The 113,726-nt window shown below is 65.7% G+C and carries 97 protein-coding genes, 2 tRNA genes and 2 pseudogenes (1 of these 101 running past the window's edge); 46 read left to right on the top strand and 55 right to left on the bottom strand.

The window, feature by feature from the left end; translation table 11 throughout:
• The 11 genes and pseudogenes from ACIP21_RS11105 to ACIP21_RS11055 form a co-directional block, all read left to right on the top strand.
• Positions 1–1,017, top strand: the 3' portion of a protein-coding gene (locus ACIP21_RS11105; RefSeq protein ID WP_400687306.1) for an N-acetylmuramoyl-L-alanine amidase. It extends 414 nt beyond the left edge of the window; 1,017 of the gene's 1,431 nt are visible here — the last part of the coding sequence; its start codon lies off the left edge, out of view; its stop codon occupies positions 1,015–1,017.
• Entirely contained in the window at positions 1,014–2,912 is a 1,899-nt protein-coding gene (gene mutL, locus ACIP21_RS11100; RefSeq protein WP_400687304.1) for a DNA mismatch repair endonuclease MutL, read from the top strand. Before ACIP21_RS11105 ends, mutL begins: the two co-directional genes overlap by 4 nt.
• Before the next feature lies 1 nt (position 2,913).
• A complete protein-coding gene (gene miaA, locus ACIP21_RS11095) occupies positions 2,914–3,885 on the top strand; it encodes a tRNA (adenosine(37)-N6)-dimethylallyltransferase MiaA (RefSeq protein WP_400687302.1) in 972 nt (323 codons plus the stop codon).
• Between the two features lie 94 nt (positions 3,886–3,979).
• Positions 3,980–4,240, top strand: a complete 261-nt coding sequence (gene hfq / locus ACIP21_RS11090; protein WP_012274457.1) for an RNA chaperone Hfq — start codon at positions 3,980–3,982, stop codon at positions 4,238–4,240.
• Between the two features lie 12 nt (positions 4,241–4,252).
• Positions 4,253–5,554 (top strand): ribosome rescue GTPase HflX, encoded by a 1,302-nt coding sequence (hflX, locus tag ACIP21_RS11085; RefSeq protein ID WP_400687301.1) that lies wholly within the window; start codon positions 4,253–4,255, stop codon positions 5,552–5,554.
• Between the two features lie 96 nt (positions 5,555–5,650).
• Positions 5,651–6,829 carry an FtsH protease activity modulator HflK gene (gene hflK / locus ACIP21_RS11080; RefSeq protein ID WP_400687299.1) on the top strand — a complete coding sequence of 393 codons (1,179 nt, stop codon included), beginning with the start codon at positions 5,651–5,653 and terminating at the stop codon, positions 6,827–6,829.
• The gene (gene hflC / locus ACIP21_RS11075; protein ID WP_400687297.1) at positions 6,829–7,698 is read left to right on the top strand and encodes a protease modulator HflC; all 870 of its coding nucleotides are present in this window, start codon (positions 6,829–6,831) and stop codon (positions 7,696–7,698) included. Before hflK ends, hflC begins: the two co-directional genes overlap by 1 nt.
• A gap of 301 nt (positions 7,699–7,999) precedes the next feature.
• Positions 8,000–9,187, top strand: coding sequence for an ATP phosphoribosyltransferase regulatory subunit (locus ACIP21_RS11070; RefSeq protein WP_152958513.1), 1,188 nt, complete (start codon positions 8,000–8,002; stop codon positions 9,185–9,187).
• A gap of 55 nt (positions 9,188–9,242) precedes the next feature.
• Positions 9,243–10,535 carry an adenylosuccinate synthase gene (locus ACIP21_RS11065; protein WP_400656632.1) on the top strand — a complete coding sequence of 431 codons (1,293 nt, stop codon included), beginning with the start codon at positions 9,243–9,245 and terminating at the stop codon, positions 10,533–10,535.
• Between the two features lie 939 nt (positions 10,536–11,474).
• Positions 11,475–11,861: pseudogene (locus ACIP21_RS11060) on the top strand (methyl-accepting chemotaxis protein); the annotation flags it as partial.
• Between the two features lie 21 nt (positions 11,862–11,882).
• The gene (locus ACIP21_RS11055; protein WP_400687968.1) at positions 11,883–12,767 is read left to right on the top strand and encodes a methyl-accepting chemotaxis protein; all 885 of its coding nucleotides are present in this window, start codon (positions 11,883–11,885) and stop codon (positions 12,765–12,767) included.
• A 59-nt stretch (positions 12,768–12,826) separates the two neighbouring features.
• On the opposite strand, the gene ACIP21_RS11050 is transcribed toward ACIP21_RS11055, so the two are convergent.
• The 4 genes from ACIP21_RS11050 to ACIP21_RS11035 all read right to left on the bottom strand — a co-directional run bounded on the left by ACIP21_RS11050 (position 12,827) and on the right by ACIP21_RS11035 (position 15,963).
• Positions 12,827–14,392 carry an ABC transporter permease gene (locus ACIP21_RS11050; protein ID WP_400687296.1) on the bottom strand — a complete coding sequence of 522 codons (1,566 nt, stop codon included), beginning with the start codon at positions 14,390–14,392 and terminating at the stop codon, positions 12,827–12,829.
• A complete protein-coding gene (locus ACIP21_RS11045; RefSeq protein WP_400687295.1) occupies positions 14,392–15,405 on the bottom strand; it encodes an extracellular solute-binding protein in 1,014 nt (337 codons plus the stop codon). The genes ACIP21_RS11050 and ACIP21_RS11045 overlap by 1 nt, the downstream gene beginning before the upstream one ends.
• 297 nt (positions 15,406–15,702) lie before the next feature.
• Positions 15,703–15,789 (bottom strand) — tRNA-Leu (locus ACIP21_RS11040).
• An 87-nt stretch (positions 15,790–15,876) separates the two neighbouring features.
• Positions 15,877–15,963 (bottom strand) — tRNA-Leu (locus ACIP21_RS11035).
• Positions 15,964–16,235: 272 nt separating this feature from the next.
• Here ACIP21_RS11035 and rnr point away from each other — a divergent pair.
• The 8 genes from rnr to ACIP21_RS10995 all read left to right on the top strand — a co-directional run bounded on the left by rnr (position 16,236) and on the right by ACIP21_RS10995 (position 25,973).
• Entirely contained in the window at positions 16,236–18,824 is a 2,589-nt protein-coding gene (gene rnr, locus ACIP21_RS11030; RefSeq protein WP_400687294.1) for a ribonuclease R, read from the top strand.
• Positions 18,821–19,567 (top strand): 23S rRNA (guanosine(2251)-2'-O)-methyltransferase RlmB, encoded by a 747-nt coding sequence (gene rlmB / locus ACIP21_RS11025; RefSeq protein ID WP_400687293.1) that lies wholly within the window; start codon positions 18,821–18,823, stop codon positions 19,565–19,567. The genes rnr and rlmB overlap by 4 nt, the downstream gene beginning before the upstream one ends.
• 310 nt (positions 19,568–19,877) lie before the next feature.
• On the top strand, positions 19,878–20,303 hold the full coding sequence (gene rpsF / locus ACIP21_RS11020; protein ID WP_013974420.1) for a 30S ribosomal protein S6: 426 nt from the start codon (positions 19,878–19,880) through the stop codon (positions 20,301–20,303).
• A gap of 28 nt (positions 20,304–20,331) precedes the next feature.
• Positions 20,332–20,562, top strand: a complete 231-nt coding sequence (rpsR, locus tag ACIP21_RS11015) for a 30S ribosomal protein S18 (RefSeq protein WP_003249563.1) — start codon at positions 20,332–20,334, stop codon at positions 20,560–20,562.
• 33 nt (positions 20,563–20,595) lie between these two features.
• On the top strand, positions 20,596–21,459 hold the full coding sequence (locus tag ACIP21_RS11010) for a hypothetical protein (RefSeq protein ID WP_400687292.1): 864 nt from the start codon (positions 20,596–20,598) through the stop codon (positions 21,457–21,459).
• Positions 21,460–21,479: 20 nt separating this feature from the next.
• Positions 21,480–21,926: a 50S ribosomal protein L9 gene (rplI, locus tag ACIP21_RS11005; protein ID WP_012316464.1), complete on the top strand. Its 447-nt coding sequence runs from the start codon at positions 21,480–21,482 to the stop codon at positions 21,924–21,926.
• A gap of 112 nt (positions 21,927–22,038) precedes the next feature.
• Positions 22,039–23,436 carry a replicative DNA helicase gene (gene dnaB, locus ACIP21_RS11000; RefSeq protein WP_400687291.1) on the top strand — a complete coding sequence of 466 codons (1,398 nt, stop codon included), beginning with the start codon at positions 22,039–22,041 and terminating at the stop codon, positions 23,434–23,436.
• 233 nt (positions 23,437–23,669) lie between these two features.
• Positions 23,670–25,973, top strand: coding sequence for a YgiQ family radical SAM protein (locus tag ACIP21_RS10995; RefSeq protein ID WP_400687290.1), 2,304 nt, complete (start codon positions 23,670–23,672; stop codon positions 25,971–25,973).
• Between the two features lie 128 nt (positions 25,974–26,101).
• Here ACIP21_RS10995 and ACIP21_RS10990 read toward each other — a convergent pair whose 3' ends face one another.
• A complete protein-coding gene (locus tag ACIP21_RS10990; RefSeq protein WP_400687288.1) occupies positions 26,102–26,689 on the bottom strand; it encodes a TIGR00730 family Rossman fold protein in 588 nt (195 codons plus the stop codon).
• A gap of 349 nt (positions 26,690–27,038) precedes the next feature.
• On the opposite strand from ACIP21_RS10990, the gene azu reads away from it, so the two are divergent.
• On the top strand, positions 27,039–27,488 hold the full coding sequence (gene azu, locus ACIP21_RS10985; RefSeq protein WP_400687286.1) for an azurin: 450 nt from the start codon (positions 27,039–27,041) through the stop codon (positions 27,486–27,488).
• A 111-nt stretch (positions 27,489–27,599) separates the two neighbouring features.
• On the opposite strand, the gene nadE is transcribed toward azu, so the two are convergent.
• Positions 27,600–28,427 (bottom strand): ammonia-dependent NAD(+) synthetase, encoded by an 828-nt coding sequence (gene nadE / locus ACIP21_RS10980; protein WP_400687284.1) that lies wholly within the window; start codon positions 28,425–28,427, stop codon positions 27,600–27,602.
• A 3-nt stretch (positions 28,428–28,430) separates the two neighbouring features.
• Entirely contained in the window at positions 28,431–29,636 is a 1,206-nt protein-coding gene (gene pncB, locus ACIP21_RS10975) for a nicotinate phosphoribosyltransferase (protein WP_400687283.1), read from the bottom strand.
• A gap of 468 nt (positions 29,637–30,104) precedes the next feature.
• On the opposite strand from pncB, the gene ACIP21_RS10970 reads away from it, so the two are divergent.
• From ACIP21_RS10970 to ACIP21_RS10950, 5 genes are all read left to right on the top strand, one after another.
• Complete coding sequence (locus tag ACIP21_RS10970; protein ID WP_400687282.1) at positions 30,105–31,241, top strand: branched-chain amino acid ABC transporter substrate-binding protein; 1,137 nt, start codon at positions 30,105–30,107, stop codon at positions 31,239–31,241.
• 157 nt (positions 31,242–31,398) lie between these two features.
• A complete protein-coding gene (locus ACIP21_RS10965; RefSeq protein ID WP_400687280.1) occupies positions 31,399–32,313 on the top strand; it encodes a branched-chain amino acid ABC transporter permease LivH in 915 nt (304 codons plus the stop codon).
• A gap of 2 nt (positions 32,314–32,315) precedes the next feature.
• Complete coding sequence (gene livM / locus ACIP21_RS10960) at positions 32,316–33,617, top strand: high-affinity branched-chain amino acid ABC transporter permease LivM (protein ID WP_400687278.1); 1,302 nt, start codon at positions 32,316–32,318, stop codon at positions 33,615–33,617.
• Complete coding sequence (locus ACIP21_RS10955) at positions 33,614–34,489, top strand: ABC transporter ATP-binding protein (RefSeq protein ID WP_400687277.1); 876 nt, start codon at positions 33,614–33,616, stop codon at positions 34,487–34,489. The genes livM and ACIP21_RS10955 overlap by 4 nt, the downstream gene beginning before the upstream one ends.
• Complete coding sequence (locus tag ACIP21_RS10950; protein WP_400687275.1) at positions 34,486–35,202, top strand: ABC transporter ATP-binding protein; 717 nt, start codon at positions 34,486–34,488, stop codon at positions 35,200–35,202. Before ACIP21_RS10955 ends, ACIP21_RS10950 begins: the two co-directional genes overlap by 4 nt.
• Before the next feature lie 177 nt (positions 35,203–35,379).
• Here the strand turns inward: ACIP21_RS10950 and ACIP21_RS10945 are convergent, their stop codons facing one another.
• A complete protein-coding gene (locus tag ACIP21_RS10945) occupies positions 35,380–35,754 on the bottom strand; it encodes a hypothetical protein (protein WP_400687273.1) in 375 nt (124 codons plus the stop codon).
• Positions 35,755–35,795: 41 nt separating this feature from the next.
• Between ACIP21_RS10945 and ACIP21_RS10940 the strand changes: the two genes are divergently transcribed.
• A complete protein-coding gene (locus tag ACIP21_RS10940) occupies positions 35,796–36,563 on the top strand; it encodes an SDR family oxidoreductase (protein WP_400687271.1) in 768 nt (255 codons plus the stop codon).
• 86 nt (positions 36,564–36,649) lie between these two features.
• Here ACIP21_RS10940 and ACIP21_RS10935 read toward each other — a convergent pair whose 3' ends face one another.
• The 3 genes from ACIP21_RS10935 to ACIP21_RS10925 all read right to left on the bottom strand — a co-directional run bounded on the left by ACIP21_RS10935 (position 36,650) and on the right by ACIP21_RS10925 (position 39,175).
• Complete coding sequence (locus tag ACIP21_RS10935; protein ID WP_400687269.1) at positions 36,650–37,747, bottom strand: AGE family epimerase/isomerase; 1,098 nt, start codon at positions 37,745–37,747, stop codon at positions 36,650–36,652.
• 175 nt (positions 37,748–37,922) lie between these two features.
• Positions 37,923–38,555: a TetR family transcriptional regulator gene (locus ACIP21_RS10930; RefSeq protein WP_400687267.1), complete on the bottom strand. Its 633-nt coding sequence runs from the start codon at positions 38,553–38,555 to the stop codon at positions 37,923–37,925.
• Between the two features lie 122 nt (positions 38,556–38,677).
• A complete protein-coding gene (locus ACIP21_RS10925) occupies positions 38,678–39,175 on the bottom strand; it encodes a phage infection protein (protein ID WP_400687266.1) in 498 nt (165 codons plus the stop codon).
• Positions 39,176–39,516: 341 nt separating this feature from the next.
• Here ACIP21_RS10925 and ACIP21_RS10920 point away from each other — a divergent pair, with 341 nt between their 5' ends.
• Positions 39,517–41,583, top strand: coding sequence for an AsmA family protein (locus ACIP21_RS10920; RefSeq protein ID WP_400687264.1), 2,067 nt, complete (start codon positions 39,517–39,519; stop codon positions 41,581–41,583).
• Between the two features lie 112 nt (positions 41,584–41,695).
• Here the strand turns inward: ACIP21_RS10920 and ACIP21_RS10915 are convergent, their stop codons facing one another.
• Together ACIP21_RS10915 and osmE are read right to left on the bottom strand one after the other, a co-directional pair.
• Positions 41,696–42,226 carry a bacterioferritin gene (locus ACIP21_RS10915; protein ID WP_400687262.1) on the bottom strand — a complete coding sequence of 177 codons (531 nt, stop codon included), beginning with the start codon at positions 42,224–42,226 and terminating at the stop codon, positions 41,696–41,698.
• Between the two features lie 45 nt (positions 42,227–42,271).
• Positions 42,272–42,613: an osmotically-inducible lipoprotein OsmE gene (gene osmE, locus ACIP21_RS10910; protein WP_400687260.1), complete on the bottom strand. Its 342-nt coding sequence runs from the start codon at positions 42,611–42,613 to the stop codon at positions 42,272–42,274.
• Positions 42,614–42,737: 124 nt separating this feature from the next.
• Here osmE and ACIP21_RS10905 point away from each other — a divergent pair, with 124 nt between their 5' ends.
• On the top strand, positions 42,738–43,628 hold the full coding sequence (locus ACIP21_RS10905) for an alpha/beta fold hydrolase (RefSeq protein WP_400687259.1): 891 nt from the start codon (positions 42,738–42,740) through the stop codon (positions 43,626–43,628).
• Here ACIP21_RS10905 and ACIP21_RS10900 read toward each other — a convergent pair.
• The gene (locus ACIP21_RS10900; protein ID WP_400687257.1) at positions 43,625–44,497 is read right to left on the bottom strand and encodes a DMT family transporter; all 873 of its coding nucleotides are present in this window, start codon (positions 44,495–44,497) and stop codon (positions 43,625–43,627) included. The two genes, ACIP21_RS10905 and ACIP21_RS10900, sit on opposite strands and share 4 nt — an antisense overlap.
• Positions 44,498–44,657: 160 nt before the next feature.
• Between ACIP21_RS10900 and ACIP21_RS10895 the strand changes: the two genes are divergently transcribed.
• The 3 genes from ACIP21_RS10895 (at position 44,658) to ACIP21_RS10885 (ending at position 46,870) form a co-directional block, all read left to right on the top strand.
• On the top strand, positions 44,658–45,446 hold the full coding sequence (locus tag ACIP21_RS10895) for an AraC family transcriptional regulator (RefSeq protein ID WP_400687255.1): 789 nt from the start codon (positions 44,658–44,660) through the stop codon (positions 45,444–45,446).
• 62 nt (positions 45,447–45,508) lie between these two features.
• Positions 45,509–45,793 (top strand): PsiF family protein, encoded by a 285-nt coding sequence (locus tag ACIP21_RS10890; protein ID WP_400687253.1) that lies wholly within the window; start codon positions 45,509–45,511, stop codon positions 45,791–45,793.
• A gap of 69 nt (positions 45,794–45,862) precedes the next feature.
• Positions 45,863–46,870 (top strand): AI-2E family transporter, encoded by a 1,008-nt coding sequence (locus ACIP21_RS10885; protein WP_400687251.1) that lies wholly within the window; start codon positions 45,863–45,865, stop codon positions 46,868–46,870.
• A gap of 128 nt (positions 46,871–46,998) precedes the next feature.
• On the opposite strand, the gene ACIP21_RS10880 is transcribed toward ACIP21_RS10885, so the two are convergent.
• Positions 46,999–48,270, bottom strand: coding sequence for an Hsp70 family protein (locus tag ACIP21_RS10880; RefSeq protein ID WP_400687249.1), 1,272 nt, complete (start codon positions 48,268–48,270; stop codon positions 46,999–47,001).
• A gap of 163 nt (positions 48,271–48,433) precedes the next feature.
• On the opposite strand from ACIP21_RS10880, the gene cbpA reads away from it, so the two are divergent.
• Both cbpA and ACIP21_RS10870 read left to right on the top strand, forming a co-directional pair.
• Positions 48,434–49,402, top strand: a complete 969-nt coding sequence (gene cbpA, locus ACIP21_RS10875) for a curved DNA-binding protein (protein ID WP_400687247.1) — start codon at positions 48,434–48,436, stop codon at positions 49,400–49,402.
• A 2-nt stretch (positions 49,403–49,404) separates the two neighbouring features.
• Positions 49,405–49,710 carry a chaperone modulator CbpM gene (locus ACIP21_RS10870; protein ID WP_400687245.1) on the top strand — a complete coding sequence of 102 codons (306 nt, stop codon included), beginning with the start codon at positions 49,405–49,407 and terminating at the stop codon, positions 49,708–49,710.
• Positions 49,711–49,836: 126 nt separating this feature from the next.
• On the opposite strand, the gene ACIP21_RS10865 is transcribed toward ACIP21_RS10870, so the two are convergent.
• From ACIP21_RS10865 to cbiE, 17 genes and pseudogenes are all read right to left on the bottom strand, one after another.
• Complete coding sequence (locus ACIP21_RS10865; RefSeq protein WP_400687243.1) at positions 49,837–50,352, bottom strand: GNAT family N-acetyltransferase; 516 nt, start codon at positions 50,350–50,352, stop codon at positions 49,837–49,839.
• Between the two features lie 31 nt (positions 50,353–50,383).
• On the bottom strand, positions 50,384–51,082 hold the full coding sequence (gene urtE / locus ACIP21_RS10860) for an urea ABC transporter ATP-binding subunit UrtE (RefSeq protein WP_400687241.1): 699 nt from the start codon (positions 51,080–51,082) through the stop codon (positions 50,384–50,386).
• A gap of 86 nt (positions 51,083–51,168) precedes the next feature.
• Entirely contained in the window at positions 51,169–52,026 is an 858-nt protein-coding gene (gene urtD / locus ACIP21_RS10855) for an urea ABC transporter ATP-binding protein UrtD (RefSeq protein ID WP_400687239.1), read from the bottom strand.
• A pseudogene (gene urtC / locus ACIP21_RS10850) lies at positions 52,023–53,102 on the bottom strand (urea ABC transporter permease subunit UrtC). Before urtC ends, urtD begins: the two are co-directional and overlap by 4 nt.
• A complete protein-coding gene (gene urtB, locus ACIP21_RS10845) occupies positions 53,102–54,589 on the bottom strand; it encodes an urea ABC transporter permease subunit UrtB (RefSeq protein WP_400687237.1) in 1,488 nt (495 codons plus the stop codon). Before urtB ends, urtC begins: the two are co-directional and overlap by 1 nt.
• Before the next feature lie 139 nt (positions 54,590–54,728).
• Complete coding sequence (urtA, locus tag ACIP21_RS10840; protein ID WP_400687235.1) at positions 54,729–55,994, bottom strand: urea ABC transporter substrate-binding protein; 1,266 nt, start codon at positions 55,992–55,994, stop codon at positions 54,729–54,731.
• A 272-nt stretch (positions 55,995–56,266) separates the two neighbouring features.
• Positions 56,267–57,673: a D-serine/D-alanine/glycine transporter gene (gene cycA / locus ACIP21_RS10835; RefSeq protein WP_400687233.1), complete on the bottom strand. Its 1,407-nt coding sequence runs from the start codon at positions 57,671–57,673 to the stop codon at positions 56,267–56,269.
• A gap of 234 nt (positions 57,674–57,907) precedes the next feature.
• Positions 57,908–59,275 carry a PepSY-associated TM helix domain-containing protein gene (locus ACIP21_RS10830; RefSeq protein WP_400687232.1) on the bottom strand — a complete coding sequence of 456 codons (1,368 nt, stop codon included), beginning with the start codon at positions 59,273–59,275 and terminating at the stop codon, positions 57,908–57,910.
• Between the two features lie 55 nt (positions 59,276–59,330).
• Positions 59,331–61,388, bottom strand: a complete 2,058-nt coding sequence (locus tag ACIP21_RS10825) for a TonB-dependent copper receptor (RefSeq protein WP_400687230.1) — start codon at positions 61,386–61,388, stop codon at positions 59,331–59,333.
• Between the two features lie 66 nt (positions 61,389–61,454).
• Positions 61,455–61,892, bottom strand: a complete 438-nt coding sequence (locus ACIP21_RS10820; protein ID WP_400687228.1) for a DUF2946 domain-containing protein — start codon at positions 61,890–61,892, stop codon at positions 61,455–61,457.
• Between the two features lie 25 nt (positions 61,893–61,917).
• Positions 61,918–62,397 (bottom strand): copper chaperone PCu(A)C, encoded by a 480-nt coding sequence (locus tag ACIP21_RS10815; protein ID WP_400687226.1) that lies wholly within the window; start codon positions 62,395–62,397, stop codon positions 61,918–61,920.
• Between the two features lie 45 nt (positions 62,398–62,442).
• Positions 62,443–62,832, bottom strand: coding sequence for a DUF2946 domain-containing protein (locus ACIP21_RS10810; protein ID WP_400687224.1), 390 nt, complete (start codon positions 62,830–62,832; stop codon positions 62,443–62,445).
• A 209-nt stretch (positions 62,833–63,041) separates the two neighbouring features.
• On the bottom strand, positions 63,042–63,896 hold the full coding sequence (locus tag ACIP21_RS10805; protein WP_400687222.1) for an SPFH domain-containing protein: 855 nt from the start codon (positions 63,894–63,896) through the stop codon (positions 63,042–63,044).
• A gap of 28 nt (positions 63,897–63,924) precedes the next feature.
• A complete protein-coding gene (locus ACIP21_RS10800; protein ID WP_400687220.1) occupies positions 63,925–64,362 on the bottom strand; it encodes an NfeD family protein in 438 nt (145 codons plus the stop codon).
• Positions 64,363–64,424: 62 nt separating this feature from the next.
• Positions 64,425–65,159 carry a cobalt-precorrin-6A reductase gene (locus ACIP21_RS10795; protein ID WP_400687218.1) on the bottom strand — a complete coding sequence of 245 codons (735 nt, stop codon included), beginning with the start codon at positions 65,157–65,159 and terminating at the stop codon, positions 64,425–64,427.
• A complete protein-coding gene (locus tag ACIP21_RS10790; RefSeq protein ID WP_400687216.1) occupies positions 65,156–66,250 on the bottom strand; it encodes a cobalt-precorrin-5B (C(1))-methyltransferase in 1,095 nt (364 codons plus the stop codon). The genes ACIP21_RS10795 and ACIP21_RS10790 overlap by 4 nt, the downstream gene beginning before the upstream one ends.
• Positions 66,243–67,454 (bottom strand): precorrin-6y C5,15-methyltransferase (decarboxylating) subunit CbiE, encoded by a 1,212-nt coding sequence (cbiE, locus tag ACIP21_RS10785; RefSeq protein WP_400687214.1) that lies wholly within the window; start codon positions 67,452–67,454, stop codon positions 66,243–66,245. The genes ACIP21_RS10790 and cbiE overlap by 8 nt, the downstream gene beginning before the upstream one ends.
• A gap of 242 nt (positions 67,455–67,696) precedes the next feature.
• Between cbiE and cobG the strand changes: the two genes are divergently transcribed.
• The 4 genes from cobG to cobJ are packed head-to-tail and all read left to right on the top strand — an operon-like array spanning position 67,697 to position 72,072.
• Positions 67,697–69,028 carry a precorrin-3B synthase gene (gene cobG / locus ACIP21_RS10780; RefSeq protein WP_400687212.1) on the top strand — a complete coding sequence of 444 codons (1,332 nt, stop codon included), beginning with the start codon at positions 67,697–67,699 and terminating at the stop codon, positions 69,026–69,028.
• Positions 69,021–69,647: a precorrin-8X methylmutase gene (locus ACIP21_RS10775; RefSeq protein ID WP_400687210.1), complete on the top strand. Its 627-nt coding sequence runs from the start codon at positions 69,021–69,023 to the stop codon at positions 69,645–69,647. Before cobG ends, ACIP21_RS10775 begins: the two co-directional genes overlap by 8 nt.
• A complete protein-coding gene (locus ACIP21_RS10770; protein WP_400687208.1) occupies positions 69,644–70,378 on the top strand; it encodes a precorrin-2 C(20)-methyltransferase in 735 nt (244 codons plus the stop codon). The genes ACIP21_RS10775 and ACIP21_RS10770 overlap by 4 nt, the downstream gene beginning before the upstream one ends.
• On the top strand, positions 70,366–72,072 hold the full coding sequence (gene cobJ / locus ACIP21_RS10765) for a precorrin-3B C(17)-methyltransferase (protein ID WP_400687206.1): 1,707 nt from the start codon (positions 70,366–70,368) through the stop codon (positions 72,070–72,072). Before ACIP21_RS10770 ends, cobJ begins: the two co-directional genes overlap by 13 nt.
• 51 nt (positions 72,073–72,123) lie before the next feature.
• On the opposite strand, the gene ACIP21_RS10760 is transcribed toward cobJ, so the two are convergent.
• The 13 genes from ACIP21_RS10760 to ACIP21_RS10700 all read right to left on the bottom strand — a co-directional run bounded on the left by ACIP21_RS10760 (position 72,124) and on the right by ACIP21_RS10700 (position 90,327).
• Positions 72,124–74,898 carry a response regulator gene (locus ACIP21_RS10760; protein WP_400687204.1) on the bottom strand — a complete coding sequence of 925 codons (2,775 nt, stop codon included), beginning with the start codon at positions 74,896–74,898 and terminating at the stop codon, positions 72,124–72,126.
• Positions 74,899–75,033: 135 nt separating this feature from the next.
• The gene (purD, locus tag ACIP21_RS10755) at positions 75,034–76,329 is read right to left on the bottom strand and encodes a phosphoribosylamine--glycine ligase (RefSeq protein WP_400687202.1); all 1,296 of its coding nucleotides are present in this window, start codon (positions 76,327–76,329) and stop codon (positions 75,034–75,036) included.
• Positions 76,330–76,498: 169 nt separating this feature from the next.
• Positions 76,499–78,106, bottom strand: a complete 1,608-nt coding sequence (purH, locus tag ACIP21_RS10750) for a bifunctional phosphoribosylaminoimidazolecarboxamide formyltransferase/IMP cyclohydrolase (RefSeq protein ID WP_400687201.1) — start codon at positions 78,104–78,106, stop codon at positions 76,499–76,501.
• Between the two features lie 80 nt (positions 78,107–78,186).
• Positions 78,187–78,507, bottom strand: a complete 321-nt coding sequence (gene fis / locus ACIP21_RS10745) for a DNA-binding transcriptional regulator Fis (protein WP_008093076.1) — start codon at positions 78,505–78,507, stop codon at positions 78,187–78,189.
• Positions 78,504–79,517 (bottom strand): tRNA dihydrouridine synthase DusB, encoded by a 1,014-nt coding sequence (gene dusB / locus ACIP21_RS10740; protein WP_400687199.1) that lies wholly within the window; start codon positions 79,515–79,517, stop codon positions 78,504–78,506. The genes fis and dusB overlap by 4 nt, the downstream gene beginning before the upstream one ends.
• Before the next feature lie 160 nt (positions 79,518–79,677).
• Positions 79,678–81,012 carry a DUF3426 domain-containing protein gene (locus tag ACIP21_RS10735; RefSeq protein ID WP_400687197.1) on the bottom strand — a complete coding sequence of 445 codons (1,335 nt, stop codon included), beginning with the start codon at positions 81,010–81,012 and terminating at the stop codon, positions 79,678–79,680.
• A gap of 42 nt (positions 81,013–81,054) precedes the next feature.
• Positions 81,055–81,933, bottom strand: coding sequence for a 50S ribosomal protein L11 methyltransferase (gene prmA, locus ACIP21_RS10730; protein ID WP_400687195.1), 879 nt, complete (start codon positions 81,931–81,933; stop codon positions 81,055–81,057).
• Positions 81,934–82,208: 275 nt separating this feature from the next.
• The gene (gene accC / locus ACIP21_RS10725) at positions 82,209–83,564 is read right to left on the bottom strand and encodes an acetyl-CoA carboxylase biotin carboxylase subunit (RefSeq protein WP_400687193.1); all 1,356 of its coding nucleotides are present in this window, start codon (positions 83,562–83,564) and stop codon (positions 82,209–82,211) included.
• A gap of 17 nt (positions 83,565–83,581) precedes the next feature.
• Complete coding sequence (accB, locus tag ACIP21_RS10720; protein WP_400687191.1) at positions 83,582–84,046, bottom strand: acetyl-CoA carboxylase biotin carboxyl carrier protein; 465 nt, start codon at positions 84,044–84,046, stop codon at positions 83,582–83,584.
• Positions 84,047–84,146: 100 nt separating this feature from the next.
• The gene (gene aroQ / locus ACIP21_RS10715) at positions 84,147–84,599 is read right to left on the bottom strand and encodes a type II 3-dehydroquinate dehydratase (RefSeq protein ID WP_176518061.1); all 453 of its coding nucleotides are present in this window, start codon (positions 84,597–84,599) and stop codon (positions 84,147–84,149) included.
• Positions 84,600–84,778: 179 nt separating this feature from the next.
• The gene (locus ACIP21_RS10710) at positions 84,779–86,548 is read right to left on the bottom strand and encodes a protein-disulfide reductase DsbD (protein ID WP_400687189.1); all 1,770 of its coding nucleotides are present in this window, start codon (positions 86,546–86,548) and stop codon (positions 84,779–84,781) included.
• A 218-nt stretch (positions 86,549–86,766) separates the two neighbouring features.
• Positions 86,767–88,614 carry a methyl-accepting chemotaxis protein gene (locus ACIP21_RS10705; RefSeq protein ID WP_400687966.1) on the bottom strand — a complete coding sequence of 616 codons (1,848 nt, stop codon included), beginning with the start codon at positions 88,612–88,614 and terminating at the stop codon, positions 86,767–86,769.
• Positions 88,615–88,950: 336 nt separating this feature from the next.
• Complete coding sequence (locus tag ACIP21_RS10700; RefSeq protein ID WP_400687187.1) at positions 88,951–90,327, bottom strand: diguanylate cyclase; 1,377 nt, start codon at positions 90,325–90,327, stop codon at positions 88,951–88,953.
• A 247-nt stretch (positions 90,328–90,574) separates the two neighbouring features.
• Here ACIP21_RS10700 and ACIP21_RS10695 point away from each other — a divergent pair, with 247 nt between their 5' ends.
• From ACIP21_RS10695 to ACIP21_RS10675, 5 genes are all read left to right on the top strand, one after another.
• Positions 90,575–91,642, top strand: coding sequence for a DUF2333 family protein (locus ACIP21_RS10695; RefSeq protein WP_400687186.1), 1,068 nt, complete (start codon positions 90,575–90,577; stop codon positions 91,640–91,642).
• A gap of 2 nt (positions 91,643–91,644) precedes the next feature.
• Positions 91,645–92,181, top strand: a complete 537-nt coding sequence (locus ACIP21_RS10690; protein WP_400687184.1) for an NUDIX hydrolase — start codon at positions 91,645–91,647, stop codon at positions 92,179–92,181.
• A 303-nt stretch (positions 92,182–92,484) separates the two neighbouring features.
• A complete protein-coding gene (locus ACIP21_RS10685; RefSeq protein ID WP_400687182.1) occupies positions 92,485–92,856 on the top strand; it encodes a translation initiation factor Sui1 in 372 nt (123 codons plus the stop codon).
• 153 nt (positions 92,857–93,009) lie between these two features.
• On the top strand, positions 93,010–94,923 hold the full coding sequence (gene speA / locus ACIP21_RS10680) for an arginine decarboxylase (protein ID WP_400687180.1): 1,914 nt from the start codon (positions 93,010–93,012) through the stop codon (positions 94,921–94,923).
• 160 nt (positions 94,924–95,083) lie between these two features.
• Positions 95,084–95,539 (top strand): REP-associated tyrosine transposase, encoded by a 456-nt coding sequence (locus ACIP21_RS10675; protein WP_400687178.1) that lies wholly within the window; start codon positions 95,084–95,086, stop codon positions 95,537–95,539.
• A gap of 117 nt (positions 95,540–95,656) precedes the next feature.
• Here the strand turns inward: ACIP21_RS10675 and ACIP21_RS10670 are convergent, their stop codons facing one another.
• The gene (locus ACIP21_RS10670; protein WP_400687176.1) at positions 95,657–96,994 is read right to left on the bottom strand and encodes an MATE family efflux transporter; all 1,338 of its coding nucleotides are present in this window, start codon (positions 96,992–96,994) and stop codon (positions 95,657–95,659) included.
• A gap of 138 nt (positions 96,995–97,132) precedes the next feature.
• Between ACIP21_RS10670 and ACIP21_RS10665 the strand changes: the two genes are divergently transcribed.
• Positions 97,133–102,034, top strand: a complete 4,902-nt coding sequence (locus tag ACIP21_RS10665) for an alpha-2-macroglobulin family protein (protein ID WP_400687174.1) — start codon at positions 97,133–97,135, stop codon at positions 102,032–102,034.
• A gap of 150 nt (positions 102,035–102,184) precedes the next feature.
• Here the strand turns inward: ACIP21_RS10665 and ACIP21_RS10660 are convergent, their stop codons facing one another.
• The gene (locus ACIP21_RS10660; RefSeq protein WP_400687172.1) at positions 102,185–102,478 is read right to left on the bottom strand and encodes a hypothetical protein; all 294 of its coding nucleotides are present in this window, start codon (positions 102,476–102,478) and stop codon (positions 102,185–102,187) included.
• 77 nt (positions 102,479–102,555) lie between these two features.
• Here ACIP21_RS10660 and pbpC point away from each other — a divergent pair, with 77 nt between their 5' ends.
• On the top strand, positions 102,556–104,910 hold the full coding sequence (gene pbpC / locus ACIP21_RS10655) for a peptidoglycan glycosyltransferase PbpC (protein WP_400687170.1): 2,355 nt from the start codon (positions 102,556–102,558) through the stop codon (positions 104,908–104,910).
• A gap of 27 nt (positions 104,911–104,937) precedes the next feature.
• Here pbpC and ACIP21_RS10650 read toward each other — a convergent pair whose 3' ends face one another.
• From ACIP21_RS10650 to ACIP21_RS10615, 8 genes are all read right to left on the bottom strand, one after another.
• Complete coding sequence (locus ACIP21_RS10650) at positions 104,938–105,711, bottom strand: response regulator (RefSeq protein ID WP_400687168.1); 774 nt, start codon at positions 105,709–105,711, stop codon at positions 104,938–104,940.
• A 119-nt stretch (positions 105,712–105,830) separates the two neighbouring features.
• The gene (locus ACIP21_RS10645) at positions 105,831–106,301 is read right to left on the bottom strand and encodes an A24 family peptidase (protein WP_400687166.1); all 471 of its coding nucleotides are present in this window, start codon (positions 106,299–106,301) and stop codon (positions 105,831–105,833) included.
• A gap of 230 nt (positions 106,302–106,531) precedes the next feature.
• Positions 106,532–107,101 (bottom strand): DUF4136 domain-containing protein, encoded by a 570-nt coding sequence (locus ACIP21_RS10640; protein ID WP_400687164.1) that lies wholly within the window; start codon positions 107,099–107,101, stop codon positions 106,532–106,534.
• A gap of 19 nt (positions 107,102–107,120) precedes the next feature.
• A complete protein-coding gene (locus ACIP21_RS10635) occupies positions 107,121–107,753 on the bottom strand; it encodes a DUF4136 domain-containing protein (protein ID WP_400687162.1) in 633 nt (210 codons plus the stop codon).
• Positions 107,754–107,774: 21 nt separating this feature from the next.
• Positions 107,775–108,524 carry a methyltransferase domain-containing protein gene (locus ACIP21_RS10630; RefSeq protein ID WP_400687160.1) on the bottom strand — a complete coding sequence of 250 codons (750 nt, stop codon included), beginning with the start codon at positions 108,522–108,524 and terminating at the stop codon, positions 107,775–107,777.
• Positions 108,521–108,826, bottom strand: coding sequence for a MazG-like family protein (locus ACIP21_RS10625; protein ID WP_400687158.1), 306 nt, complete (start codon positions 108,824–108,826; stop codon positions 108,521–108,523). Before ACIP21_RS10625 ends, ACIP21_RS10630 begins: the two co-directional genes overlap by 4 nt.
• 66 nt (positions 108,827–108,892) lie before the next feature.
• Positions 108,893–109,744, bottom strand: coding sequence for a MaoC family dehydratase (locus ACIP21_RS10620; RefSeq protein ID WP_400687156.1), 852 nt, complete (start codon positions 109,742–109,744; stop codon positions 108,893–108,895).
• A 2-nt stretch (positions 109,745–109,746) separates the two neighbouring features.
• Positions 109,747–111,099 carry a 3-oxoacyl-ACP reductase gene (locus tag ACIP21_RS10615; protein WP_400687154.1) on the bottom strand — a complete coding sequence of 451 codons (1,353 nt, stop codon included), beginning with the start codon at positions 111,097–111,099 and terminating at the stop codon, positions 109,747–109,749.
• Between the two features lie 118 nt (positions 111,100–111,217).
• Between ACIP21_RS10615 and ACIP21_RS10610 the strand changes: the two genes are divergently transcribed.
• Together ACIP21_RS10610 and ACIP21_RS10605 are read left to right on the top strand one after the other, a co-directional pair.
• Complete coding sequence (locus ACIP21_RS10610; protein WP_400687152.1) at positions 111,218–112,495, top strand: acetyl-CoA C-acetyltransferase; 1,278 nt, start codon at positions 111,218–111,220, stop codon at positions 112,493–112,495.
• Between the two features lie 183 nt (positions 112,496–112,678).
• Positions 112,679–113,458, top strand: a complete 780-nt coding sequence (locus tag ACIP21_RS10605; protein WP_400687151.1) for an AraC family transcriptional regulator — start codon at positions 112,679–112,681, stop codon at positions 113,456–113,458.
• Positions 113,459–113,726: the final 268 nt, after the last annotated feature.

The raw sequence follows: 113,726 nt of genomic DNA, 5'->3' as shown, positions 1-113,726 counted from the left end.
ACCGCGCCAACGCCGCCACCGACCCCGGTACAGACCCCGGCGACCACCCCGGCGGTGCCGGTGACCCCGGCGCAGCCGGCGATCAAGCTGCCACCCGTGCCGAGCGGCAAGCGTGACATCGTGGTGGCCATCGACGCCGGCCACGGCGGTGAAGACCCGGGTGCTTCCGGCTCGCGCGGCCAGCACGAGAAAGACATCGTGCTGCAGATCGCCAAGGAGCTGCAGCGCCAGATCAACGCCGAGAAGGGCTACCGCGCCGAGCTGACCCGCACCGGCGACTACTTCATCCCGCTGCGCAAACGCACCGAGATCGCCCGCAAGAAGGGCGCCGACCTGTTCATCTCGATCCATGCCGACGCCGCCCCGTCGCGCGCCGCCTTCGGCGCCTCGGTGTTCGCCCTGTCCGACCGCGGTGCCACGTCCGAGACCGCGCGCTGGCTGGCCGACACGGAAAACCGCTCCGACCTGATCGGCGGTGCCGGCAACGTCAGCCTCGACGACAAGGACCGCATGCTGGCCGGCGTGCTGCTCGACCTGTCGATGACCGCCACCCTCAGCTCCAGCCTCAACGTCGGGCAGAAAGTGCTCGGCAACATGGGCCGGGTCACCTCGCTGCACAAGCAGCGGGTCGAGCAGGCGGGCTTCATGGTGCTGAAGTCGCCGGACATTCCTTCGATCCTGGTCGAAACCGGGTTCATCTCGAACAACGACGAAGCCGCCAAGCTGGCCTCCAGCAGCCACCAGCAGGCCCTGGCCCGCTCGATCCATACCGGTGTGCGCCAGTACTTCCAGCAGAACCCGCCGCCCGGCACCTACATCGCCTGGCTGCGCGACAGCGGCAAGATCGCCCAGGGCCCGCGCGAACACACCGTGCGCCCGGGCGAGACCCTGGCCATGCTCGCCGTGCGCTACCAGGTCAGCGTGGCCAGCCTGCGCAGCAGCAACAGCCTGAAGACCGATGAGCTGAAGGTCGGCCAGCACCTCGATATCCCTGCCACCACATTGGCCTCGCAATGAGTGGTGGTTCGCGCATCCAGCTGCTCAGCCCGCGGCTGGCCAACCAGATTGCCGCCGGCGAGGTGGTCGAGCGCCCGGCGTCGGTGGCCAAGGAACTGCTGGAAAACAGCCTGGACTCCGGTGCCCGGCGCATCGACGTGGAGGTCGAGCAGGGCGGGGTGAAGCTGCTGCGGGTGCGGGACGATGGCAGCGGCATTTCCGCCGACGACCTGCCGCTGGCCCTGGCCCGTCACGCCACCAGCAAGATCCGCGAGCTGGAAGACCTCGAAGGCGTGCTGAGCCTGGGCTTTCGCGGCGAGGCACTGGCGTCGATCAGCTCGGTCGCGCGCCTGACCCTGACCTCGCGCACCGCCAACGCCACCGAGGCCTGGCAGGTGGAGACCGAAGGCCGCGACATGCTCCCACGGGTGCAGCCCGCCGCGCACCCGGTCGGCACCTCGGTCGAAGTGCGTGACCTGTTCTTCAATACCCCGGCCCGGCGCAAGTTCCTCAAGGCCGAGAAGACCGAATTCGATCACCTCCAGGAAGTCATCCGGCGCCTGGCCCTGGCCCGCTTCGATGTCGGCTTCCACCTGCGCCACAATGGCAAGAGCGTCCTCAGCCTGCACGAGGCCCACGACGACAGCGCCCGTGCGCGGCGGGTCGGCGCCATCTGCGGCGGCGGCTTCATGGAGCAGGCGCTGCCGATCGACGTCGAGCGCAACGGCCTGCGCCTGTGGGGCTGGGTCGGTTTGCCGACCTTCTCTCGCAGCCAGGCGGACCTGCAGTACTTCTTCGTCAACGGCCGTGCGGTGCGCGACAAGCTGGTCGCCCACGCCGTGCGCCAGGCCTACCGCGACGTGCTGTTCAACGGCAGGCACCCGACCTTCGTGCTGTTCCTGGAACTCGAGCCCAACGGTGTCGACGTCAACGTGCACCCGACCAAGCACGAGGTGCGCTTCCGCGAAGGCCGCTCGGTGCATGACTTCCTGTACGGCACGCTGCACCGTGCCCTGGCCGACGTGCGCCCCGAAGACCAGCTGGCCGCGCCTGCCGCGGTGCCCGAAATCGCCCGCCCCACCGGCCAGCAGGCCGGTGAGTTCGGGCCCCAGGGCGAAATGCGCCTGGCCTCGCCGGTGCTCGAGCAGCCACAGGCACCGCAGCATGGCATTTCCAACGCTGGCAGCGGCGCCGGCTACCAGTACCAGTACACCCCGCGCCCCTCGCAGCCGCTGCCGGCCGCCGAGTCCCAGGCGGTGTACCGCGAGTTCTACAAGCCGCTGGATGACAGTGCCCCGGCGCCTTCGACGCTGCCGGAAAGCCAGGGCGACATTCCGCCGCTGGGCTATGCGCTGGCGCAGCTCAAGGGGATCTATATCCTTGCCGAGAACGCCGTTGGCCTGGTGCTGGTGGACATGCACGCCGCCCACGAGCGGATCATGTACGAGCGCCTCAAGGTGGCCATGGCCAGCGAGGGCCTGAGCGGCCAGCCGTTGCTGGTGCCGGAGACCCTGGCCATGAGCCAGCGCGAGGCCGATTGCGCCGAGGAGCACGGCCAGTGGTTCCAGCGCCTGGGCTTCGAGCTGCAGCGCCTGGGCCCGGAAACCCTGGCGATCCGGCAGATTCCGGCGTTGCTCAAGCAGGCCGAGGCCAACCGCCTGGTCCAGGACGTGCTCGCCGACCTGATGGAGTACGGCACCAGCGACCGCATCCAGGCGCACCTCAACGAACTGCTCGGGACCATGGCCTGCCATGGCGCGGTGCGCGCCAACCGGCGCCTGGCCATCCCCGAGATGAACGCCCTGCTGCGCGACATGGAAAACACCGAGCGCAGCGGCCAGTGCAACCACGGCCGTCCGACCTGGACCCAGATGGGCCTGGACGACCTGGACAAACTTTTCCTGCGCGGTCGATGACATGAGCGGCAAGCCCCCAGCAATATTTCTCATGGGCCCGACAGCGGCCGGCAAGACCGACCTTGCCATCGAGCTGACCAAGGTCCTGCCCTGCGAGCTGATCAGTGTCGACTCGGCGCTGGTCTACCGCGGCATGGACATCGGTTCGGCCAAGCCGTCCAAGGAGATCCTCGCGGCCCATCCGCACCGGCTGATCGACATCCGCGACCCGGCCGAAAGCTATTCCGCCGCGCAGTTTCGTGCCGATGCCCTGGAGGCCATGGCCGAGATCAGCGCGCGTGGCAAGATCCCGCTGCTGGTCGGCGGCACCATGCTCTATTACAAGGCATTGATCGACGGCCTGGCGGACATGCCGGCGGCAGACGCCGCCGTGCGCGCCGAACTGGAAGCCCAGGCCGAGGCCCTGGGCCTGGCCGAGCTGCACCGGCAACTGGCTGAAGTGGACCCGGTATCGGCTGCGCGCATTCACCCCAACGACCCACAGCGGCTGATTCGCGCGCTGGAGGTATACCGGGTGAGCGGCGAGAGCATGACAGCCCATCGCCAGCGTCAATTCGCGGAAAGTAGCGGCGCAGACGCAGGCGGCGCCGGGCATTTGCCCTATACTGTCGCGAGTTTGGCCATAGCACCTGCGGATCGTCACATTTTGCACAAGCGAATTGCGTTACGATTTTCGCAGATGCTGGAACAGGGCTTCGTCGACGAGGTCCGATCGCTGCGAGCCAGAAGTGACTTGCACGCCGGGCTGCCGTCTATACGGGCAGTGGGGTATCGGCAGGTCTGGGACTACCTCGACGGCAAGCTGACTGAGAATGAGATGCGTGAACGCGGTATCATTGCCACTCGGCAGCTGGCCAAGCGGCAGTTCACCTGGTTGCGTGGCTGGCCCGACGTGCACTGGCTCGACAGCCTGGCCTGCGACAATCTGTCCCGCACCTTGAAATACCTGGGAAGCGTCTCCATATTGAGCTGAGTCCCTGCTGATAGCCGTCTATTCTTGCGATGGGACGGCCTAATTTATCGATTTCTTTGATTTTCTATTATTGATCCTTACAGGAGTGCGGCATATGTCAAAAGGGCATTCGCTACAAGACCCTTACTTGAATACCTTGAGAAAAGAAAAGGTCCCGGTTTCCATCTACCTGGTCAACGGCATCAAGCTGCAGGGTTCGATCGAATCGTTCGACCAGTTCGTGGTCCTGCTGAAGAACACCGTCAGCCAGATGGTCTACAAGCACGCCATTTCGACCGTGGTTCCGGCCCGTCCGGTCCGCCTGCCAAGCCCGACCGACGGCGAGCACGGCGACAGCGAGCCAGGCAACGCCTGATAGGAGCCTGCATTGTTCTTTGAGCGCCACGGTGGTGGTGAGCGGGCGTTGCTCGTTCACTTGGAAGGTCAGAACCCTGAGGCGCGCGAAGACCCGCAGGAGTTTCAGGAACTGGCATTGTCGGCCGGTGCCGACATCGTCTCGCTGGTCACGGTGGCCAGGCATCAGCCTACCGCCAAATACCTGATTGGCAGCGGCAAGGTCGAGGAAATCCACGACCTGGTCCATGCCGAACAGGTAGACCTGGTGATTTTCAATCACACCCTCACGCCCAGTCAGGAGCGCAACCTCGAACGTGTGTTCGAGTGCCGTGTGCTCGACCGCACCGGGCTGATCCTCGACATTTTCGCCCAACGGGCGCGTACCCATGAAGGCAAGCTGCAGGTCGAACTGGCCCAGCTCGAACACATGAGCACGCGGCTGGTGCGCGGCTGGACCCACCTTGAGCGTCAGAAAGGTGGTATCGGCATGCGCGGCCCGGGTGAAACCCAGCTGGAAACCGACCGCCGTCTGCTGCGGGTGCGCCTGCGCCAGATCAAGTCACGCCTGGAAAAGGTGCGCAGCCAGCGCGAGCAGGCCCGTCGTGGCCGCAAGCGCGCCGACATCCCTTCGGTGTCGCTGGTGGGCTATACCAACGCCGGCAAATCCACGCTGTTCAACGCCCTGACCGCCTCCGAGGTTTACGCCGCGGACCAGCTGTTCGCCACCCTCGACCCGACCCTGCGCCGGCTCGAACTGGCCGACCTGGGGCCGATCGTGCTGGCCGACACCGTGGGCTTCATTCGCCATCTGCCGCACAAGCTGGTCGAGGCATTTCGGGCTACGCTCGAAGAGTCGAGCAACTCCGACCTGCTGTTGCACGTGATCGATTCCCATGAGCCAGAGCGCATGGAGCAGATCGAGCAGGTGCTGGCGGTATTGGGCGAGATCGGCGCCGAAGGCTTGCCGATCCTCGAGGTGTATAACAAACTCGACCTGCTTGAAGATGTCGAGCCGCAGATCCAGCGCAATGCCGATGGCAAGCCGGAACGGGTCTGGGTGTCGGCACGCGATGGACGTGGCCTGGAGCTGGTTGGCCAGGCGATTGCCGAGTTGCTGGGGGATGATCTGTATGTCGGTACCCTGTGTCTGGAGCAGCGTTTTGCCCGCTTGCGCGCGCAATTCTTTGCCCTGGGTGCCGTGCAGAGTGAGGAGCATGACGAAGAAGGGCGCAGCCTGCTGAGTGTTCGCCTGCCCAGGGTCGAGTTGAATCGCCTGGTCAGCCGTGAAGGCATGGAGCCGCAAGTGTTTGTCGAGCAACACACTTTGCAATAAATGCCCGGCGAGGTCGCCGGGCAGCAGTGGCAGGCATTCTGTAGCATTGGACGGCGCGCCGTGGGCGCGTCTTTGCTTTATCAGATGGAGAGCGCTATGGCTTGGAACGAGCCGGGTGGCAACTCGAACAATCAGGATCCCTGGGGCGGCCGTCGCGGTGGCGGCGGTGGTGGCGACAAGAAGGGTCCGCCAGATCTGGACGAGGCCTTCCGCAAGCTGCAGGACAGCCTCAACGGCATGTTCGGCAGTGGCAAGAAACGTGGCGGCGGTGACCGCAATGTCGGCAAGGGTGGCGGCTACGGCCTGCTGGGCATCGGCCTGGCGGTGCTGGCGGCTATCTGGCTGTACAGCGCCGTGTACGTGGTCGACGAGCAGGAGCAGGCCGTGGTGCTGCGCTTCGGCAAGTACTATGAGACGGTCGGTCCCGGCCTGAACATCTACTTCCCGCCGATCGATCGCAAGTACATGGAAAACGTCACGCGCGAGCGTGCCTACACCAAGCAGGGGCAGATGCTCACCGAAGACGAGAACATCGTCGAGGTGCCGCTGACCGTCCAGTACAAGATCAGCAACCTGCAGGACTTCGTGCTCAACGTCGACCAGCCTGAGGTCAGCCTGCAGCACGCGACCGACAGCGCCCTGCGCCACGTGGTGGGTTCCACCTCGATGGACCAGGTGCTGACCGAAGGCCGCGAGCAGATGGCCGTGGATATCCGCGAACGCCTGCAGCGCTTCCTCGACAACTACCGTACCGGTATCACCGTGACCCAGGTCAACGTACAGAGCGCGGCAGCCCCGCGTGAAGTGCAGGAAGCCTTCGACGACGTGATCCGTGCCCGCGAAGATGAGCAGCGTGCCCGCAACCAGGCCGAGTCCTACGCCAATGGCGTGGTGCCGGAAGCCCGTGGTCAGGCCCAGCGCATCATCGAGGACGCCAACGGCTACCGCGACGAAGTCATCGCCCGCGCCAAGGGTGAGGCCGACCGCTTCACCAAGCTGGTCGCCGAGTACCGCAAGGCCCCTGACGTGACCCGCCAGCGCCTGTACCTGGAGACCATGCAAGAGGTCTACAGCAATACCAGCAAGGTCCTGATCACGGCCAAGGACGGGCAGAACAACCTGCTCTACCTGCCGCTGGACAAGATGGTCGAAGGCAGCCGCAACGCGTCCGCGCCGAGCAGCAGCGTGTCGCCATCGGTCAATGATGCGGCCACGCGCGCATCGCAGGACCTGCAACAGCAACAACAGCCACCGCGCACCAGGGAGAGCCGCTGATGAGCAATAGATCGCTGATCGCCCTGATCGCTGCCGTGGTCCTGGCCATCGTCGCCTGGAACAGCTTCTATATCGTGTCCCAGACCGAGCGTGCAGTGCTGCTGCGCTTCGGCAAGGTGGTCCAGGCGGATGTCCAGCCTGGCCTGCACGTGAAGATTCCGTACGTGAACCAGGTACGCAAGTTCGATGCACGCCTGATGACCCTCGACGCCCCGACCCAGCGGTTCCTGACCCTGGAGAAGAAAGCGGTGATGGTCGACGCCTACGCCAAGTGGCGCGTCAAGGATGCCGAGCGCTTCTACACCGCCACTTCCGGCATGAAGCAGATCGCCGACGAGCGTCTGTCGCGTCGCCTGGAAAGCGGCCTGCGTGACCAGTTCGGTAAACGCACCCTGCACGAGGTGGTCTCTGGTGAACGTGACGCGCTGATGGCTGACATCACCGCCTCGCTGAACCGCATGGCCAACAAGGAGCTGGGTATCGAAGTGGTCGATGTACGCGTCAAGGCCATCGACCTGCCGAAGGAAGTCAACCGCAGCGTGTTCGACCGCATGAGCACCGAGCGTGAGCGCGAAGCTCGCGAGCACCGTGCCAAGGGTAACGAACTGGCTGAGGGTATCCGTGCCGATGCCGACCGTCAGCGCCGTGTGCTGCTGGCCGAAGCCTATCGCGAAGCGGAAGAGACCCGCGGTGATGGCGACGCCCAGTCGGCCGCCATCTACGCCAAGGCCTACACCCAGGACGCTGATTTCTACGCGTTCTACCGTAGCCTGCAGGCGTACCGCGACAGCTTCTCGAGCAAGAGCGACGTGCTGGTCCTGGATCCGAAGAACGAGTTCTTCCGCTTCCTGGACAAGAGCAAGCCGTGATGCTCAGGCCCTGATTTTCATGCGGCGGCACCCCGCCTGGCAGCTAATGCTCCAGGCGGGGTGCATCCTGAATGAAAAGGGGTGTATGATGCGGCAGCCGGGAAATTTCCCGGCTTTTTTGCGTCTGAAAGGTTGATTGGCCAAGCGCCGGTTGACGGCTTGGTCAGGTCGCAAGGCAATTCGAGGGTATCGGGTACGGTGGCTGCGCTGGGATCAGTGCTGCCCGCTGCTGTGCGCGGTACCGGCTTTACTGACGGCTCGCCAGCTGGCGAACCGCCCGGACCAGAGGGGAAATGGCGTAATGGCAACGGTAGACCGCTGGCTGCTGCCAGATGGCATCGAGGAAGTACTGCCACCTGAGGCTGCGCGTATCGAGATCGCGCGTCGCCAGGTGTTGGACCTGTTCCAGAGTTGGGGTTACGAGCTGGTCGTCACCCCGCATATCGAGTACCTGGAGTCGCTGCTGACCGGCGCCGGCCAGGACCTGGATCAGCGCACCTTCAAGGTGGTCGACCCGCAGTCGGGCCGCCTGATGGGCTTCCGTGCCGACTTCACCCCGCAGGTGGCGCGCATCGACGCCCACACCCTGCGCCGTGAGGGCCCGAGCCGCCTGTGCTACGCCGGCAGCGTGCTGCATGCCCAGCCGCGTGCCCTGTCCACCTCGCGCAGCCCGATCCAGCTGGGCGCCGAGCTGTACGGCGATGCCAGCCCGAGCAGCGACGTCGAAGTCATCAGCCTGATGCTCGCCACGCTGCAGCTGACCGATGTGCCGGATGTGCACATGGACCTCGGCCACGTCGGTATCTACCGCGGCCTGGCCCGTGCCGCCGGGCTGTCCGGCGCGGTCGAGCAGCAACTGTTCGACGCCCTGCAGCGCAAGTCGGTCGACGAAGTACAGGCATTGACCGCCGACCTGCCGAAGGACCTGGGCAACATGCTGCGCGCCCTGGTCGAGCTGTGCGGTGGCCGTGAAGTGCTGGCCGAAGCCCGCGTGCGCCTGGGCCGTGCCCCGGCCAGCGTGCTGGCGGCACTGGACGACCTGTTGGCGATCGCCGATCGCCTGGCGTCGCGCTACCCGGACCTGCCGCTGTATTTCGACCTCGGCGAGCTGCGTGGCTACAACTACCACACCGGCGTGGTGTTCGCCGTGTTCGTCCCGGGCGAGGGTCAATCCATCGCCCAGGGCGGCCGTTACGACGACATCGGCGCCGACTTCGGCCGGGCTCGCCCGGCCACCGGATTCTCCACGGATTTGAAGACCCTGGTCACACTGGGGCGAGCGGAGGTCGTATTGCCAACGGGCGGCATCTGGATGCCGGACAGTGGCGACGCGGCCCTCTGGCAGCAGGTCTGCCAGTTGCGCAACGAGGGCCAGCGTGTGGTCCAGGCCCTGCCTGGCCAGCCGTTGAGTGCTGCTCTCGAGGCGGATTGTGATCGGCAATTGATTCAGCAAGACGGGCGCTGGCAGGTTCTGCCGCTGGCCCAGTGAGTTTCTGCGTCGGCAAAGGCCGGCAACCAAGTTTGCGTGAATGAGGACCAATGTAATGGGTAAGAATGTCGTCGTCCTGGGCACCCAGTGGGGTGATGAGGGCAAAGGCAAGATCGTCGATCTGCTGACCGAACATGCTGCCGCCGTCGTGCGCTACCAAGGTGGCCACAACGCGGGCCACACCCTGGTGATCAACGGTGAAAAGACCGTGCTGCACCTGATTCCGTCCGGCATCCTGCGTGAAGGCGTACAGTGCCTGATCGGCAACGGCGTGGTCGTTGCCCCGGACGCCCTGATGCGTGAAATCACCAAGCTGGAAGAGAAGGGCGTACCGGTGCGCGAGCGCCTGCGCATCTCCCCGGCTGCGCCGCTGATCCTGTCGTACCACGTGGCCCTCGACCAGGCCCGTGAGAAAGCCCGTGGCGAAGCCAAGATCGGCACCACCGGCCGCGGCATCGGCCCGGCCTACGAAGACAAGGTCGCGCGCCGCGGCCTGCGCGTCGGCGACCTGTTCCACCGCGAGCGTTTCGCCGCCAAGCTCGGTGAGCTGCTGGATTACCACAACTTCCAGCTGGTGAACTACTACAAAGAGCCGGCCATCGACTTCCAGCAGACCCTGGACGAGTGCATGGCCTACGCCGAGCAGCTCAAGCCGATGATGCTCGACGTCACCGCCGAGCTGCACAACCTGCGTCGCGCCGGCAAGGACATCATGTTCGAAGGCGCCCAGGGCTCGCTGCTGGACATCGACCACGGCACCTACCCGTACGTCACCAGCTCCAACACCACCGCCGGCGGCATCTCCACCGGCTCCGGCGTTGGCCCGATGTACCTGGACTACATCCTGGGTATCACCAAGGCCTACACCACCCGCGTCGGTTCCGGTCCGTTCCCGACCGAACTGTTCGACGAGACTGGCGCCACCCTGGCCAAGCGTGGCCACGAGTTCGGCTCGACCACCGGCCGTGCCCGTCGTTGCGGCTGGTTCGATGCCGTCATCCTGCGTCGCGCCATCGACGTCAACAGCATCTCGGGCATCTGCCTGACCAAGCTGGACGTGCTGGACGGCCTGGAAACCATCAACATCTGCGTTGGCTACAAGAACGAGAACGGTGCCGTCATCGACGCGCCTTCCGATGCCGACAGCTACATCGGCCTGGAGCCGGTGTACGAAGAGATGCCAGGCTGGAGCGAGTCGACCCTGGGCGTGAAAACCCTGGAAGCGCTGCCGCAAGCTGCGCGCAACTACATCAAGCGCATCGAGGAGCTGGTAGGCGCGCCGATCGATATCATCTCGACCGGCCCGGACCGCAACGAGACCATCGTGCTGCGTCATCCGTTCGCCTGATCTGCCCTCCAGGCTGATCTGACGCCGCGGTCCTGAAAGGGATCGCGGCGTTTTCATTTCTGATGTTTGCCTGTGCGATCCCTTTCGCGGGTAAACCCGCTCCCACAGGGACTACACATGCTTTGAAATTTGTGCGGTCCCTGTGGGAGCGGGTTCACCCGCGAAGAGGCCGGCTTGGGTGGCAGCCATTGCTAGACCTTGGCACATTTCCCTGCTGCCCCCGGCACAACCCTTGCTGTAAGAAGTTTCTGTAGTTGCCATCAAAATAGTGGCGCCAGAAAACACGAGGGTTACACCGTGTCTGCCATCCTTTCACTGTTACGAAGCCGCCTGTTGCGGCCTGTGTTTGTTGCCTTGGGTATCGCCCTTTTGGTGCAGGTGCTGGTTGCCGTTGCGCTGACCCGAAGCACCGTGACGGCCCTGGAGGCCGACCTCGGCGAGCGCCTGGGCAACGACAGCCGTCAGCTCGCCGCTGAACTGGAGCAGGCCGGGCAGGACGTGCGTGGGGGCCTGGAAAGCCTTTCCAGCAGCACCCGCCAGCGCCTGAGCGCAGGCCTTTCAACGCGTCTTCAGGATGAGCAGCAACAGCTGCGCAGCACCCTGGAAAAGAACCTCAAGGACTCGGCCAACGACCTCGCCGAGCTGCTCGCCTCGGTCGCCCCGCGGGCGATCTGGGACAACGACGTACCCACGCTCTCCGACTTCGCCCGCCGTGCCCAGCGCAATCCCAACGTGCTGTTCGTGATCTACGACGATGCCCAGGGTCAGCACCTGACCCGCTACCTGAACCGCCAGAACCCGATCAACCAGGCGTTGATCGACAAAGGGCAGGGCGAGCGGGCGCTGGACAAGGTGCTCGAAGCCGCGCGTCGTGATCCGTCGGTGTATTACGTCGAGGCGTCGATCAACCCCAATGGCGCCGAGATTGGCAAGGTGCTGATGGGCGTTTCGACTGCGGGTGTCGAGCAAGAGCTCAAGGCCCTCGACCAGCGCTTCAGCGCATTGATCGCCAGCGGTGAGCAGTTGGTCGGCGACAGCCTGGGCGCGGCGGCTGCCGACAGCGGCAAGGCCCTGCGCGAGCGCCTGGGGGCAGCCCAGGCCAGTGCCAGCGCCATGCAGGCCAACACCGCGCAAACCGTGCGCGATGCCGCTGCCGAGCTGCGCTGGCGCATCGGCCTGGGCCTGGTAGTGGTCGGCCTGGGCGTGTTGCTGGTGGTGGCCGTGGTGCTCGGCCGCCGAGTGCTGAGCAAACTGCGCTTGCTGATTGCCGCGCTCGACGACCTGGCCGCCGGCGAAGGTGACCTGACCAAGCGGGTGAAGCTGGACAGCCGCGACGAGATCGGCGACATGGCATCAGCGGTCAACCGCTTCGTCGACAAGTTGCAGCCCATCGTTCGCGAGGCGGGTGAAGTCGCTCAGCGCACCGGCGTCGAGATCGGTGTCATGGCTCGGCGCAATGCCGGCGCCGACGCTGCCGCGGCCTTGCAGCGCGATGAAGTGGCGGCCAGCCTGCGCGACCTGTCGAGCATGGCTGACGAAGCGCAGGCTGAAAGCCACGCGATGCAGTCTGCCTTGCAGCAGGTGGTGGATATTCGCCAGGCCACCGACGAAAACAGCCGCTCTTCGACGCAACTGGCGAGCCTGATCGAGGGCCTCGCCGGTCAGGTCGAGACCGGCTCCCAGGTCATCGAGCGGCTGGCCAGGCAGAGCGAGCAGATCGAAGTGGTGCTGACGGTCATCCATGGCATCGCCGAACAGACCAACCTGCTGGCCCTCAATGCCGCGATCGAAGCGGCGCGGGCGGGGGAAACCGGGCGGGGCTTCGCCGTGGTGGCCGATGAGGTGCGGGCGCTGGCGAGCAAGACGCAGAGCTCCACCGGTGATATCCAGGCGCATATCGCGGCCTTGCAGAAGGGCGCCAAGGAAGCGGTGGCGACCATCGGCCAGGCGGGGCTCAAGGCCAGTGAAGGCTTGCTGGTGCTGCGTGACAACGAGCGTCGTCAGCAGTCGGTGCAGGCGGCGGTGGAGCAGGTGCATGCGGCCATCGGCCTGGCCACCCGTGCTGCCGAGCAGCAGGCCCATGGCGCCCAGGCGGTGAGGGGGCGGGTGGAGAACATCCATGCCCAGGCCGAGCGTTCGGCCGAGGTGGTGATGCAGACCACGGCCAGCAGCCAGGTGCTGGATGACCTGGCTGCCCAGTTACGGGCCAGCCTGGGCCAGTTCAGGGCCTGACAGGCTGCGCAATCTCTGTGGGGGCGGGTTTGCCCGCGCTCCCACAGATGCGAAGCAACTCAAGCCTTGTTCAGGTACATCCGCGTGGTGAGCAGATAGACCGGCAGCCCTGAAACCACGATCAGCAGTGCCGCATACGGCGCCGCCGCCGCGAACTCGACGTTGGCGGTGTGCGCCCAGACCTCGGTGGCCAGGGTGGTCATGCCGGTCGGGCTGAGCAGCAAGGTGGCGGTGAGCTCCTTCATGGCGTCGAGGAACACTAGGGCGAAGGCCGCCGCCAGGGCGGGGAAGATGATCGGCAGGGTCACCCGGCAGAACGCCGCGAAGCTGCTGGCACCCAAGGTACGGGCCGCTTCCTCGAGGGTTGGCGAGGCCTTGTTCAGTGCAGTGCGTACCGGCGCCTGGGCCAGCGGCAGGAACAGCAGCGCATAGGCCAGCAGCAGCAGCGCGGTGGTCTGGTACAGCGCCGGCACGTAGTGCAGCGAGAACACCACCAGGGTCAGGGCGATCACCAGGCCGGGCAGGGCGTGCAGCAGGTACGGCAGGCGCTCGGCCCAGATCGCCAGGCGGCCTTTGTAGCGCACCACCAGGAAGCTCACCGGCAGGGCGAGCAGCACGCAGAAGCCGGCACCGCCCAGCGACACCGACAGCGAGGTCAGCAGCGCTTTGCCGATCGCCGCCACCGGGAAGGCTGCCGACGACCCTACGCTCAGCCAGTAACCGAGCATGGCCAGCGGAATGCCGCTGCCGAGTATCGCCAGGCCCAGGCAGAACAGCTGCGCCACCGGCATCCAGCCGCGCAGGCGCACCGGCTGGCCGCGGCGTGCCACGCCCTGGCCGATGCGCACATGGCGGGCCTTGCCGCGCACGCGCAGTTCCAGCCACAGCATCACCAGGCACAGCGCCAGCAGCACCGCCGAGAGCATGGCGGCGTTGGCGTTGCTGAATTCCAGCTCGAACTGCTGGTAGATCGCCGTGGTGAACGTCTGCAGGCCGAGGATCGACAGGGCGCCGAACTCGACCAGCATGTGCAGGGCGATCAGCAGCGCGCCGCCGAGCATCGACGGCCACAGCAGCGGCAGGGTGATCTTGCGGAACACCCCCCAGCGGCTCTGGCCCAGGGTGCGCGCCGACTCCTCCAGCGAGGTGTCGAGGTTGCGCAGGGTCGCCGCCACGGGCAGGAACACCAGCGGGTACTTGGACAGCGCCATGACCATGATCGCCCCGCCCAGGCTTTCGAAGTCCGAGCTCAGCGATACCCAGGTGAAGCTGCTGACGAACGATGGCACGGCGAACGGCAGGCACAGCACCACGCCCCATATCCGGCGGCCGGGCAGGTTGCTGCGCTCCAGCAGCCAGGCCAGGGCCAGGCCGGCCACCATGCACGCCAGGGTCACCCCGGCCATCAGCAGCAGGGTGTTGCGCAGCAGTCCCCAGACGAACGGGCGCCAGAGCAGGTGCAGGGCTTCGCGCCAGCCGGCTTCCCAGGCTTTCATGGCGACATACAGCAGCGGCAGCAAGCTCATCGCCACCAAAAACAGCACGGGCAGCAGCACCCAGATCGAGGGGCGCTTGCGGCGCGGCACGAAACGTACCGGCGCAGGCTCGGACAGGGCGGCGGTCATCAGAGCAGGCCGATCTCGCGTTCAAGTTCCAGCGCTTCCTCGGCATTGCCCAGGTCGGCCGGCGAAATTTTCGGCGGGCGCAGGTCTTCGAACGGCTTCAGGCCGCGGTCGGAGACCATGCCTTTGTGCAGTGGGTATTCGGCGGTGGTCTGGGTGATCACGCGCTGGCCTTCTTCGCTGGCCATCCAGTTGAGCAGGGCCTGGGCTTCCTTGGGATGCTTGCTGGCCTTGACCGCGCCGGCACCGGAGATGGTCACCAGGTTGCCGGCGTCGCCGTCGGCCAGGTAGTACAGCTTGGAATCGAGCTTGCCGCGCTCGCGCTCCAGGGCGTACCAGTAGTAGTTGTTGACCAGCACGGCGGCGACTTCGCCTTTTTCCACGGCCTTCAGGGCGACCATGTTGTTGGTGTAGGTCTTGCCGAAGGCTTTCAGGCCGGTCAGCCATTCTTCGGTGGCTTCACGCCCGTGCATCTTGAGGATGGCCACGGCTTGTTCCTGGAAGGCACCGCTGGTCGGCACGTAGCCAACGCGGCCGTCCCACTCGGGGCCGGCGAAGTCCATGACGGTGGTCGGCAGGTCTTTCTCGTCGATCTTCTTCGGGTTGAACACCACCACGCGGGTGCGCGCGGTCACGCCCATCCAGGTGCCGTTGGCGCCCACGTATTCATTGGGCAGCATGTTCAGGGTGGCATCGTCGATCTTCGCCAGCAGGCCCAGTTCGCCCAGGTTGTTCAGCGGCGGGGATTCTTCGGTGTAGATGATGTCGGCCGGCGAGCGGTCGCCTTCCTCGATGATCTGGCTGGCCAGCTGGTTGCTGCTGCCCTTGCGGATATTGATGTGGATACCGGTCTTGGCCTCATAGGCCTTGGCGATGGCTTCGCCGATTTCCTTATGCTGGCCGTTGTACATGGTCAGCGTGACCGGTTCGTCTGCCAGGGCGGCCGGAGCGCCGATCACCAGGCTCAGAACTGCGGCGGCCAGGGTGCGCATCAGCGGTTGCGGGCGGATCGTCATGCGGGTACTTCCTCGCTTACGGCTACATATTCGGAAACAATGGTAAACGAAATCGTTTCTCAAGTGGCTGGGTGGCGAGAAATTCATGGGGCGACGAAGGTGCAACAGGCTGGAAGGTGTGTGGGTCTTGCTGGCCCTTTCGCGGGTAAACCCGCTCCCACAGGATTACCGCAGGCATCGAGGATGCCGGGTTTCCTGTGGGAGCGGGTTTACCCGCGAAAGGGACGGGCCTGCATAATGGGGATACAAAAATCGCAGGCAAGAAAAAACCCACTAGCAAGCTAGTGGGTTTTTGTATGGTGCCCAGGAGAAGACTCGAACTTCCACGACCTTGCGGTCACTGATACCTGAAACCAGCGCGTCTACCAATTCCGCCACCTGGGCAAAGCTTTGCATCATCTGCAGAAGGCGAAAAACGTTCGCTTTCACACAGTAGTAACAGATCCTTGGTCATCTGTTACTTGAAAAATTTGGTGCCCAGGAGAAGACTCGAACTTCCACGACCTTGCGGTCACTGATACCTGAAACCAGCGCGTCTACCAATTCCGCCACCTGGGCACACATTCGAGATTACTAAGTGCTTTACAGCGTCGTTCATCTCTACTACAACTTCGGGGTTGTCCGTCGTTGTGGTGCGCACTATACGGGCGGTCCGGGAGGCTGTAAACCCCCCGAACGAAAAAAATTTCAAAAAATTCAACTTGTTGATTCCGCAGGCCTATTCCCTCTCTCTATACACAGCAGCGGGGGCTGTCCAAGGGCGACATTTCCGGTTTCAATACGCACATGCCAGAATTCCTATCTATATACCCCAAGGTGAACCCCTTCTGATGGCCGATTGGCAATCCCTCGATCCCGAGGCCGCTCGCGAAGCGGAAAAATACGATAACCCTATTCCCAGCCGTGAGCTGATCCTGCAGCGCCTCGCCGACCGTGGCGAACCGGCCGCGCGCGAGGAGCTGGCGGCCGAGTTCGGTCTTCACGAGGAAGACCAGATCGAAGCCCTGCGCCGCCGCCTGCGTGCCATGGAGCGTGACGGCCAGCTCATCTATACCCGGCGCGGCACCTATGCCCCGGTAGACAAGCTGGACCTGATCTGCGGTCGTGTCTCCGGCCACCGCGACGGTTTCGGCTTCCTGATTCCCGATGACGGCAGCGACGACCTGTTCCTCAGCCCGTCGCAGATGCGCCTGGCCTTCGACGGCGACCGCGGCCTGGCCCGCGTGTCCGGTGTCGATCGCCGTGGCCGCCGCGAAGGCGTGCTGGTCGAAATCATCTCCCGCGCCCACGAAAGCGTGGTCGGCCGCTACTTCGAAGAAGGCGGCATCGGCTACGTGACCCCGGACAACCCGAAGATCCAGCAGGAAGTGCTGGTGACCGCCGGGCGTAACGGCGGTGCCAAGATCGGCCAGTTCGTCGAGATCAAGATCACCCACTGGCCGACCCCGCGCTTCCAGCCGCAGGGTGACGTGGTCGAGGTGATCGGCAACTACATGGCCCCGGGCATGGAAATCGACGTTGCCCTGCGCAGCTACGACATCCCCCACGTCTGGCCCCAGGACGTGATCAAGGAAGCGCGCAAGTTCCGCTCCGAAGTCGAGGAGAAGGACAAGGAGAAGCGCGTCGACCTGCGCCACCTGCCGTTCGTCACCATCGACGGCGAGGACGCCCGCGACTTCGACGACGCCGTCTATTGCGAACCACTGGGCAAGCTGCGCCTGTTCTCCGGCGGCTGGCGCCTGTACGTGGCGATCGCCGACGTGTCCAGCTACGTGCGCCTGGGCTCGGCCCTGGACGTCGAGGCCCAGCAGCGCGGCAACTCGGTGTACTTCCCCGAGCGCGTGGTGCCGATGCTTCCCGAGGAGCTGTCCAACGGCCTGTGCTCGCTGAACCCGCACGTCGATCGCCTGGCGATGGTCTGCGAAATGACCATGAACAAGGCCGGCCAGATGGTCGACTACCAGTTCTACGAAGGCGTCATTCACTCCCATGCCCGCCTGACCTACAACAAGGTCAGCAGCATGCTCGAGCATTCGCGCACCCGTGAGGGCAAGGCGCTGCGCGAGGAGTACAAGGAGGTCGTGCCGGACCTGAAGAACCTGTACAACCTGTACAAGGTGCTGATCGAAGCGCGTCACACCCGTGGCGCCATCGACTTCGAGACCCAGGAAACCCGCATCATCTTCGGCGACCAGCGCAAGATCGCGGAAATCCGCCCGACCGTGCGCAATGACGCCCACAAGCTGATCGAGGAGTGCATGCTGGCGGCCAACGTCGCCACCGCTGCGTTCCTGCAGAAGCACGAAGTGCCGGCACTGTACCGTGTGCACGACGGCCCGCCGCCGGAGCGCCTGGAAAAACTGCGCGCCTTCCTCGGCGAGCTGGGCCTGAGCCTGCACAAGGGCAAGGATCCTTCGCCGAAGGACTACCAGGCGCTGCTGGCGAGCATTGCCGGGCGCCCGGACTTCCACCTGATCCAGACCGTGATGCTGCGCTCCCTGAGCCAGGCGGTGTACAGCACCGACAACAACGGCCACTTCGGCCTGAACTACGAGGCGTACACCCACTTCACCTCGCCGATCCGCCGTTACCCGGACCTGCTGGTGCACCGCGCCATCCGCAGCATCATCCGTTCCAAGGTCGATACCCCGCACGTCAAGCGCGCCGGCGCCATGAGCATTCCCAAGGCGCGTATCTACCCCTACGACGTCAATGCCCTCGAGCAGCTTGGCGAGCAGTGCTCGATGACCGAGCGCCGTGCCGACGAGGCCACCCGTGACGTGGTCAACTGGCTCAAGTGCGAGTTCATGAAAGACCGCGTGGGTGAGACCTTCCCGGGCGTGATCACCGCGGTGACCGGTTTTGGCCTGTTCGTCGAGCTGACCGACATCTACGTGGAAGGCCTGGTGCACGTCAGTGCGCTGCCGGGCGACTACTACCACTTCGACCCGGTGCACCACCGCCTGTCCGGCGAGCGCACCGGCCGCAGCTTCCGCCTGGGCGACACCATCGAAGTGAAGGTCATGCGCGTCGATCTCGACGAACGCAAGATCGACTTCGAAGTCTCCGAGCAGCAGCTCAAGGCGCCGATCGGGCGTAAAGGCCAAGGCCGTGGTGCTTCGCAAGCCGTGGAAAAGGCCGAGCAGCCGCCAGCGGTCGAGGCCAAGGCCACGCCGAAGCCGCGCAGCCGCAAGAGCGAGGCCTCCGAGGCGTACTTCCCCAAGGACGCCGTGCAGCGCAACGCCGAAGTGCGTAAAAGCCGCGAGATGAAAAAGGCGCTGATGAGCGAGGCGCGCACCGGCGGCCACGCCAGCAGCAAGTCGGACAAGGGTGGCAAGTCGTCGTCCGGCAAGCCGACCAAGCACCGTAAAGGCCCGCCGAAGTCCGGCGCGCCACGCAAGAGCAAGAGCAAGTCATGAGTCAGCTGGAAAAGATCTACGGCGTGCATGCCGTGCAGGCACTGCTGCAGCACCATCCGAAGCGGGTCAAGCAGATCTGGCTGTCGGAAGGGCGCAGCGAGCCGCGCCTTCAGGCGCTGCTGGCTCTGGCTGCGGAAAACCGTGTCCAGGTCGGCCAGGCCGAGCGTCGTGAGATGGATGCCTGGGTCGAGGGCGTGCACCAGGGCGTGGTTGCCGAGGTGAGCCCGAGCCAGGTGTGGGGCGAACTGATGCTCGAGGAATTGCTCGAGCGCACGGAAACGCCGCCGCTGATCCTGGTCCTCGATGGTGTCACCGATCCGCACAACCTGGGTGCTTGCCTGCGTACCGCCGATGCCGCCGGTGCCACGGCGGTGATCGTGCCCAAGGACAAGTCGGCGACCCTGACGCCGGTGGTGCGCAAGGTGGCCTGCGGTGCGGCGGAGGTGATTCCGCTGGTGGCCGTGACCAACCTGGCGCGCACCCTGGAGAAACTCCAGCAGCGTGGCCTGTGGGTGGTCGGCACCGCAGGCGAGGCGGAGCAGGAGATCTACCAGCAGGACCTGACCGGGCCGCTGGTGATGATCATGGGCGCCGAAGGCAAGGGCATGCGCCGGTTGACCCGCGAGCATTGCGACTTCCTCGTGAAGTTGCCGATGAGCGGTAGTGTGAGCAGCCTGAACGTGTCGGTCGCAACGGGCGTCTGCCTGTTCGAGGCCGTGCGTCAGCGTCAGGCCAAGCGCTGATCGCGTAAGCCTGTTCCGGCCCTTTCGCGGGCAAGCCCGCTCCCACAGGGATCGCACCGGGTTCAGGTCCTGTGCAGTAACTGTGGGAGCGGGTTTACCCGCGAAGAGGCCGGCTCAGGTGGTGAATATGTTTCAGGCTGTTCAAATAATCACCACTCTCCTTGCTTGTGCGCCCCGCCTTCTCTACAATTGCGCCCCTTGCCGAGCTGGCAGGCGCACATGTGCCTCCCCTCCGTGCAAGACATACAGTGTCATTCACTCCTTGTCTGACCAGATTCGCTGGCAGACTACTAACCCGTAAGGAGCATTCATGCGTCATTACGAAATCATCTTCCTGGTTCACCCGGACCAGAGCGAGCAAGTCGGCGGCATGGTTGAGCGTTACACCAAGCTGATCGAAGAAGATGGCGGCAAGATCCACCGCCTGGAAGACTGGGGCCGTCGTCAACTGGCCTACGCAATCAACAATGTTCACAAGGCTCACTACGTGATGCTGAACGTTGAGTGCACCGGCAAGGCCCTGGCCGAGCTGGAAGACAACTTCCGCTACAACGATGCCGTTATCCGTAACCTCGTCATCCGTCGCGACGAAGCCGTAACCGGCCAGTCCGAGATGCTGAAGGCTGAAGAAAACCGCAGCGAGCGCCGTGAGCGTCGTGAGCGTCCTGAGCATGCTGAATCCGCCGATGGCGACGACAGCAATGACAGCGACTCCAGCGATAACGCTGACGAGTAATCCACGGACCTTTAGAGGAGCCTATTAAATGGCACGTTTCTTCCGTCGTCGTAAATTCTGCCGCTTCACTGCTGAAGACGTGAAAGAGATCGACTTCAAAGATCTCAACACCCTGAAAGCTTACGTATCCGAAACCGGCAAGATCGTTCCAAGCCGTATCACCGGTACCAAAGCTCGTTATCAGCGTCAGCTGGCTACCGCTATCAAGCGCGCCCGCTTCCTGGCCCTGCTGCCCTACACCGACAGCCACGGCCGCTGAGACCGGGTCGTCGACAAGCAGTAAGGGATTGGCATGCGAGCGTTAGCAAGTTTCATCATGCGCGGTCGTGTGCAGGCCACCCTGGTGGTGGTCATCAGCGCGGTACTGCCGCTGCTGTTCTGGTTGAGTGCCGCTGCCGGCAGCCTCGTGCTGCTGCGGCGTGGGTTCAAGGATGCTTCAACGGTCATCGCCGGCGGCCTGCTGGCCGGGCTGGCCGTGTGGTTCATGGGCGATCCGATCACCTTCATGGTGATTGCCGGTGCCCTGGGCCTGGCCGCGCTGTTGCGCGCCGAGCATCCCTGGAGCCGTGTGCTGGTCGCCAGTGCCATGTTTGCCGTGGTTTTCAGCCTCGTGCTCGACATGGCCCTGGCGCAGACCTTCGATGTGCTGGCCAAGGCGTTTGCCGAAGCCATGCCGCAAGTCGATGGTCAGCCGGTGCTCTCCGGTGAGCTGATCCGCCCCGTGCTGGTCGCTTCCACAGCAGTGACGGTGCAATTGTTCAGCGTGCTGGCCTTGGTGCTGGCGCGTTATTGGCAGGCAGCGTTGTACAACCCTGGAGGTTTCGGCCGCGAGTTTCGCGCGCTGAAGCTGCCAAAACAGACCACGGCGGTCTTGGTGGCAGTGATGGTGGTGGCCCCGTTCATCGGGTCGCAGTTCATCATCCTGGCATCGGCCTCGAGCCTGGTTCTGGTGCTGGCTGGCATCGCCTTGATGCACGGCCTTGTGGCACAGGGGCGGCTAGCCGGTTTCTGGCTGGTGGGCATGTACGTGACGTTGCCGCTGATCATGCAGCTGATCTACCCGTTGCTGATGGTCCTGGCCATTGTCGACAGCCTGATTGATTTTCGCGGTCGCAAGTCCCCTCCGGGGAATGACTCCGCGAACGGTGAAGGTTAAAAGTTAAGAGGTTTTACCAAATGGAACTGATCCTGCTGGAAAAAGTCGCTAACCTGGGCAACCTGGGCGACAAAGTTAAAGTTAAGGCTGGTTACGGCCGTAACTTCCTGCTGCCATTCGGCAAGGCCACCGTTGCCAACGCCGCCAACCTGGCTGCGTTCGAAGAGCGTCGCGCCGAGCTGGAAAAAGCAGCAGCTGACCGTAAATCGTCGGCTGAAAGCCGCGCTGCCCAACTGGCCGAGCTGGAAGTGACCATCACTGCCACCGCTGGCGACGAAGGCAAGCTGTTCGGTTCGATCGGCACCCACGACATCGCTGACGCCCTGACCGCCTCCGGCGTTGAAGTGGCCAAGGCTGAAGTGCGTCTGCCGAACGGCACCATCCGTCAGGTTGGCGAATACGACGTAGCCGTGCACCTGCACAGCGACGTTGAAGCCACCGTACGTGTGGTCGTCGTAGCTGCCTAAGCTGCGCTGACTGGCTAGCCCCTCGCGGGCCAGCCGGTTAACATCGGGCACGGTCCTGTTCATTCAGGCCGTGCCCTTTGTCTTTTTCATCCTCCAGAATTCTTTCGTGGCCATGAACGAGATCACCAACTCCGAACAGCTCGACCTGCAAACCGCTGCCCTCAAGGTGCCGCCGCATTCCATCGAGGCCGAACAGGCCGTGCTCGGTGGCCTGATGCTGGACAACAACGCCTGGGAGCGGGTGCTGGACCAGGTGTCGGATGGCGACTTCTATCGGCATGACCACCGCCTGATCTTCCGTGCCGTGCACAAGCTGGCCGACGCCAACCAGCCGTTCGACGTCGTCACCCTGCACGAGCAACTGGACAAGGAAGGCGTTTCCTCCCAGGTCGGCGGCCTGGCGTACCTGGCCGAACTGGCCAAGAACACCCCGTCGGTGGCCAACATCAAGGCCTACGCCGCGATCATTCGCGAGCGGGCCACGTTGCGCCAGTTGATCAGCATCAGTACCGACATCGCCGACAACGCGTTCAACCCGCAAGGGCGTGGCGCCGCAGAAATTCTCGACGATGCCGAGCGGCAGATCTTCCAGATCGCCGAGGCGCGGCCCAAGACCGGTGGCCCGGTGGGGGTCAACGAGCTGTTGACCATGGCCATCGACCGCATCGACACGCTGTTCAACTCCGACAGCGACATCACCGGTATCTCGACCGGCTACACCGACCTCGACGAGAAGACCAGCGGCCTGCAGGCCGCCGACCTGATCATCGTTGCTGGCCGTCCGTCGATGGGCAAGACCACCTTCGCCATGAACCTGGTGGAAAACGCCGTGCTGCGCAGCGAAAAGGCCGTGCTGGTGTTCTCCCTCGAGATGCCAGGCGAATCGCTGATCATGCGTATGCTCTCGTCCCTGGGCCGCATCGACCAGACCAAGGTGCGCTCCGGCCAGCTCGACGACGACGACTGGCCGCGCCTGACCTCGGCGGTGAACCTGCTCAACGACCGCAAGCTATTCATCGACGACACCGCCGGCATCAGCCCCTCGGAGATGCGTGCGCGTACCCGCCGCCTGGCGCGCGAGCACGGTGAAATCGGCATGATCATGGTCGACTACCTGCAGCTGATGCAGATCCCAGGTTCGGCCGGTGACAACCGGACCAACGAGATTTCCGAGATCTCCCGTTCCCTCAAGGCCCTGGCCAAGGAATTCAACTGCCCGGTAATTGCCCTGTCGCAGCTGAACCGCTCCCTGGAACAGCGGCCGAACAAGCGCCCGGTGAACTCCGACTTGCGTGAATCCGGTGCAATCGAGCAGGACGCCGACGTCATCATGTTCGTCTACCGCGACGAGGTGTACCACCCCGAGACCGAGCACAAGGGCGTGGCGGAAATCATCATCGGCAAGCAGCGTAACGGCCCCATCGGCTTCGTGCGCCTGGCGTTCATCGGCAAGTACACCCGCTTCGAGAACCTCGCGCCGGGCATGTACAACTTCGACGACGACGAATAAGGCCAGCGCAATCACTGCTGGTGCGGCCCCTGTGGGAGCGGGTTTACCCGCGAAGAAGCCAAGGCGATGGATGGCACGGGCTTCGCCCGTGTTCGCAGGTAAACCCGCTCCCACAGGGGTAGCGTTTTCTTTCGTCGATCATCATGAATCCGACAACCATCGTCGGATTTGGTCAAAATTTGTGCTATATTCCGCGCCCGCGATTTCCCTGCACACCAGAACCGGTCACTGACATGCAAGCAGCCAAACCACTCTACGACTATCCCAAGTACTGGGCCGAATGCTTCGGGCCGGCACCGTTCCTGCCGATGAGCAGGGAGGAGATGGATCAGCTCGGCTGGGATTCCTGCGACATCATCATCGTGACTGGGGATGCCTATGTCGACCACGCGTCGTTCGGCATGGCCATCATCGGCCGCCTGCTGGAAGCCCAGGGCTTCCGCGTCGGCATCATCGCCCAGCCGAACTGGCAGTCCAAGGACGACTTCATGAAGCTCGGCGAGCCGAACCTGTTCTTCGGCGTCGCGGCTGGCAACATGGACTCGATGATCAACCGCTATACCGCGGACAAGAAGATCCGTTCCGACGATGCCTATACCCCGGGTGGCCTGGCGGGCAAGCGCCCGGACCGCGCCAGCCTGGTCTACAGCCAGCGCTGCAAGGAAGCCTACAAGCACGTGCCTATCGTGCTCGGCGGCATCGAGGCTTCGCTGCGCCGTATCGCCCACTACGACTACTGGCAGGACAAGGTCCGCCATTCGATCCTGATCGACGCCAGCGCCGACATCCTGCTGTACGGCAACGCCGAGCGGGCCATTGTCGAAGTGGCCCAGCGCCTGTCCCAGGGCGAAAACATCGAGCAGATCACCGACGTGCGCGGCACCGCATTCGTGCGCCGTGACACCCCGCAAGGCTGGTTCGAGATCGACTCCACCCGCATCGACCGCCCGGGCCGGGTGGACAAGATCATCAACCCCTACGTGAACACCCAGGACACCCAGGCCTGCGCCATCGAGCAGGCCAAGGGCGAGCAGGAAGACCCGAACGAAGCCAAGGTGGTGCAGATCCTCGACAGCCCGAGCGTGACCCGGGAAAAGTCGGTGATCCGCCTGCCATCGTTCGAAAAAGTGCGTAACGACCCGGTGCTCTACGCCCACGCCAACCGCGTGCTGCACCTGGAAACCAACCCGGGCAACGCCCGCGCGCTGGTGCAGAAGCACGGCGAAGTGGATGTGTGGTTCAACCCGCCACCCATTCCCATGACCACCGAGGAAATGGACTATGTGTTCGGCATGCCCTACGCACGTATTCCGCACCCTGCCTACGGCAAGGAGCGCATTCCGGCATACGAGATGATCCGCTTCTCGGTCAACATCATGCGTGGCTGTTTCGGTGGCTGTACCTTCTGCTCGATCACCGAGCACGAAGGCCGCATCATCCAGAACCGCTCCCACGAGTCGATCCTGCACGAAATCGAAGAGATGCGTGACAAGGTACCGGGCTTCACCGGCGTGGTCTCCGACCTCGGCGGCCCGACCGCCAACATGTATCGCATCGCCTGCAAGAGCCACGACATCGAGAAGCACTGCCGCAAGCCGTCGTGCGTGTTCCCGGGGATCTGCGAGAACCTCAACACCGATCACAGCTCGCTCATCGAACTGTACCGCAAGGCCCGTGCCCTGCCGGGTGTGAAGAAGATCCTGATCGCCTCGGGCCTGCGCTACGACCTGGCGGTGGAGTCGCCGGAGTACGTCAAGGAACTGGTGACCCACCATGTCGGCGGCTACCTGAAGATTGCCCCGGAGCACACCGAGCGTGGCCCGCTGGACAAGATGATGAAGCCGGGCATCGGCACCTACGACCGCTTCAAGCGCATGTTCGAGAAGTTCTCGAAGGAGGCGGGCAAGGAGCAGTACCTGATCCCGTACTTCATCGCCGCGCACCCGGGCACCACCGACGAAGACATGATGAACCTGGCCCTGTGGCTCAAGGGCAACGGCTTCCGCGCCGACCAGGTGCAGGCGTTCTACCCCTCGCCGATGGCCTCGGCCACGGCCATGTACCACTCGGGCAAGAACCCGCTGCGCAAGGTCACCTACAAGAGCGAAGGGGTGGAGATCGTCAAGAGCGAGGAGCAGCGCCGCCTGCACAAGGCGTTCCTGCGCTACCACGACCCGAAGGGCTGGCCGATGCTGCGTGAGGCGCTGCAGCGCATGGGCCGTGCCGACCTGATCGGGCCGGGCAAGCACCAGCTGATCCCGCTGCACCAGCCGCAGACCGACAGCTACCAGAGCGCGCGTCGCAAGAACTCGACGCCGGCCGGTAGCCACAAGGTGGCCAAGGAGCAGAAGATCCTCACCCAGCACACCGGCCTGCCGCCGCGCGCCAGCGATGGCAGCAAGCCGTGGGACAAGCGCGAGAAGGCCAAGGCCGATGCGTTCGCCCGCAACCAGCAGGCGGCCAAGGAGCGCAAGGAAGCGGCCAAGGGTGGTGGCGGCAAGGGCAAGAAGCCGCGCCAGCCAGTCATCCCGCGCTGACTGATTGATCTGGGGCTGCTTTGCAGCCCCTTCGCGACACAAGGCCGCTCCTACAGGTGATCGCATTTCCTTGTAGGAGCGGCCTTGTGTCGCGAAAGGACCGCAAAGCGGTCCCTGTATCTCTGCCTTCAATCAGGCTTCTTGTCGACCCACTTGGGCAACACCGGCGACTCGAAGCGCTCCATCCCGTCCAGCAGTTCATCGGCCTGCTGCGCCAGCAGCAACATGGCCCGGTGCTGCGGCCGCACGAAGCCTTCTTCGACGATATGGTCGAGGAACCCGCCCAGCTTCTCGTAGAAGCCATTCACATCGAGCAGCCCCAGCGGCTTGGCGTGATAACCCAGTTGCCCCCAGGTCCACACCTCGAACAATTCCTCCAGCGTGCCCAGGCCACCCGGCAGGGCGATGAAGGCGTCGCTCAGCTCGGCCATGCGCGCCTTGCGTGCGTGCATGCCGTCGACCACTTCCAGGCGGCTCAGGCCCTTGTGGCCGATTTCTGCATTCATCAGGCTTTGCGGGATGATCCCGATCACTTCGCCACCGGCGGCCATGGCCGCGTCGGCGACGGTGCCCATCAGGCCGACCGCGCCACCGCCATAGACCAGCGTCAGGCCGCGGCGGGCAATGGCCTGGCCAAGGGCGACGGCGGCTTCGCGGTAAGCGGGGTTGGCGCCGACGCTGGCGCCACAGAACACACAAACGGAACGTACGGACATCGTGCTTCTCCAGTCATATGGCTGACAGGGTAAAGCGAAGTGTCCGATGGCTCAAAGGCCGGTTTCACTCCGGGCGGGCGAATTCGCAGCTGGCGCCAGTGGCACCGTGGGCGTAGGCGGCGAGCAGGCTGTTCATGAAACTTGAGAGGGACATTTCGGTTGCTCCTGAATGAAGAGGTTGTCCCATCGTCTCTTAAAAGGGCATGATGTGCTCTTAGATTGGTTGTATACAATCCATTGAACAATTCTACTGGCTGGCCACTTGACGCCCCCTTGACCCATATCAGCGGGGGGCCAAGCGGTTTCAGGCAGTCTCGCAATTGATAAAACCCTGCCAAGGAGATTCATGATGTTTGCGAAAGCTGTAGCGGTATCCCTGCTGACCCTCGCCAGTGCCTCTGTCTTTGCAGCCGAATGCTCGGTGACGGTCGACTCGACCGACCAGATGTCCTACACCAGCAAGGAATTCACCGTCGACAAGAGCTGCAAGGAATTCACCGTCAAACTGACCCACTCCGGCAGCCTGCCGAAGAATGTCATGGGCCATAACCTGGTGATCGCCAAGACTGCCGACATGCAGGGCATCGCCACCGAAGGCATGAGCCAGGGCCTGGAGAAGGACTACATCAAGGCCGACAACGCCAACATCATCGCCCACACCAAGATGATCGGCGCGCCGGAGAAGGAAACCGAAGTGAAGTTCGACACTTCCAAGCTGGAAGCCGGTGGTGACTACAGCTTCTTCTGCACCTTCCCGGGCCACATCTCGATGATGAAGGGCAAGGTCGTCGTCAAGTAATCAAAGCCTGACGCCGAACCCTGTGGGAGCGGGTTTACCCGCGAATGCAATAGTGGATTCACCACAGCATTCGCGGGTGAACCCGCTCCCACAGGTCTTTCTACAGCCTGATCAAGGGGCGAACGGCAGTTCGCGCTTGTGCTGGGTCTTGCGGTAGGTGGCGACGATGATGTCGAACGCGGCCTGGTCCACCGGCAGCCCATGCAGGAAGGCATCGATCTGCTGGTAGGTCACGCCGTGGGACGCCTCGTCCGGCTTGCCCGGCTCCAGGTCTTCGAGGTCCGCGGTCGGCACCTTTTCCACCAGCGATTCCGGCGCACCGAAGCTGCGCGCGATCGCCCGCACCTGGTTCTTCACCAGCCCGCTCAGCGGCGCCAGGTCGCAGGCCCCATCACCGAACTTGGTAAAGAAGCCCATCACTGCCTCGGCAGCATGGTCGGTACCGATCACCAGGCCCGCGCGAGCGCCGGCGATGGTGTACTGGGCGACCATGCGCGTGCGCGCCTTGACGTTGCCGACCACGAAGTCCACCAAGGTCGGCGAGCCGTTCTTCAGCTCCACCACTTCAGCCGCCAGTGCGCGCACGGCCGGGGCGATGTCGACGGTGTGCACTTCGTCGGCCTTGATCACCTCCAGGCAGGCCTGGGCATCGTGTTCGTCATGCTGCACCTGGTACGGCAGGCGCACGGCGATGAAGGTGTAGGCGGTGTCCCCGGTTTCGGCGCGCAGTTCTTTGACGGCGCGCTGGGCGAGCAGGGCGGCGGTCAGCGAGTCGACGCCGCCGCTGATGCCCAGCACCAGGGTCTTGAGCCGGGCGTTGGCCAGGCAATCCTTGATGAACGCCACGCGGCGGGCGACTTCGGCCTCGAGCGCAGCGGCGTCGGCGAACGGCGGCTGGACCTTCAGCGCCTGGGCAATCTCTTGCTGAACCGCTTGCATGGGTTACTCCTTGCTGGGGACTTTGAATACGTGACGCATGTAGGCGACGAAGTTCTCGTCGCGGCACTGGGTCTTGGCGGCTTCGTCGGAGATCTTTGCCACTGGCGAGCCGTTGCAGTCGGTCATTTTAAGCACGATGTTCATCGGCGCCACACCGGGGATGTCGCAGGTGAGGTTGGTGCCGATGCCGAAACTGACGTTGATGCGCCCGCGCAGGGCACGGAAGATTTCCAGCGAGCGGGTCAGGTTCAGGCCATCGGAGAACACCAGGGTCTTGGTCATCGGGTCGATGCCCAGCTGCTGGTAATGGGCGATGGCCTTTTCTGCCCAGGCCACCGGCTCGCCCGAGTCATGCCGCAGGCCGTCGAACAGCTTGGCGAAGTACAGGTCGAAATCGCCGAGGAAGGCATCCATGGTGATGCAGTCGGTCAGGGCGATGCCAAGCAGCCCGCGGTACTCGCGGACCCAGCAGTCCAGGGCGGCGATCTGGCTGTCGATCAGCCGCGGGCCGAGTTGCTGGTGAGCCATGATCCACTCGTGGGCCATGGTGCCCAGGGGCTTGATATCCAGTTTCCAGGCCAGGTCGACGTTGCTGGTGCCGACGAACCGGCCCGGGAATTCGTCGCGCAGCACCTGCACCACCTCGGCCTGCACGCGGCTTGAAAAACGCCGGCGGGTACCGAAGTCGGCCACCTGCAGGTCAGCCAGTTCATCGTCGCTGGCGTGGGCGCGCAGCCAGTCGAACTTGCGGCGCAGCTGGTCGGTGGCCTCGGCCAGGCGCATGCGCGGGTGCAGGTGGCGGTTGCGCACTTCGCTGATGATCGCCAGCAACGGCACTTCGAACAGGATCACGTGCAGCCATGGGCCCTTGAGGCGCAGGAACAGCTGGTCGTTGTCGATGCCGATGCGCACGTAGCGCAGGTTGAAGCGGAACAGGCGCAGGAAGCGCAGGAAGTCGGGCTTGAGGAAGCTGATGCGTTCGAGAAAGGCCAGCTGGCCATCATCGAGGGTGAGGTCGCTGAGCAGCTCGAGCTGGTGGCGGATCTCGCCGAGGTAGGGGCGCAGGTCCTCGCCGTTGCGGCAGCGGAATTCCCATTCCACGTCGGCGTCCGGGTAGTTGTGCAGCACCGCCTGCATCATGGTGAGCTTGTAGAAGTCGGTGTCGAGCAGGTTGTGCACGATGCGCTCGGCGAATGCGCTCTCGCTCATCAAAAGGGGCTCCAGAAGCGGCGAATGGCGGACATTGTGCCAGTCTTTTGGGTTTTGTTGTGCCTGGGCCGGCCTCTTCGCGGGCAAGCCCGCTCCCACAGAGGCCGTGCAATAGCCAAATCGGGTGTTTTTTCGTGCAGCGGCTAGCCTTCAAACAGTGCCGCCTGTAGCAGTCGCGCACCAGCGGTGTGCAGTTCGGTGACGTCCACTGTTACAGGGCGGTTGCACGTAAACACTTGCCAGGGTTGCAATGATGGCACTCGATGGTTGCTCCTTGTCTGTACGAGTGGTAGCGCCTGCCGCGTGGCAGACGGTTGCACGCTCAATAAAGAGAAGGCCGTCGGTCGCCCCATGGCCATCGGCACAGTGTGTTTTCCCGGAAGACAAAATCCATGGCACGGCCCTTGCTCTGAGCACAGGGCTGAGAAGTTGTAGTGCCAACCAAAAAAACTCTAGGAGCACCACCTCATGTCGCAGACGTTTTACAAGAAAGGTTTCCTCGCCTTGGCCATCGCCACGGCTCTGGGTGTTTCTTCGTATGTTCAGGCCGACGTCAAGATCGGCGTCGCGGGCCCCATGACCGGGGCCAACGCAGCGTTTGGCGAGCAGTACATGAAAGGTGCGCAGGCAGCGGCCGACAAGATCAACGCCGCCGGCGGCATCAACGGCGAAAAGATCCAGCTGGTGAAAGGCGATGACGCCTGCGAGCCGAAGCAGGCCGTGGCCGTGGCCAACCGCCTGGTCGACCAGGACAAGGTGATCGGCGTGGTCGGCCACTTCTGCTCTTCCAACACCATCCCCGCCTCCGAGGTGTACGACGAAGCCGGCGTGATCGCCATCACCCCCGGCTCCACCAACCCGCAGGTCACCGAGCGTGGCCTGAACGCCATGTTCCGCATGTGCGGCCGGGACGACCAGCAGGGCATCGTCGCCGGCAACTACATCGTCGACGTGCTCAAGGGCAAGAAGGTTGCGGTGATCCACGACAAGGACACCTACGGCCAGGGCCTGGCGGACGCTACCAAGGCGCAGCTGACCAAGCGCGGTGTGACGCCGGTGCTGTACGAAGGCCTGACCCGCGGCGAGAAGGACTTCAGCGCCCTGGTCACCAAGATCCGCGCCGCCGGCGCCGATGTCGTCTACTTCGGCGGCCTGCACCCGGAAGCCGGCCCGCTGGTGCGCCAGCTGCGCGAGCAAGGCCTGAAGGATGTCAAGTTCATGTCCGACGACGGCATCGTCACCGACGAACTGGTCAACACTGCCGGCGGCGCCAAGTTCGTCGATGGCGTGTACATGACCTTTGGCGCCGACCCGCGCCTGCTGCCGGAAAGCAAGGCGGTGGTCGAGGAGTTCCGCAAGGCCGGCACCGAACCGGAAGGCTACACCCTGTATGCCTACGCCTCGATCCAGGCACTGGCGGCCGGCTTCAACGGCGCCAAGTCGAACAAGGGCGAAGACGCCGCCAAGTGGCTCAAGGCCAATCCGGTCGAAACCGTGATGGGCAAGAAGGAGTGGGACGGCAAGGGCGACCTGAAAGTCTCCGACTACGTGGTCTACCAGTGGGATGCCCAAGGCAAGTACCACCAGCTGGAAAAACAACAATAACAATGGCCGCCGGCCCGGGGGCGCATGCGCCCGGGCCCACGCCCCGCGGTACCTGTCTTTATCCGTAGATCTGCACAGTTCTGCGCTGCGAGGGCCGCTTTGTCCGAGGCCCGCCGTGGTCGGCGCTCGTGCAATCTCCATCAGGTGAGATTGCGTTATGGATGGTATTTTCCTGCAGCAACTGGTCAACGGCCTGACCCTCGGGTCGGTCTATGGCCTGATCGCCATCGGCTACACAATGGTCTATGGCATCATCGGCATGATCAACTTCGCGCACGGCGAGGTGTACATGATCTCCGCTTACCTCGCGGCGATCAGCCTGGCATTGCTGGCCTACTTCGGTATCGAATCCTTCCCGCTGCTGATGCTCGGCACGCTGTTGTTCACCGTGGTCGTCACCGGCGTCTATGGCTTCACCATCGAGCGCATCGCCTACAAACCCCTGCGCAACTCCACCCGCCTGGCACCGCTGATCAGCGCCATCGGCATCTCGCTGATCCTGCAGAACTACGCACAGATCAGCCAGGGCGCCCGCCAGCAAGGCGTGCCGACCCTGCTCGAAGGCGTCGTGCGCGTCGAGGTCGGCACCGGCTTCGTGCAGCTGACCTACACTAAGATCTTCATCCTGGTGGCGGCCTTCGTCGGCATGGCCCTGCTCACCTACGTGATCAAGTACACCAAGCTCGGGCGCATGTGCCGCGCCACCCAGCAAGACCGCAAGATGGCCTCGATCCTCGGCATCAACACCGACCGGGTGATTTCCTACGTGTTCGTCATCGGTGCGGTGATGGCCGCGCTGGCCGGCGTGCTGATCACCATGAACTACGGCACCTTCGACTTCTACGCCGGCTTCATCATCGGCATCAAGGCGTTCACCGCCGCCGTGCTCGGCGGCATCGGCTCGCTGCCAGGCGCCATGCTCGGCGGGATCATCCTGGGGATTTCCGAGTCGCTGTTCTCCGGCCTGATCAACTCCGACTACAAGGACGTGTTCAGCTTCTCGCTGCTGGTGCTGATCCTTATCTTCCGCCCACAAGGCCTGCTGGGTCGCCCACTCGTGGCCAAGGTGTGAACATGTCGATTGCCAAGATTGCTTCTGCCTCCGAAACCCAGGGTTTCGATATCAAACGCAGCCTGCTGGAGACCATCGTCGCCGGCCTGCTGGCGCTCATCGTGTTCGGCCCGATCGTCGGCGTGGTGCTCGACGGCTACACCTTCAACGCCGAACCGCGGCGGGTGGCGTGGCTGGTCGGCGCGGTGATGCTCGGGCGCTTCCTGCTCAGCCTGTACGTGCAGACCGCCGCCGGCCGGCGCATGCTCGAAGGCTTCGACAGTGGCGGCTCGGGCGTGCACGTCAACGCGCCGGACTACAAGTCGCGCCTGCGCTACATCATCCCGGCGCTGGTGGTGATTGCCATCGTCTTCCCGATCTTCGCCAACAAGTACCTGCTGACCGTGGTCATCCTCGGGCTGATCTACGTGCTGCTGGGCCTGGGCCTGAACATCGTGGTCGGCCTGGCCGGGTTGCTCGACCTGGGTTACGTGGCGTTCTACGCCATCGGCGCCTATGGCCTGGCGCTGGGCTACCAGTACCTGGGCCTGGGTTTCTGGACCGTGCTGCCACTGGCGGCCATCGCTGCGGCGCTGGCGGGGTGCATCCTCGGCTTCCCGGTGTTGCGCATGCACGGTGACTACCTGGCGATCGTGACCCTGGGCTTCGGCGAGATCATCCGCCTGGTGCTGAACAACTGGCTGTCGTTCACCGGCGGGCCGAATGGCATGCCGGCACCGTCGCCGACCTTCTTCGGCCTGGAGTTCGGCCGCCGGGCCAAGGATGGCGGGGTGCCGATCCACGAGTTCTTCGGCTTCGATTACAACGCCAACCTCAAGTTCGTGTTCATCTACGCCGTGCTGTTCCTGGTGGTGCTGGCGGTGCTGTACATCAAGCACCGGCTCACCCGCATGCCGGTCGGCCGCGCCTGGGAAGCGCTGCGCGAGGACGAGATCGCCTGCCGTTCGATGGGCCTGAACCACGTGCTGGTGAAACTCTCGGCGTTCACCCTGGGCGCCTCCACCGCGGGCCTGGCAGGGGTGTTCTTCGCCACCTACCAGGGCTTCGTCAACCCGTCGTCGTTCACCTTCTTCGAGTCGGCGCTGATCCTCGCCATCGTCGTGCTCGGCGGCATGGGCTCGACGGTCGGCGTGGTGATCGCGGCCTTCGTGCTGACCGTGGCCCCGGAGTTGCTGCGCAGCTTCTCGGAGTACCGCGTGCTGCTGTTCGGCGTGCTGATGGTGCTGATGATGATCTGGCGCCCGCGCGGCCTGATCCGCATCAGCCGTACCGGTGTGACCCCGCGTAAAGGAGTGGCGCCATGAGCGACGAAATCATTCTCTCGGTCGACAACCTGATGATGCAGTTCGGCGGCATCAAGGCGCTCAGCGACGTCAGCCTGAAGGTCAAGCGCAACCAGATCTTCGCCCTGATCGGCCCCAACGGCGCCGGCAAGACCACCGTGTTCAACTGCCTGACCGGTTTCTACAAGGCCAGCGGCGGGCGTATCGAGCTGAACGTGCGCGGCAGCCAGACCAACGTCATCCAGTTGCTCGGCGAGCGTTTCCAGGCGGCGGACTTCGTGTCGCCGGCGCGCTTCGCCAGCCGCCTGTACTACAAGATGTTCGGCGGCACCCACCTGGTCAACCGCGCCGGCCTGGCGCGGACCTTCCAGAACATTCGCCTGTTCAAGGAAATGTCGGTGGTGGAAAACCTGCTGGTGGCCCAGCACATGTGGGTCAACCGCAACCTGCTGGCCGGGGTGCTCAACACCAAGGCTTTCCGCAAGGCCGAGAGCGAAGCCCTGGACCATGCCTTCTACTGGCTGGAGGTGGTCGACCTGGTCGACTGCGCCAACCGCCTGGCGGGTGAGCTTTCATACGGCCAGCAGCGCCGCCTGGAGATCGCCCGGGCCATGTGCACGCGGCCGAAGATCATCTGCCTGGACGAGCCGGCCGCCGGCCTCAACCCGCAGGAGACCGAGGCCCTGAGCCGCATGATCCGCGTGCTGCGCGACGAGCACGACATCACCGTGGTGCTGATCGAGCACGACATGGGCATGGTCATGAGCATTTCCGATCACATCGTCGTGCTCGACCATGGCAACGTGATCGCCGAAGGCGCCCCGCAGGACATCCGCCACAACCCGACGGTGATCGCCGCCTACCTGGGTGCCGACGAAGAGGAACTGGTATGAGTGCACCGATTCTCGAACTGCAGGACCTGGACGTGTTCTACGGGCCGATCCAGGCGCTGAAAAAGGTGTCGATGCACATCGACGAGGGCGAGACGGTGAGCCTGATCGGCGCCAACGGCGCCGGCAAGTCGACCCTGCTGATGTCGATCTTCGGCCAGCCGCGGGCGGCAGCGGGGCATATCGTCTACCGTGGCACCGACATCACCCGCAAGTCGTCCCACTACATCGCCTCCAACGGCATCGCCCAGTCGCCGGAGGGGCGCCGGGTGTTCCCAGACATGACCGTCGAGGAGAACCTGATGATGGGCACCATCCCCATCGGCGACAAGTACGCCGCCGAGGACATGCAGCGCATGTTCGAGCTGTTCCCGCGCCTGCAGGAGCGGCGCAACCAGCGGGCCATGACCATGTCCGGCGGCGAGCAGCAGATGCTGGCCATCGCCCGCGCGCTGATGAGCCGGCCGAAGCTGCTGTTGCTGGACGAGCCGTCGCTGGGGCTGGCGCCGATCGTGGTCAAGCAGATCTTCGCCACCCTGCGCGAGCTGGCCAAAACCGGGATGACCATCTTCCTCGTGGAGCAGAACGCCAACCATGCCTTGAAGCTCTCGGACCGGGCCTACGTGATGGTCAACGGGCAGATCCGCATGAGCGGGACGGGGCAGGAACTGCTGGTCAACGAAGAGGTAAGAAACGCCTACCTGGGCGGGCATTGAGTTGTGCTCCGGGCTGCGCAGCAGCCCCATCCTCGATGTGGACAACTTGTCGCATATCTTTCTAGAGGTTCTCTACGATCCCCACGCAAGCCCTTGTTTCCACAGGCTGAATCTTTTCCACGATTAATGTGGAACCGCCTGTGGAAAACATGGTGGCACCTCGCTCAAACCCTTTATTCATGAGGGCTGCAAGGCGTTGTTCGTTTTTTGACCATATGCGCTTTGTGGATGATTTTCCCAGGTTTTTTTGCCCGATTGCAGCAGCGCATGTGGCGCTTCAATAGCTGTGGATAACTCTGTGGGAAACCCTTGGACAGACCGCTGCAGGCGGCATCCTTGAAAGCCTTGCGCCATCACCGAAAGATATCCACCGACCGCATTGCGCTGAAAGGGTTCCGCGCAGTGGACAAGTTGCCCCCAATCCGTGGGGAAAGCCTTGTGGATAACATGCGCATAGCTGGCGCCGAGCCCTCTGTGGCAAGGGTTTGCGGCATATGAACAAAAAATGAACAGCGGCCCGAATGACTTGCTGCCCGCGCCCGGGGCGGGCATGCTGCGAACCTGCCATGACCACCCACCGTGAGGAACAGAGCATGACGTCCACCGTATTCATCACTGGCGCGACTTCCGGGTTTGGCGAGGCCACTGCCCGTCGCTTCGCCGAGGCCGGCTGGAAGCTGGTGCTCACCGGCCGGCGCAAGGAGCGCCTGGACGCCCTGTGCGCCGAGCTGTCGGCGCAGACCGAGGTGCACGGCCTGGTCGTCGACGTGCGTGACCGCCAGGCCATGGAACAGGCCATCGCCAGCCTGCCGGCCGGTTTCGACAAGTTGCGCGGGCTGGTCAACAACGCAGGCCTGGCGCTGGGCGTGGACGCAGCGCAGAACTGCAGCCTGGACGACTGGGAAACCATGGTCGACACCAACATCAAGGGCCTGATGTACACCACCCGCCTGCTGCTGCCGCGCCTGATCGCCCACGGCCGTGGCGCGTCGATCCTCAACGTGGGTTCGGTGGCGGGCAACTACCCGTATCCGGGCAGCAACGTGTACGGCGGCACCAAGGCCTTCGTCGGCCAGTTCTCGCTGAGCCTGCGCTGCGACCTGCGGGGCACTGGCGTGCGGGTGAGCAACATCGAGCCGGGCCTGTGCGAGAGCGAGTTCTCGCTGGTGCGCCACGGCGGTGACCAGGCCAAGTACGACGCCACCTACGCCGGCGCCGAGCCGATCCAGCCGCAGGACATCGCCGAGACCATCTTCTGGATCCTCAACCAGCCGGCGCACATCAACATCAACAGCCTCGAGCTGATGCCGGTGCGCCAGGACTTCGCGGGGCTGTCGATCGACCGTTCCAGCAAGGGCTGATTCGAGGGCCCTTTCGCGGGTGAACCCGCTCCCACAGGGATTGCGCTGCCTTGGCAGCTGTGGGAGCGGGTTCACCCGCGAATGCGTCAGGCCAGGCGCTGCAGACCTTCCAGGCAAGTCGCCAGGTGATAGGGCGTAGTCGAAGGCATGTCATGCCGGCTCACATTCCCCTGGCCATCCCGGCACTCATACCAGCCGCCTTCATGCAGGAACTGCCGTTCCATCGCCTGCAATTGGGTCAGGAGCTTCTCTTCCGAGCCCGATCGCAACACCAGCGCCCGCAGATACTCCGCCTGCGCCCACACCCGCTGGGTCGCATCGAGCAGCGTGCCGTCCACATCGAGCATCGCCAGCACCGCCCCGGCTTTCACCCCGCACTGCTCGGCATAGCCGAATGCCCGGTCGATGGACGCATGCAGCGGTGTCCCGCGCAGCAACGGCGAGGTTTCAAGCAGGTAGAACCATTCGAACTGATGCCCCGGCTCGAACCAGTTATCCACAGTGCCCCGGGGTTTTTCCAGCATCAGCCCATGCTGCGGTTCGATGAACTGGGCCTGCAACGCCTCGCACAGCTGCAACAGTGACTTCTGAACGTGCTCGTCTTCGCGCACCGCCAGTACTTGCAGGAAGGCTTCCGCCAGGTGCATCTGCGGGTTCTGCAGCGGGCCACTGCCAAGGTCGGCCCAGTCTTCGCCGAGGCTGGCCTCGTACAGGCCGTCATCGCGGGCGAACTGTTCGTCGACCACTTCCAGCGCGGCATTCAGCGTGGCCTCGACCAGCCCCTCGCCGACCTTGCCCCAGTAATGTGCGCAGGCAAAGACGATGAAGGCGTGGGTGTAGAGATCCTTGCGCCGGTCCAGCGGCTTGCCGCTGGCGTCGATGCTGTAGAACCAGCCGCCGTGCTCGGCATCGTGGAAGTGCTTCTGCAGCGAGCGGAACAAAGCCGCGGCCCGCTCGGCCGCACCAGGCTGTTCGATGCGGCTGCTGAACAGGTAGAGCTGGCGGGCGCAGGCCATGGCCCGGTAGCGCTGCACCGGCAGGGGACGGTGCTGTGCGTCCAGGGCCTCGTAGGGCAGGGCGAGTTCGGCGTTCCAGCCCGGGCCTTGCCACAGCGGGACGATACGGTCGGCGAAGTGCTGGTTGAAGCGGACCAGTTCCGGCGGGGTGGGGCGGGGGTTGGGCATGTGGGCGCTCGTCGCTTTCGGGCAGGGCGCCATGGTAGCAGAACTGGGTTTGCGGTTGCCTGTGGTGGCCTCTTCGCGGGTGAACCCGCTCCCACAGTTACTGCAGCGCCCTCAGGTCCGGTGCGGTCCCTGTGGGAGCGGGTTTACCCGCGAAGAGGCCGGTACAGGAGAGTTATCAGCCCGGGTTGCCCAACCCTTGCCAGTGCCGCGCGCCGACGAAGATGAAGCGCAGCTGCTGGGTGATCTTTTCCTGGGCACTCAGTGCCTGTGGATAACCCGGCTCGGGGCTGTCGATCAGCTCGGGCAAGGTGGCGAACACAGTCTTCACCACCAGGTCGGCCATCACCGCCAGCGCCGCACCGTCCAGGTGCTTCCAGCGCTTCATCCGCGCCAGGTCGGTGGCCAGGTCGTCGCTGATGTCCTGGCGCAGGCGGGCGATGGCCTGGCGCACGGGCTGCGAACCGCCGTACTGCTCGCGGGCGAGGAACAGGAACTGGGCACGGTGGGCGGCGACCACGTCGAGAAAGATGCGCACCGAGGCATCGGTGATGCCGCCGAGCTCGAACTCGTTGTGCCGCACCAGGCGGATGGTCTGGCGGAAGGTGGTGTCGATCTCGGCCACCAGGGCCAGGCCGAGGGCATCCATGTCGGTGAAGTGGCGGTAGAAACCGGTGGGCACGATGCCAGCGGCCTTGGCCACTTCGCGCAGGCTGATGCTGCCGAAGCCACGGCCACTCTCCATGAGCAGGCAGGCAGCGTCCAGCAGGGCCTGGCGGGTCTGTAGCTTCTGTTCGGCGCGCGGCAGCATGGGGCGGGATTCTGTGACGTTGAGGCTGGGCACTCTAGATAAAAAAACGAAGCCCGGTCAATGGACCGGGCTTGGAGGGGAGCAGGCGTTGTGCTGTAGGTTGTTCTTTTCGGCCATGGCGATCAGCTCACGCGGCTGATTTCGACCAGGCGATCCGAGCCACCTTCAGCGACGCGGCCAGTACGTTCGATCAGACGGTCCGAGCCACCTTCGGCGACGCGGCCAGTGCGTTCGATCAGACGGTCCGAGCCACCTTCGGCAACGCGGCCAGTACGTTCGATCAGACGATCCGAGCCACCTTCGGCAACGCGGCCAGTGCGTTCGATCAGACGATCCGAGCCACCTTCGGCAACGCGGCCGGTGCGTTCGATCAGACGGTCCGAGCCACCTTCAGCGACGCGGCCAGTACGTTCGATCAGGCGATCCGAGCCACCTTCGGCGACGCGGCCAGTACGTTCGATCAAGCGATCCGAGCCACCTTCGGCAACGGTCTTCAGCGGTTGGGCGACTTCAGCGGCGCTGGAGCGCGATTCGGCAGTCAGGTGCTGTTCGGCTGCCGGCAGGGCGAAGGCATTGGCGGCGACGATGGACAGGGTCAGGGTCAGCAGGGTGCGTTTCATGATTCGGTGCTCCTCTCGGGGGCTGGAAAGTGGGTACGGAGCCAATGCTACGCTCGGCACCGCCAGAGAGAAGTTCATACGGGTAATGGTAACAATCGACCGTATTGATAGCGCTTCGGGATGGCTCTACTGCAGTATTTTCGAAGCGCATGAAGGCTCTTTGCTAGCACCAATTCCGAGTGCCGGGGCGGCCCATGCAAGCCTGGAATTCGAGAAAAGTCGCAAAAAAAACTTCGCTATGATGGGCTTCACCGATAAAACCCCGCAGGTTTTCATCAGTCCCAGATACTAAGTGCCATCGCTATGCCCGCTTCGTGCCATGTCGTCAGGAGAACCACGCAATGACGCGTCCCGCCAGAATCCTCGTCTGGACCCTATCCACCCTGCTGACCGTGCTGGCCATCCTGGTGGTGGTGATCGCCACCTTCGACTGGAACCGCGTCAAGCCGCTGCTCAACGACAAGGTCTCCGAGGCCCTGCACCGCCCGTTCGCAATCAACGGCAACCTTGCCGTGCAGTGGCGCACCGAGCCGGAGGAGGGCGGCTGGCGCGCCTGGGTGCCGTGGCCGCACTTCATCGCCGAAGACCTGACCCTGGGCAACCCCGAGTGGCTGAAGGAGCCGCAGATGGTCGGCCTGGAGCGTGTGGAATTCCGCCTGGCGCCGCTGCCGCTGCTGTTCCAGCAGATCAGCATCCCGCGCATCGACCTGACCAAGCCTAACGCGAGCCTCACCCGGCTTGCCGACGGCCGCGCCAACTGGACGTTCGACTTCGGCCCCAAGGATGAAAACGCCGAGCCCTCCAAGTGGCAGCTGGATATCGGCGCCATCGGTTTCGACCAGGGCAATGTCAGCTTCGACGACCAGACCCTGAAAACCAGCATGAAGGTGCAGGTCGACCCGCTGGGCAAGCCGATCCCGTTCAGCGACATCGTCGGCAAGGCCAGCGCGGAAAAGGCCGGCGGGGCCCAGGACTATGCCTTCGGCTTCAAGGCCCAGGGCCGCTACAAGGGCCAGCCGGTGTCCGGCACCGGCAAGATTGGCGGCCTGCTGGCGCTGCAGGACGCCAAGCAGCCGTTCCCGTTGCAGGCCGACGTGCGGATTGCCGACACCCACGTGGTGCTCGCCGGGACCCTCACCGACCCACGCAATCTCGGCGCCCTCGACCTGCGCCTGCGCTTGTCGGGTGCCAGCCTGGGCAACCTCTATCCGCTGACGGGCGTGACCCTGCCCGACACCCCGGCCTATTCCACCGACGGCCGTCTGCGCGCCAACCTGCATGCGCCTGAAGGCGCGACCTTCCGCTATGAGGGCTTCAACGGCAAGATCGGCAACAGCGACATCCACGGCGACCTGGCCTTCGTCGCCAGCCAGCCGCGGCCCAGACTCAGTGGCAACCTGGTGTCCAACCAGTTGCTGTTCAAGGACCTTGCGCCGTTGATCGGTGCCGACTCCAACGCCGAGCAGAAGGCCCGCGGCGGCGCCAGCAAGCAGCCGGCGAACAAGGTGCTGCCGGTGGAGGAATTCCGCACCGAACGCTGGCGTGCCATGGATGCCGACGTCACCTTTGCCGGCAAGCGCATCGTCCACAGCGAGAAGCTGCCGTTCAACGACCTCTCGGCCCACGTGATCCTCGACGACGGCCTGCTGCGCCTGGAGCCGCTGCGTTTCGGCGTGGCCGGCGGCAGCCTGGCCAGCAACATCCGCCTGGACGGGCGCAACGTGCCGCTGCAAGGCCGTGCCCAGTTGACCGCGCGCGGCTTCAAGCTCAAGCAGCTGTTCCCCGGCTTCGCACCGATGCAGACCAGCTTTGGCGAGCTCAACGGCGACGCCGACATCAGTGGTCGCGGCAACTCGGTGGCAGCGTTGCTGGGCACCGCCAACGGCAACCTGCGCATGCTGATCAACGATGGCGCCATCAGCCGCAGCCTGATGGAGATCGCCGGGCTCAACGTGGGCAACTACGTGGTCGGCAAGCTGTTTGGCGACGAGGACGTGAAGATCAATTGCGCGGCGGCGGACGTGGGGATCAAGGATGGGCTGGCGAGCACGCGCTTGTTCATCTTCGATACCGAGAACGCGATCATCTACATCGACGGCACGGCCAACTTTGCCAGTGAGCAGCTGGATTTGAAGATCACCCCGGAGTCGAAAGGGCTGCGGCTGTTCTCGCTGCGTTCGCCGCTGTACGTGCGCGGGCCGTTCGCCGAGCCGAGCGCGGGCGTACAGGCGGTGCCTCTGGCGTTGCGGGGGGCGGGGATGGTGGCGTTGGGGGTGGTCGTGGGGCCGGCGGCGGGGTTGCTGGCGCTGGTGGCACCGAGCAGTGGCGATCAGCCTAACCAGTGCACGCCGTTGCTGGAGCAGATGAAAGCCGGCAAGGCGCCGGCTGCGGTTAAAAGTCGGAAATAGTATTGGGGCCGCTTTGCGGCCCTTTCGCGAGCAAGGCTCGCTCCTACGGGCAATGCGATCCCCCGTAGGAGCGAGCCTTGCTCGCGAAAGGGCCGCAAAGCGCCCCCACCAATCACAACCCCTGAAGCAAATCGGACATATCGTCCGCGTGCTCTTCTTCCTGCGCCAGAATCTCCTCGAACATGCGCCGCGTAGTCGGATCTTTATCGCCAATGTACTGAATGATCTCGCGATAGCTGTCGATGGCGATCCGCTCCGCCACCAAATCCTCCAGCACCATCTCCTTCAGCGAACTCCCCGCCACATACTGGGCATGGGAATTCTTGCTCAGGTTGTCAGGGTTGAAATCCGGCTCGCCCCCCAGCTGCACGATCCGCTCGGCCAGCTTGTCGGCATGTTCGGCTTCCTGGTTGGCATGCTCCAGGAACTCGCTGGCCGCCACGCTGGCCTTGATCCCGCTGGCCATGAAGTAGTGGCGCTTGTAGCGCAGCACGCAGACCAGCTCGGTGGCCAGGGATTCGTTCAGCAGGCGCAGGATCTCCTGGCGGTCGGCGTGGTAACCCTCGGTCACCGCGCCTTGCTCGACGTGCTGGCGGGCACGTTTGCGCAGGGTTTGCACATCGGTCAGTTCAACGTTGCTCATGATGCTCTCCAAACAGGGGTCAGGACGCAGGTGTGACTTGCAGGTTCAGGCGCCGTGGGCGGCTTGGCTGTCCTCTTCGCGTTGCTTGCAGGTCTTGAAGCCTTTGGCATCGACATGCCCGGTGGCGTCGAAGCGCACGTAGTAGGGCTGCTGGTGGCCGTCGCGGTTGAGGATGTAGTCGTTGCAGGTGCCCCCGTGCGGCAGGTCGATGGCGTTGGACGGGCTACCACCGATGGCGATCACCTTCTGCATGGTCATGCCGTTCTGCACCTCCCTGACCAGCGGCTCGTTGCGGTAGGTGACATGGTCCACCGGGTTTTCCGGGTGGCTGCTGCAGGCCGCCAGGGTGGCGCCGGCCAGAAGGACTGCCAGGGTCTGCTTGAACATGGTTCCGCTCCTTGCACAGGGTCTGTTCTGGGTTGGAACAACGCAGCGCGTCGGGAGTTCGATTGCGATGGTCATCGAAGCGGCGCTAGTGTTGGCCGATCGTCCACGGAAGAGGGCTCACGCCATGCAGCAGGATCTGGCCACGCGATACCCGTTGGTGCTGGTGCCGGGCATGCTCGGTTTTGTTCGAGTGCTGTTCTATCCGTACTGGTTCGGCATTGTCCGGGCCTTGCGCAAGGGCGGCGTGCAGGTGTTTCCGGTGCAGGTTTCGCCACTGCATGGCAGCGAAGTGCGCGGCGAGCAGTTGCTGCTGATCATCGAGGACATCTGCCGGCGCACCGGTGCCGAGAAGGTCAACCTGATCGGCCATAGCCAGGGCGCCTTGAGCGCACGTTACGCGGCGGCCAGACGGCCGGAGCGGGTGGCCTCGGTGACCTCGGTGGCGGGCCCCAACCACGGTTCGGAGCTGGCCGATCACCTGGAACGCACCGCGCCCGGCGACTCACCCCAGGGGCGGATCCTCAAGGCCATCCTGCATGGCCTGGCGCTGTTGCTGGTGTGGCTGGAAACCGGCTGGCGCCGCGAGCCGCTGCCGGTCGACGTGCACGCCTCGCACCAGTCCCTGACCAGCGCCGGGGTGGCGCTGTTCAACCAGGCTTATCCACAGGGGCTGCCCGACACCTGGGGCGGGGAAGGGGCGTATGAGGTCAACGGCGTGCGCTACTACTCCTGGTCAGGCACCTTGCAGCCGGGCCTGACCGACCAGGGGCGCAACCGCTTCGACGGCAGCAACCGCTTCTGCCGCCTGTTCGCGCGCAGCTTCGTCAAGGAGAAGGGCCAGTGCGACGGCATGGTCGGGCGCTTCAGCTCGCACCTGGGCCAGGTGATCGGCGACGACTATCCGCTGGATCACCTGGACATCGTCAACCAGTCCCTTGGCGCTGTGGGCAAGGGCGCCGAGCCTGTGCGGTTGTTCACCGAGCATGCCGCGCGGCTGCGGACGGCCGGGCTCTAGCGGCGTACCGGGGTGGTCCAGCGCTCGGCCAGGATGACCCCGGCCAGGGTCAGCAGACCGCCGACCAGGTGGTAGCTGGCCAGTTGCTCGTCCAGCACCCCGGCGGCAATCAGCGCAGTGACCAGCGGCAGCAGGTTGAAGAACAGCGTCGTGCGGCTTGGCCCCAGGCGGTGCACGGCCTGCATCCACAGCAGCGGGGCGATCATCGAGGCCAGCACGCAGGCGTACAGCACCAGGCCGATATTGTGGCCGTTCAGGCCGGTCTTGTCCGAGAGCAGGAACAACGGCAGCAGCACCAGGATGGCCATCAGCACTTGCAGGTACAGCAACTGCAGCGGCGGCAGGCGCAGCTGCCATTTCTTCAGCAGGAAGCTGTACAGCGCGTAGGCCAGGGTGGCCACCAGCATCAGCAGGTCGCCGCTGTTCAGGCCCTGTTCCAGGAGGATGCCCGGCTGGCCGGCACTGACCACCTCCAGCACGCCGAAGAACGACACCAGCGCCCCCGCCAGCGCCCCGTAGCTCAGGCGCTGGCCAAGCCAGGCGATCGACAGGGCCAGCGACATCAGTGGCATGAGCGAGAGGATGATGCCCATGTTGGTGGCGCTGGTGATGCTGGCGGCGAAGTAGGCCAGGCTCTGGTACACGGCCATGCCGAGGATGCCGAGCACGGCCACCTTGCCCAGTTGCGGGCGGATCGCCGCCCGGTTGCGCCACACGGCCGGCAGCAGGAACGGGGTGAACAGCAGGCCGGCCAGCAGCCAGCGGTAGAAGCCGATCTCGGCAGGGTGGATGGCACCGGCGGAAAGCTTGGTGACCACGGTATTGCCGGCCCAGATGAGGATGGCGGTGAGGGGGAACAGGTAGTTCATGGAGCGGCTACTCGGGTTGCTGGAAGAGGGCCGCTTCGCGGCCTTCGCGGGTGAACCCGCGATGGGCTGCAAAGCAGCCCCTGGATAGGCGGCCATTATCGGTTGTCTGTCCACAAGCCTATACTTGCATCCAGACAACCTGCCCCACAAAGCAGACAGCATGCCGCGCAAATACCTCGACATCCCCCAGTTCACCCAGCTCCCGGCCCCGGTGTACTTCCGCCACGACGAGTTCGGCGCCGACACCCACAGCGCCCTGCACCGCCACGCCTGGGGCCAGCTCAACTACGCCGCCAACGGCGTGATGCAGCTGGACGTCGCCGGCCAGCGCTTCCTCTCGCCGCCGCACTACGCCGTGTGGATCCCCCCAGGCACCGAGCACAGCTGCTACAACCCCCAGGCCATCGTCTACCGCTCGATCTACCTCGACCGCAGCCTCTGCGCGGCGCTGCCGGCCGAACCCTGCAGCCTGGTGATCAGCGACATCCTCAAGGCCATCCTCGGCGACTTCGCCCGCCGCGACCTGCGGGTAGCCCAGGACGAACGCGACCTGCGCCTGGTGCAGGTACTGCTCGACCAGCTGCTGCTGGCGCCGACCCAGACCTGCTACCTGCCCTTCGCCCACAGCGACGGTTTGCGCCAGGTGCTCGACGCCCTGGCCGCCGAACCCGGCGACAACCGCCCGCTGGCCGACTGGGCGGCGCGGGTGCATGTCAGTGAGCGCACCCTGGCCCGGCAGTTCCTGCGCGAACTGGGCATCAGCTTCGGCGAGTGGCGCCTGCGCCTGCGTTTTCTACGCGCCATCGAGGCGCTGGAAGCCGGCCTGCCGATCCAGTCGATCGCCTTCGACCTCGGCTACAGCAGCGCCTCGGCGTTCATCGCCATGTTTCAGCGCCAGGCCCGCTGCACCCCGGAGCAGTACCGGCGGCAGGCCCGGCATGGGCGCTAGGAATTGTTGTCTACACTTGGCCTGACCCCGTGCATCGGGCGCCCAAACCAGGAGACCACTCCATGAAGATGCTGCACGTGCCACTGCTGGCGCTGGCTGTGCTGTTCAGCGCGCAAGGATTCGCCGCGACTCCCCAACAGGAAAAGATGAAGACCTGCAACGCCGACGCCACCGCCAAGGCCCTCAAGGGCGATGAGCGCAAGGCGTTCATGAGCACCTGCCTGAAAAAGGACGCGCCCAGGACCCAACAGGACAAGATGAAGACCTGCAACGCCGACGCCACCAGCAAGGCGCTCAAGGGCGACGAGCGCAAGGCGTACATGAGCGACTGCCTGAAGAACAAGTGAACCGCCCTATGCCTGTGTCCTGAAGGCTGGCAGACTGCGGGTCTTCCCGCTGTCTGCCGTCGAGGCTGTATGACTTTCACCCCCCGTCAGATCACCCTGGCCAGCCTGATCATCGTCATGGCCGGCCTGCTCCTGGCCCTCCCGCTGAAACTGCTGCCCAGCCTGCTGGCCGGCCTGCTGGTGTTCGAGCTGGTGAACATGCTCACCCCGCGCCTGCAGCCGCTGATCGCCGGGCAGCGTGCGCGCTGGCTGGCGGTGGCGTTGCTGGGGGTGCTGGTGGTCAGCGTGCTGACCCTGCTGATTGCCGGTGCGTTCAGCTTCCTGCTGCACGAGGCCGAGAACCCCGGGGCCTCGCTGGACAAGTTCATGGTCCTGGTCGAACGCGCCCGCAGCCAGCTGCCGCCGTTCATCGAAGCCTACCTGCCGGCCAGCGCGGCGGAGTTCAAGGTGGCCATCGGCGACTGGATCAAGAGCCACCTCAGCGACCTGCAACTGGTGGGCAAGGGCATGGCGCACATGTTCGTGACGCTGCTGATCGGCATGATCCTCGGCGCCATCATCGCCTTGCAGCGCATCCCCGACATTTCCCGGCGCAAGCCCCTGGCAGCGGCGTTGTTCGAGCGCCTGAACCTGCTGGTGCAGGCGTTTCGCAACATCGTCTTCGCGCAGATCAAGATCTCGCTGCTCAACACCCTGTTCACCGGCATCTTCCTGGCCGTGGTGATGCCGCTGTTCGGCGTGCACCTGCCGCTGACCAAGACCCTGATCGTGCTGACCTTCCTGCTCGGGCTGCTGCCGGTGATCGGCAACCTGATGTCCAACACCCTGATCACCATCGTCGGCATGTCTTTGTCGATCTGGGTGGCGGCGGCGGCGCTGGGTTATCTGATCGTGATCCACAAGGTCGAGTACTTCCTCAACGCCAAGATCGTCGGTGGGCAGATCAGCGCCAAGGCCTGGGAGCTGTTGCTGGCAATGCTGGTGTTCGAGGCGGCCTTCGGGTTGCCGGGGGTGGTGGCGGGGCCGGTGTATTACGCCTATCTGAAGAGTGAGCTGCGGCGGGCCGAGCTGGTGTGATTAACCTGTACCGGCCTCTTCGCGGGTAAACCCGCTCCCACAGGGACCTCACAATTTTCGAGATATGTGAGATCCCTGTGGGAGCGGGTTTACCCGCGAAGAGGCCGGTTCAGGTTATCAGAAAGTGATCAGGCCGCGCCGTAGCGCTTGCGCGCTTCGATGGCCAGCCCGCTGCCGATGCTGCCGAAGATGTTGCCTTCCACATGCCGCGCATTGGGCAGCATCGCCGCCACGCTGTTGCGCAGCGCCGGGATCCCGCTGGAACCACCGGTGAAGAACACCGTATCGACCTGGTCCGCGCCCACCCCGGCCTTGACCAGCAACTCGCTCACGCTGCCCCGCACCCGCTCCAGCAGGCCCTCGATGGCCTCCTCGAACAGCACACGGGTCAGGTCCACGCCCAGGTCGCGCTCCACGCGGCCGAGGTCGACACGGCGGCTGACCTGCTCGGTCAGCTCGATCTTGCTGGCTTCCACTTCCATCGCCAGCCAATGCCCGGCACGCTCTTCGATCAGCTTGAACAGCCGATCGATGCCGAGGGTGTCCTCGATGTCATAGCGCATGCTGCCCAGGGCCAACTGCGACTTCTGCGAGTACAGGGCATTGATGGTGTGCCAGGTGGCCAGGTTCAGGTGGTAGCTGGTGGGCATCAGCGCGCCGCTCTTCATCCGGCTGCCGTAGCCGAACAGCGGCATCACGCCCTGCAGGCTCAGCTGCTTGTCGAAGTCGGTACCGCCGATGTGCACGCCGCCGGTGGCGAGAATGTCGCTCTGGCGCTCGGCCACCTGGTGGCGCTCGGGCGACAGGCGGATCAGGGTAAAGTCCGAGGTACCACCGCCGATATCGACGATGAGCACCAGCTCTTCACGGCTGATGCCCGACTCGTAGTCGAACGCTGCGGCAATCGGCTCGTACTGGAACGACACGTCCTTGAAACCGATCTTGCGCGCCACTTCGGCCAGGGTGTCCTCGGCCTCCTGGTCGGCGGCCGGGTCTTCGTCGACGAAGAACACCGGGCGGCCCAGCACCACCTGGTCGAACTCGCGACCGGCGGCCGCTTCACCGCGCTTTTTCAGCTCGCCGATGAACATGCCCAGCAGGTCCTTGAACGGCAGGGCACTGCCCAGCACGCTGGTGTCGTGCTTGATCAGCTTGGAGCCCAGCAGGCTCTTGAGCGAGCGCATCAGGCGGCCTTCGTAGCCTTCCAGGTATTCGTGCAGCGCCAGGCGGCCGTACACCGGGCGACGCTCCTCGATGTTGAAGAACACCACCGACGGCAGGGTGATCTTGCCGTCTTCCAGGGCAATCAGCGATTCCACGCCAGGGCGGTGCCAGCCGACCGTGGAGTTGGAGGTGCCGAAGTCGATGCCCAGGGCGCGGGCCGGGGATACGTCAGACATGGGAAAGGGCTTCCGGAGGCAAAACGGCCGCGCAGTTTATGCCAGTTGGCTACAGAATCAAGACCGATCGTCTGCCTCGAGGCAACCCCAAGCCAACCTTGAAAGGCTATGCTTGACCCTTATCTTCAGTTGCAACACGCACATTCACACTGGTGATCCATAGATGGACTTCAAAGACTACTACAAGATACTCGGCGTGGAGCCCACGGCGGACGACAAGGCGATCAAGGCCGCGTACCGCAAGCTGGCGCGCAAGTATCACCCTGACGTCAGCAAGGAGCGGGACGCCGAGGACAAGTTCAAGGAGGCCAACGAGGCCTACGAAGTGCTGGGCGATGCGCAGAAGCGCGCCGAGTTCGACGAAATCCGCAAGTACGGCGGCCAGCATGGCAGGCCGTTCCAGGCGCCACCGGGCTGGCAGAGCCGCGGCGGCGCGGGCGGCGCCGGCGGTGGTTTCGAAGGCGGCGACTTCTCCGACTTCTTCAGCTCGATCTTCGGCGCCCGTGGCGGCAACCCGTTCGGTGGTGGCGGCCGGCAACAACAACGCAGCGCCGGCAGGCGAGGGCAGGACGTGGAACTGGAACTGGCGATCTTCCTGGAAGAAACCCTGAGCAAGGAATCCAAGCAGATCAGCTTCCAGGTGCCGCAGACCAACGCGGCCGGCCAGCGCACCGGGTTCACCACCAAGACCCTGAACGTGAAGATCCCCGCCGGGGTCACCGACGGCGAACGCATCCGCCTCAAGGGCCAGGGCGCACCGGGTGTTGGCGGTGGCGCCAACGGCGACCTGTTCCTGACCGTGCGCATGGCACCTCACCCGCTGTTCGATGTCGAAGGCCATGACCTGATCATCACCGTGCCGCTGGCGCCGTGGGAAGCGGCCCTGGGCACCAAGGTGGCGGTGCCGACCCTGGACGGCAAGATCAACCTGACCATCCGTCCCGACAGCCAGAGCGGCCAGCGCCTGCGCGTGCCGGGCAAGGGTCTGGCGAACAAGCAAGGCGAGCGCGGCAACCTCTACGCGCAGCTGAAGGTGGTAATGCCGACAGCGTCCGACGCTGCTACCCGTGAACTGTGGACCAAGCTTTCCGAGAAGGCTGCGTTCGACCCGAGGACACACTGGAGTAAGTGATCATGAGCAGCACCCTGATCGTTCAACTGGACATGCGTACCCTGTGTCAGGAGGCCGATGTCACGGCCGACTGCGTGATCGAAATCGTCGAGCACGGCATCGTCGAACCTTCGGGGCGAACGCCGGAGGACTGGCTGTTCGACGATCAGGCGCCGTTCGTGACCAAGCGCGCGGCGAAGCTGCACCATGAGCTGGAACTGGAGTGGGAAGGGGTGGCGCTGGCGCTGGAGCTGTTGCAGGAAGTGCAGCAGCTGCGCAGTGAGAACAGCATGCTCAGGCAGCGGTTGGGGCGGTTTACCCAGATGTGAGGCTGCCTGTGCCGGCCTCTTCGCGGGTAAACCCGCTCCCACAGGTACTGCACAGGTCTCAAATCTTGTGCGATCCCTGTGGGAGCGGGTTTACCCGCGAAGAGGCCAGAACAGGCACCATGAATTTCAGCTTGGTGCTGCCCCCGGGTTCAAAACCAACTGCATGAAGGTCAAATCCAGCCAGCGCCCGAACTTCACCCCCACCTGCGGCATCTGCCCGGTGATCACGAAACCCAACCGTTCATGCAGGCGCACCGAGGCGGCATTGCCGCTCTCGATGGCCGCGACCATCACATGCTTGCCACAACTGCGCGCACGCTCGATCAGCGCCGCCATCAGCAGCGGCCCCAGGCCCTTGCCGCGCTGGTCACCGCGGACATACACCGAGTGCTCCACGGTCAGCCGGAAGCCTTCGAATGGCCGCCAGTCGCCAAACGAGGCATACCCCAGCACACCGGTTTCATCCACCGCCACCAGGATCGGATACCCCTGCTGCGCCCGGGCTTCGAACCAGGCCTGGCGGTTGCCCAGGTCCACCGGGGTTTCGTTCCAGATTGCCGTGGTGTTGCGCACGGCGTCGTTGTAGATGTCGAGGATGCCCGGCACGTCGGTGGGCAGGGCGTCGCGGATTTCATGACTCATGACAGCGTCTCGCAGGATCGTTGCTCGCAGATTAAATGGTTACCAGGCCGCGCACACCTTCGGCCTGCATGTTTTCACCACGGCCGCGCTGGATGATCTCGCCGCGGGCCATCACCAGGTACTGGTCGGCCAGCGCTTCGGCGAAGTCGTAGAACTGCTCGACCAGCAGGATCGCCATGTCGCCGCGTTCGGCCAGACGGCGGATCACCGCGCCGATTTCCTTGATCACCGAGGGCTGGATGCCTTCGGTCGGCTCGTCGAGGATCAGCAGGCGCGGGCGGCTGGCCAGGGCGCGGCCGATGGCCAGCTGTTGCTGCTGGCCGCCGGACAGGTCGCCGCCGCGGCGCTGTTTCATCTGCTCCAGCACCGGGAACAGTTCGTAGATGAATGCAGGCACTTCTCGCGCTTCGCGGGCGGGGAAGCGCGACAGGCCCATCAGCAGGTTTTCCTCGACGCTCAGGCGCGGGAAGATCTCCCGGCCCTGGGGCACGAAGGCGATGCCGGCGTGGACCCGCTGCTGGGGCTTGAGCGTGGTGATCGGCTTGCCTTCCCATTCGATATGGCCTTCGCGGGCCGGCACCAGGCCCATCAGGCAGCGCAGCAGGGTGGTCTTGCCCACGCCGTTGCGGCCCAGCAGGCAGGTGACTTCGCCGACCTTGGCTTCGAAGGACAGGCCGCGCAGGATGTGGCTGCCGCCGTAGTACTGGTGCAGGGTGTCGATTTTCAGCATGTTTGGTTCCTGACAGTTCTGCTTTGCCTGTACCGGCCCTTTCGCGGGTGAACCCGCTCCCACAGGGCCGGTGCAGGTTTCCTGGTCTAGCGGCCCAGATACACCTCGACCACCCGCTCATCCGCCTGTACCTGCTCAAGCGAACCCTCCGCCAGCACACTGCCCTGGTGCAGCACGGTGACATGGTCGGCAATGCTGCCGACAAAGCCCATGTCATGCTCCACCACCATCAGCGAGTGCTTGCCGGCCAGGCCCTTGAACAGCTCGGCGGTGAACGCGGTCTCGGCATCGGTCATGCCCGCCACCGGCTCGTCCAGCAACAGCAGCTGCGGCTCCTGCACCAGCAGCATGCCGATCTCCAGGAACTGCTTCTGCCCGTGGGACAACAGCCCCGCCTGGCGCTGGGCCAGGGGCAGCAGGCGCAGGGTGGTCAGCACTTCCTCGATGCGCTGGCGCTGTTCGCCACCCAGGCGCGCGGCCAGGCTGGCCCACACCGACTTGTCGGTCTTCAGCGCCAGCTCCAGGTTCTCGAACACCGTCAGGGCCTCGAATACCGTGGGCTTCTGGAACTTGCGGCCGATGCCGGCCTGGGCGATCTGGTATTCGCTCATGCGGGTCAGGTCGAGGGTGTCGCCGAAGAAGGCGCTGCCGGTGTCGGGGCGGGTCTTGCCGGTGATCACGTCCATCAGGGTGGTCTTGCCGGCGCCGTTGGGGCCGATGATGCAGCGCAGTTCGCCAACGCCGATGTACAGGTTCAGCGCGTTGAGCGCCTTGAAGCCGTCGAAGCTGACGCTGATGTCTTCCAGGCTCAGCACCGTGCCGTGGCGGGTGTCGAGCCCGGCCTTGCGGCGCTGGCCGAGGCCGATGGCCTCACGGCCGCTGCCGAGCGAGTCGAACACAGGTTCGAGCATGAATTCCGGGTGGACCGGGGGCACGCCTCTCATGGCTGGCTCCTTTTCTTCAACAGGCCGACCACGCCCTTGGGCAGGTACAGGGTGACGAGGATGAACAGCGCGCCGAGGAAGAACAGTCAGAACTCCGGGAAGGCCACGGTGAACCAGCTCTTCATGCCATTGACCAGGCCTGCGCCGAGCAGCGGGCCGATCAGCGTGCCGCGCCCGCCCAGGGCCACCCACACGGCGGCTTCGATGGAGTTGGTCGGCGACATCTCGCTGGGGTTGATGATGCCCACCTGGGGCACGTACAGCGCCCCGGCCAGGCCGCACAGCACGGCGCTGAGCACCCACACCAGCAGCTTGAAGCCGCGCGGGTCGTAGCCGCAGAACATCAGCCGGTTCTCGGCGTCGCGCACGGCGGTGAGCAGGCGGCCGAACTTGCTCTGGGTCAGGCGCCAGCACAGGTACAGGCTGGCCAGCAGCAGGCCGACGGTGAGCAGGAACAGCACCGCGCGAGTGCCCTGGGCGGCGATGTCGAAGCCGAGAATGGTGCGGAAGCTGGTGAAGCCGTTGTTGCCGCCAAAACCGGTTTCGTTGCGGAAGAACAGCAGCATGCCGGCGAAGGTCAGGGCCTGGGTCATGATCGAGAAGTACACGCCCTTGATCCGCGAACGAAAGGCGAACCAGCCGAACACCAGCGCCAGCAACCCCGGCGCCAGCACCACCAGGCACAGGGCCCAGGCGAAGTGCTGGGTGCCGGCCCAGTACCAGGGCAGCTCGCTCCACGAAAGGAAGGCCATGAACCCCGGCAGGCCGTCGCCGGCTGCCTGGCGCATCAGGTACATGCCCATGGCGTAGCCACCCAGGGCGAAGAACAGGCCGTGGCCCAGCGACAGCAACCCGGCGTACCCCCAGACCAGGTCCAGGGCCAGGGCGACGATGGCGTAGCAGAGGATCTTGCCGACCAGGGTCAGGGTGTAGGCCGACACGTGCAGCCAGTGGTCGACCGGCAGCAGCGACAACAGTGGCAGGGCCACCAGCAGCAGGACGGCGACGGCGCCGATGGCCAGCGACAGGCGCGGCCCGGCCTTTTGCGCGGCGGTGACAAGCAGTGGCTGGTTCATCAGTCGATTACCCGTCCCTTGAGGGCGAACAGGCCTTGCGGGCGCTTCTGGATGAACAGAATGATCAACGCAAGGATGAGGATCTTGCCGAGCACCGCGCCGATCTGCGGCTCCAGCAGCTTGTTGGCGATGCCAAGGCCGAAGGCTGCCCAGAGGCTGCCGGCCAGTTGCCCGACACCGCCGAGCACCACCACCAGGAACGAGTCGATGATGTAGCTCTGGCCCAGGTCAGGGCCGACGTTGCCGACCTGGCTCAGGGCCACGCCACCGAGCCCGGCGATGCCCGAGCCGAGGCCGAAGGCGAGCATGTCGACGCGCCCGGTGGCGACGCCGCAGCAGGCGGCCATGTTGCGGTTCTGGGTCACCGCGCGCACGTTCAGGCCCAGCCGCGTGCGGTTGAGCAGCAGCCAGGTGAGCAGCACCACGGCCAGGGCGAAGCCGATGATCACCAGGCGGTTGTACGGCAGCACCAGGTTGGGCAGCAGCTGGATGCCGCCGGACAACCACGCCGGATTGCTGACCTCGACGTTCTGCGCGCCGAACAGCAGGCGGATGGCCTGGATCAGCATCAGGCTGATGCCCCAGGTCGCCAGCAGGGTTTCCAGCGGGCGGCCATAGAGGTGGCGGATCACGGTGCGCTCCAGGGCCATGCCGACCCCGGCGCTGACGGCGAAGGCCACCGGCAGGGCGAGCAGCGGGTAGAACTCGATGGCGCCGGGGGCGTAGCGCTGCAGCAGCACCTGGACCATGTAGGTGCTGTAGGCGCCGAGCATCAGCATCTCGCCGTGGGCCATGTTGATCACCCCGAGCAGGCCGAAGGTGATCGCCAGGCCCAGCGCGGCCAGCAGCAGCACCGAGCCCAGCGACAGGCCGCTGAAGGCCTGGCCGAGCAGTTCGCCGACCAGCAGCTTGCGCTTGACCTGGGCCAGGCTGGTTTCGGCGGCGGTGCGCACGGCCGGGTCATTTTCGGCGTCGGGTTGCAGCAGCGCTTCGAGGCGGGTGCGGGCCAGCGGGTCGCCAGTCTCGCCGAGCAGACGAACCGCTGCCAGGCGCACGGCTGGCTCGCTGGCGCCCAGTTGCAGGTTGGCCAGGGCGAGGCCGAGGGCGGCGTGCACGGCGGGGTCCACTTCGAGGGCGAAGCGCCGGTCGAGGAAGGCCATCTGCGCCGGTTGTGCGCTCTTTTGCAGCTGTTGGGCGGCGGCCAGGCGGGTGGCGCTGTCGTCGCTGAGCAACTGGTGGCTGGCCAGGGCGTTGTCGATCAGGCCGCGCAGGCGGTTGTTCAGGCGCACTTTGCGCGTGTCATCGGCGGCGATGCGGCCTTGGCGCAGGTTGTCCAGCAGCGGCAGCCGCGCGGCATCGGGTTGCGCGGCCCAGCCTTCAAGCAGGCGCGCCTGTTCGGTGGGCTTGGCAGTCAGGAAGAATTCGCCCTCGCTGGCTTGAGTTGCCAAAGGCAAGAGCAGCAGCAGGGTGAGCAGGAGTCTGAGCATGCGGGTAATCCTGTAAATCGGCGGTGGATTCTTCGCGGGTAAACCCGCTCCCACAGGTTTGGTGCAAGGTCCGAAACCTGTGCGGTCCCTGTGGGAGCGGGTTTACCCGCGAATGGGCCGCACAGCGGCCCCAGTGCACTCAGTTACCTTTCACTGCATAGTCCGGCCGCTTGTCGTTCCCCGGAATGAACGGGCTCCAGGGCTGCGCGCGCAATGGCTGCTCGGTTTCCCATACCACGCTGAACTGCCCGTCATCCTGGATCTCGCCGATCATCACCGGCTTGTGCAGGTGGTGGTTGCTCTTGTCCATGGTCAGGGTGAAGCCCGACGGCGCCTTGAAGCTCTGCCCGGCCAGCGCCTCGCGGACCTTGTCGACGTCGGTGGACTTGGCTTTCTCGGCCGCCTGGGCCCACATGTGGATGCCCACGTAGGTGGCTTCCATCGGGTCGTTGGTCACCGCCTTGTCGGCCCCCGGCAGGCCCTTGGCCTTGGCGTAGGCCTTCCAGTCGGCGACGAACTTCTGGTTGACCGGGTTATCCACCGACTCGAAGTAGTTCCAGGCCGCCAGGTGGCCCACCAGCGGCTTGGTGTCGATGCCGCGCAGCTCTTCTTCGCCCACCGAGAACGCCACCACCGGCACGTCGGTGGCCTTCAGGCCCTGGTTGGCCAGTTCCTTGTAGAACGGCACGTTGGAGTCGCCGTTGACGGTGGAGATGACGGCGGTCTTGGCGCCGGCGGAGAACTTCTTGATGCTGGCGACGATGGTTTGATAGTCGGCGTGGCCGAACGGCGTGTAGACCTCTTCGATGTCCTTGTCGGCCACGCCCTTGCTGTGCAGGAAGGCGCGCAGGATCTTGTTGGTGGTGCGCGGGTAGACGTAGTCGGTGCCCAGCAGGAAGAAGCGCTTGGCGCTGCCGCCGTCTTCGCTCATCAGATATTCCACGGCCGGGATGGCTTGCTGGTTGGGCGCGGCGCCGGTGTAGAACACGTTCGGCGACATCTCTTCACCCTCGTACTGCACCGGGTAGAACAGCAGGCCGTTGAGCTCCTCGAACACTGGCAGCACCGACTTGCGCGACACCGAGGTCCAGCAGCCGAACACCACCGCGACCTTGTCCTGGGTCAGCAGCTGGCGGCTCTTTTCAGCGAACAGCGGCCAGTTCGAGGCCGGGTCGACGACCACAGGCTCGAGCATCTTGCCGTTGACCCCGCCCTTGGCGTTGATCTCGTCGATCGTCATCAAGGCCATGTCCTTGAGCGATGTTTCGGAAATCGCCATGGTCCCCGACAGCGAATGCAGGATGCCGACCTTGATGGTTTCGGCGGCCTGGATGCTCCAGCTCAGGCCCATTGCGGCAAGGGATGCGCTGAGGGTAAAGGCCTTGATCAGACTGCGACGCTTCATGTGCTCTCTCCGCTGAGTTCTTTATGGTGTTGGCCAAGCGGGGAGGGGCGTTGCAAGGGGTGTGCCTAGTGGCGCAATGGGCGTCGTAGAGGGGTTGTGCGAGGTGTTGGGGCGTTTTCTCGGTCCAGGTTGGTGCCTGGTGGATTTGTGTGCACAGCATTGGGGCCGCCCTGCGGCCCTTTCGCGACACAAGGCCGCTCCTACAGGAATGCGCGTACTTCTGTAGGAGCGGCCTTGTGTCGCGAAAGGGCTGCGAAGCAGCCCCAGCAGATTCACCCGTTACGCACAGCCGTGCGCGGATGGCGCCTGCTGCGCACGAACTGATAGGTCACCGCCAGCAGCAGGAACCAGATCGGCGTCACCACCAGCGCCGAGCGGGTGTCCGCTTCCAGGCTCAGCAGCACCAGGATGAAGGCGAAGAACGCCAGGCACACGTAGCACATGAAGCGCCCGCCCGGCATCTTGTAGGTCGACGCCTGGTGCAGCGCCGCACGGTGCGTGCGGTACTTCAGGTACGACAGCAGGATCAGCGTCCAGACGAACATGAACAGCACCGCCGACACCGTGGTCACCAGGGTGAACGCCTCGACCACGTTCGGCACCAGGTAGATCAGCACCGCGCCCAGCAGCAGGCAGGCGCAGGAGAAGAACAGGCCGTTGGCCGGTACCGAGCGGCTCGACAGTTTCTCGAACGCCCGTGGCGCGTCACCTTCCTGGGACAGGCCGTAGAGCATGCGGCTGGTGGAGAACACGCCGCTGTTGGCCGACGAGGCCGCCGAGGTCAGCACCACGAAGTTGATGATGCTGGCCGCCGCCGGCAGGCCGGCCAGCACGAACAGTTCCACGAACGGGCTCTTGCCCGGCACCACGTCACGCCATGGGGTCACGGCCATGATCGCGATCAGCGCCAGCACGTAGAACACGATGATGCGGATCGGAATCGAGTTGATCGCCCGCGGCAGGGTGCGCTCGGGGTTCTTCGCCTCAGCCGCGGTGGTGCCCACCAGCTCGATGCCGACGAAGGCGAACACGGCGATCTGGAAGCCGGCGAAGAAGCCCATCAGGCCATTGGGGAACATGCCGCCGTCGTTCCACAGGTTGGCCAGCTGCGCGGTGCGCCCGCTCGGCGAGGTGAAGCCGGTGACGACCATGTACAGGCCGGTGGCGACCAGGCCGAGGATGGCGACGATCTTGATCAGGGCGAACCAGAACTCCATTTCACCGAACATCTTCACGGTGACCAGGTTCAGCGACAGCAGCACGCCAACGCAGGTCAGCGCCGGTATCCACTGGGGCAGGTCGGGGAACCAGAACTGCGTATAGGCGGCGATCGCCACCACGTCGGCGATGCCGGTGACCACCCAGCAGAACCAGTAGGTCCAGCCGGTGAAGTAGCCGGCCCAGGGGCCGAGCAGGTCGGCGGAGAAGTCGATGAACGACTTGTAGTTGAGGTTCGACAGCAGCAGCTCGCCCATGGCGCGCATGACGAAGAACAGCATGAAGCCGATGATCATGTAAACGAAGATGATCGACGGCCCGGCCAGGCTGATGGTCTTGCCCGAGCCCATGAACAGGCCGGTGCCGATGGCACCGCCGATGGCGATCAGCTGGATGTGACGGTTGGTCAGGTTGCGCTGCAGATGCTGGTCATCTGGCGTTGTGGGTGAAGGTTGCGTCATCAGGCTGCATTCCCTTGAGAGGTCAGTCTTCTTGTCGGAGGTAGCCGGGTAGGCTAACACGCTCGTGCCAGATAGGGGCGTGACAGATCGACTCGACTTTCGCGGAGCAGTGTTTTGCCTGTGACGGCCCTTTCGCGGGTAAACCCGCTCCCACAGGTCCAACACAGGCCTTGGATCCTGTGCTGTACCTGTGGGAGCGGGTTTACCCGCGAAGAGGCCCTTGCAGGTCAAGACTCAGGCACTGGCCAGCACCCGCCGGCGCCTCACCACCAGGCTGTCGACCACCCACATCACCACCATCGACACCCCCACCAGCGGGAACATCACCCCGAGCACCAGCATCACCGCCACCGCCGCCTTCCAGCGCGGCAGGTCATGGCGCAGCGGCGGCACCCCGAGCCCCCCCTCGGGCCGGCGCTTCCACCACATCACCAGCCCGCTCACCGCACCGAGCAGGATCATCAGGCACACCAGCAGGATGATGATCTGGTTCAGCGGCCCGAACATCTTGCCTTCATGCAGCATCACGCCCACTTCGGTGGCACGCGCCACCGGGCTGTAGTCCTGCCAGCGCACATCGGCCAGCACCTTGCCGGTGTACTGGTCGACATGCAGGGTGGCGTCGTTGCGCGGGTCGTCGGCGAACACGGCGATGGTGTACACGCCGTCGGCGGTGGTCGGCGCGGTGATGCTGTAGCCCGCTGCAACGCCACGCGAGGTGGCGATGTCCTGCACCTGTTGCAGGCTCACCTGGGGGGCGGCCGGCGCACTGTGCATCTGATGATGCCCGGCATGCTCGGCATGGGCGCCGGACTGCGGCATCGGCGTGTTTTCCATGGCCCACGGCACGGTCTGGCGGTGCGCGCTGTTCAGCTCGCGAGCCTGCTGGTCGGACTTGGGCACGTCATTCCACATCGCGGCCGGAAAGCGGTTCCACAGGTCGGCGTACTGCTTGCCCCACATACCGGTCCAGGTCATGCCGCTGACCAGCATCAGCAACAGCAGCGCCGAACCCCAGAAGCCGGTCACCGCGTGCAGGTCGCGCCAGAGCAGCCGACCGCGTGCCGATAGCCGCGGCCACAGCACGCCGGCGCCATTGCGCCCGCGTGGCCACCACAGGTACAGGCCCGAGACCACCAGGACGATGCCCCAGCCGGCGGCCAGCTCCACCAGGCGATCGCCGACCGTGCCGACCATCAGCTCGCCGTGCAGGGCCCGGGCGATGGCCTGCAGGTTCTGCTTGCCGTCCTGCTCGCCGAGGATCTTGCCGCTGTAGGGGTCGACGAACACGTTCAGTTCGCGGCCAGCGTCATGCACCACGAACTGTGCGCTGCGGTCGACGTCGACCGGTGGCAGGTACTGGCCGACGTGGCCCTTGGGGTAAGCCTGGCGGACGTCGGCCAGCAAGCTGTCCGCCCCCTGTCGGTGGTGGCCGGCCTCGACCACCATCAGGTCGCGGTACAGCAGCGGGTCGAGCTGCGGCTTGAACAGGTAGATGATCCCGGTGATCGCCAGCAGGATCATGAACGGGGCGACGAACAGCCCCGCATAGAAGTGCCAACGCCAGGCCAGGTTGTAGAAGTTGCTGCGTGTTCCTCTCATGGGAACCTCCTGTGTGACCAGCAGTTGGGCGCGACGCAAGCCGCGCCCGTTGTTGTCAGAAGCTGAAGTCGACCTTGGTCCAGACGGTCCGGCCGGGCTCGTTGACCGGCTGTGGATCCGTGGCCGGGTAGCCGAAACCGGCATTTCCGGCCAGGTTCAGGTGCTCGGCGTAGGCCTTGTCGAACAGGTTGTCGACACCCGCGCTGAGCTTGAGGTTGTGGCTGACCTTGTAGGCACCGTTGAGCGAGAACACGCCGAAGCCGCCGCTCTTGTCGTAGTCCTTGCCGACCACGTTGCCCTGGTTCTCGGCGATGCGGTTCTGCGCCGCGACCAGCCGCCAGAGCGCCCCGGCGCTCCAGCTGTCACGGCTGTAGGTCAGGCCCAGGCGGCTTTCCAGCGGCGGCATCTGCGGCAGCGCCTTGCCGTCGCTGCTGTTCTTGCCCCAGGCGTAGGCCAGGGTGGCATCGGCCTTCCAGCGCTCGCTGAGCTTGTAGGCCGCGCCCAGTTCGCCACCCATGATGCGCGCATCGATGTTCTGCGCCCGGGACGTGCTCATGCCCATCATCGCGTTGCGGTAGTCGAACAGGATGTAGTCGCGGATCTGCCCGACGTAGCCCGAGGCCCAGGCCTCCAGGCGCTCGTCGCGGTACTGGATGCCGAAGTCGAGCTGGGTGGTCTTTTCCGGCTTGATGCTGTCGAAGGCGTTGACCGAGCCGGCCGGGCCCTGGTCTGGCGAGAACAGCTCCCAGTAGTCGGGGAAGCGCTGGGCATGGCCGAGGCCAATGTAGGTGGTTGCCGGCACGGCCGCCAGGTCGTGTTCGTAGCGCACGAAGCCGCTGGGCAGGGTGTCGGCGCGGGTGTTGCCGTTGGTGGCGCTGTCGTCGCGAAAATCCCGGGCCGAGGCGCGGTCCAGGCGCGCCCCGGTGATCAGCCGGTCGGCACCGCTGGCGTACCAGGTGAGTTCGCCGAAGACACCGTAGTTGTGGAAGTCGGCGTCCTTGTTCCAGGGCTCGTTCTTGTAGGCGTCGACGCCCATGGCGCTGCGTGCGCGGTGCTGGTTGGTCTGCGCGTCGATGCCGCTGATCAGCTGCACGTCGGCCCAGCGCCAGGTGGCCTTGATGCGGGCTCCCAGGGTGCGGCGCTCGACGGCAGCGGCCATGGGGCCGGCCATCATGCCGGTGCCCGACGGCGTGCGCAGGCTGTAGTTGTCCATCACGTGGTCGGCGTAGTTGTAGTAGACCTGCGCCTCGAGCTTGTCGAGCACTTCGCCGAGGCCGGACTTCTCGAAGCGCAGGCCCAGGCTCTCGCGCTTGAACTGCGCGCCGTCCATGCCACGCCCGGCGTAGCGGGCCTCGCCGTCGCCCTTGCCGGCGGTGAGTTCGAGCAAGGTGTCCGGGTCGGGTGTCCAGCCCAGGGTCACATCGCCGTTCCACTTCTCCCAGCGTGACGGCACGCTGTCGCCGTTGCCGTCCTTGTAGTCGTCCGAGCGCGACTGGTTGCCGATGAAACGCGCATAGCCCTGGCTGTTGCCGGCGGCGGCGTCGAGCACCTTGTCGAAGCGGCCGTTGGAGCCGGCCAGCAGGCTGGCGTTGACCCGGCTGCCGAGGCTGCCGAACTTTTCCGGTTCACGTTCGAAGAGGATGGTCCCGGCCGAGCCGCCCGGGCCCCAGATCACGCTTTGCGGGCCTTTGATCACGGTCAGGCGGTCGTAGGTTTCCGGGGCGATGTAGGAGGTTGGGGCGTCCATGCGGTTGGGGCAGGCGCCGAGCATGACGCCGCCGTTGGTGAGGATGTTCAGGCGCGAGCCGAACATGCCGCGCAGCACCGGGTCGCCATTGGTGCCACCGGCGCGGATCGCCGAGAAACCGGGGATGGTCTTGAGGTAGTCGGCGCCATCGCTGGCCGGCACTGGCTGGCGCGGGTCCTTTGGGTTGGTGACCACGGTCAGCGGCGAGCTTGGCGCGATGGCGGTAATCACCGTCGGGCTCAGCTCGGCCTCATGGCCTTCATGGCCAGCGTCGGCGGCCAGGGCCACGGGGGCGAGCAGTGAGCCGCACAGGGCGGCGAATGTCCCGTACAAGGCGGGAGGAAAAACAGACGTGCAGCCGGACATAATGATTCCAGTCGATCAGTCATGGGACAGTGCGAAGCCTTCAGGCTCCGGGTAGCAGCAGGGGTGTCAGACGCTGATCGAAAGGGGCGGCGCGCGGCTGCGCGCACCGGGGAACACGGCCTGCCGGGCATGGCCCTGGCGCGTGGAGGCGGGGATGAGGGTGGGAGGAACGGCGCTGGCGACGCTGAGCGGGCTGAGGGTCTGTGGCAGGGCGGGGCAGTTGAACAGCAGGCTGCAGTAGCCGCACTTCTCCCACATCGCATGCAGCTGGCCATCGTTGCCGTGGCCGTGATGGCTGTCGCCGCCGTGCGCATGCTCGGCCGGCATGGACATCGACATGTCCATCGGCATGTTCATGCTGGCGTGGTGGTCCATCGGCATCGATTGGGAAATCAATGGGCCGATGAAGATCATCCACATGGCGAACAGGCTCAGCCAGCCGCCACCGACGCGCCTGCGGTCAGGGCGGGTGGTACGGCCGGGGCTGTTGCGCGGCAGGCTCATGCTGGCGAGTGCCTGTCAGCGGGCGTCAGTGCGCGTGTTCGTGAGCCTGGTCCGCCGGGGCCTGCTTCTGCACGGCGACGTCGACGGTGACGTCGCCGGCTTTCTCGAAGTGCAGGGTCAGCGGGAAGCGCTTGCCATCGCTGAGCAAGCTGCGGTCCTTGGGCTGCATCAGCATCACGTGGTAGGCGCTGGGGGCGAAGGTCAGGTCCTTGCCGGCGGGCACCACCACGCTCTGCACCTGCTGCATCTTCATGGCACCGTTGCTGCCCATGGCGTGCTCGTGCAACTGCGCGTCATCGCTGATCGGGCTGTCGACACTCAGCAGGCGGTCATCGGCCTTGCCGTTGTTGTGCACGACGAAATAGGCGGCGACGTTGGGGGCGTTGGGCGGCAGTTGCAGCGACCAGGGGTGGGCGATGTGCAGGTCGCCGACGGTGTATTCGTGGGCATTGGCATAGGCGCCGGGCAACAGCAGGGCGGCCAGTACAAGGGCTTGCTTGAGCATGGTGTGTCTCCGATCGGTGAGGTTCAGGCTGACAGCTTGAAGGACTCAGACCAGTGGAGAGGCACGGGGATTGAGCGCCGGCCAGAGCTGGCGCGGCGTCGGCTGGTAACGGGCGGGTGGCGGCTCGCGACCTGCCAGCAGCGTCGGCGGGTTGTGCAGTTGCGGCGGGTAGCCCGGCAGGGCCAGCAGCGGCGCGGCGCCCGAGCAGCACCAGCAGTGCTGCATGTTGGAGTGCTGGTCGCTTTGGCTGCCGAGGTCGATCTTGGCCAGGGCCTGGACATCGACCTTGGCCTTGCCGGCCAGGCTGGAACAGAAAGCCCCCCACAGCAGCTGCTCGGCCGGGCCCTTGGGCGCGGCAGAAGACAGCGGCATGGCCAGCAGGTTGAACAGCACTGCAAGGCAGGCTATCCAGGCAATGTGCCGACGTGGGGGCATGGAGAGATCCGGTCAGGAATCGTGGCGGTATTGTAAGGCGGAGTATAGGTAAAAATGGCGGGGTGCGGTGAAGTGACGCAGGCGGGGTGTTTGGACCGGGGGCTGCGTTGCAGCCCTTTCGCGACACAAGGCCGCTCCTACAGGGGAACGCGACCTCTTGTAGGAGCGGCCTTGTGTCGCGAAAGGGGCGCAAAGCGCCCCCGTCATTCTCAGGCCTTGTTACGCCCCATCAGCCCCCGCACGGTCTCCTGCAGGTCCGCAGGCAACACCACGACTTTCGAGTTGTTGCTGCTGGCCAGGTTCTCCATGGCCCCCACATAGCGCTCACCCAGCAGGTACATGGCCGGCACGGTCTCGTTGCCTACCGCTTCCTTGACCAGCGAGATCGCCCGCGCCGAAGCCTCGGCCAGGTTGACCTGCGCCTCGGCGTCCAGCTTGGCCGACTGCAGGCGCGCCTCGGCTTCGAGGATCGCTGCCTGCTTGGCGCCTTCGGCGCGGGTCACGTCGGCTTTACGTTCACGCTCGGCGGCCGCCTGGCGTTCCATGGCCAACTGCATGTTCTCCGACGGCTTGATGTCCTGGATCTCCACCGAGCGCACGGTTACGCCCCAGTCCTCGGTCTGCTCGGACATCGCTTCACGTAGACGCGCCTTGATCTGTTCGCGGCTGGACAGCGCTTCGTCCAGGTCCATGGCGCCGACGATGGCGCGCAGCGAGGTCATGGTCAGGCTGGTGACGGCAAACGAAAAGTTCTGCACGCCGTAGGAGGCTTTCTGCGGGTCGACCACCTTGGCGAAGCACAGGGCGTTGGCGACGATCACCGCGTTGTCCTTGGTGATGATTTCCTGTTGCTGCACGTCGAGGATGATGTCCTTGGTCGGCAGGCGGTAGGCGACCACGTCCATGTACGGGATGACGATGTTCAGGCCCGGCTTGAGGGTGTTGTGGTAGCGGCCCAGGCGCTCGACGATCCATTCCTCGCCCTGGGGCACGATGCGCACCCCCTTGAACACGGTGATCAGGACGAACACGGCGATGGCGCCGACGACGATGAGACTGGTCATGATGCTGACTTCCTTTTTAGGTGCCGAATCAGGCCCGGACGACCCGGGCGGTATTGCCTTCGATGGCGACGAGCCGTACACGCTCGCCGGCGGGGATGTCGCCGTCGGCGACGCAGGTCCATTCCTCGTTGCCCAGCAGCGGCTTCTGGAAGCGCACGCGGCCTTTCTGGAATTGCGAAACGCTGGCGGTCAACAGCCCGACCTCACCGATCACGCTGTCGGCGGTCCAGCGCACATCCGGCCGCTTGCGCTTGAACAGCTTGAACCAGAGGAACGTGGTGACCGAGGAGAACAGCACCCACAGCAGTACCTGCTTGTCGAGCTGCAGGGCGGGGGCGGCAAGGGCGATCAGCGAAACCAGCACGGCACCGATGCCGAACCAGATGATGAAGAACGTGGGCAGGACCAGTTCGAGCAGGATCAGGGCGATACCGAAGACCAGCCAGATCCACCATTGCATTTCCATATGAGTGACGCCTTCCGGAGGGGAAGGCTGAGTTTAAGGCAGCCAGGAGGCACAGGGCCACTTCAAGTGGTGAGAGAAAAGTCTGAAATAGCCGTCAGTAATTGTGCGGAAGCTGTGAATTCCCAATCTACCGCAGGCAATACCGGGCGCTTCAGGACCAGTACCGGCACCCCGCGCTCCCGCGCCACATCGAGTTTCGCTTCGGTCGCCACGCTGCCGCTGTTCTTGCTCACCAGCACATCGATGCTGCGTCGCTCGAACAATACGCGCTCGTCCTCGAGGTGGAATGGCCCTCGGGCGCCGATCACTTCGCAGCGGTCGTTGCCGGGGCAGGCCTCCAGCGCGCGCAAGGTCCAGAACTGCTCCGGCGGAATCTCTGCAAGATGTTGCAGCGGCTCTCGGCCAAGGGTGAAGAGGGGGCGCCGGAAGGGCTTGAGTGCTTCGATAAGGCCTGCCCAGTCTTCCACTTCGCGCCAGTCGTCCCCTGGCTGCGCCTGCCAGGCCGGGCGGCGCAAGGCCCAGCAGGGGATGCCGACGGCCTGCGCGGCGCTGGCGGCATTGCGGCTGATCTGCGCCGCATAGGGGTGGGTGGCATCGATCAGCAGGCTGATGCCGGCCTCACGCAGATAGGCTGCCAGGCCCTCGGCACCGCCGTAGCCGCCGACCCGCACCTGGCATGCCAGGTCCTGGGGCACGCGGCCGATGCCGGCCAGGCTGTAGACGTGCTGCGGACCGAGCTGGCGGGCGATGGCCAGGGCCTCGGTGACGCCGCCGAGCAGCAGGATGCGGCCGCTCATTGCACGCCTGCCTTGCCGACGATGCCGCCCTGGCGGTCGATGGCGAACACTTCCACCTGCACTTCGGCCGGCACCACGCTGCGGGCGAAGGCCAGGGCATGGGCGCAGACCGCATCGCCCAGGGCGACGCCGGCGGCATGGGCCAGGGCCAGGGCCTGCTGGCTGGTGTTGGCGGCGATGATGGCGGCTTGCAGCTCGGCATCGGCGCCGATGTCCGCCGCCCAGCCGGCCAGTTGCGGCAGGTCGATGCTCGAATGGCGGCTGTGCAGGTCCATGTGCCCGGCGGCCAGCTTGCTGATCTTGCCGAAGCCCCCGCACAGGCTCAGGCGCGGCACCGGCACCTTGCGCAGGTGCTTGAGCACCGCGCCGACGAAGTCGCCCATTTCGATCAGGGCGATTTCCGGCAGGCCATAGACCCGGCGCATGGTGTCTTCGCTGGCGTTGCCGGTGCAGGCGGCGACATGGGTGTAGCCGTTGGTGTGGGCGACGTCGATGCCCTGGTGGATCGAGGCGATGTAGGCCGCGCAGGAGAACGGCCGGACGATACCGCTGGTGCCGAGGATCGACAGCCCGCCAAGAATCCCCAGGCGCGGGTTCATGGTCTTCAGCGCCAGTGCCTCGCCGCCCTGTACATTGACGGTGACCTCGAAACCGCCCGCATAGCCACAGTCCGCAGCGAGCTGGCTCAGGTGTTCGGTCATCATGCGCCGCGGCACCGGGTTGATCGCCGGCTCGCCCACCGCCAGCACCAGCCCCGGGCGGGTGACGGTGCCGACACCCTGGCCCGCGACGAAACGGATGCCCGGCTCGGCGAGCAGGCGCACCTGGCTGTAGAGCAGGGCGCCGTGGGTGACGTCCGGGTCGTCGCCGGCATCCTTGAGCGTGCCGGCTTCGGCGCGCTCGCCGAGCAGACGGCAGAATTCCAGGCGCATCTGCACCACCTTGCCCTTGGGCAGGGTGATGTCCACCGCGTCGTCGCGCTGGCCGGTGAGCAGCAGCTTGGCCGCCGCCAGGCTGGTGGCGGTGGCGCAGCTGCCGGTGGTCAGGCCGCTGCGCAGGGGCGCGGGCTGCTCGCGGGTTTCTTCACGCATCGAGGGGTTTCACCACGTCGAGCAAGGTGATCGGCAGCGCCTGGCGCCAGGTGTCGAAGGCGCCCAGGGGTTGCGCCTGGGCGACGTGCAGGCGGGTCAGCTCGCCGCCATGCTGCTCGCGAAAGTGCGCCAGGACCAGTTCGCTCTGCAGGGTCACGGCATTGGCCACCAGCCGCCCGCCGGGGCGCAGGCGCTCCCAGCACAGCGCCAGCACGCCTGCGCGAGTGACGCCGCCGCCGATGAAGATCGCGTCCGGGCGCTCCAGCCCGGCCAGCGCCTCGGGCGCCTTGCCGCAGACCAGCTGCAGGCCGGGTACGCCGAGGGCGTCGCGGTTGTGTGCGATGAACGCCTGGCGACCCTCGTCAGCCTCGATGGCCAGGGTGCGGCACGCAGGGTGGGCGCGCATCCATTCGATGCCGATCGAGCCGCAGCCGGCGCCGACGTCCCACAGCAGTTCGCCAGGTTGCGGCGCCAGGCGCGCCAGGGTGATGGCGCGCACGTCACGCTTGGTCAACTGGCCGTCATGGCGGAAGGCGCTGTCCGGCAGGCCGGGCACCCGCGACAGGCGCGGCGCGTCCGGGCTGGCCAGGCATTCGATGGCGACCAGGTTCAGTGCGGCGATTTCCGTGTGCGGCCAATCATCGGCGGTACCGTTCAGTTGCCGTTCTGCCGCGCCACCGAGGTGCTCCAGCACGTGCAGCCGACTAGGCCCGAAACCGCGTTCGCGCAGCAGGGCGGCGATGGCGGCGGGGCTGTCGCCGTCGTTGCTCAGCACCAGCAGGCGCTGGCCGCTGTACAGGTGGGCATTGAGCGCCGCCAGGGGGCGGGCCACCAGCGACAGCACCTGCAGCTCCTGCAATGGCCAGCCCAGGCGGGCGGCGGCCAGGGCGCAGGAGGAGGGCATCGACAGCACCTGCATTTCCGCGGCCGGCACCTGGCGTGCCAGGCTGGCGCCGACGCCGTAGAACATCGGGTCGCCGCTGGCCAGCACGCACACCGCCTGGCCACGCATGGCCAGCACCGGTTCGAGCGAGAACGGGGTGGGCCAGTCCTGCCGTTCGGCGCCGATGCAGCGTGGCAGCAAGGCCAGCTGGCGCCGGCTGCCGATGATCCGCGCGGCGCCCAGCAGGGCGCGCCGGGCCTGCTTGCCCAGGCCGCTGAAGCCGTCTTCGCCGATGCCTACTACTGTCAGCCAGGGGGTCATGTGTTTCGTTCCGCCATTTTTGGGGCCGCTGCGCGCCGCTTCGCGGGTAAACCCGCTCCCACAGGATCGCCACAGTGCCGAAGCCTGTGCAGTGCCTGTGGGAGCGGGTTTACCCGCGAAGCGGGCGACACGGTCCTGAATTTCTACTCAATCGCTGAGGATGCTCGACCACCGGCTTTTCATGCCGCCGGACAAAGCAGGCATAATACCGCGCCTTCTACACTCAAGCGCAGTTTCAGCGATTGCCGGACGCCCCTTTGACGCCATCCCACAGCCCTGCCGCATCACTCCGCCCCTCGGCCTGCCCGGGGTTGTGGCGCATCGTCGGTGCCCGTGATGGCGGCATCTGCCGTATCAAGCTGCCCGGCGGCCTGCTGCTGGCCGACCAGGCCGATGCGCTGGCGACGGCGGCCGAGCGCTTTGCCGGCGGGGTGATCGAGGCCACCAACCGTGGCAACCTGCAGATTCGCGGCATTGGCGACGACCACGCCGGCCTGGTCGACAGCCTGCTGGCCGCCGGCCTCGGCCCGCGCGATGCCGCCAGCGACGATGTGCGCAACCTGATGCTCAGCCCGCTGGCCGGGCACGATCCGCGGATGCTGCTGGATGTACGCCCGTTGGCCGCGCAGATCCTCGAACTGCTGCAAGCCACGCCGCGCTTCCACGAGCTGTCGGCCAAGTTCGCCGTGCAACTCGATGGCGGCGAAGGCCTGGCGATGCTCGAACACCCCCACGACCTGTGGCTTTCGCCCCTGCGCCTGGAGCAGCGTGACTGGCTGGCCTTCGGCCTGGCCGGGTGCCCCGCCGATGGCCAGGTGCTGGGCGCCGTACCGGTGGAGCAGGGCCTGGCGCTGGTGCGGGCAGTGCTCGAGCGGTTCCTCGACCTGGCCAGCCCCGAGCAGTCGCGCATGCGCCAGTTGCTGCAAGGCTGCTCGCCGGACACGTTCATCGACGGCCTTGGCCTGGAGCTGCGGCGCGATGCGCAGGTGCTCGCCTGGCGACGAGAAGTCGCCGACAGCCCATGGCTCGGGGCGCTGGCGCAACGGCAGGGCACGGCCCTGGGCGTGGCCCCGCCGCTGGGGCGGCTGACACCTGCCATGCTCCGTGGCGCTGCCCGTATCGCCCGGCAACAGGGCGACGGCAGCCTGCGTCTGAGCCCTTGGCAAAGCCTGGTGCTCACCAACATCGCGCAGGCGTCGGTCGCGGCGGCGCAAGCCGAGCTGTCGGCCCTCGGCTTGCTCTGCCAGCCTGATGAACCGCTGGCGCGGCTGGTTGCCTGCACCGGCAGCAGTGGCTGCGCCAAGGCCCTGGCCGCGACCAAGGCCGATGCCGTCACCCTGGCCGCCCAGCTGCCGCCTGGCGCCCCCGCCAGCGTGCACTTGTCCGGCTGCCCCCGTTCCTGCGCCGTGGCCCATGTCGCCACGGCCACCCTGCTGGCCCGCTCGCCGGGCCGCTATGACCTGTATTTGCGCGACGCGCGCCTGCCGGGCCTGGGTGCCCTGCGCGCCGCCGACCTCACCTTGAATGAAGCAGGCGCCATGCTCGCCCTGCCGACGGAGCACCTTGATGATTGATTACATCCGCGATGGTCAGGAGATCTATCGCAATTCCTTCCGGATCATCCGTGAGGAAGCCCGGCTCGAGCGGATCCCCGCCGACCTGGAAAAACTCGCCGTGCGCGTGATCCATGCCTGCGGCATGGTCGAGGCGATCGACGGCCTGCAGTTCTCCGAAGGCGCTGGCCGTGCCGGCCGCGAGGCCCTGGCCAAGGGCGCGCCGATCCTCTGCGACGCGCACATGGTCGCCGAAGGCATCACCCGCGCGCGCCTGCCAGCTGACAACAAAGTCATCTGCACCCTGCGCGACCCGAGCGTGCCGGGCCTGGCCAAGGACGCCGGCAATACTCGCTCGGCGGTGGCCCTGGAGCTGTGGCGTCCGCACCTGGAAGGCAGCGTGGTGGTGATCGGCAACGCGCCGACGGCGCTGTTCTACCTGCTGGAGATGATCGACGCGGGCGCCCCCAAGCCTGCGCTGATCCTCGGCTTCCCGGTCGGTTTCGTCGGCGCTGCCGAGTCCAAGGCGATGCTCGCGGCCGACAGCCGTGGCGTGCCGTTCGTGATCATGCAAGGCCGCCTGGGCGGCAGCGCGATGGCCGCCGCCGCGGTCAACGCCCTGGCCACGGAGGTCGAATGATGGCGCCGCGCGGACGCTTGCTGGGCCTGGGCGTAGGCCCTGGCGACCCCGAACTGATCACCGTCAAGGCCCTGCGCCTGCTGCGCGAGGCGCCCGTGGTGGCGTACTTCGTCGCCAAGGGCAAGCGTGGCAACGCCTTCGGCATCATCGAGGCGCACCTGCAGGCCGAGCAGACCCTGCTGCCGCTGGTGTACCCGGTGACCACCGAGGTACTGCCGGCGCCGCTGTCCTACGAGCAGGTGATCAGCGACTTCTATGACGAAGCCGCCGTGCAGGTCGCCGAGCACCTGGACGCTGGCCGCGATGTGGCGGTGATCTGCGAGGGTGACCCGTTCTTCTACGGCTCGTACATGTACCTGCACGACCGCCTGGCCGGGCAGCATGAGGCCGAAGTGGTCCCGGGCGTCTGCTCGATGCTGGGCGGCGCCTCGGTGCTGGGCGCGCCGCTGGTCTATCGCAACCAGAGCCTGTCGGTGCTCTCGGGCGTGTTGCCGGCCGAGGAGCTCAAGCGCCGCCTGGCCGATGCCGACGCGGCGGTGGTCATGAAGCTGGGCCGCAACTTCCCCAAGGTGCGCCAGGTGCTGGGCGAACTGGGCCTGGACCGGCGCGCGCTGTACGTCGAACGGGCGACCATGGGCAACCAGAAGATCGTGCCGCTGGATGAGGTCGACCCACAGTCCTCGCCGTACTTCTCGCTGATCATCGTGCCGGGGGAAAAATGGCAGGGCTGAACCTGAACACCGCGCCGGCCATCGTCATTCTCGGCAGCGGCAGCCTGGCCACCGCGCAGCGGATCCAGCAGCGTTATCCACAGGCGACGATCCACGGCCTGCGCGGCCGGGTCGAGGGCGCCGACCAGTACTACGACGCGTTCGGCGATACCTTGCGCGCGCTGTACCAGCAGAACACGCCGATCATCGCCCTGTGCGCGGCCGGCATCGTCATCCGCAGCCTGGCCAGCCTGCTCGACGAAAAAGGCGCGGAGCCTGCGGTGCTGGCCGTGGCCGAGGATGGCAGCGCGGTGGTGCCGCTGCTGGGCGGCCTGAGCGGGGTCAACGTCATGGCCCGCGAGCTCGGCGAGGCGCTGGGCGTGGCAGCGGCCATCACCACCAGTGGCGAGCTGCGCTTCGGCACCTGCCTGCTCAACCCGCCCGAGGGCTATGCCCTGGCGGACCTGGAGCAGGGCAAGCGCTTCGTCTCCGACCTGCTGGCGGGCGAGACGGTGCGCATCGAAGGTGATGCGCCTTGGCTGGCCCAGGCGCAACTGCACGCCAGCGACGCCGCGCAGCGCACCATCCATGTAGGTTGCGATGCGCGCGTGGCGAGCCGGGACGAACTGCTGATCCACCCGCGTTCGGTGGTGGTGGCCTTGGCCGCTGGCGGTCCTGGTGTGGCCCAGCAGGTGCGCGGCGCCTTGCACGATGCCGGTATCGCCGAGGCGTCGCTGGCTTGCCTGCTGGTCGCCGAAGAGGCGATGGCTGAACCTTCGCTGAGAGAGGCGGCCGAGGCGCTGGGCGTCGTGCTGCGCTTCGCGTTAATGGATGACACGCTGGCCAGCATGGCTGGCGCCGCACTGCCGGGCGCGCGGCTGATCGAACGGCCGGGCGTGGTCATCGCCATAGCCCCGACGCCGGTCGAGGTTGCCCGGGTGGGCCGCAAGCGCGGTCGCCTGGCGGTGATCGGCCTGGGCCCCGGCGCCGCCGAGCTGATGGTGCCTGCCGTGAAGGCCGAGCTGGCGCGTGCCGAGGACATCCTCGGCTACGAAACCTACGTGCGCATGGCCGGGCCGTTCCGTGACGACCAGGTGCAGCACTGCACCGACAACCGAGAAGAAATGCAGCGCGCCCGCCATGCCTTCGAGCTGGCGGCCCAGGGGCGTTCGGTGGTGGTGGTGTCGTCCGGTGACCCTGGCGTGTTTGCCATGGCTGCGGCCGTGCTCGAAGCCCTGCATGGGTCCAGCGACCCGGCCTGGCAGCGGGTCGAGCTGGAAATCCTGCCGGGCGTGTCGGCCTCGCTGGCCACCGCCGCGCAAGCCGGCGCGCCACTGGGGCACGACTTCTGCGTGATGTCGCTTTCGGACAACCTCAAGCCCTGGTCGATCATCGAGAAACGCCTGGACCTGGCCTGCCAGGCCGATCTGGTGCTGGCGTTCTACAACCCGATCTCCAGGTCCAGGCCGCACCAGCTCGGCGTGGCCCTGGAGGTCGTGCGTCGCCATCGTGACGGACAGACGCCGGTGGTACTGGGCCGCGATATCGGCCGGCCGGGGCAGAGTCTCAAGGTCGTGAGCCTGGCCGAACTGACGCCGGAAATGGTCGACATGCGCACCATGGTCCTGGTCGGCTCGTCCACCACCTGCACCTTCGACCGCGCCGATGGCGGGCAATGGGTCTACACCCCGCGCTGGTACCCGGTCGCCCCCTGAAGCGCAGGGCTGGCCGGGGCGGGTTTCCGCTAGGAGCGAGAGGGGGGCAGGTCAGGAGGTGTGCGCAGGGTCGGCCTGGGCTTCTCGCTTGTTGGCCCAGTACTGCACCAGTTCGCGCAATTGCGACAGCTCCACCGGCTTGGCCATGTGCCCGTCCATGCCGGCCAGGCGTGCGCGGTCCTTGTGTTCGGCGAGGATGTGCGCGGTCAGCGCCACCACCGGGGTGCGCTGGCGCTGGTTCTCGCTTTCCCAGGCGCGCAGCTGCTGGGTGGCCGAGAAACCATCGAGGATCGGCATCTCGCAGTCCATCAGCACCAGGTCGTAGCGCTGGTTCTTCATCGCCTGCAGGGCTTCCTCGCCGTTGCTGGCGGTGTCCGGTTCGAGGTTGAGCTTGCCGAGCATGCCGCGGATGACCTTGGTCGAGATGCTGTTGTCCTCGGCCACCAGCACGCGGAAGTCGCCGGGCAGTTCGAGGCTGCTCTGCGGCCCGGGCAATGGCGCCGGCACGGCCTGTTCACGGCCGCGCTGGGCCAGCTCTTCGGCCAGGGTGGTCTTGAGCGTGTAGCCGGCCACCGGCTTGGCGAGGATGCGCTTGACCCCGGCATTGCGCGCAATGACCTTGCTCGGCGCGTTGCTGATGCCGGTGAGCATCACCACCAGGATGTCGTGGTTGAGGCTCGGGTCTTCCTTGATCTTGGCCGCCAGCTGCATGCCGGTCATGCCGGGCATGTTCTGGTCGAGCAGCACGGCGTCGAAATAGTCGCGCAGGTGCGCCTTGGTCCGCAGCAGGGCCAGTGCTTCCTTGCCCGACGGCACCGCGCTGACGTTCATGCCCCAGGCGCTGCACTGCTGCACCAGCACCTTGCGGCAGGTGTCGTTGTCGTCCACCACCAGCACCCGGGCGTCGCGCAGCGGGCCGTCGAGGTCGGCCGGCGGCTGTTCCAGGCGTGACGGGTCCAGCGGCAGGGTCAGCCACAGGGTGTTGCCCATGCTGGTGCTGCTCTTGATGCCGAACTCGCCCTGCATCAGGCCGATCAACTGCTTGGCGATGACCAGCCCGAGGTGGCCGCCGAGCTTGTTGCTGGAGAGGAAGTGGTGGCTGTGCAGCTCGGCCTGCAGCAGGGCCTCGCGCTCGGCCGCCGGCAGCGGCTCGCCGCTGTCCTGCACGGCGATGCGCAGGCGCGGTACCTCGCCGCGCTGGTCCAGCGCCACCACCAGCAGGATTTCGCCCTGGTCGGTATTCTTCAGGGCGTTTTCCAGCAGGCTCGACAGGGCCTGGCGCAGGCGCGTCGGGTCGCCGCTGATGACCCGCGGCACTTGCGGCTGGGTGAAGCTGATCAGCTCGATGTTCTGCTGCTCGGCCTTGGCCCGGAAGATGTTCAGGCAATCCTCGATCAGCGCGTTGAGGTCGAACTGCACGTCGTCCAGCTCGATCTGCCGCGATTCCAGCTTGGAGATGTCGAGGATCTCGTTGATCAGTGTCAGCAGCTCGTTGCCGGCACTGTGGATGGTCTGCACGTAGTCGCGTTGCTTGACCGACAGCGGGGTGCCCAGCAGCAGCTCGGTCATGCCCAGCACGCCGTTCATCGGGGTGCGGATTTCGTGGCTGATCTTGGCCAGGAACTCGGCCTTGGCGTTGATTTCGGCGTCGCTGGCGGCCAGGGCGCGGCTGGCGCTGAAACGCTCCTCGCTCATGCGCCGCAGGCGCTCGCTCACTGCGAGGTTGAGCAGCAGGCCACTGGACACCGCCATGCCCAGCAGGATGCACAGCAGCCACGGCGTGGCGGTGCGGGTCAGGCCGAGCAGGGCCGGCAACAGCACCAGGCCGCCCAGGTTGAACACCAGCATGGCGACGCTGAACAGCCGTGCTGGCGCATACCCCTTGTACCAGTGGTAGCTGCTGACCAGCAGCATGGTCACGCTGCCCAGGGCCAGCAGGGCATAGGTCATCAGGTTCAGCGGCAGGGTGTCGACGAACAGCAGGATCAGCCCGCTGACCGCGGCCACCAGCATTTCGCCCTGCAACAGGCGGTTGAGCCGCGGCGAGTTGCAGGCCGAGAAGAAGTGTTGGGTGAAATACAGCCCCGCCAGCCCCGCCAGGACCATGGTCAGGTAGGCGGCCGGGGTTTGCGCGCTGTGCCACAGGTGCCACCAGGGGCCGCTGAGGTTGAGCAGGATCAGGCCACTGAGCAGCATCAGGGCGTGGTACAGGGCAAGGAACAGGGTGGTGCTGGAGCGGGTGTACACGAAGCGGATCAGGTTGTGCAGGATCAGCATCAGCAAACCGCCGAACAGCATGCCGAACAGCAGCGGCTGGGCATGGTCGGAGGCGGCCAGCGCCGCCGGTTCCAGGCTGATGGCCGGGCGCAGCTGGTGCTCCGAGACCAGGCGCAGGTAGACATCCAGCGGTTGCTGGCTGTTGGGCAAGGGCAGGATGTGGTCGCTGCCGCGCAGGGTCGGGCTGCTGCCGTTGCCGGCCTGGCGCCCATGGTGCAGCTGGCGCAGCAGGTGCTCGCCGTCGAGGGCGTAGAGGTCCAGGCGGGACAGGTCGGGGGCGAAGATGCGCAGCAGTTGTTCCTGCTCGCCGGGCTCCAGGCGGTAATGCAGCCACAGGGCCTGGTCGGCCGGGGCGGCATCGAGTTCGCCAAGGGTGGTGGGGCTGAACTGGCTGCGATAGCGGTCCGAGCGGACGTCGCTCAACTGCAGGCTGGCCTGTTCGTCGAGCAGGACGGACCAGCCTGCGCCTTGATCGGCCGCGGCCGGTAACAGGCAGAGCAAGGTCAGCAAGCTGACGATCAGAGCTGTGGCAATCCGAAGCCGACGCACTACGAGATCCCTTCCTAGCCGATGTGTCGGGTACTAACTATGCGCGGCGCGCCGAGTCGAAGGCAAGGCCCCATTGGGGCCCTGGCGACGAGCCGAAGGCCGCAGGCGCAAGGCACTGCGGCGATTCGGCACGGTTTACTGCTGGTGTTCACCGCGCTCGCGGGCGATGGCCCGGTAGCCGATGTCGGTACGGTGGAAGCTGCCGTTCCAGCTGACTTCCTTGGCCAGGCGGTAGGCCTGCTGCTGGGCGTCGGCGACGTTGGCACCCATGGCCGTGGCGCAGAGCACGCGGCCGCCGTTGGTGACGACGTTACCGTCCTTCAGCGATGTGCCGGCGTGGAACACCTTGCCTTCGATCTGCGCGGCGGCGTCCAGGCCGTTGATCACGTCGCCCTTGGCGTAGTCGCCCGGGTAGCCACCGGCAGCCAGCACCACGCCCAGGCTCGGGCGCGGGTCCCACTGGGCCTCGACCTTGTCCAGGGCCTTGGCGAAGGCGGCTTCGATCAGCAGCACCAGGCTCGACTCCAGGCGCAGCATGACCGGCTGGGTCTCCGGGTCGCCGAAGCGGCAGTTGAACTCGATGACCTTGGGGTTGCCCGCCTTGTCGATCATCAGGCCGGCGTACAGGAAGCCGGTGTAGACGTTGCCTTCCTCGGCCATGCCGCGCACGGTCGGCCAGATCACCTGGTCCATCACGCGCTGGTGCACGTCCGGAGTCACCACCGGGGCAGGGGAGTAGGCACCCATGCCGCCGGTGTTCGGGCCAGTGTCCTGGTCGCCGACGCGCTTGTGGTCCTGGCTGGTGGCCATTGGCAGCACGTTGTGGCCGTCGACCATGACGATGAAGCTGGCTTCCTCGCCGTCGAGGAACTCCTCGATGACCACCCGCGAACCCGCTTCGCCGAAGGCGTTGCCGGCGAGCATGTCACGCACGGCGGCTTCGGCTTCTTCGAGGGTCATGGCGACGATCACGCCCTTGCCCGCGGCCAGGCCGTCGGCCTTGATCACGATCGGTGCGCCTTTTTCGCGCAGGTAGGCCAGGGCCGGCTCGATCTCGGTGAAGTTCTGGTAGTCGGCGGTCGGGATCTTGTGGCGCGCCAGGAAGTCCTTGGTGAAGGCCTTGGAACCTTCCAGCTGGGCCGCGCCCTTGGTCGGGCCGAAGCAGTCCAGGCCGCGGCTGCGGAACAGGTCGACCACGCCGATCACCAGCGGGGCTTCAGGGCCGACGATGGTCAGGTCGACGTTGCTCTCGGCGAAGTCGGCCAGTTGCTCCAGGGCGCAGACGTCGATGGCGACGTTCTCGCACTTGGGCTCGATGGCGGTACCGGCGTTGCCCGGGGCAACGAAGACTTTCTCGACGCGTGGGTCCTGGGCGACTTTCCAGGCCAGGGCGTGCTCACGGCCGCCGCTGCCGATGATCAAAACTTTCATGTCAAAACCTCTGTTTGGTGGCGAACCTCGTCCCCGTGTAGGAGCGGCCTTGTGTCGCGAAAGGGCCGCAGGGTTTCTGCTTTGTTGCAAAGGCCCGGGGGCTGCTGCGCAGCCCTTTCGCGACACGAGGCCGCTCCTACAGGAGCCGAGGTTCGGCTGACCAGCTGAATTAGTGGCGGAAGTGGCGCATGCCGGTGAAGACCATGGCGATGCCGGCTTCATCAGCGGCAGCGATCACCTCGGCATCACGCATCGAACCACCTGGCTGGATCACGGCGCTGATACCCACTTTAGCCGCATTGTCGATGCCATCACGGAACGGGAAGAACGCGTCCGAGGCCATCACCGCACCCTGCACCTGCAGCCCGGCATGCTCGGCCTTGATGGCGGCGATGCGGGCGGAGTTGACGCGGCTCATCTGGCCGGCGCCGACACCGATGGTCTGGCGCTGCTTGGCGTAGACGATGGCGTTGGACTTGACGAACTTGGCCACTTTCCAGGCGAACACCAGGTCGTGGATCTCTTGCTCGGTCGGTGCGCGCTTGGTGACGATCTTCAGGTCATCGGCGCTGATCATGCCGATATCGCGGCTCTGCACCAGCAGGCCACCGTTGACGCGCTTGAAGTCCCAGCCGGCGGCGCGCTCGGCTGGCCACTCGCCGCACTCCAGCAGGCGCACGTTCTGTTTGGCGGCGACCACTTCGCGGGCGGCCTGGGAGATTTTCGGGGCGATGATCACTTCGACGAACTGGCGCTCGACGATGGCCTTGGCGGTTTCGCCGTCCAGCTCGCGGTTGAAGGCGATGATGCCGCCGAAGGCCGACTCGGTGTCGGTGGCGTAGGCCAGGTCGTAGGCCTTGCGGATGCCGCCTTCGTCTTCAGGCACAACGGCCACGCCGCACGGGTTGGCGTGCTTGACGATGACACAGGCCGGCTTGACGAAGCTCTTCACGCACTCCAGCGCGGCGTCGGTGTCGGCCACGTTGTTGAACGACAGTTCCTTGCCCTGCAGCTGCACGGCGGTGGAAATGCTGGCCTCGCCTTTCTTCGCTTCGACGTAGAACGCGGCGCTCTGGTGCGGGTTCTCGCCGTAGCGCATTTCCTGGGCCTTGACGAACTGGCTGTTGAAGGTGCGCGGGAATTCGCTGCGCGCTTCTGTGCTCAGGGTCTCCTTGGCCTGGTCGATGGTGCCCATGTAGTTGGCGATCATGCCGTCGTAGGCGGCGGTGTGCTCGAACGCCTTGAGCATCAGGTCGAAACGCTGGGCGTAGGTCAGGCCGCCGGCCTTCAGGCCTTCGAGCACGCCAGCGTAGTCGCTGGCGTTGACCACGATGGCGACGTCCTTGTGGTTCTTGGCGGCGGAACGGACCATGGTCGGGCCGCCGATGTCGATGTTCTCGATGGCGGTCGGCAGGTCACAGCCCGGCTTGGAAATGGTCGCTTCGAACGGGTACAGGTTGACCGCCACCAGGTCGATCGGCTTGATGCCGTGCTCGTTCATGATGGCGTCGTCGGTGCCGCGACGGCCGAGGATGCCACCGTGGATTTTCGGGTGCAGGGTCTTGACCCGGCCATCCATCATTTCGGCGAAGCCAGTGTAGTCGGCCACTTCCACCGCGTTGACACCGTTGTCCTTGAGCAGCTTGTAGGTGCCGCCGGTGGACAGGATCTCGACACCGAGCTGTTGCAGCTCACGGGCGAATTCGAGGATACCGGTCTTGTCGGAGACGCTGATCAGGGCGCGGCGGACTGGCAGGCGGGTAGTCTGGTCGGTCATTTCGGGTTCCAATAACGCGGTGGAGTCAGCAAAAAAGGCGTCTCTTCGCAGAGGCCGCCTTTTCTGATTGGGATTCTGGCTTACAACAAGTCGTACTGCTTGAGCTTCTTGCGCAGGGTGCCACGGTTGAGCCCGAGCATCTCGCTGGCCTTGGTCTGGTTGCCCTTCACGTAGTTCATCACGCTTTCGAGCAGGGGCGCCTCGACTTCGGAGAGCACCAGGTTGTACACGTCGGTGACGGTCGCGCCTTCCAGGTGTGCGAAGTAGTTGTGCAGCGCCTTCTCGACGCTGTCGCGAAGGGTCTGGCCCTCTTCGCTCGGCGTGTTGAGGTGCTGTTTGAGGTTGGCGTTGTCGCTCACGGGCGTTGTTCCACTCACTAATGTCTCGGTCATCATCGTCATGCGGCCACCCCTTGTCCGTCCTCTGTCTCAAGGCTCTGTCGACGTTCGCTGAAATACTCGCGAACGTTGGCGCACTGCGCTTGTGTGTCTTCCAAAGCGTTGAACCGGGAGCGAAACTCCTTGCCGCCGGGTCGTGTTGCCAGGTACCAGCCCACGTGCTTGCGGGCGATGCGCACGCCCATCACATCGCCATAGAAGGCGTGCAGGGCGGCCAGGTGCTCCAGCAGGATGCGTTCCACTTCGTCCAACTGCGGGGCCGGCAAATGCTGGCCAGTCCCCAGAAAATGTTCGATCTCGCGAAAGATCCACGGCCGCCCCTGGGCAGCCCGGCCGATCAGCAGGCCGTCGACCCCGGTGGCGTCCAGTACCGCCCGGGCCTTTTCTGGCGAGGTGATATCGCCATTGGCGAAAACCGGGATCGACACCGCCTGCTTGATCGCAGCGATGGTGTCGTATTCGGCTTCGCCGGTGTACAGGTCGGCGCGTGTGCGGCCATGCACCGCAAGCGCCTGGATGCCGGCCTGTTCGGCGATCTTCGCCACGTTCAGGCCGTTCTTGTTCGCCCGGTCCCAGCCGGTGCGGATTTTCAGGGTCACCGGTACGTCCACCGCGCCGACCACGGCGTGGAGGATCTCGGTGACCAGTGCTTCATCTCTCAATAAAGCAGAGCCTGCGGCTTTGTTGCAGACTTTTTTTGCCGGGCAACCCATGTTGATATCGATGATCTGGGCTCCCGCCGCGACGTTGGCCCGGGCCGCCGCCGCCATCATCTGCGCATCACCCCCGGCGATCTGCACCGAGCGCGGCTCGGGATCACCTTCATGGATGCGGCGCAGGCTGGACTTGCGGCTGTTCCACAGGCTCATGTCGCTGCTGACCATCTCCGACACCACCATGCCCGCGCCCAGGCGCTTGCAGAGTGTACGGAAAGGCTGGTCCGTGACCCCGGCCATCGGGGCGAGGATCAGGTTGTTGCGTAGTGTGTATGGGCCGATGCGTACCGCCGACATAGGTGTTCCCTGTTGTGGGGCCGAATCATTGGAGTCGAAAAAGGGTTGGCATGATACCCGCTCTCGGTGACCGGATAAAGAAGGATTTGGATAAAATCTGTACAGCTGTCGGCTTATGACTTTTGCTTTGGTCGGCGCGCCCCCTGGGGGGCGCCGGTGCCTATTCCGGGGAGCGGAAGCTGAGGCTGTAGTTCACGGCCTTGGGGCCCGGGTCGAGGATGTCCAGGGCGATGTGGATCGGCGTCTGGCTGGGCATCTCGCCGCGCCCGGCCAGTTCGCCGGACAGGTATTCGCTGGGCTTGAAGCGACGACTGGCGATCAGTTGGCCGTTGAGGTCGGCGAAACGCAGCTCCAGCAGCGGGAACGGCTGGGCGAACGGCGCGCGGTTGTAGATGATCGCGTCGACGATCAGCGCGCCTTTGAAGTCCGGGTGGCTGCGCACCACCAGGTTGCTGCTCTTGATCCGACCGATGTCGACGCGGGTCGGCACTTCGCAGCCGAGCATCGGGCAGAGCTGCTGGAAGATTGGCCGGTACTGGTCCTGGCGGGCCATTTCGTCGAAATGGAACCACACGTACTGGAACGCCAGCAGGCCAGCGGCGAGCAGCGACAGGCCCCCCCACAGCAGGCGCTTGCCCCAGTTCGGCCGGGGTTTTTCCCAGCCCAGTTGCAGCGGGTCGTCGACCACGTCGACCAGTGGCTCCTTGCGCGTGGGGCGCTCGGGCCGGGCGCTGAAGCCAGGTTCCAGGCGTTCGCCAGGAAGGGGCTCGTGCACTTCGTCGTCATGGGCCGACAGGTGCAGGTCGGTTTCGTCGTCATCACGGGCACTGAGGCCTTTTTCGTGAACGATGTCATCGTGTTCGTCGAACCGCTCCATCGGCTCGGGCTCGGCGGCACGCTGCGCGGCTGGCGTGTCGTCGAGGTCCAGGTCGAGGTCGCCACCCAGCGTCGGTTCGTGACGATCGCCGGGCTCCGGCTCCAGTGGCTGTTCATCCAGCAACACCGGGGCCGGCTCGTGGGTTTCGTAGGGCTCGTGGGGCTCGTCGGTCGCCGTGCCGAACAGTTCGTCGCCATGCCCGTCGGCCGCCGGTTCGTCGCGGCGGGCCTGCAGGGCATCGGCCTGCGCGGACGGGCGCGCTTCGGCAGGTTTGTCCCGGCGCTCCAGGCGAGCCAGCGCCTGGTCCAGGTCGAGTTCATCGAGGGCCTGGGCAGTGACCGCCCAATCCCCTTTCTCGACAGCCGGCGGCTCGCTCGGCTCTGGCTCTGGCAGCGGCTCTGGCTCTGGCGCCACGACCGGTTCGGCCGGCGCTGCCGGCGGCGCGACAGGCGCAGTGCCGGCGGCGGCGCGGTTCTGCTCCAGCAACTGCTTGGCCGCATTGAACACCTGCAGGCAGTGGCCGCAGCGCACGACACCGCGTGCCACGCTCAGCTGGTGATGGGTGACGCGAAAGCTGGTCTGGCAATGCGGGCACTGGGTGACGAAACTGTCGGTCATGCGGCGATCCGGGAGCTGTGCAGAGAAGTATTCTAGGCCCGCTTAGCGGCGCCGACCACTGATGCGCACCCAGCCGTCGCGCACGACGATCGGGTCCAGCTCGAAGTCGGCAGCGTAGGCAGCGGCCACTTCCTCGCCCTGTTCGGCGAGGATACCCGACAGTGCCAGCAGGCCACCTGGGCGGACCAGGCCGGACAGCTGCGGTGCCAGGGCAACCAAAGGGCCGGCGAGGATGTTGGCGACCAGCACGTCGGCCTGCATCGCCGGCATGTGCTCGGGCAGGTACAGCGCCAGCTTCTCGTCGGCGATGCCGTTGCGCTGGGCGTTGTCGCGGGAGGCTTCGATGGCCTGCACGTCGATGTCGGTACCGACCGCTTCGCGGGCGCCCAGCAGCAGCGCGGCGATGGCCAGGATGCCCGAGCCGCAGCCGAAGTCCAGCACCTGGGTGCCTTGCAGCGCCTGGCCGTCGAGCCATTCCAGGCACAGCGCGGTGGTCGGGTGGGTGCCGGTGCCAAAGGCCAGGCCCGGGTCGAGCAGCAGGTTGACCGCGTCCTTCTCCGGGGCGTCGTGCCAGCTCGGCACGATCCACAGGCGCTGGCCGAAGCGCATGGGCTGGAAACCGTCCATCCAGCTGCGTTCCCAGTCCTGGTCCTCGATCACCTCGGCCTGGTGCTCGGGCAGTTCGGCGCCGGTCAGCAGTTGCAGGTGGGCGAACACCGACGCGGGCTCGGCATCGGCCTCGAACAGGGCCAGCAGGTGGGTGTGCGACCACAGCGGGGTGGTGTTGAGGTCGGGTTCGAAGATCGGCTGGTCTTCAGCGTCCATGAACGTGACCGATACGGCGCCGACTTCGAGCAGGGCGTCTTCGTAGGTTTCGGCTTGTTCCGGGCTGATGGCCAGGCGTACTTGCAGCCAAGGCATGGCGGGCACCTTTGGTAAATCTGACAGGGGCAGCCCGAGGCTGCGCGAAGGCAGGCAGTTTACGCGAGTGCGGGGGGTTTGTAGAGCAGGGGCTCAGACCGCGTCGCCTTCTTCGCGGGTAATCCCGCTCCCACAGGGACGGCGCCGCATTCGAAGGCAGCGCCATACCTGTGGGAGCGGGATTGCCCGCGAAGAAGCCAGCGCGGTCCCAGGTCCTGGCAGGCAAAAAAAACCCCGGCGCTGGGCCGGGGTTTCGCTGCATCACGCTAACGCGATCACTCCTGGTTGGCCAGTTTGTGCTCGAGGTAGTGGATGTTGACGCCGCCTTTGCAGAAACCTTCATCACGCACCAGGTCGCGGTGCAGCGGGATGTTGGTCTTGATGCCGTCGACGACGATCTCGTCCAGGGCATTGCGCATGCGCGCCATGGCTTCGTCGCGGTCCTTGCCGTAGGTGATCAGCTTGCCGATCAGCGAGTCGTAGTTCGGCGGAACCGAATAGCCGCTGTACAGGTGCGAATCGACACGCACGCCGTTGCCGCCCGGGGCGTGGAAGTGCTTGACCTTGCCTGGGCTCGGAATGAACTTCTTCGGGTCTTCGGCGTTGATCCGGCACTCCAGCGAGTGGCCACGGATGACCACGTCTTCCTGGCGGAACGACAGCTTGTTGCCAGCGGCGATGCTGAGCATCTCCTTGACGATGTCGATACCGGTGACCATTTCCGACACCGGGTGCTCAACCTGCACGCGGGTGTTCATCTCGATGAAGTAGAAACGGCCGTTCTCGTACAGGAACTCGAAGGTACCGGCACCGCGGTAGCCGATTTCGATGCACGCATCGACGCAACGCTTGAAGACTTCCTGGCGGGCCTTCTCGTCGATGCCCGGGGCCGGGGCTTCTTCCAGGACCTTCTGGTGACGGCGCTGCAGCGAGCAGTCACGGTCGCCCAGGTGGATGGCGTTGCCCTGGCCGTCGGACAGTACCTGGACTTCCACGTGACGTGGGTTGGTCAGGAACTTCTCCAGGTAGACCATCGGGTTGCCGAAGGCGGCACCGGCTTCGGTACGGGTGAGCTTGGCCGAGGCGATCAGGTCCTCTTCCTTGTGCACCACGCGCATGCCGCGACCACCACCGCCACCGGCGGCCTTGATGATCACCGGGTAGCCGACGTCACGGGCGATCGCCAGGGCGACCTCTTCGTCTTCCGGCAGTGGGCCATCGGAGCCCGGTACGGTCGGTACGCCCGTCTTGATCATGGCGTCCTTGGCCGACACCTTGTCGCCCATCAGGCGAATGGTGTCGGCTTTCGGGCCGATGAAGGCGAAACCGGAGTTTTCGACCTGCTCGGCGAAATCGGCGTTTTCCGCGAGGAAGCCGTAGCCCGGGTGGATCGCGGTGGCGCCGGTGACTTCGGCGGCAGCGATGATCGCCGGGATATGCAGGTAGGAATCCTTGGACGATGCCGGGCCGATGCAGACCGACTCGTCTGCCAGGCCCAGGTGCATCAGTTCACGGTCGGCAGTGGAGTGCACGGCGACGGTCTTGATACCCAGCTCTTTGCAGGCACGCAGGATCCGCAGGGCAATTTCCCCGCGGTTGGCGATCAGGACTTTTTCGAGCTTCCCAGACATCGTTGGCTCTCCGCGATTCAAACGATGGTGAACAGCGGCTGGTCGAACTCAACCGGCTGGCCGTCTTCCACCAGGATGGCGTCGATGACACCGCCGACATCGGCTTCGATGTGGTTCATCATCTTCATGGCTTCGACGATGCACAGGGTGTCGCCTTTTTTCACCGACTGCCCGACTTCAGCGAAGTTCGGCGAGGTTGGCGAAGGCTTGCGGTAGAAGGTACCGACCATCGGCGAGCGGATCACGGTGCCTTTCAGGGCAGGGGCGGCAGCAGCGGCTTCGGCGGCCGGAGCTGCGGCGGCAGCGGCCGGGGCCGCTACAGGCGCGGCAGCCATCGGGGCCGGTGCGTAGAACTGCTGGGCAGCCGGGGTCTTGCTGTGGCGGCTGATACGGACCGACTCTTCGCCTTCCTTGATCTCCAGCTCGTCGATGCCAGATTCTTCCAGCAGCTCGATCAGTTTCTTGACTTTACGGATATCCATTAATCATCAACTCCCAAAGGTTCGGTCAGGGGGCGAAATATAAAAACGTATCTGAACGTTTCTCTGTAACCCCGGCCCACTGAGGCCAGGGTTTTCGTTATCAGGGCTGTGCGTTGGCAGCCAGTTGTTCCAGTGCGGACTCCAGGGCCAGGCGATAACCGCTGGCGCCCAGACCGCAGATCACCCCTACGGCAACATCGGAGAAGTACGAGTGGTGACGGAACGGTTCGCGTTTGTGCACGTTGGACAGGTGCACTTCGATGAATGGGATGCTCACCGCAAGCAACGCGTCACGTAATGCGACACTGGTGTGGGTAAAAGCCGCCGGATTGATCAGGATAAAGTCGACGCCTTCGTTGCGTGCGGCGTGAATACGGTCGATCAGCTCGTACTCGGCATTGCTCTGCAGGTACTGCAGATGGTGGCCAGCGGCGCGGGCACGCTGCTCCAGGTCCTGGTTGATCTGGGCCAGGGTCATGGCGCCATAGTGGCCGGGCTCCCGGGTACCGAGCAGGTTCAGGTTGGGGCCGTGGAGCACCAGTAGGGTTGCCATCTGCGGATTCCTTGGATTTGTAGGGCAATTCGACACAGCGCGGCGAGTGTGCCGCAAAGCGACGGCTAGTGTCCAGTTCCCGGCAATAGCCAGCACGATGTCCGAGGTTCGCGCGAAGTATGTGACCGAATAATTAAATCCGGTCACTCATTTGAAGAAAATTCCCGGCACGCGGGAAGTTATAGACCGAGTTTGGCGCGCACGCGCGTCAGAATCTGCGCAAATTCCCCGGCGTTTATCTCGCCAATGACCCGATCGGTGGTCATTTCGCTGCCGTTCGCGGCAAAAAACAGCAGTGCCGGCGGGCCGAACAGCCGATAGCGGTCGAGCAGGGTGCGTTGTTCGGCGCTGCTTTCGGTGATGTCGAAGCGCAGCAGCTTGAACGCGGCCAGTTGTGGCTGGACCTGCGCGGCGTTGAGCACTTCGTGCTCGATCACCTTGCAGCTGATGCACCAGTCGGCATACCAGTCCAGCAGCACCGGCTGGCCGGCGCGCTTGGCCGCGGCCAGGGCGGCGTCCAGCTCGGCGGGAGTGGTCACGGTCTGCCAGGCATCGGCCTTGGCCGCCGCGCCGGCAGGGGTTGCAACGGCCGCTGGCGGCAGCGGCCGCAGCGGATCGCCCTGGCCGCCGAGGGCGCCGTACCAGCAGGCCAGGGCGTACACCAGCAGCGCCAGGCCGAGCAGTTGCGCCAGGCGCTGGCGCGGGGTCTTGACCACGAACTCCAGGGTGCCGAGGAACAGCGCCACGCCAGCCGCCAGGAAGCCGACCAGCAGCAAGGTCGCCGGCCCCGGCAGCACGCGGCTGAGCAGGCCGATGGCCAGGCCCAGCAGCAACACGCCAATGGCGTTCTTCACCGTGTTCAGCCACGGCCCGCTCTTCGGCAGCCAGGCCGCGCCACCGGTGGCGATCAGCAGCAGCGGGGCGCCCATGCCCAGGCCCAGGGCGAACAGCTTGAGCGCCCCGCCCAAGGCATCACCGCTGGCGCTGATGTACAGCAGCGCGCCGGCCAGTGGCGCCGAAACGCAAGGCGACACCAGCAGGCTGGACAATACCCCAAGAATCGCCGCGCCCAGCAGCGAGCCACCGCGGGTGTGGTTGGCGACGTTGTTCAGGCGATTGCTCAGGGCCTGCGGCAGCTTGAGTTCGAACAGGCCGAACATGGCCAGGGCGAACACCACGAAGAACAGCGCGAACGGCACCAGCACCCAGGCCGATTGCAGGCGCGCCTGCAGGTTCAGGCCGGCGCCGAACAGCCCCATGAGCGCGCCGAGCACGGCGAAGCTGGCCGCCATCGGCAGCACGTATGCCAGCGACAGGGCCAGGCCGCGAAGGCCCCCGGCCTGGCCGCGCAGGACCACCCCGGAAAGGATCGGCAGCATCGGCAGCACGCAGGGAGTGAAGGTCAGGCCGACCCCGGCGAGGAAGAACAGCAGCAGGGATTTCCAGTTCCAGCCCGGTTCGCCGCTGGCGGCGGATACTGCGCCGCCTTCGCCCTCGATGCTCAGGCGTGCGGTTTCCGGTGGGTAGCACAGGCCTTTGTCGGCGCAGCCCTGGTAGCCCACCAGCAAGGTGAAGGCGCGGGCATCGGTGCGCGGGATCTCGATGTCGACCACGCCGTGGTAGACCTCGACGTCACCGAAGAACTCGTCGTGCTTGGCTTCGCCCTTGGGGATGTTCGGCGCACCCAGGGTGATGTCCGCAGGTTCACTGCGGAACTGGAAGCGGTGGCGGTACAGGTAGTAGCCGTCGGTGGCGATGAAGCGCAGCGTGATGGTCTGGGCGTCGGCTTGCACCAGGTCGAGCTTGAAGGCTTGGTGTACCGGCAGGAAGTCGGCGTTGTTGGCCAGTGAGGCGGCGCCGAGGGTGGCGCTGGGGCGGTTGTCGAGCAGGCCCGAGGCGAAGGCAGGACTGGCCAGCAGCAGGAACAGCAGGAAAAACAGGCGGCGCATGGCGGACTCGCGAGGTGGAACGTGCCGGGCATGATAACGGAGTTGGCGGTGGTTGAAAGAGTGGGGGCTGAAGGGTGACACATGGCCGCTGGTTCATGCATTGCCTGTTCTGGCCCTTTCGCGGCTAAAGCCGCTCCCACAGGGGTATCACAGGACTTGAAGACTGTGCGGTACCTGTGGGAGCGGCTTTAGCCGCGAAAGGGCCAGCACAGGAGAACTCAGACCCTGAAGGCCAGCACCGCCTTGTTCAGCTCTCCCCCCAGGCTCAGCAACTGCTCACCCTGCTCGCGCCCTTCGCCAATGCGCTGCAAGTTGTCCTCACCCAGCAAATGGATCCGCTCGCTGTGATCGCGAATCTCGCTCACCGCCCCGGTCTGTTGCGCCGTGACATCGGCAATGCGCACGGCGGTGTCGGCAATCGTGCGGATCGCACTGACGATCTCGTCCAGCGCGCCATCGGCCGCCTGCGCCTGGTTGGCCGTGGCCTCGGCATGTTCGAGTTGCACCCGCATGCCGCTCACCGATTCACGCGCAGCCTGCTGCAGCCGGTCGATCAACGCCTGGATCTCCCCGGTAGCGCCGGTGGTGCGTTGCGCCAGTGAACGCACTTCATCGGCCACCACCGCAAACCCTCGGCCCATCTCCCCGGCACGGGCCGCCTCGATGGCCGCATTGAGCGCCAGCAGGTTGGTCTGCTCGGCAATCGAGCGGATGACGGTCAGCACCCCGCCGATGGTGGCCGATTCCTCGGCCAACTGCTCGATCATGCGTGCGTTGCCCTGCACCTCGTCGACCAGCGCCCTGAGCCCCGAGAGACTCTGGCCGATCACCGCCTGCCCCTGTTCCACGGCGAGGCCCGCGGCGCGGCTGGCATCGGCGGCGGAGCTGGCGTCACCGGCCACCTGCTGGATGGTCCCCTCCAGCTCGCCGAGGGCATCGCGGATCTGCCGTGTGTCGCCGGCCTGGCGCTCGGCGCCGTGGTGCAGGGCGGCGCTCATGCCGGCCAGGGCGTGGCTGCTGCCGGCGACCTGTTCGGCGTTGTGGCGCAGGGTGCCGACCAACTCCACCAGGTAGCGGCGCAGGCGGTTGAGCGATTCCTGGATGTCGCGCAGTTCACGGTTGCTCTTGCCCAGGGCGATCGGCGCGGCGAAGTCGCCTTCGGCCCAACGCGACAGGGCCGGGGCCAGGTGGGTGAGGGTGCGCGCCAGGCGCCTTTGCAAGGTGTCGATGAGCAGGGCGATCAGCAGGATCAGGGCAATCATCAGGCCTTGCATGATGCGCACCTCGCTGGCGATTTTCGCGTGCTGGCCGCGTACCTCGGGCTCCAGGCCGGCAATGGCCTGCTGCACCGCTGCCAGGCGGTCGTTGGTGCTGGCGGCCAGGGCGCTGCGCCGTTCGATCTGCTCGCGGGTACGCTGCAGTTCGGCGGGGTAGCGGTTGAGCAGGCTGTGCAACTCGCGCTTGAGGCCGATGGCGACGTCTTCCTGCTGTTCGCTGGCCTGGCTCTGCAGGCCCATCATGGCGGCGAAGTCATCGGCGCCGGATTCGGCGGTGCGGGTTACGCCGAGCAGCGGCAGGCCGTCGATGGCCTGGGCCTGGGCGCGGATCAGTTGCAGCTCGCGCTCCACTTCGTCGGCCAGCTCGGCGCGGCCGCTGCTGACCAGCTTGTCGCGGGCCAGGGACAGGCGGCCCAGGTGCAAAGTCGCGTCGAACAGTGGCAGCAAGTAGCGGTTGGCCTCGCTGTTGCCACTGTCGCGGGCGTAGGCGGTCAGCTGTTCGAAGTTGGCCCCGAGTTCACGTTCGGCCTGCAGCAACAGCGCCTGGGGGTCGCCCGCCAGCTTGCCGGCGGCGAGCAGTTCGTTGGCGGTGAAGGCTTGCAGGGTGCCCAGGCTCGGACGCAACTGGCCGGCGAGGTCCGCCGGCCAGTCGGCCAGGGAAGCTTCGAGCTGCTTGCTGGCTTCGAGGGCCGCGGCGTGGCGCAAGGCGTCGCCGCTGCCAAGGTAGGCGCGGACGTTGCGCACGGTCTGGTTCTGAAACTGCTGCGACAGGCCCAGGTAGCGTTCCATCAGTTGATACGGACGCTCCAGGGCACGTTGCGACCACCACAGGGTCGCGCCCAGGGCGATACACACGGTCACCAGCAACAGGGTGTTGAAATTGGTCAGCCACTTCAGGCGCATAGCCGCGAACTTCCTGCGGGAATGGAGAGGTAGGCGGCTGAAGTTATTGCGGTTTCATGACCGGGTGATGACGAGGTCGGAAAAAGTGGCACTGTGCCGCTATCTCGTTTTCCTGTGCCGGCCCTTTCGCGGGTAAACCCGCTCCCACAGGGACATCACTGCCTTCAGGCCATTGAGATACCTGTGGGAGCGGGCTTGCCCGCGAAGCGGCAGATGCGGGGCTCAGGGTTCGACGCGGACCACGCAATTACGCCCGGCATGCTTGGCCCGGTACAGCGCTTCATCGGCCGTGCTGGCCATGCTCAATGCATCCAGCCCTTCCTCCAACTCCACCACGCCGGCACTGAAGGTGCACTGCAACTCGCCTTCCTGCGCGGGATAGAGGATCTCGGCAAAGCGCCGGCGAATCTCGTCCAGCACCTTGTGCGCGGCGTCCAGCGCGGTGTTGGGCATGACGATGGCGAATTCCTCGCCACCGTAGCGGCCGATGAAGTCGGTCTTGCGCAACCGCTGCTTGAGGAACAGCGCCAGGCTCTTGATCACCCGGTCGCCCATGGGGTGGCCGTGGCGGTCGTTGATCTTCTTGAAGTGGTCGATGTCGAGCATGGCGAAGCTCAGCGGCTGGCCTTCGCGGCGGGCGCGGAAGCTGCAGTCTTCGAGCAGTTGCAGGATATGGGTGTGGTTGTACAGCCCGGTGAGGCTGTCGCGCACCATGCGCGCCTTGAGGTGGCGGGCGCGGGCGGCGCGGTTGCGCACGGTGGTGATCAGGTGGCGTGAGCGGATCGGCTTGGTCAGGAAGTCGTCGCCACCCTCGCTCATGGCATCGAGCTGCTTGTCCAGGTCGTCCTCGGCGGACAGGTAGATGATCGGCACGCTGACGTAACGGTCATTGTGGCGGATCACCTTGGCCAGTTCGGGGCCGGAGCAGGCCGGCATGTACAGGTCGAGGATGATCAGGTCGGGCTGGAAGTCGGCCAGTTCGGCCATGGCGCGGATCGGGTCGGTGAGGCTGCGGGTAAGCATGCCGGCGCCTGTGAGCACGCGTTCGGTGTGCAGGGCCTGGGTGCGCGAGTCGTCGATGATCAGCACGCGCAACGGCTCCTGTTGTGCGGTGCTGCTGATGCTTTCGAGCTTTTCCAGCAGGCTGGAGGCTTCCAGGGTACCGGTGAGAAATGCCTGGCCACCCGCGCGCACGGCGGCCAGGCGGGTCGGGGTGTCGGCGTCGTGCAGGCTGAAGAACAGCAGCGGGATGGGCTGTTCGCGGCTTTGCTGGGCCTGCGCGGCCAGGCGCAGCCCGCCACCGGGGCCGTCGAAGTCGACATCCATGATGATGGCTGCGGGCAACTGCTCGGCCAGCGCCGCCAGCAGCGCGCCAGCCATGGGCAGCGGCTGCGCGTTCAGGCCGAAGAACGCCAACTGCTGGGCCAGGCGCCCGGCGCGCTCATGATCGCGCAGCAGCAGGTACACCGGTTTGCGCGCAGGCGGTGCCTGGGCGTCCAGCGGGTCGTCCTTGCGCCGGCGCGTGCGCGACAGGCGTTGCAACAGCTGGTCGAACTCCTGCTTGAGGCGCTCGTGGCTCGGCTCCGCGGCTCGGGTCATGTCCTGGCTACTTGTTGGAGGGCTATGCCGGTTCAATGATGGCTGTATGCTAGCACTGCTTTTCCAGCGCGTAAGTGCCCCGCATCAACAAAGTCTTGTGAACGATAATCCCGTTACCGACTCATTGGTCGCTTATGCGCAAGGCGGTGTCTGCTTTATAGTGCAGCGACGCGGGCTTGCCGTGGCACCCTGGCGCAGGCCTGTGGTCCAAGCCCCTGAACCGTCGTGACTGATTAAGGACAATGCCATGCTGGACTGGAAAAACCGCGAGGCCAAAGCCGAGCCGCGCGAACGTGCCGATAGCCGCCGCGCCGCTGCCCGTAGTTATCTTGGCGGGCTCTGGAGCCGTGCCCTGGGGACCCTGATCGGGTTGTACCTGCTGGTGTGCCTGGGCCTTGGCTGGTACTGGAGCGAGGAGCCTGCGCTGTTCCCGGTGCAGCAGAATGCCCAGGCTGCCGCCGAGCGCAACGGCCAGCAGATGGTGGTGGGCTATACCACCCTCGAAACTCTCAAGACCGTGGCCGGTACCCTGCTGAGCAAGCCGGGTGGCTACATCTCCAACGACCGCTTCCCGCCGGGCCTGTGGCTGGACAACATGCCGAGCTGGGAATACGGCGTGCTGGTGCAGGTGCGCGACCTGTCCCGTGCCCTGCGCAAGGACTTCGCCCGCTCGCAGTCGCAGTCCACCGAGGACGCCGACCTGGCCAAGGCCGAGCCGCGCTTCAACTTCGACAACAAGAGCTGGATCCTGCCGTCCAGCGAGTCGGAGTTCGAGGAGGGCATCAAGTCGCTCGGCCGCTACCAGACCCGTCTGGCCGCTGGCGACAAAGGCGCGATCTTCTACACCCGGGCCGACAACCTGAACAACTGGCTGGGTGACGTGGCCACTCGCCTGGGCTCGCTGTCCCAACGCCTGTCGGCCAGTGTTGGCCGGGTCAAGCTCAACACCAACCTGAAGACCGAGTCGGTGGTTGCCGGCCAGGCGCCGCAGGTGGATGAGGAAGTGGTCGAAACCCCATGGCTGCAGATCGACAACGTGTTCTACGAAGCCCGTGGCCAGGCCTGGGCGCTGTCGCACCTGCTGCGTGCCATCGAGGTCGACTTCGCCGACGTGCTGGCGAAGAAGAACGCGACCGTCAGCGTGCGCCAGATCATCCGTGAGCTGGAGGCTTCCCAGGAACCGCTGTGGAGCCCGATGGTGCTGAACGGCAGTGGCTTCGGCATGTGGGCCAACCACTCGCTGGTCATGGCCAACTACATCTCGCGTGCCAACGCCGCAGTGATCGACCTGCGCCAGCTGCTGTCCCAGGGTTGAGCATGGCCATCAGCGCCGATGAGGCCGCCCACCGGGCGGCTTCCGACCGTGAACTGGTCGCCTGGGTGGACGCGAACGACCAGCTGCTGGGCGCGCTGCCCAGGGCCGAGCTGCGTGCGCGTGGGCTGATCGGGCGCTGCACGTTCATCCTGCTGTTCAACAGCGCCGGTGAGTTGTGCGTGCACCGGCGGACCCTGAGCAAGGCGCTTTACCCGGGATACTGGGATGTCGCCGCGGGTGGCATGGTGACGGCCGGTGAGACGTATGACGAGTCGGCAGCCCGGGAATTGGCCGAGGAATTGGGCATCGATGGGGTCGAGCTGCGCTTTCATGAGCGGTTCTACTTCGACCAGCCGGACAGCCACCTGTGGTGCGCGGTGTATTCGGCGGTGTCGGATGCGCCGTTGCGGTTGCAGCCCCAGGAGGTGATGGAGGCCAAGTTCGTCGGCCTGGAAGTGGCAGAGCGGGAAAGCCTGGGCAAGCCTTATTGCCCGGATTCGCTGGCGGCGTTGCAGCGTTATAAAGCCAGCCTTGGATGACGACGGGGACCGCTTTGCGGTCCTTTCGCGACGCAAGGCCGCTCCTACAAGGGCGCGCGTTACCCTGTAGGAGCGGCCTTGCGTCGCGAAAGGGCTGCAAAGCAGCCCCCAAAGTCGCAAATCATTCGCAAAATGGCGCATTCCAGTACTTAGCAACCGCCTGATTTATCGTTACACTGCGCGCCCTTTTCGGGCTGCCGCAGATCTTGCAGCAGTAGCGCCGCCCCTGCCAGAGTGGGGCCTCGCGGTCGGCCTCAACCCCAAGGCACGACCAGTTTTTGTCCTCAGCACAGAGGATCAAAAGTGGCCAAGAAAGCTTCTTCCTTTTCCGCCCTTGGCGGTCTCGTTTACTCCACCGATGCCGGTCGGCACTGCCCCGACTGCGGCCAGCCGGTGGATGCCTGCACCTGCAAGCAGCAAGTCATCCCCGAGGGCGACGGCATTGCCCGTGTGCGCCGTGAAAGCAAGGGCCGTGGCGGCAAGACCGTGACCACCGTCACCGGCGTGCCGTTGCCCCTCGACCAGCTCAAGGAGCTGGCCACCACCCTCAAGCGCCGCTGCGGTACCGGCGGCGCGCTGAAGGATGGGGTCATCGAGATCCAGGGCGACCATGTCGAGCTGCTGCTCGGCGAGCTGACCAAACAGGGCTTCAAGGCGAAAAAGTCCGGCGGCTGATCCGCCTGCGCGCTTTTTTGCCCAACGCTTTCTAAACTCGTTGCCGTGGCCAGGGTCTACCCCAGGGCACGGACGAATCGTCATTTTCGACTTTTACACTGCGCCCGCCTCCTTGCGGGGGCAGTGTCTTGGACTTACCTATAGGGGACTTGAATGTCCGTACGACGCACACGCAAAGACGATGGTAGCCAATGGACCGTGGCCGACAGCCGCAGTGTTTATGGCATCCGCCATTGGGGCGCTGGTTATTTCGCCATCAATGAAGCCGGGCGCGTCGAAGTGCGCCCCAACGGGCCGGACAGCGCGCCGATCGACCTGTACGAGCAGGTCGACGAGCTGCGCCAGAGCGGCCTGTCACTGCCGCTGCTGGTGCGTTTCCCCGACATCCTGCAGGACCGCGTGCGCCAGCTGACCGGCGCCTTCGATGCCAACATCGCGCGCCTTGACTACCAGAGCCAGTACACCGCGCTGTACCCGATCAAGGTCAACCAGCAGGAAGCGGTGGTGGAAAACATCATCGCCACGCAGAACGTCTCGATCGGCCTGGAAGCCGGCTCCAAGCCCGAGCTGCTGGCGGTGCTGGCGCTGGCGCCGAAGGGCGGCACCATCGTCTGCAACGGCTACAAGGACCGCGAGTTCATCCGCCTGGCGCTGATGGGCCAGAAGCTTGGCCACAACGTGTTCATCGTCATCGAGAAAGAGTCGGAAGTGGCCCTGGTGATCGAAGAGGCCGCCGAGCTCAAGGTCAAGCCGCAGGTCGGCCTGCGCGTGCGCCTGTCGTCGCTGGCGTCGAGCAAGTGGGCCGACACCGGGGGCGAGAAGTCCAAGTTCGGCCTGTCGGCGGCCCAGCTGATCTCGGTGGTGCAACGCTTCCGCGATGCCGGCCTGGACCAGGGCATCCGTCTACTGCACTTCCACATGGGTTCGCAGATCGCCAACCTGGCCGACTACCAGCACGGCTTCAAAGAGGCCATCCGCTACTACGGTGAGCTGCGTGCACTGGGCCTGCCGGTCGACCATATCGACGTCGGCGGTGGCCTGGGCGTGGACTACGACGGCACCCACTCGCGCAACGCCAGCTCGATCAACTACGACATGGACGACTATGCCGGCGTGGTGGTGGGCATGCTCAAGGAGTTCTGCGACGCCCAGGGCCTGCCGCACCCGCACATCTTCTCCGAGAGCGGCCGCTCGCTGACCGCGCACCACGCCATGCTGGTGATCCAGGTAACCGATGTCGAGAAGCACAACGACGACGTGCCGACCATCGAGAACAAGGAAGCCCTGCCGGAAACCGTGCAGTGGCTGGTCGATCTGCTCGGCCCGACCGATATCGAGATGGTCACCGAGACCTACTGGCGCGCCACTCACTACCTGGGCGACGTGGCGGCGCAGTATGCCGATGGCAAGATCAGCCTGTCCGAAAAAGCCCTGGCCGAGCAGTGCTACTTCGCCGTGTGCCGCCGCCTGCACAACTCGCTGAAGGCGCGCCAGCGCTCGCACCGCCAGGTGCTGGACGAGCTCAACGACAAGCTGGCCGACAAGTACATCTGCAACTTCTCGGTGTTCCAGAGCCTGCCCGACACCTGGGCCATCGGCCAGGTGCTGCCGATCATCCCGCTGCACCGCCTGGACGAAGAGCCGATGCGCCGTGCGGTGCTGCAGGACCTGACCTGCGATTCCGACGGCAAGATCAACCAGTACGTCGACGAGCAGAGCATCGAGACCAGCATGCCGGTGCATGCGGTGAACGAGGGCGAGGACTACCTGCTGGGCGTGTTCCTGGTCGGCGCCTACCAGGAAATCCTTGGCGACATGCACAACCTGTTCGGTGACACCGACTCGGTGAACATCTACCAGAACGCCGACGGCAGCGTGTACCACGCCGGTATCGAGACCCACGACACCATCGAGGACATGTTGCGCTATGTGCACCTGTCGCCGGAGGAGTTGATGACCCACTACCGTGACAAGGTCGCCAGCGCCAAGATCACTGCGCGTGAACGCACCCAGTTCCTCGATGCGCTGCGCCTTGGCCTGACGCGTTCGTCGTACCTCTCGTCCTGATCGCCGAGGCCGCTCCTGCACGATTCTTCTTTGTAGGAGCGGCCTTGTGTCGCGAAATGAGGGCGGAGCCCTCACCGAATTCACACCCGGTAAAAATCCCGTTCACCGGCTTCGATAATTCTGGGCCAACCTTTGGACGCAACGTTCAAGGGAGAACGACATGGACGGTCAGGGCAATCATCGCCTGCGCCAAGGGCGCTATTCGGAGCCAGGACGGCTCTATCTTCTCACCACCGTAACGCGCGGTCGCATTGCGCTGTTCACAAGCCTGCCCTTTGCCAGAGCAGCTATCCGGCAGTTGCGGCTCAGCGATCAGGAGGGTAGTTGTCGATCACTCGCCTGGGTCTTGATGCCAGATCACCTGCACTGGTTGATCGAGCTCGGTTCGTCGAACCTGGGAAACCTGATGTGTGCATTCAAGTCGCGAAGTAGTTGCGCTCTGTATCGGGCTGGTGCTGAGCGAACACACATTTGGCAGCCTGGATTCTACGATCGAGCTTTGCGACGGGATGAGGATGTGAAGGCCGCAGCGCGTTATGTCATTGCCAATCCTGTTCGGGCCGGGCTGGTTGAACGTGCGGGTGAGTACCCACATTGGGATTGTGTTTGGCTGTGAGTCGGCAGGTGAGGGCTGCGCCCTCATTTCGCGACACAAGGCCGCTCCTACAAGCCGCCGCGTTGCCCCTGTAGGAGCGGCCTTGTGTCGCGAAAGGGCCGCAAAGCGGCCCCGGCGTCACTGAATCCAGCGCCCTTTTTCCTGCAACCGCCACCCAACCCACCCCAACGTCACCGCCCGCAACGCCATGAACCCGAGAAACGCCAACCACAACCCATGGTTGCCCAATCCGCTCATGAGCACCCCCACCGGCAGCGCGATCACCACCGACAGCAACATCGCATTGCGCATCTCCCGCGCCCGGGTCGCGCCGATGAACAGCCCGTCGAGCAGGTAGCTCCACACCGCAATCAACGGCAGCAGCGCCAGGTATGGCAGGTACGGATACGCCGCCGTGCGTACGCTGCCGATGTCGGTCTGCAAGTCGATGAACAGGTGCCCGCCCAACAGGAACAGCCCGGCAAACCCCAGGCTGGTGAGCAGCGACCAGCCGCAGGCGACCACCAGCGAACGGCGCAGGGTGTCGCGTTCGCGTGCGCCGATGGCGTGCCCGCACAGCGCTTCCACGGCATGCGCCAGGCCGTCGAGGGCGTAGGCGGTGAGCAGCAGGCCGTTGAGCAGCAAGGCATTGGCCGCCACCGTGGCTTCGCCCAGGCGCGCGCCCTGCACGGTGATCAGCAGGAACACCAGCTGCAAGGCCAGGCTGCGCAGGAAGATGTCACGGTTCACCGCCAGCAATGGCCGCCAGGCCTGCCAGCGCTTCAGCGCGGCCCAGGCGATCTGCCCCGGGTAGGCGCGCAGGGCAGGGCGGGTCAGGGCCAGGCCGAGCAGGGCGGCGCTCCATTCGGCGATCACCGAGGCCCGGGCCGAACCGAGCACACCCCAGTTCAGCCCGAGCACGAACCACAGGTTGAGGGCGATGTTCAGCAGATTTGTGGTCAGCAGGATCGCCAGTGGCGCGCGGGCGTTCTGGGTGCCGAGGAACCAGCCGACCAGTGCGTAGCTGGCCAGCGCCGCCGGCAGGCCGAGCAAGCGGGTGTGGAAGAAGTCCTCGGTCGACTGCTGCAGCGCCTCGCTCGGCTGCATGGCGTGCAGCGCCAGCTGGCTGAAGGGCAGGGCGAGCAGGCCGATCACCAGGGCGAAGGCGGCGGCCAGCAGCAAGCCCTGCACCAGCACCTGGCGCAGCGCGGCGCCGTCGGCGCGGCCGGCGGCCTGGGCGGCGAAGCCGGTGGAACCCATGCGCAGGAAGCCCATCAGGCCGACCATGAAGGTGAACAGCGTGGCGCCCACGGCCACCGCGCCGAGCTGGTGGGCGTGGGGCAGGTGGCCGATGACCGTGCTGTCGACCAGGGCCACCAGCGGCACCGAGATGTTGGAGAGGATCATCGGCGCGGCCAGGGCCCAGACCTTGCGGTGGGTGGGGTGGTGCTGCCAGTCGGTGGACAGTTGTGACATTGGGATTCCTGAGGCAGTGGGGCCGCTGCGCGCCCCCCAGTGTTTGGCTGGCCACATTGTAACGGCCAGGCAACCAATGCGCGTCGTTGCGCTATAGTTGCTGCCCTCACGTTCACGCTGCCGAAGAGTTCCCACTCCATGTTCAACAAAGGATTGTTGCTGGCCTGCGCGCTGGCCTTGCTCAGTGCCTGTGATTCCTCGACCCCGGACAAGCCCGTGCCCGCCGAAAAGCCGGCGGCGAGTGCCCCGGCCGTGGCGCCGGCGCCCAAGCGTGAGGACCCTGCCGTCCTCGCCAAGCGCTACGAGGGCCGTGAACTGAGCGTCCTGGATGTCTCGGAAGTGCAGCTCGACGGTGCCAGCACCTTGTCGATCAGCTTCTCCGCACCGCTGGATGCCAAGCAGGACCTGGCCGCCAAGGTGCACCTGGTCGACACCGTGAAGGGCAAGGTCGATGGCGCCTGGGAGCTCTCCGACAACCAGATGGAACTGCGCCTGCGCCACCTGGAGCCGCAGCGCAAGCTGGTGCTGACCGTCGACAAGGGCCTGCTGGCGGTCAACGGCAAGCAGCTCGACAGCGAATCGGTTACCCGCCTGGAAACCCGTGACATGCAGCCCACCGTCGGCTTCGCCAGCCGCGGCTCGCTGCTGCCCACGCGCCTGGCCGAAGGCCTGCCGGTGATCGCGCTGAACGTGCCGAAGGTGGATGTCGAGTTCTTCCGGGTCAAGCCCGAAATGCTTTCGGCCTTCCTCGCCAGCTGGGGCCGCAACAGCAGCCTGTACTACTACCAGTCCAAGGAAACCCTGGACATGGCCGAGCTGGTCTACAGCGGCCGCTTCGACCTCAACCCGGCGCGCAACACCCGTGAGACCGTGCTGCTGCCGATCGCCGGGATCAAGCCGCTGCAGGAGCCCGGCGTGTACCTGGCGGTGATGCGTGCGTCCGGCACCTATGATTATTCGCAGCCGGCGACGCTGTTCACCCTCAGCGACATCGGCGTGTCGGCCCACCGCTACCGCGACCGCCTGGACGTGTTCGCCCAGGCACTGGAAGGCGGCAAGGCGCTCAAGGACGTCAACCTCGAACTGCATGACGACAAGGGCAAGCTGCTGGCCCAGGCCAAGACCGACGGTGCCGGCCACGCCCAGCTGCCGATCACGGCCAAGGCCGATACCCTGATCGCCACCCAGGGCGTGCACACCACCCTGCTGCGCCTGAACACCGCCGCCCTGGACCTGGCCGAATTCGACATCACCGGGCCCCAGGCCAACCCGCTGCAGTTCTTCATCTTCGGCCCGCGCGACCTGTATCGCCCAGGTGAAACGGTGCTGCTCAACGGCCTGCTGCGCGACCAGGACGGCAAGCCGGTGAAGGCCCAGCCGGTCAGCGTGGAAGTGCGCCGCCCGGATGAGCAGGTCAGCCGCAAGTTCGTCTGGGAGGCCGATGCCAACGGCCTCTACCAATACCAGCTGCAACTGGCCACTGAAGCGCCTACCGGTCGCTGGCAGTTGCTGCTCGACCTCGGTGGCGAGCGCAAGCAGGTCTACGAATTCCTCGTCGAGGACTTCCTCCCCGAGCGCCTGGCGCTGGAGCTCAAGGGCAGCGACACGCCGTTGTCGCCCGACGAGAATGCGCAGATCCAGGTCAATGGCCGCTATCTGTACGGCGCGCCAGCCGCGGGCAATCGCCTGAGCGGCCAGGCCTATGTGCGCCCGCTGCGTGAAGCGGTGCCGGCATTGCCGGGCTACCAGTTCGGCTCGGTCAGCGAAACCGAGCTGAACCAGGACCTGGAGCTGGACGAAGTCACCCTCGACCAGGCCGGCAAGGCCGTGATCGACATCGAAAGCCGCTGGGCCGAAGCCCGTTCACCGTTGCAACTGACCGTGCAGGCCAGCCTGCAGGAGTCCGGTGGCCGGCCGATCACCCGGCGCCTGGAACAGCCCATCTGGCCGGCCGAGCGCCTGCCGGGCCTGCGTGGCCTGTTCGAGGGCGAGGAAACCGACAGCGACGGCCCGGTGGAATTCGAGTTCCTGGTGGCCGACCGCGAGGGTAACAAGCTGGCCGCCAACGACCTCAAGGTGCGGCTGATCCGCGAACGCCGTGACTATTACTGGAACTACTCCCAGAGCGACGGCTGGAGCTACAACTACAACGAGAAATTCCTCACCCAGAGCGAGCAGACCGTCAACGTCAAGGCCGGCTCCACCGCCAGGCTGAACTTCCAGGTGGAGTGGGGCCCGTATCGGGTCGAGGTGGAAGACCCCGAAACCGGCCTGGTGTCCAGCGAGCGCTTCTGGGCCGGCTACCGCGCCCAGGACAACGCCGAAGGCGGCGCGGTGCGCCCGGACCAGGTCAAGCTGGCGCTGGACAAGCCGGCCTACGCCGACGGCGCCACCGCCAAGGTCACCGTGACGCCACCGGCGGCTGGCAGCGGCTACCTGATGATCGAGTCCAGCGAAGGCCCGCTGTGGTGGCAGGAAATCGAGGTGCCGGCCGAGGGCAAGACCTTCGACGTGCAGTTGGACAAGCAGTGGGCGCGCCATGACCTGTACATCAGTGCCCTGGTGATCCGCCCTGGCGAGCGCAAGGCCAACGCCACGCCCAAGCGCGCCGTCGGCGTGCTGCACCTGCCGCTGGCGCGTGCCGAGCGCAAGCTCGCGGTCAGCCTGCAGGCACCGGAGAAGATGCGGCCCAAGCAAGCGCTGACGGTGAAGATCAAGGCCGCCAATGCCGACGGCAGCGTGCCGAAACAGGTGCATGTGCTGCTGTCTGCGGTTGACGTGGGTATCCTCAACATCACCGACTTCAAGACCCCCGACCCGTTCGCCAGCCTGTTCGGCCGCAAGGCCTATGGTGCCGATCAACTGGATATCTACGGCCAGCTGATCGAAGCCGGCCAGGGGCGCCTGGCCAGCCTGGCGTTCGGTGGTGACGCGGCGATGGCCAAGGGCGGCAAGCGCCCCAACACCACGGTGACCATCGTCGCCCAGCAAAGCTTGCCGGTGACCTTGAACGAGCAGGGCGAAGGCGAGGCGACGGTCGATATCCCGGACTTCAACGGTGAACTGCGCTTGATGGCCCAGGCCTGGACCGACGAGCACTTCGGCATGGCCGAGGGCAAGACCGTGGTGGCTGCGCCGCTGATTGCCGAGCTGTCGGCGCCGCGCTTCCTCGCGGGCGGCGACCGCACCAGCCTGGCGCTGGACCTGGCCAACCTGTCGGGCAGCGCCCAACAGTTGAACGTCGAGATCGTCACCGAGGGCCAGCTGAGCCTGACCGCCAGCACGCAGCAGAGCGTCGCCCTGACCGAGGGCCAGCGCCGCACCCTGCTGATCCCGGTGCAGGCCCAGGGCGGCCTGGGCCAGGGCAAGGTGCAGGTGCGGGTCACTGGCCTGCAATTGCCGGGGGAACCGGCGAATACCTTCGAGCGCGAGTGGACCCTGGGCGTGCGCCCGGCCTACCCGGCCATGCTCAAGCACTTCCGCGTGGCCCTCAAGGACCAGCCGTGGACCCTGCCGGAAAGCGACCTGGCAGCCTTCGAACCGGCAGGCCTGGAGGCCAGCCTGGTGTTGTCGAGCCGCCCGCCGCTGAACCTGGCCGAGCAGATCCGCGCCCTCGAAGCCTACCCCTATGGCTGCCTGGAACAGACCACCAGCGGCCTCTACCCGTCGTTGTACGCCGATGCCGATAGCCTCAAGCGCCTGGGCATCAAGGGCGAGCCGGGCGAGGTGCGCAAGCGCAAGATCGAGATGGGCATCGAGCACCTGCTGGGCATGCAGCGCTACAACGGTAGCTTCGGCCTGTGGAGTTCGGACAGCGAAGAGGAATACTGGCTGACCGCCTATGTCACCGACTTCCTGCTGCGTGCCCGCGACCAGGGCTACGGCGTGCCGGCCGAGGCCCTGAAGAAGGCCAACGAACGCCTGCTGCGCTACCTGCAGGAACGCAACCTGATCGAGGTCGACTACAGCGAGAACGCCGAGCACACCCGCTTTGCCGTGCAGGCCTATGCCGCGCTGGTGCTGTCTCGCAGCCAGCAGGCGCCGCTGGGCGCGCTGCGCAGCCTGTTCGAGCGCCGTGCCGATGCCCGTTCCGGGCTGCCGCTGGTGCAACTGGCGGTGGCACTGGACGCCATGGGTGACAAGCCGCGCGCCGAGCAGGCGTTGCAGGCGGGCCTGGGCATCGGCCGCAGCAAGGGCTGGATGGCCGACTACGGCAGCAGCCTGCGTGACCAGGCGCTCATCCTGGCGCTGTTGCAGGAGAGCAAGCTGGCCAGCAACCAGGTCGACCAGCGTCTGTTCGCCCTGTCGGACGAGCTGGCGGCCAATCGCTGGTTGTCGACCCAGGAGCGCAACGCCCTGTTCCTGGCTGGCCGCGGCCTGCTGGGCAAGCCGGAGGCGCCCTGGAAGGCGCGTCTGGACAGTGCCGGGGAGGTGCGTGAGTTCAACAATGCCGAGGCCGGCATGAAGCTCGAAGGCCCGTTGCTGGCCTCGCCGCTGAGCGTGCACAACGAAGGCGGCGAAACCCTCTACCAGCAACTGACCTTGTCGGGCTACCCGCGCCAGGCGCCTGCCGCCGCTGGCAACGGCATGGAGATCCGCCGGGACTACCTGGGCATGAACGGCCAGCCGCTGGACCTGCACAACCTGCGCAGCGGCGACCTGGTACTGGTGCACCTGGCGCTCAAGGCCAGCGACCGGGTACCGGATGCCCTGGTGGTCGACCTGCTGCCGGCGGGCCTGGAGCTGGAGAACCAGAACCTGGCGCAGAGCGCCGCCAGCCTGGACAACGCCAGCAGTGCGGTGAAGCAGTGGCGCGAGTCGATGCAGAACGCCAGCGTGGTGCACCAGGAGTACCGTGACGACCGCTACGTGGCGGCGCTCAAGCTCGACGGCTATGGCACCACGCACCTGCTGTACCTGGCGCGGGCGGTGACCCCGGGCACCTACCGGGTGCCGCCGCCGCAGGTGGAGTCGATGTACCGGCCGAACCTGCAGGCGGTGGGGGATGGGCAGGGGGAGATGACGGTGAAGGCCAGATAAATAGCGCGCTCTCTGTAGGAGCGGCCTTGTGTCGCGAAAGGGCTGCATAGCAGCCCCGGTTATTAGCTTCGCAGCAGAAATTGCCGGGGCCGCTTTGCGGCCCTTTCGCGACACAAGGCCGCTCCTACAAAACAGCGACCCAGGGCAGCTTCAGTGAATGACCCAGCTCATCACCCACAACCCCAGCACCAGCCAGATGATCCCGGCGATGATCGAGGCGCGCATGAAGGCGCGGATGGCCGAGTACAGCAGCACCAGGCCGATGATCAGGGCCAGGATGCTGATCAGCGAGGTGTCCATGCCCAGCGTGCGCGCCAGGCCATCGATGAAATTGCCACCGGCGTTGGCCAGCAGGTTGAACAGGCCGCTCAAGGCGTCGACGATGAAGCGGATCAATGAACCCAGTGCCTGGCCAAGCCACTCGAAAAAACCTTCTACATGCATAGCTGCTTCCTGATGAACGAATCGGCGAATCTGCCGTTCCCAAGCCTTTGGCCATCACCTGGCCAGGTCGGTTCCCGATGCCTAGCTTAGCGCGGCCACGTACCCGCGCGGGAAGGCTCGTGCGCAGGTTGCTGATCGGCGCCGTAATGACGCTCGGCCTGCTGTGGCTGGCCGATCGTTTGTGGCCGTTGCCGATGCCGGCCGACGACCTGGCGCGGGTGGTGCTGGCCGAGGACGGCACGCCGTTGTGGCGCTTTGCCGATGCCGATGGCGTATGGCGCTACCCGGTCAGCGCCGACCAGGTCTCGCCGTTATACCTGCAGGCCCTGCTGACCTACGAGGACCGCTGGTTCTATCATCATCTCGGGGTCAACCCGCTGGCGCTGGCACGCGCCGCCTGGCTCAACCTGCGCGGCGGCCGCGTGGTGTCCGGGGGCAGCACGCTGTCGATGCAGGTGGCGCGCCTGCTCGACCCGCACCAGCGGACCCTGGCCGGCAAGCTGCGCCAGCTGTGGCGCACGGCGCAGCTGGAGTGGCACCTGTCCAAGGGCGAGATCCTGCAGATCTACCTCGACCGCGCGCCCTTCGGCGGCACCTTGCAGGGCGTGGCGGCGGCCAGCTGGGCCTACCTGGGCAAGTCGCCGCAGCAGCTCACCCCCGCCGAGGCGGCGCTGCTGGCGGTGCTGCCCCAGGCCCCCAGCCGGCTGCGCCCGGACCGTCATCCCGAGCGCGCCCAGCGGGCCCGCGACAAGGTGCTGCAGCGCCTGGGTGAGTACCAGGTGTGGCCAGCCGCGCAGATCAAGGAAGCCGCCGAAGAGCCCCTGGTCCTGGCGCCCCGCCAGGAACCGGCACTGGCGCCGCTGCTGGCACGGCGGCTGAATACCCCGGACAGCCCGCCGTTGATCCGCACCACCCTCGATGCGGCGTTGCAGCGGCGCCTGGAGGACTTGCTGCTGGGCTGGCGCGCGCGCCTGCCGGAGCGCACCTCGGCGGCAATCCTGGTGGTCGACGCGCAGACCATGGCGACCCGCGCCTACCTGGGCTCGATCGACCTGGCCGACGAGCGCCGCTTCGGTCATGTCGACATGGTCCGTTCGCTGCGCTCGCCCGGTTCGACGCTCAAGCCCTTTCTCTACGGCCTGGCCATGGACGATGGCCTGATCCATTCCGAATCGCTGCTGCAGGATGTGCCGCGGCGTTACGGCGACTACCGTCCCGGCAACTTCTCCATGGGCTTCAGCGGCCCGGTGTCGGCCAGCTCGGCCCTGGCGTTGTCGCTCAACCTGCCGGCGGTACAGTTGCTCGAAGCCTATGGCCCCAAGCGCTTCGCCGCCCAGTTGCGCATGGCCGGCGTGCCGCTGGCGCTGCCGCCGCTGGCCGAGCCCAACCTGGCGTTGATCCTCGGCGGCGCCGGCAGCCGCCTGGAAGACCTGGTCGGCGGCTATGCGGCCCTGGCGCGGGCCGGCAACAGTGCGCAGGTGCGCCTGCAACCCCAGGACCCGCTGCTGGAGCGGCGGCTGATGTCGCCTGGCGCGGCCTGGATCATCCGCCGCATCCTCAGCGGCCAGGCTCGACCCGACCGCGACCCCCATGCCGAACTGGTGCAACGCCCGCAACTGGCCTGGAAGACCGGCACCAGCTACGGCTTTCGCGATGCCTGGTCGATCGGCGTGGGGCCGCGCTACCTGATCGGCGTATGGATCGGCCGCCCCGACGGCACCCCGGTGCCCGGCCAGTTCGGCCTGGCCTCGGCGGCGCCACTGATGCTGCAGGTGCACGACCTGCTGAGCAACCGCGACAGCCAGCGCGGCCTTCGCCCGCCGGTCGAGCAGGTGCCGGGCAGTGTCGGCGTGGCCGCGATCTGCTGGCCACTGGGCCAGCCGCTGAGCAAGCAGGACCCGAACTGCCGTCGCCTGCGCTTCGCCTGGACCCTCGAGCGCACCACGCCGCCGACGCTGATGGCGGCCGACCAACCGCTGGGGCTCGGCCTGCGTGACAGTATCTGGGTCAATGCCCAGGGGCTGCGGGTCGACGGCAGCTGCCCCGGGGCCACGCCACGTGTGGTCGCCCTCTGGCCGGCGCCGCTGGAGCCTTGGTTGCCCCGCGTCGAGCGGCGTGCGGCGCGGCTGCCGGCGGTGGACCCGAGCTGCCCCCCGCAGGTGCCGGCCAGCGCACCACCGCTGTCGATCGTCGGCGTGCGCCCCGGCGACAACCTGCGCCGCCCGGCCACCAGCCGGGAGCCGCTGCAACTGCACGTTTCGGCGCTGGGTGGGGGCGGGCGGCGCTGGTGGTTCCTCAACGGTCAGCCGGTGGGCGAAACCGAAGGCCAGGACAGCTTGCAGGTGCGTTTCGAGCAGGCTGGGCAGGTCGAGCTGAGCGCGCTCGACGAGAGCGGCGAGACCGCACGGGTGGCGTTCCAGGTCAGCGACTGAGAACCCCTCCCGCTCGCTCCTGCGGGGTCAGTGGGTGGTGAAGCGCTGATGCACCGGCGAGGAACTGGGTGTCAAAGCCAGGGCCAGCTGTGTGCGGTTGTGCATGTGGGTCAGGCGCAGCACCTGGGACACATACAGTTTTACGGTGTTCTCGGTGATCCCCAGTTCGCAGGCGATCTGGTAGTTGGTCTTGCCCTTGCTCACCAGGCGGGCGACTTCCAGCTGGCGGGGCGAGAGCTTCTCGAAGGCGGCGGGCAGGTCGCCTTCGGCTTCCTCGACATCGGTGGCGCGGCGGTGAACGCCCTGGCCGCGGGCTTTTTCCAGGTCCTGGTAGAGTTGGTCGATGGAGCCGGCCAGGTCCTGCAGGCGCTGGTTGAGGGTGCCAAGGTCCTGCAGGTTGGCCTTGCGCTCGCGCAGGATCTGCTCCTGGCGGCGCACGCCCTCGAGCAGTTCCTCGAAGTCCATGGGTTTCTGGTAGTAATCGGAGAAGCCGGCGCGCAAGGCGCGGATCACGTCCTGCTTTTCGGCGCGGCCGGTGAGCATGATCGCTTCGAACATCCGTTGACCGGTCATCGCTTTCAGCGCGCGCATCAGTTCGATGCCATCACGCCCCGGCATGTGCAGGTCGCAAAGGATCAAGCCAATGGCATGGTCCTGCTCGTAGCACTGGATGGCTTCTTCGGTGGAATGGGCCGCGACGCAGGGATGACCCTGGCTTTGCAGAAACTCGCACAGCTGTTCGACGATCAGTGGCTGGTCGTCAACCACCAGCACTTTCACCTCACTCAAAGACTTGTTCACGATCCACTCCCTGTTCGTAAGTAGCCCTGCTCCCGGGCCAGACGCTCTGGCAGCTTAAAAGTAGACGCTGCTAGTGATTCTGTACAAGGGATGTACAAGGTTTCGGACCACAGGGTCGATTATTGGATCCATACGGCGGTCAATAAAAAGCCCGCCAGCACGTAGGGCACGAAGGCCTGTTTGTCGCCCATTTCCTCGGTAAGGGCCTGCAGGCGCTTCTTGACCTTGGGGTTGAGCAGGGTCCACAGGCGCCGACGCGTCATCATCCACAGCACCACGCTGACCCCGGCGCCAATGAAGGTGCCGAGCACGTATTGCGGGCTGGTGGCCAGGGCCAGGGCACCCATCAGCTTGACGTCGTCGGCGCCGAAGCGGCCGAGCATGTAGCCTGGCAGGGTCAGCAGCATGACGATCGCCAGGGCCCAGCCGGCGTCGTTGGCGTCAGCGCCGATCCAGCTGTGGCCGGTGGCGAACAGCCAGACCAGGGCGCCTGCGGCAAAGCCCAGGGTCAGGAAGTTGGCGATCTGGCGTTCGCGAATATCTTGTTCGGTGCACAAGGCAAGCCACAGCAGGAGAACAATGCTTTGCATTGGCAGGTCGCCTTCCCTAATCGTTGAACACTTACCCGCTTAGTCAGGTTTCCTAATCAGGGTAGACGCGATCTGACGAACGGGCAGGGAAGACGAAGGTAAAAAGATTGTGTAGGAGCGGCCTTGTGTCGCGAAAGGGCCGCAAAGCGGCCCCGGTTTTTAGCTTCGCAGCAGAAATTGCCGGGGCCGCTCTGCGGCCCTTTCGCGACACGAGGCCGCTCCTACGACGGTTACCTGGTGCGACCTGGCGGGTAGTTGGCCATGACCTGGGCAACGGTCTTCTGGATCGCGCTGTTGCGTTCTTGTGGGCCTGGCGGGTAGTTGTTCATGATCTGCTCGGCGCTGCCGCGCCAGACCAGCTTGCCGTCACGGCCGTCGAACAGGTCCACCTGGATGGTCGCGACCTTGTAGTCGACGCTGCGGGTCTCGTTGTACATCGGGCCGCCCCAGTAACCGTTCCAGTAGCCACCCCAGCCGCCACCGTAGTTGGTGGTGATCTGTTGCTGGCGCTGTTCGACGATCAGGTAGGCCCGTACCCTGACATCAGGCCGCGCATTGCCCTGGGCCGGGCGCAGGCCGCGCTGGTCGAGGTTGTCGGCCACCGCCTGGCGGATGCGCTGTTCGGTGAGGTCGCTCTTGATGCGTGGGTCGTCCGGGCGGTATTGCAGGCCCGGCTCCTGCCACGCCCAGCTGCGGTAGGCGGCGAAATCGCGGCTGGCGTCGAAATCCTGCTGCACGTTGTTGCTCGAGCAGGCGGTGAGCAACAGCGCCAAGGACAGTAGAACGAGGCGGCGCAACATGATGGTTCTCCGTTAGAGGTCAACTGGGAGGATAGCCGTTGAGTGCCTTGTGCACCGATTCGCGCAGGGCGGCCTCGCGCTCGCGTGGCGAGCTCTTGTCGCTGCCGCTCTCCGCGCTGGCGCTCCACACCGGCTGGCCGTTGCGGGCATCGAACAGGTCGATGCGCACCACCATCACCTCCACTTCGTAGGTGCGCACGACCGGCACGCTGCCATAGGCGCCGTAACCGTTGCGGTAGCCGCCGAAACCGACGCCGCCGTAGGGGTACGGGCCGTAATAGGGGTCGTAGTCGTAGTCCCGCACCTGGCGCAGGCGCCGCTCCAGGCGCAGGTCGGCGCTGACCAGCAGATCACCGCTGGTGCCGCGGGCCGGGCGCAGGCCGTGCTGGTCGAGGGCGCCGCTGACGGCGTCGGCCAATTGCCCGGGGGCGGCGTCGGCAGTGCCGCTTGGCAACTGGCCGTTGCGCCAGCTCCAGCTGCGGTAGCGCCCGTAGTCACGCGGTGCCGAGGGGTAGGCGCTGGCGTCGAAGGTACTGGCGGCCTGCGGCGGCGCCGGTGGCAGCGGGCGGCTGCTGGCCACATAGGGGTTGCTGCCCTGGCAGGCGGCCAGGGCGAAGGGCAGCAGGGCCAGGCAGATCAGGCGATACGGCATGTAGTCCTCCCGGCGGGCGGGTCAGCGGGGGCGGCACATCCAGTGCAGGTAGCGGCCGAGCCCGGCGAAGCTTGGGTGGCGGCGGTGGGCCAGTTCCATTTCCAGCAGGTCGAGCAGCTCGGCCTTGGCCTGGAACTCCTTGGGCATGAAGTCGTGGAACACCCGTACGCCACTCTCGCTTTCGACTTGCCACATGCCTTCAAGTTGCGCCTTGAGTTCACGCGGATCAAGTGGTTTCTGCGGGGTCAGGCTCTGCTTTTCGCCTTCCAGCCGGTTGCTGCGCAACTTGCGGAAATGGCCCTTGAGCAGGTTGCGATAGACCAGCGCGTCGCGGTTGTAGAAGGCCAGCGACAGCCAGCCACCGGGGGCGGTCAGCTGGTGCAGCACCGGCAGGATGCTCTCGGGTTCGGCCAGCCATTCGAGCACGGCGTGGCACAGCACCAGGTCGTAGGGCTGGGTGAGCTGGCCAAGCAGTTCCTGCCACGGGGCCTGGATGAACGTGGCCGGCTGGCCGGCCTCCTCGAAGCGCGCGCGGGCACCTTCGAGCATCGGCGCGGCCGGTTCGGCCAAGGTGACCTGGTGGCCGCGCTGGGCCAGCCACAGGGCCATGTGGCCGAGCCCGGCACCGATGTCGAGCACCCGCAGCGGGCGGTCGGGGATGGCTTCGGCCAGGTCGGCCTGGAGCACGGCCAGGCGGATCGCACCCTTGGCGCCGCCGTAGATCTTTTCGGCGAAACGCGTGGCCAGTTCATCGAAGTGACGGTCGTTCATCGGGCGAACCGCCTTTCGCTGTCGGCCAGCTTGGCCCGCACCACCTGTTCCAGGTCCAGGCCCAGCTCGCTGCACAGCAGCAACAGGTAGAGGACCACGTCGCCGACTTCCTGGCCGGCGTGGGCCAGTTGCTCGGGCGGCAGCTGGCGCGATTGGTCCTCGCTCAGCCACTGGAAGATTTCCACCAGCTCGGCCATTTCCACGCTGGCGGCCATGGCCAGGTTCTTCGGGCTGTGGAAGCCGCGCCAGTCGTTGCTGTCGCGGATCCGGTGCAGGCGTTCGGTGAGTTCTTGCAGGTTCATCGGGGGTCTCCTAAGACTGCATAGCTTCCGCGCAGGCCCGATGCAAAGCAAGTGGCTTGCAGGGCGCTAGCGCACTGCCCAGCGCCCGGCCATGTGCAGCAGCTCGCCGTGCCCGTCCAGGCGCAGTTCACCGGCCGGGCCGGCTTCGCTGGCGCTCAGGACCACCTCCGAGGGCAGGCGCACGGGTTTGCGAAAGTCCACTTCGAACAGGTACTTGCTGGCCGGCAGGTGGGTGTGCAGCGCCGCCAGAGCCATCGCCTGGCTCCACATGCCATGGGCGATCGCCGTGGGGAAGCCGAACAGCCGCGCGCTGGCGGCGCTGAGGTGGATCGGGTTGTAGTCGCCGCACACCCTGGCATAGCGCCGGCCGATATCACTGTCGGCGTACCAGCGCGTCGCCTCCGGCAGCGGCATGGGGTCGCGCTCCGGGCCGTCAGCGGGCTGGCCATCGAGTTTCAGGCCACGCACCAGCATGCGGCTGGTTTCGCGCCAGAGCAGGCCGAGGCCATCCTCGGCTTCGGTGACCAGGTCGAAGGTGCCGCCCTTGGCGTGCGCTTGCAGGTTGTCGGCATGCACGGCGAAGTGCAGCCCGTCGATGCCACCCAGGGGGCGCAGCACTTCGATGCGATTGTGCAGGTGCACCAGCCCCAGCAGCGGGAAGGGGAATTCGCGGGCGGTCAGCAGTTGCAGTTGCAGGCTGAAGGCCATCACGTGCGGGTAGGTGCCCGGCAGGCGGCGGTCATCGGTGAAGTGGCAGAGCTTGCGGTAGGCCGCCAGGTTGCCGGGTTGCACACGGATGAAACTGCGCAGGCCTGCTGCGGGCAGGGTGTCGCCGCTGATCTTGCGTTTGCTGGCGGCGCGCAGGTAGAGGCTGGCGCGTGAGTCGGGGCTGGGCAGGTCGATCCAGGGGCGGTTCATGGTCAGGCTCCCATCAAGGCCTGGCCGCAGACCCGCAGCACCTGGCCATTGACCGCACCGGAACCCGGCTGGCTGAGCCAGGCGATGGCCTCGGCAACATCCTGCGGGCGCCCGCCCTGGCCCAGCGAGCTCAGGCGCCGGCCGGCCTCGCGCAGCCCCACGGGCATGGCGGCGGTCATGTGGGTCTCGATGAAACCGGGCGCCACGGCATTGATGCTGGCGCCGCGTTCGGCCAGCGTCGGAGCCCAGGCCTCGGCCAGGCCGATCAGCCCGGCCTTGCTCGCCGCGTAGTTGGCCTGGCCGCGGTTGCCGGCGATGCCGCTGACCGACGCCAGCAGGGTGATGCGCGCATCCGCGCCGAGGGCGCCGGCGTCGAACAGGGCCTGGGTCAGTACCTGGGGCGCCTTGAGGTTGACCGCCAGCACCGCGTCCCAGTAATCCGGGGTCATGTTGGCCAGGGTCTTGTCGCGGGTGATGCCGGCGTTGTGCACGACGATGTCGATGCCGTCGGGCAGTGCTTCGAGCAACCGGGCCGCGGCATCGCTGGCGCAGATGTCCAGGCCCAGCGCCTTGCCGCCCAGGCGTGCGGCGAGGGCGTCGAGGTCCTGCTGGGCCTGCGGCACGTCGAGCAGCATCACCTCGGCACCGTCACGGGCCAGGGTTTCGGCGATGGCCGCGCCGATGCCTCGCGCCGCGCCAGTGACCAGAGCGCGGCGGCCGGCGAGCGGGCGGGTCCAGTCCGCGACCTGGGCGCTGCACGCCTGCAAGCGCACAACCTGGCCGGAAACGAACGCGCTTTTGGGCGACAGGAAGAAGCGCAAGGCGCCTTCGAGCTGGCCATCCGCGCCGTCACCCACGTACAGCAGCTGAGCGGTGGCGCCATTGCGCAGTTCCTTGGCCAGCGAACGGCTGAAGCCTTCCAGGGCGCGTTGGGCGACCCTGGCCAGCGGGTCGTCGAGCGCCTCCGGGGGCCGGCCAAGGATCACCACGTGGGCGCAGGGCGCCAGGCTGCGCAGCAGCGGCTGGAAGAATTCGCGCAACTGGCTGAGCTGGTCGCTGTCGGACAGTTCACTGGCATCGAACACCAGGGCCTTGATCTTCGCCCCCAGGCCGGCGACCCAGGCCGGGGCCTGCAAGCCTTCGGCGTTGAAGCGGTAGACCTGGTCGGTGAGGCGCGCGGCGATCGCCTCGACCTGCTGCGCCAACGGCCCGCCGCCCAGCACCAGGGCGCCTTCCAGCGGCCGCAGGCGGCCCGCCTGCCAACGCTCCAGCGGCGCCGGGCGCGGCAGACCGAGGGCATCGACGAGGCGGCGGCCGAGGTTGGAGTTGGCGAAGTCGAGATAGCGGTCGCTCATGTGCGGGTCTCCCTGAAGGCAAGCATGCAAGTGTGGACCAACTTCATGGCCAGGTCGTTCGCCTGGGGCAAAAACACCTAGGCTGTACGGTTCAAGATATTTCTGGAGGAACGCGCGCATGCAGTCACCACGCCGGGTCGCAATCCTGGGCGGCAACCGAATCCCCTTCGCCCGCTCCAACGGCGCCTACGCCACCGCCAGCAACCAGGCGATGCTCACCGCCGCCCTCGAAGGCCTGGTCGAGCGCTACCGCCTGCATGGCCTGCGCCTGGGCGAGGTGGCGGCGGGGGCGGTGCTCAAGCATGCGCGTGACCTGAACCTGACCCGCGAATGCGTGTTGGGCTCGCGGCTGTCGGCGCAGACCCCGGCCTATGACATCCAGCAAGCCTGCGGCACGGGCCTGGAGGCGGCGCTGCTGGTGGCCAACAAGATTGCCCTGGGGCAGATCGACAGCGGCATCGCCGGGGGCGTGGACACCACGTCCGATGCACCGATCGCGGTCAACGAAGGGCTGCGGCGCATCCTGCTCCAGGCCAACCGTGGCAAGACCCTGGCCGAGCGCCTCAAGCCGTTCCTGCAGTTGCGCCCGCACCACCTCAAGCCTGAGCTGCCACGTAATGGCGAACCGCGCACCGGGTTGTCGATGGGCGAGCATTGCGAACGCATGGCGCAGGCCTGGCAGATCGGTCGCGCCGAGCAGGATGAACTGGCGCTGCTCAGTCATCGGCATCTGGCGGAAGCCTACGCCGAGGGCTGGCAGGATGACCTGCTGACGCCGTTTCTGGGCCTGACCCGTGACAACAACCTGCGCCCTGACCTGACCGCGGCGCAACTGGCCGGGCTCAAGCCGGCCTTTGATCGCAGCGGCCTGGGCACGCTGACGGCGGGCAACTCGACGCCATTGACCGATGGCGCCTCGCTGGTGCTGCTGGGGACCGAACAGTGGGCGCAAGAGCAGGGGTTGCCGGTGCTGGCGTACCTGGTCGACGGCGAGACGGCCGCGGTGGATTTCGTCACTGGCCGCGAAGGGTTGCTGATGGCGCCGGTGTATGCGGTACCGCGCTTGCTGGCGCGCAACGGCCTGAGCCTGCAGGACTTCGATTACTACGAGATCCACGAGGCCTTTGCCGCGCAGGTGCTGTGCACGCTCAAGGCCTGGGAGGATGCCGAGTACTGCCGTGAGCGGTTGGGGCTGGACGCGCCGCTTGGGGCGATCGATCGCAGCAAGCTGAATGTGAAGGGCAGTTCGCTGGCGGCGGGGCATCCATTTGCGGCGACCGGGGGGCGGATTCTGGCCAACCTGGCCAAGTTGCTGAGCAAGGCCGGGAAGGGGCGTGGGTTGATTTCGATCTGTGCGGCGGGAGGGCAGGGGGTGACGGTGATCGTGGAGCGCTGACACATGCGCTTTTTGTAGGAGCGGCCTTGCGTCGCGAAAGGGCTGCGAAGCGGCCCCGTCAATCGGTGATTTAGCTGATGTCCTGGGGCCGCTGCGCGCCCCTTTCGCGACACAAGGCCGCTCCTACAGGGGGCGGCGCTGATCTCTGGTAGGCTTGTCTGCTCAGAAGGATAAGAAGCCGCCATGCAGACAACCGGACATCCCCGCGCCATTCCTGCCCTCGAATACCTGCCAAGGCCACTCTATGCCCGCGCCGAAAGCCTCGGTGCGGGCTCCTGGACCACCCGCCACAGCCATGACTGGGTGCAGTTTTCCTACGCCATCAGCGGTGTGCTGGGGGTGTACACCGGCGATGGCAGCTACTTCGCCCCGCCCCAGTGGGGGGTGTGGATCCCGGCCGATGCCGAGCATGAGGTGGTGACTTCCGGCCAGGCGGAGATGCGCAGCCTGTACATTCGCCGGGATGCCTGTCCGTGGGCAGCGGCGCAGTGTCGGGTGCTGGAGGTGACGCCGCTGGCGCGCGAGCTGATCAAGCAGTTCTGCCTGTATCCGGCCGAGTATGACGAGGGTGACAGTGCCGAAGGGCGGCTGGTGGCGGTGCTGCTCGACCAGCTGCGAACGTTGCCGGAAGTCGGTTTTTCCCTGCCCTTGCCGCGCCATTCGGGCTTGCTGGCGTTGTGCAACGGGCTGATCGCCGAGCCGGACCAGGCGCAGACCTTGCAGCAGTGGGCGGTGCGGCTGGGGTGTTCGGAGAAGACCTTGATGCGCTTGTTCCAGCGCGAGACGGGGCTGAGTTTTCGCAACTGGCGGCAGCGCATGCGCTTGCTGTCTTCGCTGGCGTTGCTGGAGGCGGGGGAGAGTGTGACGGGGGCGGCGCTGGGGTGTGGGTATGACTCGACTTCGGCCTACATTGCGGCCTTCAAGCAGTTGTTCGGGGCGACGCCTGGGGAATTGAAGCTGTAGGGTTGCCTGCGCGGGCCTCTTCGCGGGTAAACCCGCTCCTACAGGTCATGCACAGTCAGTGAAATCTGTGCAGATCCAGTGGGAGCCACAGGTCGTGCACAGTCAGTGAAATCTGTGCAGATCCAGTGGGAGCCACAGGTCATGCACAGTCAGTGAAATCTGTGCAGATCCAGTGGGAGCCACAGGTCATGCACAGTCAGTGAAATCTGTGCAGATCCAGTGGGAGCCACAGGTCGTGCACAGTCAGTGAAATCTGTGCAGATCCAGT

Origin of the sequence: Pseudomonas sp. NPDC089401 (assembly GCF_044749485.1) — a bacterium.
Lineage (GTDB): Bacteria > Pseudomonadota > Gammaproteobacteria > Pseudomonadales > Pseudomonadaceae > Aquipseudomonas.
The sequence above is the reverse complement of the archived record's forward strand: the minus strand, read 5'-3'. Positions and strand labels throughout refer to the sequence as shown.

Bases quoted from the DNA above. Each gene is read 5' to 3' on its own strand.
- mutL (WP_400687304.1), top strand. From the start codon at position 1,014: ATGAGTGGTGGTTCGCGCATCCAGCTGCTCAGCCCGCGGCTGGCCAAC.
- cbiE (WP_400687214.1), bottom strand. From the start codon at position 67,454: ATGACCCCCTGGCTGACAGTAGTAGGCATCGGCGAAGACGGCTTCAGC.
- hfq (WP_012274457.1), top strand. From the start codon at position 3,980: ATGTCAAAAGGGCATTCGCTACAAGACCCTTACTTGAATACCTTGAGA.
- ACIP21_RS10830 (WP_400687232.1), bottom strand. From the start codon at position 59,275: ATGAGAGGAACACGCAGCAACTTCTACAACCTGGCCTGGCGTTGGCAC.
- ACIP21_RS10670 (WP_400687176.1), bottom strand. From the start codon at position 96,994: ATGTCACAACTGTCCACCGACTGGCAGCACCACCCCACCCACCGCAAG.
- ACIP21_RS10770 (WP_400687208.1), top strand. From the start codon at position 69,644: ATGATGGCGCCGCGCGGACGCTTGCTGGGCCTGGGCGTAGGCCCTGGC.
- speA (WP_400687180.1), top strand. From the start codon at position 93,010: ATGTCCGTACGACGCACACGCAAAGACGATGGTAGCCAATGGACCGTG.
- ACIP21_RS11010 (WP_400687292.1), top strand. From the start codon at position 20,596: ATGCGAGCGTTAGCAAGTTTCATCATGCGCGGTCGTGTGCAGGCCACC.
- ACIP21_RS10800 (WP_400687220.1), bottom strand. From the start codon at position 64,362: ATGGAAATGCAATGGTGGATCTGGCTGGTCTTCGGTATCGCCCTGATC.
- ACIP21_RS10805 (WP_400687222.1), bottom strand. From the start codon at position 63,896: ATGACCAGTCTCATCGTCGTCGGCGCCATCGCCGTGTTCGTCCTGATC.
- fis (WP_008093076.1), bottom strand. From the start codon at position 78,507: ATGACGATGATGACCGAGACATTAGTGAGTGGAACAACGCCCGTGAGC.
- ACIP21_RS10790 (WP_400687216.1), bottom strand. From the start codon at position 66,250: ATGCGTGAAGAAACCCGCGAGCAGCCCGCGCCCCTGCGCAGCGGCCTG.
- ACIP21_RS10645 (WP_400687166.1), bottom strand. From the start codon at position 106,301: ATGCAAAGCATTGTTCTCCTGCTGTGGCTTGCCTTGTGCACCGAACAA.
- cycA (WP_400687233.1), bottom strand. From the start codon at position 57,673: ATGACGCAACCTTCACCCACAACGCCAGATGACCAGCATCTGCAGCGC.
- nadE (WP_400687284.1), bottom strand. From the start codon at position 28,427: ATGCAAGCGGTTCAGCAAGAGATTGCCCAGGCGCTGAAGGTCCAGCCG.
- dusB (WP_400687199.1), bottom strand. From the start codon at position 79,517: ATGTCGGCGGTACGCATCGGCCCATACACACTACGCAACAACCTGATC.
- ACIP21_RS10955 (WP_400687277.1), top strand. From the start codon at position 33,614: ATGAGCGACGAAATCATTCTCTCGGTCGACAACCTGATGATGCAGTTC.
- ACIP21_RS11070 (WP_152958513.1), top strand. From the start codon at position 8,000: ATGGCAACGGTAGACCGCTGGCTGCTGCCAGATGGCATCGAGGAAGTA.
- hflC (WP_400687297.1), top strand. From the start codon at position 6,829: ATGAGCAATAGATCGCTGATCGCCCTGATCGCTGCCGTGGTCCTGGCC.
- pncB (WP_400687283.1), bottom strand. From the start codon at position 29,636: ATGAGCGAGAGCGCATTCGCCGAGCGCATCGTGCACAACCTGCTCGAC.
- ACIP21_RS11065 (WP_400656632.1), top strand. From the start codon at position 9,243: ATGGGTAAGAATGTCGTCGTCCTGGGCACCCAGTGGGGTGATGAGGGC.
- miaA (WP_400687302.1), top strand. From the start codon at position 2,914: ATGAGCGGCAAGCCCCCAGCAATATTTCTCATGGGCCCGACAGCGGCC.
- rnr (WP_400687294.1), top strand. From the start codon at position 16,236: ATGGCCGATTGGCAATCCCTCGATCCCGAGGCCGCTCGCGAAGCGGAA.
- ACIP21_RS10885 (WP_400687251.1), top strand. From the start codon at position 45,863: ATGACTTTCACCCCCCGTCAGATCACCCTGGCCAGCCTGATCATCGTC.
- ACIP21_RS10665 (WP_400687174.1), top strand. From the start codon at position 97,133: ATGTTCAACAAAGGATTGTTGCTGGCCTGCGCGCTGGCCTTGCTCAGT.
- ACIP21_RS10915 (WP_400687262.1), bottom strand. From the start codon at position 42,226: ATGAGCAACGTTGAACTGACCGATGTGCAAACCCTGCGCAAACGTGCC.
- azu (WP_400687286.1), top strand. From the start codon at position 27,039: ATGTTTGCGAAAGCTGTAGCGGTATCCCTGCTGACCCTCGCCAGTGCC.
- ACIP21_RS10825 (WP_400687230.1), bottom strand. From the start codon at position 61,388: ATGTCCGGCTGCACGTCTGTTTTTCCTCCCGCCTTGTACGGGACATTC.
- cobJ (WP_400687206.1), top strand. From the start codon at position 70,366: ATGGCAGGGCTGAACCTGAACACCGCGCCGGCCATCGTCATTCTCGGC.
- ACIP21_RS10820 (WP_400687228.1), bottom strand. From the start codon at position 61,892: ATGAGCCTGCCGCGCAACAGCCCCGGCCGTACCACCCGCCCTGACCGC.
- ACIP21_RS10705 (WP_400687966.1), bottom strand. From the start codon at position 88,614: ATGGAACGCTACCTGGGCCTGTCGCAGCAGTTTCAGAACCAGACCGTG.
- livM (WP_400687278.1), top strand. From the start codon at position 32,316: ATGTCGATTGCCAAGATTGCTTCTGCCTCCGAAACCCAGGGTTTCGAT.
- ACIP21_RS10890 (WP_400687253.1), top strand. From the start codon at position 45,509: ATGAAGATGCTGCACGTGCCACTGCTGGCGCTGGCTGTGCTGTTCAGC.
- rplI (WP_012316464.1), top strand. From the start codon at position 21,480: ATGGAACTGATCCTGCTGGAAAAAGTCGCTAACCTGGGCAACCTGGGC.
- ACIP21_RS10940 (WP_400687271.1), top strand. From the start codon at position 35,796: ATGACGTCCACCGTATTCATCACTGGCGCGACTTCCGGGTTTGGCGAG.
- osmE (WP_400687260.1), bottom strand. From the start codon at position 42,613: ATGTTCAAGCAGACCCTGGCAGTCCTTCTGGCCGGCGCCACCCTGGCG.
- ACIP21_RS11045 (WP_400687295.1), bottom strand. From the start codon at position 15,405: ATGACGATCCGCCCGCAACCGCTGATGCGCACCCTGGCCGCCGCAGTT.
- ACIP21_RS10810 (WP_400687224.1), bottom strand. From the start codon at position 62,832: ATGCCCCCACGTCGGCACATTGCCTGGATAGCCTGCCTTGCAGTGCTG.
- ACIP21_RS10675 (WP_400687178.1), top strand. From the start codon at position 95,084: ATGGACGGTCAGGGCAATCATCGCCTGCGCCAAGGGCGCTATTCGGAG.
- ACIP21_RS10630 (WP_400687160.1), bottom strand. From the start codon at position 108,524: ATGAACGACCGTCACTTCGATGAACTGGCCACGCGTTTCGCCGAAAAG.
- ACIP21_RS10920 (WP_400687264.1), top strand. From the start codon at position 39,517: ATGACGCGTCCCGCCAGAATCCTCGTCTGGACCCTATCCACCCTGCTG.
- purD (WP_400687202.1), bottom strand. From the start codon at position 76,329: ATGAAAGTTTTGATCATCGGCAGCGGCGGCCGTGAGCACGCCCTGGCC.
- ACIP21_RS10795 (WP_400687218.1), bottom strand. From the start codon at position 65,159: ATGAGCGGCCGCATCCTGCTGCTCGGCGGCGTCACCGAGGCCCTGGCC.
- ACIP21_RS10635 (WP_400687162.1), bottom strand. From the start codon at position 107,753: ATGCCGTATCGCCTGATCTGCCTGGCCCTGCTGCCCTTCGCCCTGGCC.
- urtA (WP_400687235.1), bottom strand. From the start codon at position 55,994: ATGAAGCGTCGCAGTCTGATCAAGGCCTTTACCCTCAGCGCATCCCTT.
- hflK (WP_400687299.1), top strand. From the start codon at position 5,651: ATGGCTTGGAACGAGCCGGGTGGCAACTCGAACAATCAGGATCCCTGG.
- ACIP21_RS11055 (WP_400687968.1), top strand. From the start codon at position 11,883: ATGGCATCAGCGGTCAACCGCTTCGTCGACAAGTTGCAGCCCATCGTT.
- ACIP21_RS10625 (WP_400687158.1), bottom strand. From the start codon at position 108,826: ATGAACCTGCAAGAACTCACCGAACGCCTGCACCGGATCCGCGACAGC.
- ACIP21_RS10995 (WP_400687290.1), top strand. From the start codon at position 23,670: ATGCAAGCAGCCAAACCACTCTACGACTATCCCAAGTACTGGGCCGAA.
- ACIP21_RS10620 (WP_400687156.1), bottom strand. From the start codon at position 109,744: ATGAACCGCCCCTGGATCGACCTGCCCAGCCCCGACTCACGCGCCAGC.
- ACIP21_RS10640 (WP_400687164.1), bottom strand. From the start codon at position 107,101: ATGTTGCGCCGCCTCGTTCTACTGTCCTTGGCGCTGTTGCTCACCGCC.
- ACIP21_RS10710 (WP_400687189.1), bottom strand. From the start codon at position 86,548: ATGCGCCGCCTGTTTTTCCTGCTGTTCCTGCTGCTGGCCAGTCCTGCC.
- rlmB (WP_400687293.1), top strand. From the start codon at position 18,821: ATGAGTCAGCTGGAAAAGATCTACGGCGTGCATGCCGTGCAGGCACTG.
- cbpA (WP_400687247.1), top strand. From the start codon at position 48,434: ATGGACTTCAAAGACTACTACAAGATACTCGGCGTGGAGCCCACGGCG.
- urtB (WP_400687237.1), bottom strand. From the start codon at position 54,589: ATGCTCAGACTCCTGCTCACCCTGCTGCTGCTCTTGCCTTTGGCAACT.
- ACIP21_RS10690 (WP_400687184.1), top strand. From the start codon at position 91,645: ATGGCCATCAGCGCCGATGAGGCCGCCCACCGGGCGGCTTCCGACCGT.
- pbpC (WP_400687170.1), top strand. From the start codon at position 102,556: ATGCCTAGCTTAGCGCGGCCACGTACCCGCGCGGGAAGGCTCGTGCGC.
- ACIP21_RS10935 (WP_400687269.1), bottom strand. From the start codon at position 37,747: ATGCCCAACCCCCGCCCCACCCCGCCGGAACTGGTCCGCTTCAACCAG.
- ACIP21_RS10615 (WP_400687154.1), bottom strand. From the start codon at position 111,099: ATGAGCGACCGCTATCTCGACTTCGCCAACTCCAACCTCGGCCGCCGC.
- ACIP21_RS10610 (WP_400687152.1), top strand. From the start codon at position 111,218: ATGCAGTCACCACGCCGGGTCGCAATCCTGGGCGGCAACCGAATCCCC.
- ACIP21_RS10815 (WP_400687226.1), bottom strand. From the start codon at position 62,397: ATGCTCAAGCAAGCCCTTGTACTGGCCGCCCTGCTGTTGCCCGGCGCC.
- ACIP21_RS10775 (WP_400687210.1), top strand. From the start codon at position 69,021: ATGATTGATTACATCCGCGATGGTCAGGAGATCTATCGCAATTCCTTC.
- ACIP21_RS10930 (WP_400687267.1), bottom strand. From the start codon at position 38,555: ATGCTGCCGCGCGCCGAACAGAAGCTACAGACCCGCCAGGCCCTGCTG.
- accC (WP_400687193.1), bottom strand. From the start codon at position 83,564: ATGTCTGGGAAGCTCGAAAAAGTCCTGATCGCCAACCGCGGGGAAATT.
- ACIP21_RS10895 (WP_400687255.1), top strand. From the start codon at position 44,658: ATGCCGCGCAAATACCTCGACATCCCCCAGTTCACCCAGCTCCCGGCC.
- ACIP21_RS10695 (WP_400687186.1), top strand. From the start codon at position 90,575: ATGCTGGACTGGAAAAACCGCGAGGCCAAAGCCGAGCCGCGCGAACGT.
- ACIP21_RS10870 (WP_400687245.1), top strand. From the start codon at position 49,405: ATGAGCAGCACCCTGATCGTTCAACTGGACATGCGTACCCTGTGTCAG.
- ACIP21_RS10945 (WP_400687273.1), bottom strand. From the start codon at position 35,754: ATGCCCGCCCCGGGCGCGGGCAGCAAGTCATTCGGGCCGCTGTTCATT.
- purH (WP_400687201.1), bottom strand. From the start codon at position 78,106: ATGACCGACCAGACTACCCGCCTGCCAGTCCGCCGCGCCCTGATCAGC.
- ACIP21_RS10605 (WP_400687151.1), top strand. From the start codon at position 112,679: ATGCAGACAACCGGACATCCCCGCGCCATTCCTGCCCTCGAATACCTG.
- rpsR (WP_003249563.1), top strand. From the start codon at position 20,332: ATGGCACGTTTCTTCCGTCGTCGTAAATTCTGCCGCTTCACTGCTGAA.
- ACIP21_RS10965 (WP_400687280.1), top strand. From the start codon at position 31,399: ATGGATGGTATTTTCCTGCAGCAACTGGTCAACGGCCTGACCCTCGGG.
- ACIP21_RS10900 (WP_400687257.1), bottom strand. From the start codon at position 44,497: ATGAACTACCTGTTCCCCCTCACCGCCATCCTCATCTGGGCCGGCAAT.
- ACIP21_RS10970 (WP_400687282.1), top strand. From the start codon at position 30,105: ATGTCGCAGACGTTTTACAAGAAAGGTTTCCTCGCCTTGGCCATCGCC.
- ACIP21_RS11050 (WP_400687296.1), bottom strand. From the start codon at position 14,392: ATGACCGCCGCCCTGTCCGAGCCTGCGCCGGTACGTTTCGTGCCGCGC.
- urtD (WP_400687239.1), bottom strand. From the start codon at position 52,026: ATGAGAGGCGTGCCCCCGGTCCACCCGGAATTCATGCTCGAACCTGTG.
- ACIP21_RS10880 (WP_400687249.1), bottom strand. From the start codon at position 48,270: ATGTCTGACGTATCCCCGGCCCGCGCCCTGGGCATCGACTTCGGCACC.
- ACIP21_RS10660 (WP_400687172.1), bottom strand. From the start codon at position 102,478: ATGCATGTAGAAGGTTTTTTCGAGTGGCTTGGCCAGGCACTGGGTTCA.
- rpsF (WP_013974420.1), top strand. From the start codon at position 19,878: ATGCGTCATTACGAAATCATCTTCCTGGTTCACCCGGACCAGAGCGAG.
- ACIP21_RS10925 (WP_400687266.1), bottom strand. From the start codon at position 39,175: ATGAAACGCACCCTGCTGACCCTGACCCTGTCCATCGTCGCCGCCAAT.
- aroQ (WP_176518061.1), bottom strand. From the start codon at position 84,599: ATGGCAACCCTACTGGTGCTCCACGGCCCCAACCTGAACCTGCTCGGT.
- ACIP21_RS10700 (WP_400687187.1), bottom strand. From the start codon at position 90,327: ATGACCCGAGCCGCGGAGCCGAGCCACGAGCGCCTCAAGCAGGAGTTC.
- ACIP21_RS10950 (WP_400687275.1), top strand. From the start codon at position 34,486: ATGAGTGCACCGATTCTCGAACTGCAGGACCTGGACGTGTTCTACGGG.
- ACIP21_RS10905 (WP_400687259.1), top strand. From the start codon at position 42,738: ATGCAGCAGGATCTGGCCACGCGATACCCGTTGGTGCTGGTGCCGGGC.
- ACIP21_RS10735 (WP_400687197.1), bottom strand. From the start codon at position 81,012: ATGACCGACAGTTTCGTCACCCAGTGCCCGCATTGCCAGACCAGCTTT.
- ACIP21_RS10990 (WP_400687288.1), bottom strand. From the start codon at position 26,689: ATGTCCGTACGTTCCGTTTGTGTGTTCTGTGGCGCCAGCGTCGGCGCC.
- dnaB (WP_400687291.1), top strand. From the start codon at position 22,039: ATGAACGAGATCACCAACTCCGAACAGCTCGACCTGCAAACCGCTGCC.
- accB (WP_400687191.1), bottom strand. From the start codon at position 84,046: ATGGATATCCGTAAAGTCAAGAAACTGATCGAGCTGCTGGAAGAATCT.
- urtE (WP_400687241.1), bottom strand. From the start codon at position 51,082: ATGCTGAAAATCGACACCCTGCACCAGTACTACGGCGGCAGCCACATC.
- ACIP21_RS10865 (WP_400687243.1), bottom strand. From the start codon at position 50,352: ATGAGTCATGAAATCCGCGACGCCCTGCCCACCGACGTGCCGGGCATC.
- prmA (WP_400687195.1), bottom strand. From the start codon at position 81,933: ATGCCTTGGCTGCAAGTACGCCTGGCCATCAGCCCGGAACAAGCCGAA.